Source organism: Acinetobacter wuhouensis, assembly GCF_001696605.3.
Taxonomy (GTDB): domain Bacteria; phylum Pseudomonadota; class Gammaproteobacteria; order Pseudomonadales; family Moraxellaceae; genus Acinetobacter; species Acinetobacter wuhouensis.
In genome coordinates, this window is sequence record NZ_CP031716.1 from 2190424 (window position 1) to 2305766 (window position 115343).

Consider the following 115343-nt stretch of genomic DNA (forward strand, 5'->3'; position numbering starts at 1 on the left):
TTAGTTAAAAGCTCAATAAACTCATTTCTAGCTACCGCAGCTTGTTTGACATCACGATTAATTTTGCGAAGATTGGCTTTGCGCACTTCCAAAAATGATGCCAGCGACCTTAAAGCAGGCTCATACCAAGATTGAGTCCATTGGATCTGTTTATGCTCTGGGGCTTTTTGGAAGTGTAGGTTTGTAGTCATGAAACCTCCGCTAATGCTTGTTCAGCTTCGGTTAATCGACGTTTCGCATCTAATTCAGCAACAGTCGCAGATCGAATCCATGACTCATGGACAATTTGACCGCCTTCAAGCCAGTAGTGGTCGTTCGGCTGATATGCCTCAACCACTTCTAAATCATCAAATTCGATGTGGTTCATGTATGCGACCACATCACCTTTGATATATTTTTGATTCAAAGTCGTAGTCACGGCGCATTGCGCACTTTCAGGCACTAAACACGTTTTACACTGCTCTTCTTTAAAATCAATGCACTTGTTAGCGCAAGGATGTTTTGGTATATTTGATTTCATATTCATTTCTACCTCGTTTTGAATATAGGAAGCCTGATTTCGCCCATCAGGCTTTTTCTTTTTGATTTACTGAAATATATTTTTCAGCCTGTTTTTGCAAAGCCTTGTCTGCTGCTGTAGCACACTCAATAATTCGTTGAAAAATAATGTGTGCTTCTTCGTATTCTTGAGGTGTAACAATGTTGTCCTCTAGAACCTCATACACTTTTTGATTTGCTTTTCCGCTTGCGACATTCGTGAGCATCATCGCTTCAAGAACATTCATTTCTCGATGGCGTTCCCCATCTGCACCTACTGGTACTAAAACAAAACCCAACTTGTGAGCCCATACTTTTAGAACCGCTGGGTTTTGAGTAAACATCAGCATTGCTTCAAATTTTTTTAAACTCGGCATGTGGTCTGGCATATTCATATTTGCGTAGTTGCAAATCGTGTTATGCGAGTCGCCAGTCAGATCAGCAATTTCCTTTGGCGTTATACCTGTTGAGTGTCTGATCATTTGATGAAGAGCTGTTTTTGTCTCTTTACAGATTTCCATATGTGAATCCTTGTTTTTATTCACGTTTATTTTTTACGAACAAAGGTTAATACTTTGCTTATGGTAGTTCCTAAGCAGTTAATGTGTTTGATTTTGAACTATTTGAAGCAAGGAAAATCTCTGGAAATTTAAGCTTCTCTTTTGATGGAATGCCTCGTACCTTCCAGTTTTGAACTCGCTGTACGCTGTAGCCAATTTTTTCAGCAACAACCGTAGAACCACCTAGTTCCTCAATTTTTTCTTTATCGGACATAACTTTTATCTCAAACATGGTGTTTCAAACATCATAAACATTTTGTTTATAGTAGTCAAACATTGTGTTTAACACATTTTGTTTATTTTTGGGATAATTGTTTTATATTTTAGAAGTGATAATCGTATGCATGAGTCAATGGTAAGAGTTTTTCAGTTAGCGGAAGGCATGTCTCCTACTCAGCTTGCATTAGCTATAAATGAGCTTCCTCAAACCATTACTAACTGGTCTAAGCGTGGAATATCAAAGGGTGGTGCAATAAAAGTCGCTACTTTATTTAATGCTGATCCAAATTGGATTATTAATGGCGAAGAACAGAAAAAATTCAAAACTCTAAGCTTTGATGAAATTAAAAAGAAATTTGGTGAACCTAAGGCTGTAGTTGAAAATATTGAAAATGACAATGGAATTAGATTTTACAACTATGGTGATCCAGTACCTGAGGGATACACAGCAATTGACTACTTCCCTGAAGTTAAGGCTAGTGCTGGAAATGGATATATAAACCTTGAAGAAAGTAGTCCATACAAGCTATTTATTGGTGATCCTGAAATCTCAAATTCGGGGGCTAATGCTTCTCAATGCAAAATTATCAATGTGGATGGCGAAAGCATGATGCCCGATCTCTATCCAGATCAGAAGATTTCAATTGATATGTCTGCTACAAAAATTTATGACGGTGAAATTTACGCTTTTACCAAAGGAAGCGAGCTAAAAATCAAAATTCTTTTCAACTGGGGTGAGGAAGGTCAAGGGGGTTTTAGGGCTGTTTCTCGAAATTTTGATAAGGTTCGTTTCCCTGATGAATATTACTCTCCTGCTCAAATTGAGTCGGATAATATTCGCATTGTTGGGCAATTATGGTGGAAGCAAGAAGTACGTAAAGTAAGGCGTTAGATCACTAATTATTATCGCAAAATGTAGTTAAAGCATCAAAATTATCTAGATAGGGGTTAAAGATGGAAGATTTCATATTAAGACTTAAAAATCACATAGATCATGTTAAAAAAGTAGGGGAACACTGCTCTACCGAGGAAACAACAAAGCAGGCATTAATTTTACCTTTATTGGATATTTTAGGTTTTAACCCCTATGATCCAACTAAAGTTCTTGCTGAGTTTGCAGCTGATTTTCCTGGAGTTAAAGCAACCGAGCGTGTTGATTATGCTTTATATTGCAATGGTCAACCAGTCATGTTTATAGAGGCAAAATCATACTCTTCAAACCTAACAAACCACGCACCACAATTATCTAGATATTTTAACAGTAGCTTAGGTGTCACGATTGGGGCTATAACTAATGGTCGAGAATGGCGATTTTTTACAGATCTCATAAACCCAAATGTTATGGATGAAAAACCTTTTTTGATAGTTGATTTTACTAAGGCTAATCCCGAGGACCTAACTCAATTAGCTGAGTTCAAACATGATAATTTTCACGCAGAAAAATTAAGATTCTTCGCAGAAGAGAATCAGTACATCCAGCAATTTAAAACCGTGATTAGAAAAAGCATAAATGATGTAGATATTGACTTTGTTCGCTATGTTGCTCAACAAGCAAATATTCAACGTCAATTGAATGCAAAATTTCTGGAGTCTATTCAACCATTCGTTCAGCAAGCAGTTCAGCAAGCAATTAGTGATACTGTTGTTAAAGGTTTATCATCGCCAACAATAATTACTGCACAACCAGTAGAACACAAGCCTACTGAAGTACAACCTCAAGAAGTGACAGAAACTCCTGAGCCTGATTTTATCGTCAACCCTGACAATGAAAAAATTATCACAACCAAAGATGAGCAGGATCTACTTAAAATTGTCACTGAATTACTCCCTGAAATAGAAATCGAGGGTCGTGACACTGAAAGCTACTATTCTGTGTTATATCAAAATAAAACAAACAGATGGTTGCTTAGATACGATGTAAATCGCAAGCGCCCGACAATTTTCTTTATTGTCCCTATGGATGATTCCAGAAAGTCTGAATTAGAGCGAGCTGGATTAGAAGTTCAAAATAATGGCGCAATATTTATTGAGAAGCCTGAACATATTTACAGAATGGTTGGCATCTTGAGAGATAGTCTTGAGTACTGTATGAGTGATGACAACTTTAAGCGCGCTTCTAGCCAGTAGGTTTTAGAATAATCAATCTGATGATTCTTTTGAGCCATCCGATTGATTTTCACAAGTAACAATTAGCTAATCATAGCTAAAAATAAAAACCTCAAAGAGGAAAACCTAATGATAGCAACTCTAAACAAATCCAAAACCGCACTTACAATCAATCGCCAAGAATTCAAATTAGCTTTAGAGAAAATCGGCGCAGGAATTGATAAGCAAATAGCCTCACTAAAAAAAGCCAAGCAGAGCTATGATGTTGCTGAAATAGCACGCGAGGTCATTACAGAAGCAAATATTTTTGAAGCCATTATTGAGGGGTTTAATGAAGCTGAAGAAACCAGTTTAAAGCTGGCTGATATAACAAACCTTGAAGCAGCTCAAGAATGGATAGATGAGTTTTTAGAGAGATATTCGGATATTTAAATGAGAATTCAAAGTCTACTAATTTATATTTTGATAATTACACAACAGGTAAATGCAGAACCTTGGAAAGATATTTCTACTGAAGAAAATCGAGCTGCTGGCTCTGTTGTTAGGATTGATGAAAATATTGAAAAACAGCCTGATGGAACGCTACTTGTAAAATATGAAACGGGAGGCAATAGATTGAGCTTAAAAATACCCCATAAGATAAAAGTTAACTGCTCAAAGAAATCTATTGTATATCAAGGTAGTTTTGACTTACGTAATTCTTCAGAGGCTGTAAAAATAAACATACATAGAGACATTAGTACTGTATATAAAGAAGTTTGTCTTAAATAAAAAACTATTCACCCAACACAACCCTAAGATCGTGTTGGGTGAATGAATTTTAGAGAAGAATGCAAAAATGAATAAGTTTGACTACATTAAACTGGGGTTACTATTTATTGCTGTTGCTTTTTGTTGGGTATCAATGGTTTTTTAAACTGCGAACCCGAAGCATTTGATCGGGTGGAGAATGTAATGCAAAGAACTAGGGTTTCCTCAAGTAATATCCATTCGATTGGATATGATTCATCAATTTCAAGATTGGAAGTAGAATTCCTAAACGGAAGTATTTATCAATACTTCAATGTACCAGAACGCCTATATATACAATTGATGAATGCAAGCTCTCACGGTGAATACTTGGATGCATATATTAAAAAAGGTGGATATAGCTACATTAAAGTTCGTTAAGCACATCATCTATTAATTTCAATGTGCTACTAACATCTGTAACCCATGTTACTCCTGATTCAATGTTATCTGTAACTGTTAAATTATGAAGTGTTGTAAGTTCATGCCGTGCATCTTCTAATGCTTTTTTAATTGCTTCATTACTCATGGAAAACTCCATTCAACCCACCCCGCGTGGGTTTTCTTTTATCTATTAAAACACATTAAACAAAATATTTACACAAATCGTTTAAACAATACTTGCGCACTATAAACATTTTGTTTATATTTATCTCACAGACAACAAAAAAGCCCCTGACCTCTGACCGACGGGACTTTTACTCAAAGAGTGAGATAAGTATGAACATAAAACCTCAATCCATCAACCCTGCTGTTACACATCGTGTACAGCAAGTAGGCTTTATCAAAGTCGCAGCACTTGCGGGCTTAATCACCACAGGTGTTATTGCATTTGCATATAACCCTGATTCAACTGAATACAAACCACCGGTAGCAATCCCTGTAATCACTCCATCTACCTATGAAGTTCAAACGCTTAAATTAGATTCAGATCACTCAGGTACAGCTGTAGTGAAACTTGATGATTACATCTTAAAAGTTGGTTTTGATTTCGATAAGTACCCTGCCGACTATGGCGTGCACGGTTCTGAATACACAGAAGTCGAGGTTTATAACCTTGCAGTTGATAATGTTAAGTCTATCTACGGCGCTGAATTTAACGACTTCACTGTTGATGCTGACCATCGTGCAATCAATTCGCTTATCGCTGGCTACATCATGCGTAATCGTTTAGTGGAGGCGATCTAATGAATCTACTTACTAAACCTACTTTCTTCTGCCAATTCGACAGCGAAACATCACAAGGTGCTCGTTACCGTGTGGGCACTGAAAAACCTACTTTTTATATCTTGAAGTTGAAAGAAAAAAAGGATTTTGCGCTTAAAGGCTTTCAGCAAAAGTACGATTTGTATCGTGAATATCCGAATACTTTGTTCAAGATCCAAGATAACAAAGTATCAGAAAAGCTGAACGATTTGCTTAGTAAAGCAGTTACAGTCAAATCAAATTCAGATTACTACGACCGTTTAAATGACGCTGGCCATTTTGCTTCTTCTGATTATAAGAAGTGGAAACGTGCTAGTCGTGGCTTAATGTAGGAGATAGATCATGACTGTATTCTTTAAAAAAGCACAGCGTAAAAATGCAAAACTCCGTTTGGCAATTGCAGGTCCTACAGGCGCTGGTAAAACGTTTGGTGCACTAATTCTTGCTAAAGGGATTGGTGGTCGTATTGCAGTGGTTGACACTGAAAATAGTAGTGCTGAATTGTACGATGACATCGTTGATTTTGAACATGCCAACCTACAACCACCTTACTCCCCTGAAAAATTTATTGAAGCTATTAAGGCAGCTGAAAATGCAGGCTTTGATACATTAATTATCGATAGCATCACACATGAATGGTCTGGTGTTGGTGGTTGTCTCGAAATCGTAGATAAATTAGCTTCTACAACATTTAAAGGAAATAGCTGGGGTGCATGGAGTCAAGTTACTCCGCGTCATCGTAAATTTATCGATGCAATTCTTCAGTCAAGTATCAACATCATTGTGACATTGCGCTCAAAAATGGAAACAGTGCAAACCAATGATAATGGCAAAAAGAAAGTTGAAAAAATTGGCATGAAAGCCGAACAGCGAGATGGTATTGAGTATGAATTTACCACTGTACTAGATCTCACTCATGACAAAATCGCAATTGCGACAAAAGACCGTACACGCCTGTTTCTTGAATCAAGAATGCTGAGTGAAAATGATGGTGCAGCCTTGAAGCAATGGCTTGTTTCAGGTTCGGCGGATGCCTGTATTACTGGAAATCAATATTTTGAGTTGGAAGCACTCATGCTTCAAGCTGGTATTAATATTGAAAATTTCTGCGCTAAACGTGGGCTTAATAGTCTTCATGATGTTCAACAGCAAAAGTTTGATGAAACATGTAATGGTATTCAAACAATCATTCAGCGTAATAAACAAGCCCATCAAGACAATGAGCAACAACTTCAAGCTGAAAATGATGCACGCCTTGATAGCGATTACCAATTAGCACTCAAAGACATTAAGAATGCTTCGAATGCTAATGTTTTGAATCGTCCAGCAGATTATTTCCGTGGTACCAAATACGAACAACAAATTCTTAATGCATGCCAAGCAAAGTCAGACATGGAGGGGTGGTCAGCATGAATATATTAAATGGTAATGAAGCATTCGCAGCCTTAATGTCTGGTAAAAATATTATGTGCCGCGCTGCAGGTGAATTGATGGACTTCACTGATTTAGATCAATTCCCTGCTACGATTTTTGCTTTATCTGGTTATGAGTTTTGCATCAAACGCGAAACTTTAACTTTGGCTGAAATCCAATTCACTAAGCCAGCTGAACCGCATGATTTAGAAAATGGCCAAGAAATTTATATTGTGATGCCTACGTGTATATTGCGCACTCAGTATGACAATGAGCACGGCGATATTTGTTTAAGTGTTGCAAATGGCTTTGCTCAACTTGATGAAGAAAATGCAAAGCTACAACTGCAAGCTTTTGGTAAAACATTCGGCAATATGATTACCGATATTGAAGTTAAAGATGGTTTTAATGATAAGCCTAAAAAACGCACTTCACGTAGTAAGAAAGTTGAACCCGAGGTTACTCAAGTTGAGTCTGTAAAACCTACAGGTGAAGAAAGCACAGATCTTCCGTGGGAAACCAATGCACCAAAAGTTGTTGAAACACATAAACCCAATAGTCGCCCTGCTGATGATATTAAAGGTTCTGTCTGTAATTTAAATGATGCACCTCCTAAGGAGGAAGTCAAACAACCTGAGATTACTGAGGGTGATTATAGTAATGAAGCATTTATCCAAAAAGCCAATGAAAACCAGTATCAAAAATTACTTGCTGAATTGATTGAGTGCGCTCAAAAGGCTGGATCACCGAAAGAAGCGAATGCTCTTTATAAATACACAGTTGAGTGGACTGAAGAACAGCGCAAACCTCTAATGTCTGCTATCACCAAACGTTTGAATGAATTAAATACTGATGCCCCACAAGTATCAGAGCCACCTTCATTAATGGTCCTAATTCAAACTGCTCCCGATCTTACAGCCTTAGATGCGTTGGAAATTGATGTTTCAAGCCGTCATCCTGATATTCAACCGAAGTTAATGGGTTACGTAAAAGCCCGTCGTTTTGAACTTGAAAACGGTGCAACTCAATGAAGACCGTAGTCAAAAGAAAGAACCTAGATGCTTTTCGCATCTGGTTCACCAAACTTGGGTATCAAGTTTCAAATTTAAAAGAAAAGGGTTTCACGGCGCGTACAAGCGACCGTGGAATCAAAAAGAAACATCACTATGTTTTAGTCACTGACACTTTAAATGGTAATCCTGCTGCATTTGAGCTTGGTAAAGAGTTTGAAGATCATCTGACTTCACCAGACTTTCTAGAAGTCAAAGGAGATAAAAATGGAGTTTTGTCTTTTGTTGTTTGAAATTTTATTGATTGTAAACGGAACGATAGTAATTAATTTTGAAGTATGGAGCTGGTGATATGGATTCTGCTAAAGATTTTCAAAAAGAAGTGGCAAAAAAGAACTTTGAAAACGCAAAAAATAAAGTAATCAAAGTTTTGGAAAATGAGCCATTCGGCTTGTCTGTGAGTCAATTAATGACTGCTTCTAGACTCAGTGTAAAAACAGTAAAGGCAATTCTTCAGTGTGCTGAGTTTAAAACCGAAAATGAAGTTTATTTTTTAAAAGTTCAGCGGGTGGCGTAATGGATATTCAAAAAGAAGAATTTATTAAACGATTTAAAAGCACTTTTGTATATGACTTGCTATCACAAACACTTACTGATGAACAATTGTTTGAGCACGTTAATGATACTAATGGTGACATTATTTGGTTTAAAGATCAGACGCGCCAAATGTGGTTTATGTGGCAAGCAGCCCAACAAATGGCTGTGCCTGAAAGTAGAACTGATTTTGAGATAATAGATCAAACATTAAAACTAGTTGATCTACTGGCATCATCTATGAATGTTTATCAGCGTGATCCTAATAGCAAAGTCTACCCTTTTGAGTCTAAAAATCCACGTATAAATGAATGGTGGTGTACAGCTTGTAAAATACAAGATTTACTTACACAAACTGATCCTGAAAATTGTGATTTTGAAGAATACAAAGCCATGATCGAAGCACAGGAGCGGAGTCATGAGTGAACTTACTGCAAAAGCTGCTGATGAGATTATTAAAATTTGTGGTGAAGTTTTATCCGATAATCTCGATGGTGAAATAGCGGTGCCAGAATGGCGTTACCAAAAAATTGAAAAACTTGAAGCTTGGGCTAAGGCTATTCGTGATGCAAATAGAAAGGAGGAAGGTTGATGACTTGTTTAGTAAAAGTTTCAAAATTTCTTGAGTTGGTGTATGGAGATGATGAAAATGCAACCCCACCTTCTCCACAAACAATTACACGAGCTTGTCGCAAAGGTGAATTACCAGCTAAACAAAAAGGCAAACTCTGGTATATCGACTGGGATCTTTATCAAAAGCAAACTGGTGATGATCTTGTTGATAAAGTTTTGAGAGGTTGACATGGGACGTCCAAGAAAAAAAGGGAATCTTGATGTGCCAACAAACCTTTATCGCGGTGATGGGAAATCGTGGCGATATCGCCACCCCATCACAGGTAAATTTCATTCAATGGGTATTGATAGACAAAAGGCTTTTCAAGCAGCTCGTAAACTTAATGATTTATTGATACCTGAGGTGGATTAGAGATGGATCCGTAAATTTGAACAACTCCTATAAGTGATATTCTGCTCCTCAAATGATGTTATAAACATCAATATATGGAGTATTTTATGGCACGTAGACCAAGAAGAAATCATTCAAATGATTTTAAAGCTAAGGTAGCACTTGCTGCGATTAAAGCAGAAAAAACACTTGCTGAATTGAGTGCTGAGTTTGATGTTCATCAAAACCAAATTATTGACTGGAAAAATCAATTGATCTCAGCTTCCTCGCAAGCTTTCGATCAATCAAAAGCTCCAACAGAACCACCCATCGATCTAAAAAAACTACATGCAAAAATCGGTGAGCAGGCATTAGAAATTGATTTTTTAGAAGGTGTGTTGAAGAAACTGGGCCGCTTCAACCACAAAAGTTAATCGACGACTCACTTCAGATTTCAGTATCTAAGCAAGCTAAGCTGCTGAAAGTCTCCCGTGGTTGTTATTACTATCGCCCAAAACCTGTGAGTGCATCAGATCTGAAGCTGATGCGATGTATTGATGAATTACATATGCAATATCCTTTTGCAGGCAGTCGTATGATGCGTGATTTGTTGAATCGTCAAGGACATCATATAGGACGACGTCATACACGTACTTTAATGAAGAAAATGGGTATTCAGGCGTTATATTGCAAACCAAATTTAAGCCAGGCTAATCAAGCTCACCGTAAATATCCATATCTGCTCAAAGGGTTGGCTATTCAGCGCAGTAATCAAGTGTGGTCTACGGATATAACGTATATCCCTATGGCAAAAGGCTTTGTTTATTTATGTGCTGTGATTGATTGGCATAGCCGCAAGGTACTTGCGCATAGGGTATCGATTAGTATGGAGGTGGATTTTTGTATTTCGGCTTTAAATGAAGCGATTGAAAAATATGGTCGACCTGAAATATTTAATACAGACCAAGGCAGCCAGTTTACCAGTGATGCATTTATTGATGTATTGAAATCAAATGGCATTCAAATCAGTATGGATGGTAAAGGTCGATGGGTAGATAATGTGATGGTTGAACGATTATGGCGGAGCGTTAAATATGAAGAGGTGTATCTCAAAGCTTATAGCAGTGTCACAGATGCGAAAAAGCAATTAAGTGCATATTTTGAGTTTTATAATTTGAAACGACCTCATTCGAGTCTAGACAAAATGACACCAAATGAGTTTTACTATGATCAGCTACCCCAACAAAACAAGGTGGCTTAACTAGAGCGGAATATCACTTATAAATACGCTTTTAGTTGTTCAAACAAGTGGGACCACCTCTGATTTGGTTGCAAAAGTTTCAGGTAGTGTGGCATTTGGTGAGTTTTCTGAAAATTGGTTTTTACACAAGCGCAGAAAAGATGGAAAGCCATTATCTAAAAGCACAAAGCAAACCTATCGTATTTATCTAACGTTCTGTCAAAACAAATGGCGTGACTTAAGTATGGATAGCATTACATTGCTGATGATCAATGCTCACTTGGATTCTTTAACAACCGTACCAAGTAATCAAACAAGATCTATCTTAATGGAAATATTTGATCTTGCTGTGAGTAAAGGCTTATGTCCTGATAACCCAGCACAGCTAACTTTACGAAAATTTCCGCATAAAGAACGAAAAAGACATACCGTTGAAGGACTAGCGATAATTCGTGATGCAGCCGAACCATGGATGAAGAATGCCATTGATCTAGCGATGCTAACGACACAAAGACGCATCGATATTATCAATATGAAATGGGAACATATAGTTGATGGGTATTTACACGTTGCACAAGAGAAAACAACGGACGATCCTGAAGATGAATTCGAAGTTTCCGAAGGTGCTGGTTACGTGCGGATTAAAATTGATGAGGAACTACAAAAGGTTTTAAATCAATGTAACGATGGGATTGATAGCCCTTTTATTATTCATAGAGTACCGAACCGTAAAGGACGTCCTAATATCGATGTTGTGAAAGAACATTTCACTCAATTAGACAAACAATATATCACTAAAAATTTTGCAAAGTTAGCGACATCAACCAATGCATATCCAAACTATACATCTAAACAGCGCCCAAGTTTTCATGAAATTCGAGCATTAGCTATTTTCTTACATAAAAAAGCTGGTCGTAGTGCTCAGGCATTAGCAGGACATGCAACACCGAAGATGACAGAACATTACGAGTCGGGACATGAAATCATCTGGAATGATGTTGATATTGGAATTAAACTACCATTTGCCGATTTGACAGAAAAATAGCCTGCAAAACTATAGCTTAAGTATTTGTTTTCTATAAGTTCCAAAAGTGCTATTTGCCCTATTAAAAATAAGACAAATAGCATAATAAATAATTAAAAATCAATTATTTACAACAAGTTAAATACTTAACATACTATTTACAGTTTCACTGACATTTTTTGATTTAACTTGTGCTTTTAAACTTTCCAATGCTGCTTTTACTTCACCACGTTGTGGTTCAGCCAAAGTGTACCAACGCGTCAACACTTGTAATAAACGTGAACCAACAATTGGATTCTTTTCATCTAAGTATTTTGCCAAATCTACAAAATGCTGAACACCAAAACTCCAAGTATTCACAGGATTGGCATTTAAGCCACCGCTCACCGCACGAATACGGTTTGGTACACCCAAATCATAATCTGCATGTGAAGTTAAATATTGAATCGTTTCAGCAGTTGCTTTAGGATGTGCAGCTTGGATCATAAACCATTGATCTAAAGATAATGCTTCATCTTTAAAATGATTATAAAAATCTTGTAATACATCTTTGGTCTGTGGTGCATCATTCCAAACAAGGACTTTAATTGCACCTAAACGTTCAGACATATTTTCAGCATTTTTATACTGGGTATTTGCCAAATTAAAAGCCTCTTCATCCCCTTGACGGGCAATGAAACTCAACATGATATTTCTAAGCGCACGAACCCCCATTGCTTGGGAAAACTCATTTTGTGAATCTGGATCAAGTGATAGATATGTTTCCTTAGCAAAACCGCCCAATACTTTCGCCAATTGATTCAATAAAGCTTCACGTGCTTCATTAATCACAGCTGGATTGTAATCTTGGTCGATACGGCTACCTAAATAACCTTCAGTAGGCACATCAAATAAGCGCGAAGCCAATAGCGGATCTTTCGCAATCACAAACGGAAGCGTTTGCTGAATTGCATTGAGATAAACTTGCGCATCATGACCATTCAACAAAATACGTTCAAGCAATGTTTGCGTTGCTTGCCATTGATTAAAACCATTGGTTTCGTATTGTAATAAGAATGCAAGTTCTTCATCTGAATAGTTAAATTCAAGATTTACAGGTGCTGAGAAATTACGCAACAATGATGCAACTGGTTTTTCAGTAATACCTGTAAATTCAATCGTTGCTTCATTTTGATCAAATAAATAAACACCATCCTTTACACCATTTTCAAACAATGCATCAGAATGAAGTGCATACTGCTCACCTGTTTTTGCATTAAATAAAGCCAATGCAACTGGGATCGGTACAGCTTTTAAGTTTGGATATTTAGCATGTGCTTTCAAACTTTGCTTAAAGCTCAAACGATATGTCTGGTTTGCTGCATCGTATTCACCTTTTGCCTCAAGTTTTGGCGTACCAGGTTGGTTGTACCAAATTAAGAAAGCTGATAAATCCACACCTGAGCCCGCTGTTAAAGCAGCAACCCAATCTTCAACCGTCACCGCTTGACCATCATGACGTTTGAAATATTCATCTGTACCTTTACGGAATTTTTCTTTACCCAATAAAGTTGCCATCATGCGGTTAATTTCTGCACCTTTTTCATACACTGTCGCTGTGTAGAAATTATTAATTTCGACAAAATGATCTGGGCGTGGAGGATGTGACAATGGGCCTGCATCTTCTGGGAATTGATGTGCTTTTAACACTGCAACATCATCAATACGTTGTACCGCAGCGGATTGCAAATCTTCCGAGAATGACTGATCACGGAAAACGGTTAAGCCCTCTTTGAGACACAATTGGAACCAATCACGGCAAGTAATACGGTTACCTGTCCAGTTATGGAAGTACTCATGGGCAATGACAGATTGCACACGCATGATTGCAGCATCAGTCGTATATTCTTCATCTGCAAGTACACATGAAGTATTGAAAATATTTAAGCCTTTATTTTCCATTGCGCCCATGTTGAATGCGCTAGTTGCCACGATCATATAATTATCAAGATCATAAGGGCGACCATAATGTTCTTCATCCCAACGCATTGAGTGCTTTAAAGCTTCCATGGCAATGTGACATTTTGGAATATCTTTTTCTTCAGCATAGATTTCTAAAGCAACATCACGACCCTCAGAGGTTGTGTAGCGATCTTTTAAAACTGCCAAATCACCAATCACACAAGCAAATAAATAACTTGGTTTTTTGGTTGGATCTTGCCAAATTGTATAATGACGGCTTTCACCTGCTTCACCCGCTTCGATCAAATTACCATTTGCCAATAAAACAGGATATTTTTTATCTGCTTCAACACGCGTCGTGAAAACCGAAAGCACATCTGGGCGATCTGGATAAAAAGTAATTTTACGGAAACCTTCAGGCTCATTTTGCGTTACAAATAAATTACCCGCAGCTTGATACAAGCCCTCAAGTTGAGTATTTGATTCAGGATGGATAAGCACTGAAATTTCGACAATTGCAGCATCTGGTGTATTTGAAATAACCAGTTGCTCAGTATCCAGCTGATACTCACTTTCTGTAAGTTGCTTTCCATTAATCGAAATGGATTTTAATTCAAGATCACGACCAAGTAATACTAAATCGCCAGCCGCTTGTCGTTGCATGACTAATTTAGAATCGACTTGAGTATGGTCATCATACACTTGGATATTGAGATCAATGGAATCTACAACATAGGAAGGTTTTTGATAATCTTTTAAATAAACAGTTTGTTGTGCTTCAACTATAGGGTTTGCCGCAATATTCATATGATGTCCTGATCCTATTGTTTGCTTAGACTTGTCTTGTAATGTGATATGCATTGATCATAGGTCAATTTTCACAACTTGTCTGTGCGATTACTTAACTTTTATATGGGACTAGATCAGTTTGATTTCAATTGTTTCAATACAAAAAACTTAAGGGTTGTGCTTTATTTATACAAAAATCATTAGGGTATTTAAAAGTATATCTCACACCGTCTATTACAAAAAAGACCGCTTTTTTAAAGCGGTCTTATACAGTGAACTTATTAGTTGTATTAGTAGTTTATACAAGTATAACTTTTATCACCCATCATAATTGCGCCTGTTTTATAAGTCGTCCCACTTTGATTGTTATATGTCATTTGCCATATATTGTGATTTGAATCAAGCATACTCAATATACTTACGCCATTAATTGGTGCTGTATCACCGTGTTGTTCATTTGCAGTTAAACTTATAGACACATTTTTACTTGGCATTTTTATAGTTAAGGTATTTCCTGAACGCGTTACGCTACATGCTCCATTTACCATATTTGTATTTGAAACATTTTGAGTTACAAGATCTAAGACTTGACCAAAATTACCTGTGAAACTGGTAAAGCCTGCCGTACTTCCTGTTCCTGTTCCTGTTCCTGTTCCTGTTCCTGTTCCTGTTCCTGTTCCTGTTCCTGTTCCTGTTCCTGTTCCTGTTCCTGTTCCTGTTCCTGTTCCTGTTCCTGTTCCTGTTCCTGTTCCTGTTCCTGTTCCTGTTCCTGTTCCTGTTCCTGTTCCTGTTCCTGTTCCTGTTCCTGTTCCTGTAGAAGTATGACTATATTGTCCAATAATGTTAATTATTTCAAAATCATCTGCATCATAAACATCATTTGAAGCTACTTTTAACTCGATTTGCTCATCAGCTTGGAAATTTTGCAATGAAAGACAATATTGTGCGTTTGCATATTCGCCAGTTGTTGGACTATCCACAAGGCTTTTTACAACCTTTTGACCAGACTTAGAACTTAATTCAATTGTGTCGCTACTTGTAGACGATTGCACACCTTTTGCCGACATCGAAATACAGATTTGATTGTATTTTGACTTTTTATCAGCAGAATAAATAAAACTATCTTTCCAAGTTACCCCTGAAGATTTGACTTGAAATTTTGAATTAACACTACCACCAAAAGAGTCATTGCCTAAATGGATAACCGTTAGACCATTAAAGAAGATGACATCATTTTCCTGTAATACTGAAAGTTTTGGGTTGTTGCTATTGTCATTAGTCAATAACAATTTATTTTTATAATTCAGTATTAAAGCCGCAGGTTTATACCCTTCCGCAGTAATAACACCTGAAACATATTCTGGATAAACGTATTCTTGTGGCGTTTTTAAAGTGTATTGACCAGATTGGTTAGAACGCGTTGAATATTCAATATTATCTAAAGTAATAGCAATTTTTGCATTCTTAATTGGTTGATTATTCTGATCTAAAATAATCCCTTTAGTATCATAACTATTGGTAATATCTTGATTAGTTCCTGGTTCAATTTTCGTTGTATCAGAAGAACCTTTTGAACCTGAATTACTGTCTTCAGATTCACCGCCTCCACATGCAACTAAACTGATCATAGAGGTAAATAATAGCGTCTTAATGAATGTATTTTTCATTTTCTAATCCCCTTTAAAATTATTTTTAAATGTTATGAGTTTTCAAAATTGAAACATATTCCCCAAATGAGGGGGTCGCAAAGATTATGGATAAATGGATTTACCACAATGCTGATCAAAATTTTAAGTATTGTTTGATTTTTAGATAACATAAATTTTATCTGCTAGGCGTTTTATCACTACGCTTCATCAGTTAACAAAGAAAAACCGAGAATAATCCCCGCTATATCTAAAATTATGGATAATAAGAGTAAATTCAGTAAAGAAATGGAATTATGTCGTTTAAAAAATTGATCAGTATAGGGTGTTTTACACTACTGGGGCTTAGTTCAATCAGTCATGCCAATTCTGATTTTTTACCACCTGATCAAGCTTTCCAGTTGTCGGTTGAGTCTATTTCAAATCAAAAAGCGCAATTGAAATGGACAATCGCACCGCATTACTACTTATATCACGATCAATTTAAAGTCAATTTAGAGCATAAATCGGTTCCTTTACATTTACCCAAAGGTCAAATCAAAGATGACCCTACTTTTGGTAAAACAGAAGTTCATTACGAACAGGTCAGCACCCAAATCAATGTAAAACCAAATGCGGATTATCAAGTGCTCTATCAGGGCTGTTCTGCGGATGGCTTATGTTATCCATTACAACGTAAAACGATTTCAACTGATGCAAATGGCTTATTTCCTCAAAATAGTTCATCAGCAAATCGTCTTTTAAATCGACAGTCCAATGATAATAATTCACTTGAGCAATCTTCATCGAATAAAGTGAAGGTGCAGGATGCAAAGCAAGATCCAATCAAAAATGATTCCATTCTTGCTCCAGTTGAGGATAAAAAGCTCCCAGATGCACCTGTAAAATTGGATAGTATCAATTCACCTGCATCGTCAGAAGCAACAGATCAAAACCCAACTTCAAATGTGATAGCAACCAATAGCAATGAATCTGCGAATGTTGCTCAATCAATTGAGAAAAACAGCAATATTGACAACACAACGTCATTACAATGGAATGATGATCAATCATTTTTTAAACTTTTATCAAAAGATTCTTTATTTTTAAACCTTTTAGTATTCTTTGGATTGGGTATATTACTGGCATTTTTACCTTGCTCATTGCCGCTTATTCCGATTCTTTCAGGAATTATTATTAAAAATGCCAAAGGCTACAAAGCTGTTGCCATTGCACTCAGTTTTGTTATTAGCATGGCAGTGATCTACGCCATCATGGGTATTGTGGTCGCTGAAATTGGTTATAGCTTCCAACGCTGGTTTCAAAGCCCTTGGATTGTTTCATTATTTGCAGTTTTATTTGTGGTCTTAGCATTGAATTTATTTGGTTTATATCAACTCAATTTGCCACAATTTATCACCAACAAACTGAGCAATTTACAGAATAATCAAAAAGCAGGCACGATTTTAGGTGCGGTCGTTATGGGCGCACTTTCGGCTTTAATCGTTGGACCATGTATGAGTGCGCCTTTGGCAGGTGCGTTGTTATTTGTCTCGCAATCTCAAAGTGCTGTTTTAGGCGGATTATATTTATTTATTTTAGGTCTTGGGATTGGACTGCCCTTATTCATTGCCAGCGTTTTCGGCTCTCGCTTATTGCCAAAACCAGGTAAATGGATGGATCGCATTAAAGTCAGCTTTGGCTTTATTATGCTCATGGTTGCATTGTATTTCATCCGTCCAATGCTATCGACCACAATCTATAGCGCTTTATTTGCGTTACTGTGTTTAGTTCTTGCGATTTACTTATTTAATGCCCTGCGTGACAGTGAGAAAGTACTCAATAAAGTCATTCTGGCATTGATTGCAGTTGTGAGTCTTGTTGCTTCATTTTGGAATATCCAACAAAGCTATGCAGCCTATCAGACCCAATATAGTCAAACAGCACATTTAACATGGAATAAAGTTTCTACAGCGGAACAACTCAATACTGCTTTAAATGATGCAAAATTAATAGGTAAACCGATCATTATCGACGTCTATGCAGATTGGTGCGTTGCATGCCAACCGATTGAAAAAGAAGTTTTTCCACAAGTCGAAGTACAAACCGCATTAAAAGATTTCACCCTGATTCAACTCGATTTGACTAAATATAATGAATCTCAAGATCTAATTTTGAAGCAACATGAAATTTTAGGTCCACCAACGATGTTATTTTTAAATGCCAATGCGCAAGAAATTCGTGGTTTACGTTTTACTGGGACATTTAATGCAAAACAGCTCATTCAGCAAACTGCTAAAATAAAAACTCAGTTGAATCATTCGCCATGATCACGACCCAAGCGATTCACCTCGGACCGATCATGTTGCCTTGGAGCATCATGATTCTGGTGCTTGCGATTTTAATCAGTATTTTAGTCTGCAAGTTTTCACATTCTTATTTCAAAGTGTCTGCAGCACAATGGACTGTGTTCAATGATTCGATTTGGACTGCAATTTTGATCGGTTTGATTGCAGGTCGAATCGGCTTTGTTGCATTGAATTTTAGTATTTATTTAGAACATCCCTTAGATATTATTAAAATTCAGGATAAAGGCTTTCAAATTTATGGCGCACTCTTTGCAGCTTTGGCATGGATTTATTGGAAAAATCGAGCATTAACTAAGAAGTTTTTAATCCTCGCCATGACTATTTTTCTTGTGGTTTTTGTTGCTGGACGTTTTATCCATCAGCAGATTCAAATGCAATATCAACAATTTCCTGAAGCGCATTTACTTAATCTTGAACAAAATCAAGTTGAGTTAACCCAATTCCTAGGCAAACCAGTCGTCATCAATCTGTGGGCGAGTTGGTGTCCGCCATGTCGTCGCGAAATGCCTATTTTAAGTGAGGCACAGAAAAAGTATCCAAATGTGCAATTCATTTTCATCAATCAAAATGAAGATGCGAAAACTGTGCAAACTTATCTGCTCACTCATCAAGTCGATTTACACAATGTATTGCTTGATGCTAACGGCACAGTTGCTCAAAAAACTGGAATGTATGGTTTACCAAGCACCCTATTTTTCGATGCTCAGGGTCAATTGGTAGATTCGCATATGGGCGAAATCAGCCATGCGATGTTACAGCAACAAATTCAAAAATTAACTTCAAAATAAGCAAGTTTAATTCTTATCTTTTGGTTTAAATATGGAGCTATATTCACGATGAACCTAAAAAAATTGAGTCTATATTCACTCACATCTTCACTCATGTTATTGATGAGTAGTTCTGTTTTTTCTGCCAATACAGATGTAATTAAAAACAAACTTGAGAAAGAGGGTTATCGCTTTGTTCAACAAATTGATGCCCCTGAGGGTCTTGAGGGTTGGACAGGTTATCGTGATGAATACCCTTCAACTGTCTTTATTTCTAAAGATCGAAAGCATTATATCGTTGGAGATTTATATGATGCTTCAGGAAAAAATCTTTCAGAAGAAGCGATTAACACTCATGTTAAAGGTGCTGTCTTAGATGAAATTTGGAAAAGCCTAGAAAAATCAGCGTGGATTCAAGATGGTGACAGCAATGCTAAGAAAATCATTTATGTGTTTAATGATCCAAATTGTCCGTATTGCCACACCTTTTGGAAGCAAGCACGTCCATTTGTAGAGTCGGGCAAAGTCCAATTACGTCATATCTTGGTTGGTGTCATTCGTCCAAGCAGCAAAGGACAAGCTGCAACTATTTTAAATAGTGCAAATCCCGCTGAAGTGTTTAAGCAACACAATTTAAGCAATGGCAAAAATAAATTGGTTGAATTGAAAAATATGCCTAAAGATCTGTCTGAAAAAATAGATAATAATAACAAACTGATGGATAAATACGGTTTTTATGCAACACCAGCCATGATTTGGAAAGATGCCAAAGGTGAAATTCAAAGCCAACAAGGTGCGCCTAAAGACATCAACAAACTTTTAAATGACTAAATTTGAAGTAGATGAGTTTCAAACAACTGACTCCTAAGCGATTCATTTAAATGATTGATCTGAATGGAAGATCAATTACAGTATATCTTCCATTCATTCCACACTATAAAACGGCGATGACTTAAACCATTCATGCGCATTCATAGTGATGATTTATTTAAAACTCAATACTGTAATAGATCAGCGTACATTCTTTTCGTTTTAAATATAAAAACTGAATTTCTCCATGAAATATTTCGATTAAGTCGCACATTCAGCTAAAATAAAGCAACTGTAACGATTTTTGGGAATGTAGATTCACATGCCTCGCTTAATTAAATCGAAAACTTTTAAATTCAGCGCACATTCCTCTACTTTGCGCATTTTTACACTTGCTACACTGTTCAGTAGCTTATCCGCTTGCCAAGTAGTTCAACTTCGTGTCAATCAACTGAGTACTTCACTTTCCAATAAAACGGATAACTATCTCACCCACCATCGTCTCAGTGAGGCAACACTCAGCTCTTTATACATCGTTGGGCAAAATTCAGACCGTTGCCTAAGCCAAGCTGATGAATGTATTTCCAATATTCAGGAAAATAGAACTTTAGAAAATGAGGATCTCTATGCCACAGCAAGTGAAATTTATTTAGCCAAAGCCTTACAAATTCAAGATCAACATTTATCAGCGCTTAAACCACAACAAAATTTAGATAAAAATACGCAAGATTTTTTAAAACAAGAACTTTACTTACTCGATAAAAGCTTACGTTATAGCTATGCTTATTTATTTAAATTACCGCAAAAAGCTGAAACACGACTATTTGACCAACGGCAATCTCAAGTTCGTACATTTTATAATTATGCATTATCACGATTGATCATCAGCCAATATTTACTCCATCCATCACCAACCTTTCCTGAGCAATTTAATATTGGAAATTCACAATATTCGCTCAATTTTGACCAATATCCACAACTCAAAAATATGCCTATTGAGAGTTTAAAGTCGAGTTATAATCTTAATTTTTCAGGTTTTTATGCGATTAATAGACAGGAAGGTCTAGGTTCAGAATTTGTTGTAGTAAAAGCAGAAACTAAACAAAATAAGAAAAATGAATTTATATTAAATCCTGAACAATACTACGCACATCAACCCAATCCTAATATTCAACGTGCCAAATATTTACCTGTCAGCACTGTTGCTCAACCGCTTGATTTCAAACTTACAGGTACACAAATCATCAATGGCGCACCTTTTAAAATTCAAATCCTCAACCCTTACCAATACCATACAACTGAAGTCAATTTAAAGCCTTATACATTTACCGCCAATTATTCCGTGCCTTTTGGTTTATGGCTTTCTGAAAATAATCTAGGTTCTGCGGGCTATAAAACCCTATTGAATCGTGAACAAAACCTGATCATGCCACATTTATTCATGCTTGAACCCTATCAGCCGAATAAAAAAATTATTGTCATGATTCATGGTCTTGCAAGCAGTCCAGAAGCATGGATTGCTCTGACCAATAACATCATGGGCGATAAGGTTTTACGTGATAATTATCAAGTTTGGCAGGTATTCTACTCAACCAATATGCCTATTTTTGAAAGTCGTTTTCAAATCCATGCCCTACTCAAACAAGCTTTTGCGACTACAGAACCAAATTCTGAATCAAGTAAAAATGCTGTGTTGATTGGACATAGTATGGGAGGCATTATTAATCGTTTATTGGTCAGTGATCAAGATATTTCAACGCAAGCTATTCCACTGATGAGTGCTGCACAAAAGCATAAACTCGACCAAGAGCCAATCATCAAAGAACGATTTATTTTCCGTTCTTTACCTCAGTTTAGCCGTGCGATTTTTATTGCCAGCCCACACCATGGAACGCCTTATGCAGATCGTTGGTTTACCAACTTTGCCAAAAAAATTATTGTTCTTCCTCAGAATTTTTTCAATGCGATTGAATTTAATCAATCCACAACAGGAAATAAACATAATTTAAATCAAGGCTTAGCTTTTAATGGTGCAAGTAATCTGAGCCCAAATTCATCTTTTATGAAGCTGACTTCAGATATTTTGCCAAATCAAAAATTTATCTATCATTCGATTATGGGAAATCAAGTTAAAAGCCATGACCCTCAAAAAATGAATGATGGCTTTGTTCCCTATCTCAGCTCACACTTAACAGGTCAATCTTCGGTAAAAGTCATTCAAGGTGGTCACTCTATCCAAGAAACACCTGAAGCTGTTTTAGAATTACGTCGCATTTTACGTGATAATCTAAATGATTATAAAAACTATTTAGAATTAAATAAATAATTCAAACCCAATAGTGATTATAAATCAACCATATTTATAATCACCATATTATTTGATTAATATATTTTAAAATAAAAACTGAGAATTAAAAAAGGTTGACTATTCAATAATAGTCAACCTTTCTATTTATACCTCTCAGTATAAGAGTTTTTTCATTTAAAATTCAAAAATATAGCTAAAAAATTATTTTATATATTTTCAAAAATAGATACTAAAATACAATAATAAATAATAGTCTCAAAAATTAATAATTTACAATCATCTCTTTATATTTAATTTAACACTTTCAACTTACACAAATCTTTAAGTAACACTAACAATTGTTGCATTTTTTCTTCGCCATATTGTTGTTGAATGTGTTGATATGATTCATTCATCTTAACAACTTGAGTTTCATAACACTTCTTACCTTCATTTGTAAGTTTAATTAAATATATTCGCTGATCACGATGATCCTTTCTTTTCTCTGTTAGCTTTTGATCACACATGCGATTAATTATTCCAGTTAAACTTGGTTTTAAAATACATGCTAAATCTGCAAGCTGATTACTTTCTAATTCATTATATTGATATAAAATACTAATAATACGCCATTGTTGTTCCGTTAAACCAATTTCATTTAAAATGGTTCTAAAATATGACATCGTCGCTTCTCTAGCCTGTAATAATGCTAATGTTAAAGTTGGTTCAAAAGATTTCATCCATCGCCCTATTTTAATAAATACTTAAGCTTTTATTTAATTAAACCATTTTATTATTTCCCAAACAATTATTGTGTTAATTAATACCAAAGACTAAATTTAAAAATAATGTGACAAATTTCACACAATTGATTAAAATATGATAATTAAAACACATATTTATCAACAAATATTTTGTATTAAAAATAATCAACACTATATGAATAAAAATATATGAAAATAAAATTATATAAATCAAAGAATTCTTTTCACCAATCCTCCAATTTATTAACCATTCATTATAATTATTATTTTTACAAAATTTCTAATATTTTATTTTTAAAAATTAAATTACATCTTAATTAATATGATTATGAGGACTCATTTTCATATTATTCATTGACAAGGTTAAATATTAACTTTTTTTATTCATTAATTTCAAAATTCCTATCCATTAATCCATTTTTAAAGTCTCTTATTTTTTAGCCAAAACAATTAAAAATTTTATTTTCAAAATTGAGCACTACAATTAAAAAACCCGCAATTAAGCGGGTTTAGGACGTCATCAATCAAGAAATTGATGATTAAAACAAACACAACTAAGACCAGGGAAAATCTAACAATGTATTGTTTTAATGGGCTTATTATTTCTTATTTCGCTCAATTTACCTTATCATTTTCTGCCAAAAACATGTCATTAACAGACAAAAATGCACTTTAAGTCACTTTGCAGCCTGATTTGCACAAAATACATCCACCGTCATACCTGACTGCTCCATACTTTGCTTTTGGCGATCTAAAAAATTATTGGCAATAATTAACATCATATTCGCTGTATCCAAACCAATATTTTGCTGAGCAAGTTCTGCAATTGCCTGATAAGCCTCTAAACGTGAGCAAAATGCTCTGCGTTGTTCGGTAGCGTCTACCGTTACATTTTCTTCATCTAAAATATGTTTGGTTGCATTGACCTGATCCGTATACATCTGAATACGTTGATCAAATTGTGCTTGGCTTAATGTCTTTGAATGACTTTCTGCAACACATTGCACACTTAAAACAGCGCCACATAACCCTAAAACAATGCTACGTCGCATAAGATTCAACCTTACTGCAATAGACTGAACATTATATTGCATCTGCCTTCCAAACATCTTCGTATTCATCAGCATCGATCATAAAGCGGAAACCTTCTTCTAATGAAAGATAAGGAATTGCATCTGGGAAAATGTCTTCAAGTTCTTTCACAGTAACAATATCAAAGAAATCCTCGCCCTCTTCCAGCTCACCACCATAAATAAACCACGCTACATTGTCAGCATCAGGTTTCTTACGCAAACCTACAATCGGTTCTTTGTTCAGTGATTGTTTAGCAATGGCAACTAAATCCGTTTCATTGACTTTGATATAGCGTGAGTCAAATTCTTCACATACTAATTTCTGCTCTTCAACAAAATCTTGCAACATTTGCATTCTCAATCATTTGGATTTTGGATAATTGTATGCGGAGCTTTTGACAATCACAATAAATCCGACCAAAGAATCTTGCATGAATGGCTTATTTTGTTAAACTTGATTGTGTTACTTTTTCAAGATTATTGATCATGGATAAAATTTCAGACAATTCCTCTCAGTTGGTTGAGATCAAAACATGGTTGAAATCAAACAAAATAACACCGTCAATTCAGTCAAAATATGCCATTGATGATTGTATTTCTGGGTATGATCTACGTCTTATTCAGGCACACAGTAAAATCGAAATTCCCTATCCACTTGAATCTGTTGCAGCAGGTTTTCCCTCTCCTGCACAAGACTATATGGAAAAGCGCATTGATTTAAATGATCATTTGATTCATAACCCTGTGACGACATTCATATTAAAGGTCAATTCTTTATCTATGAAAAATGCAGGCATTGAGGTCGGTGATGAAATTTTAATTGATCGTAGTTTAGAAGCAGAACATGGTGATATTGTTTTGGCACTGATCAATAATGAATTTACCGTAAAGCGTTTTATGCAGACTAAATCTGCGCAAGGTGTGATCGATATTTGGTTAAAAGCTGAGAATCCTGATTTTCCAGACATTCACCCACATAGCGAAGAACAGATTATCATTTGGGGGGTCATTACCTGTATTTTAAAGAAATTAAAATGATCAAAATAGATTGGTATAGAAAATAACTCAGTGTGTTTTCAAGAAAGTACACTTTGTACTTATTCAGGATTAAATAAATGAATGATTTGCTTCGACAATTGGCAATATCTCAACAGGGTTTAACTACACATGCGAAATTCAGTCACGGTTTAGAGGGAACTCGCCAAGCGATTGAACATCTTGGTTATGTACAAATCGATACCATTTCAGTAATTGAGCGTGCGCATCATCATGTGCTGTGGAATCGAGTGCCAGACTATCAAGCAAATACGCAAAGCAATCATTTAAACCAATTGGTTCAACAACAGCATATTTTTGAACATTGGTTTCATGCAGCTTCATACTTGCCGATGCGAGATTATCGTTATGTATTGCCCTACATGCAATCCATTCGCAATGGCCAACATCGTTATTTTGGTCACGGTGATAGACATTTAATGAAAGAAATACTGACGCGTACCAGAGCTGAAGGCAGTATTCGACTGCGCCATATAGATTCAAAAAATAAGCAAAGTTCGGGTGCTTGGTGGAATACCAGTCTGGCACGGCGTTCAATTGATCAGCTTTTCATGCAAGGCGATTTGATGATCTCTGAACGTCATGGCATGGAAAAGGTCTATAAACTGACTGAACATTGCCTACCGAACAATCTTGATTTAACGATACCAACACTTGAAGAATATGCGCGCTATCTGTTTGATACAACAATGAGAGCACATGGCATATTTACATGGAAGCAACTCATCCACTTGAAAACAGGCAAAGACATCCGTGAAGCGATGCGTAAAATTGTCAATGAACAACTTGATGCAAGAATCATCACCACTTTAGATCAATTGGGTTATGTGAATAAAGACAGCCAAAACATATTTATTCAAATGGATGCGTTAGAGCATCTCAAACCAATTGAATTAAAAGTGAAAATTCTTTCACCTTTTGACAATTTGGTGATTCATCGTAAACGATTAAATGCCCTATTTAAATTTGACTATCGCTTAGAATGCTATGTTCCTCCAGCTAAACGAGTCTATGGTTATTTCAGCCTACCTATTTTATATGGTGATCATATTGTTGGTCGTATTGATTGCAAAGCACATCGGACACAGCAGCGTTTTGAAGTAATCAGCCTGCATTTAGAACAAAATTATTTTAAAGACCATACACTCGATCAAGCGCATTTTATTGACACGTTAAATATGGAAATCCAAAACTTTGCTGAATTTAATCAATGTCCTGACGTAGATTTCAATCTCAGTAAAGTATTTAAATAATTTACACTGGATTGATAGGAATCAGGTGTCCATTTTTCCCTAATTTTGCTACCATCTGCACTGCTTAATTCCAGTGTTTTTCTGACTTCTATGACTTCATCTTATCAACAACAGCTTGATGCCAAAATTGAACGAATCCAAACTCAATTTGCAGAATTTAATCCACCATCATTAGAAGTCTTTGCTTCACCAGAGCAAAACTTCCGTATGCGTGCAGAATTCCGTATTTGGCACACTGAAGATGATATGTTCTATGCCATGTTTGAACGTGATGAAAATCAACAAAAAAGCATCGTCCGCATTGATGAATTTCCGATTGCAGACAAAAGTATCAATACTTTAATGCCGATTTTATTGGATGAAATCAAAGCCAATCCGATTCTGTCTAAAAAACTTTTTGAAATTCATTTTCTCGCAACGCTGAAAGGCGAAATGTTAGTTTCATTGGTATATCGTGCACCGCTCAATGAAGAATGGGAAGCCCTTGCTAAACAGCTTGCAGAAAAACTGAATGTTAAAATTATTGGACGTAGCCGTGGGGTTAAATTGGTACTGTCTGATGAATTTGTGGTGGAAGAACTGCAAGTATTTGAGCGTAAATTTCAATATAAACAAATTGAAAGCAGTTTTACTCAACCGAACGCTCAAGTCTGCCAAAAGATGTTGGAATGGGCATGTCAATCAGCTGAAGGCTCAAATAAAGACTTACTCGAACTTTACTGCGGGAATGGAAACTTCACCCTACCACTTTCGCTTAAATTCAATCGTGTACTGGCAACTGAATTGGCTAAATCATCAGTCTATGCAGCACAATGGAATATTGAACAAAATAACATTGAAAATATTCAAGTTGCACGTTTATCTGCTGAAGAATTTACCCAAGCTTATAATGGTGAACGTGAATTCCGTCGCTTAGAAGAAGCAAAAATTGATATTCAAAGTTATGACTTCGATACTGTTTTTGTTGATCCACCACGTGCTGGTATTGATGATGACACTTTAAAGCTTCTACAAGGTTTTGATCGTATTCTTTATATTTCATGTAATCCTGATACTTTACATGGCAATTTAAAAACCTTATTACAAACTCATAAAATCACAAAATTTGCCATGTTTGACCAATTTCCGTATACACACCATGTTGAATCAGGTGTGTTGTTGGAAAAAATTTAAACAATTTATTTCCGATTATTTCAGAGTCATCATACTGTCTAAAATGTGCAGTATGATGATAAAGAAATTATCTATCGATATATCATTAAGTTATAAAGTATTAAAAACTTAATATTCTGCCAAACCGTTCAAAAGTTTTTTTGTAATCGAAAAATTCAGCGTAAAATCCGACTACATGAAAATCCCCTATCTTGTATTTATATTTAAAACAGTTATATTCCGTCTTATGTTAGGTTATATGTGAAAGGCTCTATGAGTTTTTGGCAAAAGCTGTTTGTGGCAGATCAACAGCAAAACGAGCATAAAAATCAAATTGCTTGTATTGAAAATGATTGCTCTTGTAAATCCGATGATCAACTTCTCGCAGCACTGTTGAAAGCAACAGATGAGGATGTGATTAAAGGGATTAAAAAGGTACTGGTATCACGAGGTTTCAGTAAAAAAGAGTTAACCCAATTGCAGCATCCACCGATTCAATAGGATGGATGACCACTAAAAAAGCATTCAGTTTACTGGATGCTTTTTTTATTACCATGTTATGATCTGATCAACCCATAATTAATCATAAGAAGTTATTCGTTTTATAAACACTATGAAAAAAACAAAGACTCTCCTTTTGTTTATGGCAATACTCCTCATCAATGGCTGTAGCAATAACCAAGATCATGTAGATATTCAATTAGATCTGTATTCATCTTATGGAACGATGACCCAACAAAAGAAAAATGCAATTTTGAGTGAAACTCAAATCGCACAAGCAAATTATAAATCTACAGTTGTTATTCCTGGAATTACAGGCTCACTTGAACGATGTGGTTTTTTACGACTACCTTGTCTAACGAATGATGTTATTACCCAAGAAATCAAGGGATCTGTTAACCCTCAAACACATTCTATTTCTTTTAAAATTCCAGAGCATATCAAATGGCTATACAAGTTAGAATCTATCGCTTATTCATTACCCAATCTTGATCAGAAATCTTCTAATTCCTTCCTTGGTCATCAATTAGAGATTCGTCGCACGGATGCTTTAGATATTTATATTAGGAAACAACAAGCTGTTTCAGTAGGTACAGCATACGAAGGCTTACAAGGCACACTTACAATAAGCTCAAAGGATTTTGCTGAATTTCAATATGTTCCAGATGTCATTGCTTCAGATAATCAAAAACCACCCTATCATTTTGCACGTCATCACCGCTATGCTGGTTATATGGATAATGCAAACATTCGGACTATTCCAAATGCACAAACTTTTGATTACACAGAAAAAATTGTAAAAAGTATTCCAAATATTGAAACTGTTTACGAAGCAAAGAAATACACGGCTGAATTAGATCATCAATTTTTTGAAAATTATGTGATCCGTGCAAAACTTAAAGAAAATGAAACTTGTAAGGCATATGGTGACTTTGAAAATAACCTGTTTTATATCAATCAAAAATTAGTCAACTTAAAAACAGTAATAACAGATATGCAAGATTGTAAAACACATTACCGCAGTTTCAGTCGATTTGAAAACGATCAAATTGAACATTCCGGTCATGATATTAATGACAATAAGACCAATCAGTTTAGTTATGCAGAATGGAATTACCTATGCCCAAAAAAGATAGAGTCACGCTTAGGTAATTGTGAATTAAAAAAACCAAGTACAAAAGATATTGATGATCTAGAAAAAAATGCACATCAAGTTAAACAATGGTTTAGTACATAAAGTAAGATTTATCGAACCAAACCATTCGGCTGCAATATAATCAATAAAGCACCAATCAATACGACACCACCACCGAATAAGTCCCATCGCGTCAAACTGACTTGGTCAACAAATCTTAGCCACATCAAGGCAGTGAAAATATAAATTCCGCCATACGCTGCGTAAATTCGCCCTGAAGCTGCGGGATGTAGCGTCAATAGCCAAACAAATACAGCTAAACTCAATACTGTTGGAATCCACAACCAGTGGCTCTTGTTCTGATTGAGAATCAGGTATGGAAAATAACAACCTAAAATTTCAGCAATAGCTGTCGCTAGAAATAATAAGATCGTTGTGACGATTTTAGTAAATTGAAGTTCCATAACCATCCATAAAACATTGATTCAACAAACTTGGGAGCAAGTTGATGAATAATACACTGATAAAATAAATAACCCGTGATTTACACGGGTTATTTTATACAACTCAATTTCAAAGAAACTTAAGCGGGTTCAGCCGTTTGATCTTCAAAAACTTCCAAAGACAGACCTACAGCTTTGCCATCTTCTTTCTTCACAGTCACAGCAACATTTCCACCATGATCAGCAAGTTCACCAAATAGGATCATCTCAGCAAGTGGTTTCTTCAAGTGTTCTTGAATCAAACGTTGCATCGGACGAGCACCCATCAAACGATCATAGCCATTTTCAGCCATCCAATCACGTGCCGCTTGATCAACTTCAAGTACCACTTTCTTCTCGTCTAACTGTGCTTGTAGCTCAGTTAAGAACTTATCAATCACAGATTCAATCACAGAAGTTGGAAGCGCTTTAAATTGAATCACACCATCTAAACGGTTACGGAATTCTGGTGAGAATGCACGTTTCATTGCTTCTTGGTTGTCGTTACTATTATCTTGTTCAGTGAAGCCGATACTTGTACGAGAAATACTTTCTGCACCAATATTGGTCGTCAATACAATGATCACATTACGGAAATCAGACTTACGCCCATTATTATCGGTCAATGCACCATGATCCATCACTTGGAGTAACAAGTTGAACACATCTGGATGCGCTTTTTCGATCTCATCAAGCAATAATACACAATGCGGATTTTTATGAATCGCATCAGTGAGTAGACCACCTTGATCATAACCGACATAGCCTGGAGGCGCACCGATCAAACGAGAAACCGCATGACGTTCCATATACTCAGACATATCAAAGCGGACAAACTCTACACCTAACAATTTTGCCAATTGCTTAGTGACTTCTGTTTTACCTACACCAGTTGGACCGGCAAATACAAAACTACCGACTGGTTTATCAGGTGCTTTCAAGCCTGCACGAGATAGTTTAATTGCTGATGATAATGCAGTAATCGCCTCATCTTGACCAAACACCACACGTTTAAGATCACGCTCAAGATGTTCAAGTACAGACTTATCATCTTTAGACACGGTTTTAGGCGGAATACGTGCAATCTTAGACACGATGTCTTCAATATTTTCAACCGTAATTACGGTATCGTCTTGTTCAGCTTTTAAACGACGTTGCGCGCCTGCCTCATCAATTACATCAATCGCTTTGTCTGGTAAGAAACGATCGTTAATAAATTTAGCAGAAAGCTCAACTGCCGATACTAAAGCGGCATCATCATATTTCACATGATGGAAATCTTCGAACTTAGTTTTCAATCCACGGAGAATATCAATTGTTTCATTAATTGATGGTTCATTCACATCAATCTTTTGGAAACGGCGAGATAAAGCATGATCTTTTTCAAACACTTGACGATATTCTTGGAAAGTCGTTGAACCGATGCAACGTAAAGTCCCGTTCGCCAATGCTGGTTTGATCAAATTCGATGCATCCATGGTACTGCCCATACTTGAGCCAGCACCAATGATCATGTGAATTTCATCAATAAATAGAATCGCTTCGGGTTTCTTTTTCATCGCATTTAAAAGTTGTTTTAAACGCTTTTCAAAGTCACCACGGTATTTTGTACCTGCAACCAATGCACCAATGTCTAAGCTATAAACTTCAGCATTCGCAAGTGGTTTCGGTGCTTTACCATTGACAATTAACCATGCTAAACCTTCGGCAATCGAGGTTTTACCAACACCTGGATCACCTACAAGCAATGGGTTATTCTTACGACGGCGGCAAAGGATTTGCGCAGTACGCTCAATTTCTTTTTCACGTCCAATCAAAGGATCAGTTTTACCTTTTTGCGCTTCAATGTTGAGATTAAGCGTATAAAGTTCGAGTGGTCCTGCATTTGCAGAAGCGCTCGCTTCACCTTCTAAATCTTCAGATTCTTCTTCAACATGAATTTCTTCTTTACGCGCACCATGCGATAGATATTGAGTCAAAGTCAGACGATTGATTTGATGACGTTTCAATAAGTAAACCGCAAAAGAATCACGTTCAGAATACATTGCAACAAGTACATCTGCACCTTCAACTGTGCGATCACCACCGCTCGATTGAACATGGAAAATTGCACGTTGCAAAATACGATCAAAACTTTCAGTTGGATGAGGAGCTTGGTCGCTGTTCTCACCTAATTTAGGGGTATGTTGCTCTACATATTCTTCTAATTCTTTACGCAAACTGATAATTTCAGCACCACATGCTTTAAGCGCATTTACTGCCGAATCGTTATCTAGTAAAGCTAGTAATAAATGTTCAACCGTGAGGAACTCATGTCTCTTTTGACGAGCCATGCTAACAGCCAAACGGAGCGAAACTTCTAATTGACGACTGAGCATGAAACCCCCTTATTCTTTTGGCTCAATCTGACAAAGTAATGGATGACCTTGAGATCGAGCGTAGTTATTTACTTGGTTGGCTTTTGTTTCCGCAATGTCTCTTGGATAAACGCCAGCTTCACCTTTTCCTTCATAATGTACTGTTAACATTACTTGAGTGGCTTGGTCAAGATTCAAAGCAAAGTATTGTTGTAAAATTTCAATAACAAAGTCCATTGGTGTGTAATCATCGTTCAATAAAAGAACAGAATACATCGGTGGACGTTTTATTTCGGGTGGTGCTGTCTGTATTGCAACATCACCTTGATCATGGTCTGAATCTTCTGAATTGTTCACACGAGTACTCAAATGCCAATCTACATAACCTGAATCATTAAACGATGATTTCACTTCATTTAAACTCATTTGACGCTTCTTAGTTCGCATATTTTTCAAAGTACTTATGATTTATTGAGAATTGGCTTCAGCTTGTGGTACTTCAGCTGCAAATGCTGCTGAACTATCGACAGGCTTACCGCGTGACCAACTGAAACGTTTAATGACTGGTGTCGCACCATTTAAACGTACTTCAATGAATTGAGGGTTAAAGCCCTTCGGCATTGTCCAACGTCCTGTTAGGCGCTCATAATCGCTGAAATTATAATTCGCATCTTCCAAAGGAACTGTTAACACTTCTGTTCCACTAATTAAGCGAATTTCAACCGAACCTGTTGCACGTTTTGGGCTGACTTGGATTAAATCTAATTGATATTCATAGGCATTTTCAGGCAAAGGTTTTACTGCGATGTTTTGAATCATTAGACTCAAACCACCACGTTGTTTTAACACTTCACGATAAATCGCACTCATAACATCACCTTGCGCTTTTGCCGCATCGGATTTATTCAGTGCTTCAGTCAAATCATTCGAGTTTGATACAGCGACATCACGCTCTTGCACAGTTGCATTTAAACTTTTATTTAAATTTGCCAACGTGGCTTTTTGTTGTTTTACCACTTCTACCAATTGCTCTGCGTCTGCATCAAAACCAACAGCTGTCAAACCTTGGCGATGCCCAACTGTATAACCTAAAAGTGTACTTCCCGCGCATAAAATGACTCCACCGATGATCAGTGGCATATTACCTTGCATAAAAGATTTCTTCGGCGTTTGAGTTGGTTCTGACGCGGTGTTTGTTTCTGTGTTCTGCATCGTCATCTCTAAGTAATGATAGAATCAAAACACACATTTAACCGCAAAGTTAAATGTGTGTGAAGTTATAAAGCGTTTTTTATGGTAATAATCCGATGCCTTGTAAGCCAGCATCTTCAGCAAAACCAAACATTAAATTCATATTTTGTACAGCTTGTCCTGCTGCACCTTTGACTAAATTATCTTGAACGGACAATACAATCAACTTTTTCGGTTGCGGTTTGTACAGTGCGATACGCAACTGATTTGCACCACGCACAGAGCGAGTTTCTGGTGAACTTCCTGCTGGCATCACATCGACAAAGGTTTCATTGGCATAGAATTGTTCATAAAGGCTTTGTAAATCTGCTGCATCACCTTCATCTGTCAAGTCGATATAAATCGAACTCAACATACCACGAATCATAGGCACTAAATGCGGAACAAAAAGAATGTGGTCAAACACACCTTTTTGACCTGAAATATTTTCAAGTGCTTCAACAATCTCAGGATGATGACGATGTCCTGCAACGCTATAAGCTTTGAAATTATCAGCATTTTCAGAGTAAATCATGCCTAAACTTGCTTTACGCCCTGCACCTGAAACACCTGATTTTGCATCAATAATAATACTTTCAGGTTTAACCAATGTTGCAGCTTGTTTAAATAATGGTGCTAAACCTAATTGCACTGTGGTTGGATAGCAACCTGGGTTACCAATCACTTTAGCATTTTTAATTTTGTCACGATTCAGTTCAGACAAACCATAAGCTGAATCTTTTAAAATCTCTGGGCAAGCGTGTTGCATGCCATACCATTTTTCAAACTGTTCTAAATCTTGCAAACGAAAATCAGCAGCTAAGTCGATGACTTTGGTATTGGCAGCCAATAATTCTTCGGTATGTTTCATTGCCACACCATGCGGTGTTGCAAAGAAAACCACGTCGCATTTTTTGAGTTCATCGATATTTAAATCTGAATATTTAAGGTCTGTATGTCCACGTAAGCTTGGGAACATATCATCTACACGGCGACCATCTTCAGTACGTGATGTCAGTACATTCACTTGTGCATTTGGATGTCGTAGTAAAAGACGCAACAATTCTACGCCTGTATAACCCGTTCCGCCGACAATGCCTACTGAAATCACGTGCTTTACCTCAATTCAAAAGTATCCATTTTGTAGCCCCATAGTATGACAGGAAGTTTTGGTTTTCTAAACTGTTTTACTTAGGTTTGAGTGTATTTCATGATAATTTTAAATACAGATACTCTAAATTTGTAGGATGCAATTATAATTTTATAAATTCTTAAATAAAAACATCCAAACTTTGATGAATTGATAACCGATCAAAATAAGCGTCACATATTTTATTGTATTTTTTAGGTATATCAATAAATTACCATCCTTTCTTATACTTTTTGCAAACTGTGTTGAATAAAATACATAAAAGAATAATATCAAGGCAAAAGAACTACCAATGATACTCATGACGAATTTAAATTTTGCATTATTTAAATGTGACTGAGATTCATAGGGCAAAACAGACACTTCAATTTTTATTTTTTCATGTCTCGAATTTTCGTACTCTAAACCTTTTATTTCATAAACAATTTTGTACCCATCCTTTGGGTGTCTTTCATAAAGTTCTATATGAGTAACGCGCTTATTTTTATCTAAAAAAGCATCACACACTTGCACATTTTTTCTTTCAACGACTATACCAGCGCAATCAAACCTTGAGAAAACCTGAAAGTCCTTCATCAAAGACAGATTAGTGATATTTTTAGCTTCAATTCGATCAATTTCATAACTCACATCCTGCGGAACACGATATGTTTTCAGCTCATAATATCCATCCTTAATCAATACATATTTTTCTTGAGTTGGAAAAATAAATATTGTCCAGAAAACAACCCATTGAACAATCAACAACCTTATAACTAAAGTGCATAGTTCCTTTAATTCCTCATCAAACTTAAACAAAAAACTCTCTTAATATTTATTATCATTAACAATATTTTAGCCTAAATTCTCTTTACGAAAAATGCTTTTCTTTTATCACATTCCGCTATGACCTTGTATTGTCAAAATTTCCATGCATAATAAATTAGAGTAATTACTCTAATTCTAAAAATAGGAATAATTCAACATGATTGGATCACGTGAATGGATGACTTTAAGCAATGGTAAACTCAGCTTTAAAGAAAAAGTACAATTGATCAAACAAGTACTTATTCCTGCAACATTAAGCTATAGCAAAACATTTTCAAAACAGCCTGAAAATACACAACAATTTGAACTCAAAAATATTCATATTCCAGATACAGCAATTATCAAAGAAGCGATTACTGAACTCAATAATACAAAGCATCAAGCCATTATCAATCATTCATGGCGCAGTTATATTTGGGGTGTAGCAATTGCACAAAGCAAAGATTGGCAATTTGATGAAGAAAGTTTACTGATCGCCAGTCTGATGCATGATGTCGGTCTAGCAGATCATCAAGCACAATATTCCTGTCAATGCTTTACTTTGGAAAGTGCCTTACGATCTGAAAGCTTATGTGCTAAACATGATTTTCCACAGGATCAAACTGACAATATTTCTGATGCAATCTGTTTACATATGAATGGCTATTTATTTGAAAATAATCAACATTTATCCAAAGAGGTGTTATTGCTACAAAAAGCCACTTCATGCGATGTGATTGGCACTGATTTAGCTTTATTTTCAACACCATTTAAAGATGAGGTTTTAGCTCAATATCCACGTCATCATTTCAATACTCAATTCAAACGGCTATTAAAAGCAGAAGTAAAAAGAAATCCTCAATCTCGCACGGCATTGATGAGCAAACTAGGGCTTCCAATGATGATTCAAATGAATATTTTTAAAGAATAAGGATCAGCTCATGTCACATTCTACCTTAACGCAAAAAACGATTCATTTTGGACAATATTCAATTATTGTTGATGTTCTTTCACATCCTGAAAATCAACACACTTTGATCATCATTCCCGCACTTGGCGTTTCGATCAATAAATACTAAAAGTTGACTGCATTATTAACCGAAAATGGCTTCAATGTGGTGATTGCAGATTATCCTCATTGTGGACGTAACCAACCGCTTGTTTCTAAAGATATTGACTATGGTTACGCAGACTTACTCAGTGATTTTATCCCGCAACTTGAACAAATTTCTTTAGAAACCTGTCATCAAAAACCGATTCTATTCGGACATAGTTTAGGTGGTCATTTGGCAACGCTGTATGCACAACACCATGATAATAAAGTCATTGGTATTGCGACTGGAAATATTGGTTTGAAAAAGCTGGGATGTGAAAGGCAAATTCAATATTTTAAAAGCTACGGCAGTGATCAATGCGATGATTTTAAAAGATGGCTTTTTTGCAGGTTATAAAATTGCGTTTGGAAATCGTGAATCGAAGACACTGATGCGAGATTGGTCGAAAGTCGTGTTTAGTGGCAATTATAAACATGTCATCAATTCTGAAAAGATCGTTGAAAATGATGCCCTATTTATCTATTTACAAAGTGATGATTTTGCCCCAATGAATTCTATGCTCGGTTTAAGTGGTTATTTTAAATATCCTCAAATTAAAACTTTAGATTTAACTCAGCAGCTTAAAGGCAATCAACATAGTGCTTGGTTGAAACAACCAGAGAAAATCGTTGAATTGATCAAAACATGGTTAAATGAATAGGATAGATTGAATGTCTTTATTTTTCTTTTGACATCAAATAATAGTCACCGTCCTCACAATGACCTGTATCAATAATTTTCCAACGATGCTTTTGATAAAAGTTCAAAGCCTGATAATTTTCAGTTAAACATTTGAGATAACCTGTACCTGAAAATAACTGTTCAGCTGAACCTAATAATTCTGCACCTACACCATGATTTTGAGCATTTGGCGCGACAAAAAGATGATGTAAAAAGTTATCTTGCAGATAAATAGAGGCAAATCCTAGATATTGTTGATCTTGTTCTGCAACAAAGATAACTTCATCTTGGGTGAGTTTTTCAAAATCTTCTAAACGCCATTTTGACGAATCCAACCAATGCCAACTGTGCACTCGACTTTCCAAGAATAATTCAGCCAAAGCTGTTTTATCATGTTTTTTGAATTGCCTTATCTTCAAATAGTTGTTCCTTATTTGATTTACTCACTCTAAAGTTGAGTCTAACTATTTCAATTAATCTCACCACCACCACGGCATCACACCACTTTTTAAAATTTTACGATGGTTTTTATAATTTGCATCATGCTTTTCAACCTCGCCCCAAAACGCAGGACTATGATCAAAATACCGTGTATGCGCTAACTCATGTGCACAGACATAACGTGCAATCGCATGATCACAAAGCACCAAAGCACTATTCAACATAATATCATGTCGTGCAGTGCAACTACCCCAACGGGTTTTCGGTTGACGAATACTACATTCCCCAAACTTTAAACCAGTTTCAACACTGACGTGTTGCAAATAGATCGGTAAATAATGCTTTGCATAAGCGATCACAAAAGCTTTTAAATAACTTTCAGGCTGACGATCACTGATCAATAATTGATGATTTTTCTCATCGAAAATATAAGAGTTTTTCTGCGTTTGATAAATAATCTGTAAAGGCTGTTCTAAATTAAACAATTTTAATTCTGTTGGTAAGGTTCGATCTAATTGCCCTGATTTTTCTTGCTGTTCTTGCCAAGTCTCAATCATCCATTGTTCAGACTCTACTAAAAAATCTTGAATCTGACGCTTAGTGCAAAATTTTGGAACAGTTAATTTAATCTGTGTCGGTTCTACACGTAAACGTAAACGTGTTGCACGTGCATGATGAGTGATTTGAATTTCGGGGAGGTTTGGGGTCATTTATTCTAAAAATTTATAATCAGATTTGGAGTTCCCTCTCCTTTCAGGAGAGGGTTAGGGAGAGGTTTTCTTTGCCCTCATCCTAGCCTTCTCCCAAAGGGAGAAGGAACTTTCAACATATTAAACCGCAGTGCGTTCTTCAATACCATTGTCAGTCGCAACAACAGCAATATCCGCTTTATTAATCGCGAAAATACCGTTACATACCACACCAGGAATATCATTCAAGGTCTTTTCTAACTCTAATGCATTCAAAATATTTAAATTGAATACATCCAAGATTACGTTGCCGTTATCCGTTACCACACCTTCACGGTAAACAGGATCACCTCCAAGTGATACGATTTTACGCGCTACAGCAGAACGTGCCATTGGAATCACTTCGACAGGAAGTGGAAATTCACGACCAAGTTGCTCAACCCATTTAGAGTCATCCACGATACAAACGAATTTTTTCGCAATTGAAGCGACAATCTTTTCACGGGTTAATGCTGCACCACCGCCTTTGATCATGTGCATGTGACGATCAATTTCATCTGCACCATCCACATAAGCATCTAAACCGCTTACATGGTTCATATCAACCACTTCAATGCCCAATTTTTTCAAACGTTGTGCAGTTGCTTCAGAACTTGCTACCGCAGCTTCAAGTTGCAGCTCAGGTAAAAGCTCGATGAGGAAATTCACAGTACTGCCTGTACCTACCCCCAAAATGCCCCCTTTTGGTAAGTGTTTTAAAGCAGCTTTGGCTGCTGCTTGTTTTTTCTCATCTTGGGTAGCATAAAGGCTCATGACATCTCTCAATAAATTTTCAAATTTCTGCACATTTCGCATAATTTTAAATCGCAAATGCGCAGGGGTTTGTTACAATCAATGCTCATTTTAAACTGTTATATGGAAAATTAACATGCTGTCTCGTTTGGTTCGACAAATATTACAGGCAACGGTCTATGACGTTGCGATCGAAACCCCACTCGAAGCAGCGCCACGAATTAGTGAAAAACTAAACAACAACATTCGCTTCAAACGCGAAGACTTGCAACCTGTCTTTTCCTTCAAACTGCGCGGTGCCTATAACCGCATCAGTCAATTACCGAAATCTCAGTTGGAACGTGGCGTTATTACTGCTTCTGCGGGTAACCATGCACAAGGCGTGGCACTATCTGGTCAAAAGTTGGGTATTACCGCCATTATTGTGATGCCAAAGACGACACCAGATATTAAAGTCCAAGCCGTAAAACGTTTAGGTGGTCAAGTGGTTCTACACGGCGATTCTTTTGATGTTGCCAATAAATATGCGATTCAACGTGCTGCTGACGAAGGTATGACTTTCATTCCACCCTATGACGATGAATTGGTCATGGCAGGTCAAGGGACGATTGCCAATGAAATTTTACGTCAATGGCGTGATGTCGATTATGTATTCGTTGCTGTTGGTGGTGGTGGTTTAATCGCAGGTGTCGCTGCTTATTTGGGTGATGTTGCACCGCATGTCAAAGTCATTCCTGTGGAATATGATGAATCAGCGTGTTTAAAAGCCGCTTTTGAGAAAAATGAACGTGTGATTTTACCTACCGTTGGTTTATTTGCAGATGGTACAGCTGTTGCACAAATTGGTGAAAAACCATTTGAAGTGATTCAATTACAAAAATCAGATAACTCAGGTCCAATCGTTGAACGTGATGTTGTACTTGTGAATACCGATGAAATCTGCGCTGCGATCAAAGATACTTATGACGAATGTCGTAGCATCGTTGAACCATCGGGTGCAATGGCTTTGGCAGGGATTAAAAAATACGTTGCTGAACATGGTTTAGAAAATAAAAACATGGTGTCGATAGTTTGTGGTGCAAACATGAACTTTGACCGTTTACGTTATATCGCAGAACGTACTGAACTCGGTGAACGTAAAGAAGCGATTTTTGCCGTGACCATTCCAGAAGAAAAAGGTTCATTCCTCAACTTCTGTCGTGCCTTACAAGGTCGTAACATCACTGAATTTAACTACCGTGCGAGCAGTTCTTCTGCGGCACAAGTTTTTGTGGGTATTAGCTTAAAATCGGGTGACAAAGAACGTCATGACATTTATGAAGCGCTAAAAATGCATTATGACGTTGATGATTTATCTGATGATGAAGTGGCTAAACTACATATTCGTTATTTGATTGGTGGTCATGCAGACATTGAAAATGAACGTCTATTCCGTGTCGAATTCCCTGAGCGTCCAGGTGCATTGCTCACATTCTTAGAGCGCTTAGGTCCAACACATAACATTACCCTATTCCATTACCGTAACCACGGTGCAGCAGAAGGACGTGTTTTGGTGGGCTTGGATGCAGAAGATGCTCAACAAAACCCAGATGGTTTAATTGAAACATTAGAAACGATCACTTATCCATATCAGGAAATTACCAATAACTTAGGTTATCAGCGTTTCTTAAAATAAATTTGTCTTTCAATGTATCTCAGGCTCTTGTCAAATAGAGCTTGAGATAACTAAGTATTTTTAACTTGAACTATCAATCATCATCTGACAAAAAACTACTCAAATTGAATGGTTTAAATCGTTCGTAATATTCGATAGATGGACGCGATCCAATAAATTGCTTACGAAATAACTTTATAAATTGTGCTATTCTTTTCGGTTGATCTGGTACAGCCATCCAAATCTGTTCAGATGCGTAAATCAACAACATTCGATAGCCGTGCTTTCTCACCTCGTTGTAAATTTCTTCCAAAACAATATCGTAAACATGGCTTCGTAAAGCATAAAAATTACCAATTAAATCTTTATATTTTTCATAATGTTCGAATAATGGTGCTGTCCTCAACTCGATCCTATTTTGTATTGCTTCAACATCTACATTTAAATCCTGAAATAAAGCACAAACCTCAATACCATTATCAAAATGCTGATCACGGTCAATACTTAAGAAATACCCACGATATTTATATTCTTGAAGATCATCCTCAGTCGTAGGCTCAGTAATATCTTGAGGGGACAACCAATAATAAAAAGTTTCAAAATCCCTTCTCATTTTTTTCTTTGGAATTTTCAGAGACTCCAACTCAGGAAACCACGCTTGTAAGAGTTGATATATCTTTTTATCATCCATTGTTTGTTCAATTTAAAAAAGAAAACAAAACTATACTTTAAAAAACCTCAAAGAATCAAATATTAAGTCGATCTTGAGCAATCGAATAAGGCATAGTGTTCAATACTCACGTCTTGATCATGAAATTGTCTATTGAAATGTTTACAGAATTTTTCAATCTTATGGTCTTGGTTGGGTACAAGCAACCAATGATAGTCTTCAGCATAGATCAGTAACAACTCATAATCATGTTGCCTTGCAACTTTTAATATTTCTTCAAAAACAATGTCATAAACTTGATCTTGTACATTGTAATAGCGCCCTATTACTTCTTTATGTTGTTCATAATGCTCAAATAAAGGTTTTGCACGCTCACGTATTTGAGTCTGAAGATTCGAGCTATCAACTGCATATTCATGAAAAATCGCACTTCTCTCAATTTCATTTTCCTGAAATTTCATTCGATCTATTTTCATTAAATAGGCACGAAAACGACCACCAAACTTTTCAGCCTCAAGCCAATCTAGAAAAACGTCAAAACTTTTACGATTTTTCTTTTTGGGAATATCTCTTTGCTGCAACTCAGGGAACCAATGTTGCAGGATTTTGAAAATTTTTTTATCGTCCATTTTTTCTACTTACATTCCGCCATGACTTGGCATAGATCTATTTTTGCTTTGATTTGTATATTACGGGGCAAATTTTAAGTTTTTATGACGTCTGCTTGAGTTTTTTTACATTATCCAACTTTATTCTTCGTTTTCAGATTGGCGACGCAATCGTTTAAATATAAAATATATAAAAATTGAATATGATAATGTCACACAAATCTTGTGCATTGATAAGGATTTAAAATGGCACTGTTTGCTGTCATCGGTTTAGGTAGTTTTGGCGAAGCGGTTGCATTAGAGCTTACTAACTTAAATCACGATGTGATTGGTATAGATACACTGAAAAAAAATGTAGAAAATATTGCAGATCAAATTAGTCATGCGGTAATAGCAGATGCAACAGATGAACATGTCCTAGAAGAACTGAATGTCAAAAACTGTGATGCTGTTGTTGTTGCAATTGGTGATGACATTGAAGCCAGTATTTTATGTGTACTTCATCTAAAAAACTTAGGCATTGATAAAATATTTGTGAAAGCAAAATCTAAGTCACATCATATGATTTTGTCACATCTAGGGATTACTAAAATCATTCACCCTGAAGAAGACATGGGCATTCGCATCGCGCAGAATCTGAGTTATCCGATGGTTCGACGTTATATGGCGCTGAATAATGATCGCTATATTGTCAAAATTGAAATTGCGGCAAATCTGCAAGGTGCTCAGTTCCAAACGGTGATGGAAAATACACCTGAAATCAAAACACTATTACTACAGCGTGGCTCTCATGTACTTTATGAGATTGCACCTGGAACCATTTTACAAGAAAAAGATATTTTGATTTTGGAAGGCCCTGTAGAAATGTTAAGACAATTTTCAATTCGTTTCTTATAGTTGTTACTATGCGTCTATCTAGAAAAGAACTGATCAATAAAAATCATAATCGCATTAATCTCAGCCCACCGAGTTTACTTGCCTTAGGTTTTTTAAGCTTCATCGTCATTGGGACATTGTTGCTCAAACTCCCTTTTTCCCATAAAGGTGATTTGTCATGGCTTGATGCCTTATTTACCGCAACTTCTGCTGTGACAATTACAGGCTTATCTGTGGTCAATATTGGCGACTCACTGACGACATTTGGACAAGTGGTGGTCATGCTCCTCATCCAATGTGGTGGTTTGGGTTTCATGACCTTTGCGATCTTGGCTGCACTAAGTCTTTCATCCAAAGTTGGACTTAAACAGCAAATTATGGCGCAAGAAACCATCGGGCAAACCAGTTTAGCCAGAGCAACATTTACCGTAAAAGGAGTTTTCCTCTACTCACTGTTCTTTGAAGCAATAGGTACAGGGATCTTAACCATGGCATGGTCAAACTATTATGACCTTGATCGTGCTTTCTTTTATGCCTTGTTTTATAGTATTTCAGCGTTTAATAACGGTGGATTCTCTTTATTTCCCAATAGCTTAATGAGCTTCTCTGACCAATACATGGTCACATTGACGATTAGTTTGCTGTATATCATCGGTGGTATTGGTTTTGTCGTACTAATGGATATTAAACGTGCCAAACGTTGGAAAAAACTTTCAACAAATAGCAAGTTAATCCTCTCAACCATTGCAGGTTTAAACCTATTTGCATTCATTGTAATTTGGTCAATAGAAGCATCGAACCCTTTAACACTCGCACCAATGTCCGTGGGTGATCAGGCTTTAAATGCATGGTTCCATGCCACAGTACCACGTTCATCAGGCTTTAACAGCTTAGAAGTCAGTAGCATGACCAATGCCTCAACGCTTATCACGATGGTGTTGATGTTTATCGGTGGTGGATCGCTCAGTACCGCAGGTGGGATTAAAGTTGGTACATTTATCATCATGATTTTAAGTGTGCGCTCTTTCCTAAAACGCTCATCTGAAATTACAGTATTCGGTCACTCTGTCTCACACCAAGCTACTTTTAAAGCTCTGGCGGTCATTTCTATCACGTCATTACTCATTCTCATTGGTTTCTTTACCCTGTTGGTTTTAGAGCCGAATAAGAAATTTTTAGACTTATTATTTGAAGCCGTTTCCGCTGCTTGTACTGTTGGTTTATCACGAGGCATCACTGAAGATTTGCATGCAGGAAGTCAAATTGCGTTGATATGCTTAATGTTTGCAGGTCGTTTGGGGCCTTTAACGCTTGCATATTTGATTGCGACACCAAATAAAAGTCGTGTTAGTCATCCCAATACTGAAATTCAAGTGGGTTAATCTAAATCATTTATACATAAAAAAAGCGACCTGATTAGGTCGCTTTTTAAATCAATTACTTAGCAATCCACAATGCTTAAGTGTTTATTCTACTGCCAACTCACTATCACCTTTGATCAAGCGATGTTCAGACTGTAAATACTCATCTGACTGCATTTCAAGTAAGCGCGAACGAGTACGCTCAATTTCAAAGGCAAGTTTTTCACCGTCGTAGATCTCAATAATTGAATCTTCCGAAGTCAATAGTAACTTCACGCCACGATCATAAAACTCATCGACCAAATAAATAAAACGACGTGTTCCCTCAGAAAGTAAATCTGTTAAATGCGGTACATTACTCACTAAAACTGTATTATAAATATTAGCAATTTCAATAAAATCAGATGGGCTACGTGGTTTTAAGCACAATTCACGATAGTCACACCACAACACATCTTCAGTATGCCCGAGTGTTTCAACAACACGATTATTAATATTAATCGGTTCTTCAGAGACCACTTGAGAAGTGGTTAAAGCGGTAAAACGTTTTGCCATCCACACTTTATTGTCATCACTTAATGGCGATTTAAATAACTGTGCTTGCTTCAAAACACGTAAACGGTAGTCCACACCTGCATCAACATTCAAAATCGCGCAATGGGTTTTCACCATTTCAATGGTTGGAAGAAAACGGTCACGATGGATGCCATTTTTATACAAACCATCTGGTGCAATATTTGATGTCGCCACCAATGTAATGCCACGGTTGAATAACTTTTGGAATAAATCGCTGAGAATCATTGCGTCTGTCACATTCGACACAAAAAACTCATCGAAACAGATCACCACAGCATCTTTATAAATTTGGTCTGCCACAATATCCAACGGATTACGCTGACCTGATAATTTATTCAACTCTTTGTGAACAAACTGCATAAAGTGATGGAAATGCATACGGGTTTTACGACGAAATGGTATCGAATCAAAGAATTGATCCATTAACCATGTTTTACCACGCCCTACACCACCCCACATGTACACGCCTTTTGGTGCTGTTTGACGACGGAAACGACGAAATGCCTTTTTCGATGCTTTATAACGATTAATCAACTCTTGCCAGACACGCTCTAACTCATGCACAGCTTCAGCTTGCGCATCATCTGGTAAAAACTGCCCAGAGGATAAAGTTTTGGCATAACGCTCAGCAGGTGATACAGGAGTAAACGAGGTAGGATTTGAATTGTGATCAGACATATGGTTTTGTTACTTTTAAAGGCTAATGGAAGTATAGCGAATATTCATTTTCGATAAATAAAACTTTGGCATTATTATGTACATAAATTACATATCATCACCAATTATTTACCATATTGACGTGGGCTTTGCCCAAACCAACGTTTAAATGCATGATTAAATGCTGCTGGTTCAGAATAACCCAACAATTCAGCAATCACCTCAATTGAATATTCTTTATATTCAATTAAACGGAGTGCCTTGTTCATAATGAGTTGTTCGCGAATCTGTTTATAACTGGTGTTTAACTGTTGTAACTGATGACGTAAAGTTCGCTCAGGAATACTCAATGCCTGAGACACTTCTGCCATCGAAGGGATAATGCCCTGTTGTAATTCTAAATAATCATTTACACGTTGAATCAAAGGCGCAATCTTTTGTTCTTCTGCATTTAAACGCTCAATTTCAGCAATACACTTAGCTTCATAAACACGATGCGTAATCAGATCCGCAGATGGAATCGGCAGTTGCACTACATCTTCATTCATCCAAAAAGCTGCTTTACTGCAACCAAAATGTAGATCTGCACCATAATAGTCATGGAATTGCTTTAAGGTTTGAGGATCTTGTGGTTGCTGAAAAGGCAATTCAATCCGAATACTTGGAACTGTTAATCCCATCATTCTATAAATATCATCTAAGAACTTATAAGTCCCTGAAATTTCACATTGCGCTCGCAACAACCCCATTTCAGTGTCGAGATCAACAGGTGCATAAGTCAATGCAACTTGATGGTTCCCCTGTTCTAAACCCAATACACCATATAAATAGGTCAAGCCTTGATATTGAATACCATTTTTAATTGCATCATTCACAGTACGACTAGTGACCAACAGCATAAGCAAAGGACCATAACCTGCCAAAGAATAATGCTGCCCAATGAACAAACCTTTTTCAGGCGCAACATCAACACCAACAACTTTAAGAATATCCCATTCTAAACTTGGATGAATAATTGAGCTTGGATCAAGTGCATCAGCTTTAATTCCAATACTGGCAAGCCGTGAATCCACATCGATTCCTGCATTACGCATACCATGAATTAAATACATTAAACCGAGGATTGATCGCTTCATTTTTTCAACATTTCATTTTTACACAGATGTTTTACTACAAAGACCAAATATTGAAAATTGCCGAATATATCAATTTTTCTGTCAGAGCTATCATATTCCAAATCAATAAAAGTCGATATTCTAGGCAAAATGAAAAATTAGAGTAAATAAAAAATGGACGATATCTCGACGAATGTTGTGAAAACACAAACCACTCAAGTCGCAATCATTGGTTCTGGTTTTGGTGGTTTAGCTATGGCTATTCGACTCTTACAGGCGAATATTCACGATTTTATTATCCTCGAAAAAGCCGATGCGGTTGGTGGCACTTGGCGTGAAAATCAATATCCTGGTGCTGCCTGTGATGTGCAATCACACATGTACTCTCTATCTTTTGCACCTAAAACCGATTGGTCTAAGCGTTATGCGGAAGCACCTGAAATTTATGATTATATTCAAGATTTAATCCATGACTATGATTTAAAAAAATATATTCAGTTCAATCAAGAAGTCGTTTCAACCCAATATGACGAAGATCATTTCAATTGGCATTTAACTTTAAAAAATGGACAAAAAGTTGATGCTCAATTTGTTGTATTCGCCTCAGGGCCTTTACATGTGCCACAAATTCCAAACATCAAAGGCATAGAAAAATTCAAAGGTGAGGTATTTCATTCATCACATTGGAACCATGATTATAATTTGAACCAAAAGAATGTAGCATCAATTGGTACAGGCGGCAGTGCGATTCAATATATTCCTGAAATTGCACCGAAAGTCGAAAATCTATATGTATTTCAACGTACACCGGCATGGGTAATTCCACGTGACGAACGTGCCTATAATGCCCTAGATAAAAAATTATTTAATCGTTTTGAATGGTTTAGAAAACTACACCGTGCTCGTTTATATTGGTCAAATGAATCGAGAGTTGTTCCAATTGTCAAACCTGCCGCCATGAAATATATGCAAAAAGCAGGTGAACTCTTTATCCGCTATCAAGTCAAAGACAAAGCTTTGGGCAAAAAACTCACCCCAAATTATGTGATGGGTTGTAAACGTATTCTAGTATCAAATAAATATTTCCCAACTTTTAATCGTAAAAATGTCGAGTTAGTGACTGATGCAATCCAAGAGCTGACCGAGAATGGTATCATCACCAAAGATGGTAAAGAGCGTAAAATTGATTGCTTAATTTATGGTACAGGCTTCATTACAGACCCTCGCATCTATTTAAAATCATTTGAATGCTATGGTGAAAACGGGCTTGAACTGAAAGATGCGTGGAAAGATGGAGCTGAAAGCTTCTATGGCGTATGTACCAAAGGTTTCCCTAATTTATTTCAACTATTAGGGCCAAATACTGTTTTGGGACACAACTCAGTTATTTTCATGATCGAATCACAGGTCAATTACATTTTACAATTGATGCAAATGGTAGGAAAAACCAAGACCCAAGCCATCGCAGTCAAAGCGAATGTTCAAGACCAGTTTAATGAAGATGTACAAAAAAAGCTTGAAGGCACAGTTTGGCAATCTGGTTGTGTCAGTTGGTATCAACAAGATGGAGGAAAAAACTTCTCACTTTGGCCAACGTATACTTGGAAATTTTGGCTACAAACCCGTAAAGCCAATCCTGCTGATTATCGCCTACTAGGTACAATGTCACAAAACAAGAAAAAATCAAAAGCTGCTTAGGCTACACTTTTAATTCAGCTATAATAGATAGGTATTCATTGCCTATCTATTTTTCATGCAATCTCTTTGGCTTATATTCCAACTTTTATTCTGCCTTTTTTTAGGTTTTATCCTCGCTCGCCGTATTCCGCAGAGTGTTGAAAAAATTGCTTTTAAAATATTACCTTATTTTACTTATGTGCTACTTATTGCAATTGCGATTGAGTTTTCTCAAACTATTCATAATATTGCCAGCCCTGCGCAAATTTTAACAAGTTCAATCACGATTGCCCTAACAACGTCCATAGGCGCTTTTTTGTGCTGTTATTTGCTATTTAAAGCGATTGGTTACCAACCCTCTCAGGGAAAAGTGTCTGCTGAATTATTAATCGGCTCCTTACTGAATATCAGCTATGCATTTATTGCTCTTGCCGCTGGCTATGGCGTGGCTGAACTTGCACACTCTTTCCAATTCCCATTACATGTCAGCACATGGCATTTATTATTGGTATATATGCTACTGATCGGGTTAGATTTAGCCTATTCACCTTTAGACAAGTCTTGGCTCAACTGGAAAATCATGCTTGTTCCTTTAGCATGTATCATCGGGTCTTTACTGGGTGCGGTTGCAGCATTTTTTATGTTAAAAAATATCAGCATGCAAGACCTTGTTATGCTTTCACAAGGTTATGGATTTTACTCAATGACAGGTATTGTGGTCACAGAGTTAAAAAATTCTCACTTGGGGAGTATCGCTTTGATGAATGATTTATTCAGAGAAATCTTTGCGATTTTATTTATGTATATTATCGGTTGGCGCTATCCACGCTCTGCAATTTCTTCTGCAGGAGCAACAGCCATGGACGTTACACTCCCTATGGTTAAACAAGCCTGTGGTAATGATTTTATTCCACACGCAATGGTCAGTGGCTTCGTGCTTTCAGTTCTTGCACCGATTGTCGTCAGTGTCTTGGCTGCCTTATAAATGCTGAAATAATAGAATGGAAAGGAATTATCAAAACTTGATCATTCCTTTTTTTATTCAAAATTTAGTGATTCAGAAGTTCTATAATCTCGTAAATATGACTGTACTAAAAATCTATATCAAGACCACTCAGAAAATCCCCAACGGCATCTAAAACAGTTGAACCCAATTCAACAACATCAATTCCAGAAGTCCAATCACTTTGCTGATTTTGTTGCTCTTCCTGTTCCTGCTCTAAATTTTCTAATGGCACAACATGATCAACTTGATTAAGATCACTTTGTACTGGTATATTTTTTTCAGAATCAGTAGACATTATTCACCCAAGATTAGCTTATTATTAAAAAGTTATTCTGATCAGCACAATATAAAAAAGCTCTCCAATTGTCTACTCAATTGAAAAGCTTTTTAAGCAACCCGATACATCAACTTTAACGATGCATTTGAATTTTGAATGTCAAATAACAAGCAGACTAAATTACAAAGTCGCTAAAATATCTTTCAAAGTCTGACTTGGATTTGCTGATTGTGTAATCGGGCGACCAATCACCAAATGCGTAGAACCGTCTCGCATCGCTTGGTTTGGTGTCACAATACGCTTTTGATCATCTGCATTTGAACCTGCTGGACGAATGCCTGGCGTTACTAAAGCAAAGTCTTGACCCAAATCTTGACGTAACATTTTCGCTTCTTGTGCGGAACATACAACACCATCCAAGCCACTTTCTTGAGTCAATTTAGCCAAGCGCTTAACTTGCTCAAAAGGTTCAATATCTAAACCAATATCGCGTAAATCTTCACGCCCCATAGACGTTAACACAGTTACAGCGATCAGTTGAGTCTTGTAATTTCCCGCTTTTAAACGTTCAACACAAGTTTCCATCATCTTACGACCACCTGATGCATGTACATTCACCATCCATACACCCATATCCCCAGCAGCGCATACAGCTTGAGCCGTCGTATTTGGAATATCGTGGAATTTAAGATCTAGGAAAACTTCAAAGTTACGATCATGTAATGCTTTAACAATAGAAGAACCTTCATGAGTAAATAATTCTTTACCCACTTTTAAACGACAAAGTGATGGATCAAGTTGATCAGCAATTGTTAGGGCGTCATATTGGCTTTTTGCATCTAAGGCAACAATAATACTCACAGATCTCAGTTCCATCACATAAAATTGGGCACATTATAAAGCGATTAACTTAAGCATAAAACCAACTTTGTCAAAAAACACAGGATTAACTCTACAAATTGTATTAGCGTTGCTCAGAAATCAAAATTGCACGCGTATCAGGTTCTAAAGCTTCAAATATATGTGCTTGATCTGCAGGATAGGACATATAATCCCCCGCTTTTAAAGTTTCATAACTATTCGTTAAACCTACTTTGGCTGACCCTTGCATAATAATAATATGTTCTACACTACCCGTAGGATGTGGTTGACTACAGCGCGGTTCACCTGGCTGAGTCGTTAAAATGTAAATATCGCGTCTCGCATTGGGCGGGCAAGTCGCTAACAAAACAGCTTGATAATGTGCGACCTCAGAAGTAACCGAAGCTCCTTCTCCATAACGAATGACTTGTGCAGACTGAGTTTGTGTTTCTACTAATTTCGCAAAAGGAATATTTAAGGCTACGCATAATGCCCATAAGGTTTCTAAACTTGGATTACCTTGTCCAGACTCAAGCTGTGAAAGCGTAGATTTGGCAACTCCTGCACGCCTAGCAACTTCTCCTAAAGATAATCCAGCATTTTTCCTTTCTCTCTGCAAATTTAATGCAATGGTTTCTATCGGTATCGACATTATTCTTCCAAAAAATACAATCGTTCGATTTGACGAACAAAAACAAACACTCTAATATAAAAAACACTTGTTTGATATAACGAACAATTCAACAAATAACTAGGTTGTGCCAGATGAAGTATAAAGAATTTATTAAATTACCCAAGCCCCTGATTAAATCAATTGCAATCATTTGTTTTGCAACTGCACTCATCGGTATGTCACTCGGTTCACTTGCTGTAACGTACCATTTACCTATTTGGATACCACTACTACTTTCGAGTTTAGTTTTAGCTGGCGCTGCTGAATTTACCTTTATTGGCATGATTGCTTCTGGCAGTAGTCCTATTACGGCTGCCATAGCAGGTCTATTCATTAACTTACGTCATCTACCTTTTGGTTTAGCCATCCAGCATTTTATTGAAGATAATAAGTTCAAGTACTTAGCAACACATATCATGAATGATGAAAGTGTATTATTCGGTTTAACGCAACCCACTGATGAGCTTAAACGGTGTGCTTATTGGTTATGTGGCATTGGAATTTTATTCGCTTGGCCAATTGGTGTTTTAGCTGGCTACTTTGCTGGAAGTCATTTTGCTTATACAAAAATATTGGGAATAGACACCATTTTTCCAGTTGTATTGTTTGCTCTAACCTTTAAGTCGCTAAAGCAAAAAGAGACTCGTCAATCAGCAATGCTTGGTGCTGTGATCAGCGTGGGTACAGTCCCATTTTTGCCTACAGGTATTCCAATCTTAATGTCTCTTTTTGCTCTATTGGCAAGGAGAAAATAATATGAATCAACACTTCATCATTTTTATTGGCATCATGATACTTGCTTTAGGCACTTATTTAATTCGATATTCTGGACTTGCCTTTCACCAATATTTCTCAATCAGTAAGCGACAAGAGCAGTTATTTAACGATGCAGCAACTACTTTACTTTTTTCTATTGCAGTATTAAGTACTTTTTTTGAAGGTCGCGTATTTACAGACTTTGCTAAAATTGCAGGTGTATTGGTTGCATTGTATTTGATCTGGAAGAACTATTCACTGATTAGTATTATTCTGATCGCAACATTGGTCACGACAATGTGTAGATTTATACAATTAAACTATAGCTATTAAATTACAGCTTCTAAATTATGGCTTTTAAAAATGCAAAAAGCGCTTAACGATTACAGTTAAACGCTTTTTTAGCATACAGATTAAAGAGGATTAGAATTCTTACTTTCAGGTTGAATATCTAACACCGTCTTTTCATGACGTGCATTTGCAGCGGCTTCAGCGGCAGCCAACTGTGCAGTCTGAATTTGTTCTTTACGGAGATGATCAATATCTTTTCGTAAACGTTTAATTTCCCATGCATTTTGAAAAACACGGAAAATTTGTACACCTAACAATAATCCCAAAACAATTCCTAGGACTAAAGTTAATAAAAGCAATAATCCCAAACGCATTGCTGGTACTTGAGTAAACAATAGATCTACTGGCAGTTCAGCTGGATTTTGTAGGACTAATGCTAAAGCATAGCCAAAGATTACTAAAAGTAATGCAACTAAGAAATAGCGCATAATCACCCCATTCGAATTTTACTTATTGTGCAGATTCGTTTACTGCATCACGTAGTGCTTTACCTGGTTTAAAGTGAGGTACAGCCTTTGCTGCAACTTCAACTGATTTACCAGTTTTAGGGTTACGACCTACACGTGGTTCACGGTGGTGTAATGCAAAGCTACCAAATCCACGGATTTCAATACGATCATCAGCAGATAATGATGCAATCATTTGATCGATCATTATTTTAACAGCTTCTTCGACTAAAGGCTCTGCTAAATGCGGGTTTTTTAGAGCAATTCTTTCTATTAAGTCAGACTTATTAAGTGCTTCAGTTGTCATTTAAGACCTCATTAATTTTAATGCTATTTGACATACACTAGATAATATCCTTTTTAAATACAAAAAGGTAGCGCAGTCATCATATACTACGCTACCTTTTACAGTATTTGAATAAAAAATATTAATTAATTACATTAAATAATACTTCTTAACAATAACTTAGTGGTTCATTTGAGCTTTAATCAAATCACCAATAGTCTTAGGACCATTGTCTTGACCGTTTGTAGCAACTTTAAGGTTAGCTACAGCTTCTTTCTCTTCAGCTTCGTCTTTCGCTTTGATCGACAAGTTGATAGAGCGTGATTTACGATCTACGTTGATGATTTTCGCTTCAACTTCTTGACCAACTTCTAAGAATTTAGTTGCATCTTCAACGCGGTCGCGGTTGATTTCAGACGCTTTCAAAGAAGCTTCAACTTCGTCAGCTAACTTAATCGTTGCGCCTTTAGCGTCAACTGCAGTTACTGTACCTTTAACCAACGCACCGCGTTCGTTAGCAGCTAAGAAGTCATTGAACGGATCGCTGTTCATTTGTTTGATACCAAGGCTGATACGGTTGCCTTCAGCGTCAACAGACAAGATAACCGCTTCAACAGTGTCACCTTTCTTGTAACGACGAATTGCTTCTTCGCCTTGTTCGTTCCAAGAAATATCAGACAAGTGAACTAGACCATCGATACCACCTGGTAAACCGATGAAGATACCAAAGTCAGTGATTGACTTGATCGTACCAGAAACTTTTTCACCTTTGTCGTGAGCTTTAGAGAACTCTTCCCATGGGTTAGCACGAGTTTGCTTAATACCAAGAGAAATACGACGACGTTCTTCATCAACTTCAAGAACCATAACATCAACTTCGTCACCGATCTGAACAACTTTAGATGGGTGGATGTTTTTGTTAGTGTGATCCATTTCAGAAACGTGTACTAAACCTTCAACGCCTTCAGCGATTTCAGCGAAACAACCGTAGTCAGTTAAGTTCGTTACACGCGCTTTAACGATAGAACCTTTAGGGTAACGGTTCATGATCGCTAACCATGGATCTTCGCCAAGTTGTTTAAGACCTAGTGAAACACGGTTACGTTCTTTGTCAAATTTAAGTACTTTAACAGTAACTTCTTGACCCACTTCAACAACTTCTGAAGGGTGTTTGATGCGTTTCCAAGCCATATCTGTGATATGTAGAAGACCATCAATACCGCCAAGGTCAACGAATGCACCGTAATCAGTAAGATTTTTGATAGTACCAGTAACTGTTTGACCTTCTTCCAATTGAGAAAGAAGCGCTTCACGGTCAGCTGAAGATTCAGCTTCCATAACAGCACGACGAGATACAACAACGTTGTTACGTTTAGCATCAAGTTTGATTACTTTGAATTCTAACTCTTTACCTTCAAGGTGAGTTGTATCACGGATAGGACGAGTGTCTACCAATGAACCCGGTAAGAATGCACGAACTGGACCGATGTCAACAGTGAAACCGCCTTTAACCTTACCAGAGATAACACCAGTAACGATTTCGCCGTCTTCAAAGATTTTTTCAAGTTTAGTCCAAGTTTCAGCACGTTTTGCTTTTTCACGTGATAAAACTGTTTGACCCATACCGTTGTCAAGCGCTTCAACAACAACATCAACTTCGTCACCAACGTTTACTTCAAGTTCACGTTGTTCGTTTAGGAATTCTGAGCGTGCAACAACACCTTCAGATTTAAGGCCAGTGTCAACAGTAACCCAGTCAGAGTCGATGCTAACAACGATACCTTTAATAACGGCACCTTTGTCGATATTGAGAGTTGATTCGCTTTCTTCAAAGAGGGCTGCAAAAGATTCGGTCATGATATACCTAGTAAAGTCAGCGGTCTTGGATCAGACAAGGCCGGTTTAGTTAAGCATCTACATAGTCCATATAAAACTGATCAAGCTATGCTTTTGCTGATTTTAAATAAAATTTAAAACAAAAATAGTTATTTAGCTAAGTGTGCATCGACATAATCAGTCATCAGTTTAAACACTTCATCAATGTTCAATTCAGAACTATCAATGATATAAGCATCTGCTGCTGGCTTGAGTGGCGCGACTGTGCGCTCCATATCTCGCTTATCTCGAGCTTGTATATTCGCTAAAATGTCGCCTATTTTAACATCCAGCCCCATCCCCTGCAACTGTTTTACACGGCGTTCGGCACGTGACTCTGCTGAAGCTGTCAGATAAATTTTAGCTTGTGCTTGAGGAAAAATAGAAGTTGCCATATCACGACCATCTGCAACCAAGCCAGGCGCTTGTGCAAATGCATGCTGACGATCAACCAAAGCTGCTCTAAGTGCAGGGATTGCAGCGACTTTTGAAGCAAACTCACCCACTCTTTCGGTACGAATCGTTTGCGTCACATCTTCACCATCGAGCAAAATTGTAGTTCCGCTTTCGGTGCTTTTAAATACGATGTCTAAATTTGTTGCAATTGTAACGCCTTGTTGAAGCACAGACTCATCGTCTAATGTATCCAATAAGCCTTTTTGATGTAATGACAACCCAAGCAAGCGATACAAAGCGCCTGAATCTAAAAGATGAAATTGATAATGGCTTGCAAGTTTCGCTGCAAGTGTACCCTTACCTGAACCACTTGGCCCATCAATTGTGATAATTTGAATTGTCATTGAATTTCCAATTAAACCGTCTTAGCAAGTTTCTTAAAGCCAAGTGTAATCGCTAGTTTAAGCTGTGCAAGTATTAATTTGCTTACAAATAGTGCGCGTGCTTGTAATTCGATCGTATAATCGACACGTGTTTTGTTCGGTGCAAGCTCAGTAAATTCAATAATACCAATATGATGCTTAATCAATGGGTTCTTAATGAGCTTATATTCAATGCGCTTATTTACATCTAAAAGTGTGATTTCTTCTTGAAGTGGCTTAATCGGCCCCAAGCCCATACGACGCACTGAGCCCAAACCATCCGGACGTTCTGGATCAGCCGAATCTTTAACACGTACCACTTGAATTGGCGCAAAAGCAACATTATAAGTTGCATGTTTAGATAACAAATCAAAGACTTGATCAATTGGTGCATTAAACTCTTGTTTTACTTGAATCGAATTCATTTTTTAATACCCTTAATTTTTAAGCTTTAAAATTACAAATCATAAAAGCATTCTTGTGAAACATTTTTGACAATACATATTGTCAATAAAATCATCTGTATTCTAGTTCATTTTTGAATCAGATTAAATTGCATTTGTTGCTTCTTCATCTGTTTTTTTTGTTCACGACGCATTTTAAAAAAATCTGAAAGTTGGCTTGAACATTGTTCATTTAAACATCCACCTTCAAATTGAAAAATATGATTGTAATAACCTGTATCCAATAATTGACGACTACTGACCAATGAACCCGCCTTGGGTTCAAGTGCACCAAAAACCACACGTTTGATACGCGCATGAATCAAAGCACCAACACACATCGTGCACGGTTCTAAAGTCACATATAAGGTTGCATCATCAGGCAAACGATAATTTTCAATATTTTGGCATGTATTGCGGATTGCTTGAATCTCAGCATGTGCTGTTGGATCATGCTGACAAATCGGTTGATTAAAGCCCTGTCCGATCACTTTATTTTGACTGACTATGATTGCACCTACAGGAATCTCCCCCATAGAAGCAGCAAATGCAGCTTGCTCGAAAGCTAGCTGCATCCATTGTTCATCAATTTGCTTTTGTTGATCTTGCGAATCAAACTCTTGTTCAGACATATCGCCTAGATAACACCGTATTGACGAAGTAATTCATTCCAACTTTCAATCGTTGTTACAGGAGGATTTTTCGCAAGAATACCTGCTAAAGTGAGTGTTTCAACTTTATCCCATTCAGGAGATAGATCTTTATCAACCAAACGTGCACGAACACCCTCAACAAAATCAGGATGACGAATTTTCCAATCAGAAATTTGACGTTCTAATTCAAACACTTCAGCCCATGAGTGTACTTGACGCCCCCATTGCCATAACAACCAAGTGATTGCCGCAGTACTCGGTGAACCTTTTTGTAAATTTTCACTTGCTTGACGTAACCAGTCACTACGCGCATCACTTAAACCAATAATGGCTTCATAATCGTGTTCAAAATTAACACCACGACAAACACTGTGAATCACATCCAAAGAGTTTTGTAATGGTCCCGGCGATACTGGTCGGTGCATACCATTCAAAGTATCATCCAAAGCACGGAAGTCTCCAGCTGGATAATGCCCCCAATCAATATCTAACAACTTTTGTAAAACAGTATCACGCTGTGCATCACAAATATGCGTCGCCCAACCAATTCCATAACCGCCTGCAGCAGTCATGATTGAACCCGTTAATCCGGTAAATAAGCCAATCGGACCACGATCTGCTAAGAAGCGTGTTGCACCAACATCTGGATAAAGACCAATATTCACTTCGGGCATAGCCAAACGAGAATAAGGTGTAACTAAACGGAACGGTGCAGCCATGAATAGCCCTAATCCACCGCCCATCACATAACCTTCACCCCATACGACGATTGGTTTTGCATAATTATGCAATAACAGATCTAAATCATATTCTGTAGTAAAGAACTTATTGGCTGTTTCAACTTCATTATTGATCACCAATTGGCGAAGCTTACGTACATCCCCGCCTGCACAAAATGCTTTTGGTGTGGTTGAATCTAACCAAATTGCTTTGACCGTATCATCATGATGAAAATCCTCAAACAGTTTCAGCAACGCTGCAACAATAGATTCATCAAGTGCATGAAGCGACTTAGGACGATTTAAGCGAATGATTCGCCATCCATTGTTCGCTTCTTCAATAATCAGATCTGGGTGATAGTCATTTGTATCGGGAGAATTTGTCATGCGTCCAGCTGCCAGTCAATCGGCTCAATGCCATTTTGTTTAAGGTAATTATTCGTTTTCGAAAAAACTTTACAACCAAAGAAACCACCACGGTTTGCTGCTAAAGGAGATGGGTGTGCAGCTTTTAAAACCAGATGTTTAGTTTGATCAATGCGTTGTCCCTTTTTCTGAGCATAAGCACCCCAAAGTATAAATACAATATGCTCTTTACGCTCATTCAACACATCAATCACATAGTCAGTAAAATCTTCCCAACCACGTTTTTGATGTGAAGTCGGTTGCCCTGCCTCAACAGTTAAAACACTATTCAGCAAAAGCACGCCTTGTTGTGCCCACTTGGTCAAATCACCATGACGAGACACAGGAACACCTAGATCAGTGTTCAATTCATGAAAGATATTACGCAATGATGGAGGTAATGCAAGCCCTCTTTGCACAGAAAAACTCAAACCATGCGCTTGATCAGGTCCATGATAAGGGTCTTGACCCAAAATCACGACTTTCACATGGTTTAGTGGCGTGGTATCTAATGCATTAAAAATAAGTGAACTCGGTGGATAGATCGTCTTATTTGCATTTTTTTCTTCAAGCAAAAAAGATCGCAAAGCATCCATCTTTTGACCCAGTAAAAACTCAGCCAATTCATTTTTCCAACTTTGATCTAACCGAACTTGATTTAATTTTGTTTGTTCAGGTTCAGACAACTGCATTAACTTTCATCCTAAATTTCTACATCCAATAAAACATATACAATATTTGTGAATTTACGCAGAATTCACAAATTAAATTTTAACTTGCAAATCCACTTCAGGGTTTTGAAATTGAATACCTTGTTTCAATTTTTCATACATCTCTGAATCAGACCATTCTGCTTGAACTTGTTCAGAGAAAATAATTTGATCTAAGCTCAACAACCCCATTTGCTCATTTTCAATATCTTCAATAAAGCTTTGCGCATAACCTGTATCCGTTTCATGCACAATTACAGAATAGACTTCAACATCGCCTTCACCATTTTGGGTAATGGTTGATTTGAGGACTTGTTGCGCTAAATAGAAGAAAACACGCGAAAATTGTTCTGCCGATGGTGAAACAGGTAAAGCCACCCAACGCGCACTAAACGTTTTACACGCTTGAATATATTCAGGGTTATCATCTTGCCAAAAGCAAATTGCATGATCAAAACTGTCAAAAATTTCTTTAATCACACCTTTCAACAGACCAAAGTCATACACCATTTGACCATGATCAAGTTTTGAAGCTTTGAGCAATAATTCAACTTTATAGCTATGCCCGTGGATAGATCGTTTGCAACGATCTGACGTGCAATTCCGCACGATATGTGCATTTTCAAACTTAAATAACTTACGAATTAACATGAGCCAAATTTTATAAACAAATCGGTAATTAATTTCGATTATAAAGCAAAACTCAATTCCTGAGCATTAAATTTAGCGTTCAATGCAATAGGCAAAAAGGATAATTCGATTTTCAGTTTAATTTGAGTCTATTTAATGCTAAAAGTAAAATAAACCTACCTTTCTACAACCCTGCATTAATAAATATATTCTATATAAATTCAAATATTTACATGGATTTTATTTAAAATGGCGCAAGACTCCGTGCATAGATATAGACTTGTCCTTGATCATTGCGCACTAAATGACTGGTGAATTGACGCTTGCGTTCACTTAACATGACTTCAATTTTGGCTTGAAAATAATTTGTTTTCACATCAAATAAAGCATCTTTACTTTTCACTGCGAAAGATTCAGCGACCAATGTATCAAACGGTGACATTTTCATCAGATCATTTACATTTGCAAAGTATTCCATTTTTTCTTGTCTGGCATTTAATGCTGTTTGTATTGTATTGACATCCAACTTTTCATCAATCGCAGCCAAAACCATGGCTGGTGCAGTATTGATATTAATTTTAGCCGCAATATCAGGTAAGGCTGAGATATAGGGTGCAATTAAATCAAACTTTTCATTTTCAAAACCACGAACCAACTTTAACTCATCCACACTCATAAACTTACGATTTGCTACCAAATAAGGATTTGGTAAACCTTGATAGTAACTATCCTCAGCACCCATTGCACCTAGCGTGTCTTTATCTGGATCTTCCCAGTCAATCACCGCTTCAACAATCTCTGCGGGCAATCCAACTCTGACCAACAGTTTTGAGAAATACGCCTGAGCTTGTGGATTTGGTTTTCCTTCTTTATCTACCAAACTATTTAAATTGAATTTTCCTGATTCATCTTCAAGTGTGCCAGAAACATAACCATCTTCCACAGGAAATGCAGGCATTGGTTTTGCCCACGTTTCTTGCAAATAATCTGCTTCTTTACTGGTTTCTGTATCTTGCGCTAATAATTCTGAATAAAATGCCTCTGCACTTTTCGCATAAAACAGTGCTTGGCTCTGACGTTTTAAAAATGCTGTATTTTCATTGGTTAAATTTTGACGTTTTGCAATAGTTGCAGCAATAATGGTCGCCAGTGCGACCATCACCAAAATCGTAATGAGTGCGATACCTTTTTGCTGCTTAAACTGCATAAATATTTGACCTCAACAATCATCACCATCACATCAGTATGGAAAATAATTAATTATCCTTTTTATCCTGCAAATAATCTGTATTGAGCAAACTCAATACCCACTCATATTCAACATCCCGAATTGTGACTTTCATCAAAATCCCGCGTGGCAGTTGTCTCTCGTCTTTTATATCCGCATCAGGCCAGCGATCAGTCTCATTGGGATTTAAAATTTGAATTTGATATTGATCCACATCGGAAAGTAAAACACTCGACAAAGGCTGATCTGAACGGATTCGATTTAAATTTGAATATTTTAAGCGATATATTTTTTTATCCTGTCCATTATAGACATATTCCACACGCTCATAAGGCGATAAACCTTGCTTCAATGGATCTGAAACACCTGATTTACTAAAAGCTAACTTTTGGTTATCTAAACGCAATGCAGGTTCAATTTCATCACCATTTCGTGCAGAAACAGGCACAATTTGCAATGTATCACGTTGTATTTGTTGATATGCGCCCTGTAGTTGCCCAAGATTTTCTTCATGCATTGCATTACGATCTTTGACTTTAATCAGATAATCAAACACTTTCCAACCGAGTGCAGAAAGTACAGCGAAAATAGCGATCGCAACCAATAGTTCAACCAGTGTAAAACCTGATTTTTTTTGCATCTTCATCATAGATGTCTTGGACGTCGACTGAGTTTTATTGATCATTATTATTCTTTAATCACATAATTAAAAAACACCATATTGGTAATTCCCGCTTCGACTTTGCCTGCATCAGCATCGAACAAACTGACTTGTACATCTATTTTCTGCACCAAAGGGCTAATCGTCGCTTCTGCTTTTTTATCAATCTGCCACGTCTCGCCTTGTGCCGTAATTTGTTTTGATGCTGTCCCAGTTAACCTTTCACGGTTAATAATCATTCGAGAAATTTCATTCTGCGCAACAAATTGTGCTTTGGTTCTTAAAATCGAATTGGCGGTCGATTGGGTATATTGCATCGCCACTTTGGTTAATGCCATCGCCGCCACAGCAAAGATCGCCAAAGCGACCACAACTTCAATTAAGGTAAAGGCTTTATTTTTCTTCATCGACTTTACCCAAATAATCAACACGTATCACATCACCGACTGGCTTCTGCTGATAGTACATTTGAATCGTGGCTGGCTTCGCTTCACCATTTCCAAACCAAATCAACTTCGGTGCATTATTTCCCAACAATTCAGCATTATTGGCATTTTTAAATTGATGGTCTTCTGTTTGTACTGATACAGACACTTGATCAGGCAATGTCCGTTTTTGAAATTCTGGTACAGCTTTCCACGGCGTATTATCAATCACACGTACGGGTTGTTGCGTATTTTGTTTTATCGGAATGTATTCAACAATACCATACTGCGCCTGTACAACATCAGTCGCATTTTGAAAGTCTAAAGCATAGATCCGTGATTGATCATTGGCCTCACGATTGATTTGTTTTAAATCCAATAATAACATTTCACGAGCTTGCATGGCTTTACGCTGATCTAAGCCATCTACATTCAAAACAATCAGTGAAGCAACGATGCTAATAATCACGATAACAACCATCACCTCAATCAAGGTAAAACCTTTTATATGATGAGGAAATGGCATGCGTTTCATCAGGCTTAAGCAACCTGCTCTGCGGCTTGTTGATGTTTTGGCATTGCCAAAGCTTGATCAATCAAAGCAACTCGGAGAGTATCTCGACACCCTAAATAACGCTGATAAAAACTAGAATTGAGAATCGCTGCGCCACCATGGGTAATCGACCAAATCGAAGCTAAATAATCTCGAACCGACATCGCACTCTGAAGTGATTCTAAATAGCTTTCCGTCATGCGAATAATCAAACGTAGACGCTGTTTTCGTACTTGATATAGTTCATTAAATAAGAGATGAATGCCTACACCTGTGGTCGATAAACGCTCTTCAATCTGGTGAAATAACACAGCACGTTCAGGATGGTGTAAATGATGCAACATGAAAAATGCCAAATGCTCTGGAAAGGCTTTTTCTGAGTCGCGTACCATTTCCAATAACATACGCTCATTGCGAATGATCAATAAAATATAGAGTTCATCTTTGCTTTGAAAATGCTTATACAATGTTCCTTTTGCGAGATCTAACTCCGCAGCTAGTGCATCCAAAGTCATTCCCGCTTCACCATTTTCCAGAAGCAACTGCTCTGCGACTTGAAAAATTAAAGCTTCTCTTGCTCTAAATTGAGCCTGTCGATCCATCTTCACCAGTTAAACTCACTTATTTTATCCGTTAACGCGATGTGTCTATATTCAAATACTGACTGGTCTTAATTACTGTTGCTTAAGTAGATTTTCAAAATTTTGCGTGGTAATGAAAGCGATCTCCTCAAGCGTTTTATCATATACATCACTTAAGGCTTTGGCTACATAGGGAACGTATTTTGGTTCATTAGACTTTCCTCTATAGGGCATCGGCGCCAAATAAGGACTGTCTGTTTCAATCAATAGTCGATCAAGCGGCACTTGCTTTGCCACATCACGTAAATCTTGCGCATTTTTAAAAGAAACAATTCCTGAAAAGGAAATGTAATATCCACAATCTAAAACGGCTTTTGCCGTTTCCCAATCTTCGGTAAAGCAATGCAGAATCCCATGTGTAGATTTTTCAGCGCGGATAATATCCACTGTATCATTCTTCGCTGAACGGGTATGAACAACAACAGGTTTTTTAACAATTTGAGATGCGTAAATATGACGCGCAAAACATTGTTTCTGTTCTGGAATAAAATCAGTGCTATGAAAATAATCTAGTCCTGTTTCACCCAAAGCCCATGCCTTTTCAGCTTGAGCAAGTTCTACTAACTTCTCAACGCTTGCACGTCGCATCACCGCAGGATCTTCACACGGATGCACGCCCACGCTATAACCTACATCTGCATGACGCGAAGCAATTTCAGAAAGTGCGATATGATCATCCAAATCTACAGAAATACCCATAAACTTAGATACACCACCTTCCCTCGCTTGTTGCAATGCAGCATCTAAATCACCTGCATAAGGTTCAAGGTTTAACATGGTCAAATGGCAATGTGTATCTACAAACACGGTATTTCCTACTATTAAAAATTTAAATCACAACTTACATGGTAAAGCTAGGTCGATCCAAAGACATACTACCTGCAAGCAATCTTTCTGCTTCGATCTTGTAAGCAATGCCTTTTTCACCAGACAATTGAATCGCAAAACCTTGTGGTTTCATCCCATTTTGCTTTGGAGAAATCCAAATCACTTTACCCGTCAATGGAATTTTTTGCGATTGATCAGGCAACCCCGCCAATATAAAAATTTCTTCACCCATTTTCACAGGGTTTTTAGAGGGTACAAACAAGCCACCGCCCGTAATATATGGCATATAACTGGCTTGTAATGTTGCACGATCTGCAATATTGACTTGAATCAAACCGCCCATACGTGGTTGCATAATCATCTTCCCCTTAATTCATTTTAATACGTCGTTTTTATGTCACATTCATTAATTGAATCGACAATTGATCAATAATTAGATTTGTTTGTACATTTTGATCAACTTTTAACTTGGCTTGTTGTAAATCAGCATAGATTGAAAATAATTTCTCTAAATTATATTGATCTACAATTCCACTAAAATCTAAATCTAGATTTTTTACAGCTTGATTCAGCTTGACACAAATTATATCTGACAACAAGTATTCAAACATCTGGATGAAATCAGAAAAATTGAGTTCTTTATTCCATTTCGTTGCAAACTGCAAAGGCATACTTTTTTGATGGACTAGCTTTTGCCAATCTTGCAAAAATACTGCACGACGATTAATCCAATCCAAAGCCGCCAATTCAATCGCTTGCAATGGCATCTGATTGGATAAATTCATCAGTAAATTAATTTTGGCATGTTGTTCAACAGGTAAATGCTGTTGCAAATACCCTAAAGATTGCTCAGGTAAAATACGATCCATCGCAAAATGCTGTAAACGACTGCGAATCGTTGCTGGAAGCTTTAAATAATGATCCGCAAGAAGAATGATTAAGACCCGCTCACCTGGCTCTTCTAATGTTTTCAGCAACGCATTTGCCGAAGCAATATTTAAAGCTTCGGCAGGCTCAATCACAATCACGCGCCAACCATCTACCGTTTGTTGCACAAATGGTAATAAATCACGGATCTTCTCGATCTTAATTTTCGCGTTTTGCTTCTTATTCTCTTCATCGGTGGTGATATTGACATAGTTAGGATGGGTATCCGATTTAAGCCACTGACAACTACTGCACTCACCACAAGCACCTTGTGGTTGCTTATTTAAACATAAAACCCATGACAAAAAGTGCTGTGCAAATGCATGTTTTCCACAACCTTTTTTACCATAAAATAATAAGCCATGTCCAAGTTGCGGGAAGCGACCAGTTAAAGTCTCCCACGTCTGTTGTTGCCAAGGATAAACTTGAGAATTTTGAGCATCCATCAACTGATTATCCCTACACCAAATTTAAAACCAAATACCAAAGTCAAAAAACACTCTATCAATGCACAACAATCTATCATTCAAATACAGAAACATCTAAAGCATTTAAACGATCTAAATCCGCTTGCGTATCTACCCCTGGCGGTAAATTTACTTGTGCAATATCAATCGCAATACGATGACCATTTTCCAAAACACGTAATTGCTCAAGACTTTCTAGGCTTTCTAAAGTACCCATATCCCAAGTCACATATTCTTGTAGAAGTTGCACACGATAAGCATATAAGCCTAAATGACGATATGCATTTGAATGCAATTGAGGTTCAGCGAGTTTTGCACCCTCACGATCATAAGGAATCGGTGAGCGACTGAAATACAATGCCTCATTGAATTTAGACATTACTACTTTGACAATGCTGTCACGTTGAAATTCGTCGATTTGATGAATAGATTCACATAAAGTCGACATTGAACAATTCGGCTTTTGCTCTAACAATTCAGCGACTTGTATCACCAACTGTGCAGGCAATAACGGTTCATCGCCTTGTACATTGACAATAATATCTTGTGCATCCCAACCTTTGATTCGAGCAACTTCACTCAAACGGTCTGTGCCCGACGGGTGATTCGGATCAGTAATTACAACATCCACACCTTCTGCACGACACACCTCTGCAATACGCAGATCGTCGGTTGCCACACAGAGATCATCAAAACCTTGTACTTTACGGGCTTGATCAACCACACGTAAAATCATTTCACGACCATGAATTTTTAGTAGTGGTTTTGCAGGAAGACGTGAGCTTGCATAACGCGCTGGAATTACAATATGTTTCATTTAATAACCTTGTATTAAATCAATACCAAGTTGGGTTAACTGTTGATTGAGTACTTGATAACACTCATCTGACAAAACTGCTTCGACTGGAACAACCCAGATTTCACGATTGAATTCAGGGTGCTTTTTCAATAAAGGTAACAGTTTAACTGCATCCTTTTCTGTCGTGATAATCGGATTGGTATCCTCAAACTGTAAATCATCAATTTCATAATCATAATGATCTGGAAATTCATGACATTGAAACTGATCGACACCCATTGATTCTAGTGTCGTATAAAAACGCTTCGGAAAACCAATCCCCACCACAGCATAATAATCTTGTTGAGGGTCAAAGGTTTCAGACTGATCAAAAAAAGGATTCAGCAAGTATGGCTCAGCCACTTCTAAGTGCATATTGAGCGCTGATTTTGGAGCGTGCGCATGCTCAATCACTGTACCCTGCGCTAAACGGCTTACAGGTTCACGCAAATAGCCTTCTGGCAATAGTTTTTGATTACCTAAACCACGATTATTATCAAGAACAATCCATTCGATTTGACGATCCAAAGCCCAATGTTGTAAGCCATCATCACTGATGATCAAATCCAATTCATGTTGTTTTAATAATAACTCTATACTTTCTTGACGATTTGAACCCACTACCATAGGAACATCCGTCGATTGCACAATCAAACATGGCTCATCCCCAACGGTATCTGGTACAGAATCTAAAGTAACGAAAGCAGGAAAAGGACCATTTCCGCCATAACCACGGCTGATTACACCAACACGTACTTGATTGGCTTGTAGATATTTGACCAACTGAATTAACAATGGTGTCTTACCACTGCCACCCACAGTAATATTCCCAATGATCATGACGGGTATTGGTGCTGTGTAAACGTTCTTAAAGCCTTTTTTAAAAAGTAGCTTGTTTACACTAAAACCGAATTGATATAACCATGACAATGGGCGCAAGACAATCAACCACTTGGATTGTTTATTCCAAGCATCTTGAATGGTTTGCGCAATAGACATATCAGATTATTCCTCAAAATTGCGTTCATGCAATTGATAATATGCTCCATGCTGTGCCAAAAGTTCAGCATGTGTACCTTGCTCTATGATACGCCCTTTATCCATAACCACAATCTTATCTGCATTTTCAATGGTCGAAAGACGGTGTGCAATCACAATCGTGGTTCTATTTTGATCTTGCATCGCTTCATCAAAGGCTTTTTGAATAAAGTGTTCAGATTCATTATCTAAAGCACTGGTTGCTTCATCTAGAATGAGAATCGGTGCATTTTTCAAAATTGCACGTGCAATCGCAATACGTTGACGCTGACCACCTGAAATACTCTGACCTTGAGCACCAAGTGGCGTATCATAGCCTTGCGGTAAAGCCATAATAAAATCATGTGCATAAGCCGCTTTAGCTGCTGCGATAATTGCTTCATCGCTTGCACCTTCGGATTGCCCATAGGCAATATTCTCACGTACAGTACGATCAAACAGTACCACTTGCTGATTGACCATTGCAATTTGTTTACGCAAGCAACTCAATTCAATATCATGTATCGGATGATCGTCCAAATAAATTTGCCCTGCGCTAAACTCTTGGAAACGCACCAACATATTGACCAATGAAGACTTACCTGCGCCTGATCTACCCACTAAGGCAATGGTCTGACCCGCTTGAATATTTAAGGTAAAATCATCAATCGCTTTCACTTGATTTTTATAAATCAAATCAACATGATCAAATTTAATATCACCTTTTAATTTCGGGGTCAAAGTGCCTGTATTGGATTCTTGAGGAAGATCCAATAATTCAAATACCGAATGCGCTGCCGCCATACCGCGTTGAAGCTTTTCATTGATATCTGTTAAGTTCTTAATCGGCTTCGCAAGCAAACCCGCTGCGGTAATATAAGCAACAAACTCACCCGCAGTCGTATTACCTAGAATCTGTGGACGCAAAGCCAACCAAATAATAATACTTAACGCTACAGCCATGACCAATTGAACCAGTGGGCTATTGAGGTTTTGCACCACCACCATTTTTAGGCCACGTTTTAAATTCTCTTGCGAAGAGTCATAAAAACGCTTTTGCTCGCTCTCTTCACCTGCAAAGCTTTTAACCACAGCTTGACCATTCACGGTCTCTTGAACAATGTGGTTGACATCACCCATCGTGTTTTGCACTTGGATGGATAATTTACGCATGCGTTTAGAAGCTTTACGCACCAATAAACCAATGATCGGTAAAAAGATAAAAATACATAGGGTTAAACGCCAGTTGGTATAAAGCAAGAAGCCCAATAAACCAATTGTGATCGCACCATCACGGATCAATGTCTTTAAGGATTCAGATGAAGCTGCTGTTAACTGCTCCACGTTATACATGATTTTGGCTGTGATATGACCAGATGAATTATCTAAATAATACTGTGATGGCAATCGAATGAGCTTAGCGAAAACTTCTTGGCGAATACTAAAAATCAGATTTCGTGAAATAACTGCTGTATAATATCCTCCCATGAATAAACCTAAGCCACGGAAGAAAATCAACAAGACAATTAAAACAGGAAACCAATCAAGATCTGCACGACTACCTTTTTGAATTGCATCAATAATAAACTGCAATAACTTTGCCACGGACATTTCTGTCACAGCATTGATACCAAATCCAATAACAACGAGTAACGCAATTCCCCAATACGGTTTAAGGTAGGATAAAAGGCGTAGGTAGACCTTAAAGTCTTGATTCACTGATTAATAACCTCGAGATGGAACTTTAGTACTGATATTGATATTCACAAAACCAAGCTGCCCAGCCACATCCATGACACGAATAACATCTTGATGGGTTGCTTTCGCATCAGCAGCAATCACAAACATGAGATCCCGCTTATCATTAGATGCTTGCTTAATCGCAGTACTTAAATCGACAGTTTCTTTGCTTGAAAGCGCCTGTCCGTTTACAGCATAGTGACCCGTTGAGTCTACCATGACTTCGATTTTATTTTTATATTCTTTTGGTGGTACACCTTGTGCATCGGGTAAAGATAGATTAATACGACTTTGCTGATTAAACGTCGTCGTTAATAATAAAATCACCAAGATAAACAATAAACAATCAATCAGAGGTGTGAGATTGATATGAATATCTTCTACCGTTTTTCGTTTAAATTTCATGTGACACCCCGAGTGCTTAACCCACTTTCTTCTTATTTTGATCTAGGTGCTTTTGAAAAAATAATGCTGCATGAAACAAGGTTGATTGTTGTTCCAACTCAGCCACATACTCTTGTACCAAACGCTGAAAATAACGATAAGCAAATAACGCAGGAATCGCAATCAGCATCCCCGCTGCTGTAGTAATTAACGCTTTAGAAATCCCTGGAATCATCATGGTTGGGTTACTCGCAGAACCCAAGTCAATCATTAAAAATGACTCAATAATCCCGATCACCGTTCCTAACAAGCCCAATAAAGGCGCAACCGCACTTAATGTCCCTAAAAAGTTGATATTTTTTTCTAAATAACCAATCTCACGAGAAGCTGTTGCTTCCATCTGCGCACGTGCATATTCTTCACCTTGTGAGTAGCTATCAATACCATCCTTGAAGATATAGCCTAATGATGATGAACGAGCAGATGAATTACGCTCTAGCTCATCTAAGACATCATCAACACTGCGCCCTTTTTCTAACATTAGTGATTTAGGAAGAACTAAGGATCGTTTTAACCGTATAAATCGTTCAATAGAAATCGCAACGGTAAAAATTGAACATAAAACCAATGGCAGCATCAACCAACCGCCAGCTTTGACAAGTTCCCACATCCCTAGTTCCCCCAAAAAAAATATTTATTAAAAATTATTGTTCTGCTAAACAGATATTTAAGATTCCATCCAACTCATCCAATGAGTTATAACTAATCACAAGTTTTCCTTTTCCTTGCTTATTATAATCCAACTTTACACTTGCACTAAAACGCTCAGACAGTTTTTGCGTCAATTGCTGTACATCGGGTGCTTGCGGATCTTTGGCCTTTTCTTGCTTAGGTGTATTCCAATCGCGCACCAATTGTTCGGTTTGACGAACTGATAAACTTTTTTCAATCACGATTTTTGCAATTTGCAATTGATCTTTGGCTTTCAAAGTCAAAATTGCACGTGCATGCCCCATGTCCAACTGACCTTGTTGCATCAAATCTTTAATTTCATCTTCAAGACTGAGTAAACGCAATAAGTTACTCACCGTGGTACGGGCTTTACCAACAGTATCCGCTATTTCCTGATGACTTAAACCAAACTCTTCATGAAAACGTTGTAAAGCCAAAGCTTGATCAACTGGGTTTAAATCTTGACGTTGAATATTTTCAATCAATGCCAAAGCAATCGCAACTTGGTCGGTCAAATCACGCACAATTGCAGGAACTTCCGTCAAGCCGGCTAACTGTGCAGCACGCCAACGTCGCTCACCCGCAATAATTTCATACGGTGTTTCATCATTCTCGATTGGACGAATCACAATCGGCTGCATCACACCATGCTTTTTAATCGACGCTGCGAGTTCTTGTAAATCTTGCTCATTGATAAAACGGCGCGGTTGATATGTACCACGTTTTAATTGATTGACATCAATTTGTTTGAGCTGACCATGATCTAGCGCCTGAACTTCAAGCTGTAATTTTTCTTTTTGGATTGACCCTAATAACGCATCTAAGCCACGACCTTTAGCCAAGCCTCTTTTTTTTACGGTCATGCTTTATTTCCTTTTTTCACTTTACTCTTTTTCAACATTTCAGCCGCTAAATTTAAATATGCAATTGCACCTTTAGAGCTTTTCTCAAAATAAATAATCGGTAAACCATGTGCAGGCGCTTCAGCCAAACGCACATTACGCGGAATCACTGTATCATAAAGCTTCTTGCCAAAATACTGCTCTAACTCTTCAGAAACATCACGTGTCAAAGCGTTTCGAGCATCGTACATGGTACGAAGCACACCAATAATTTCAAGTTCAGGATTTAAAGCTTGCTGAATTTTATCAATGGTTTGAGTTAAATCTGCCAAACCTTCCAAAGCATAATATTCACACTGCATCGGAATCATCACGCCATCTACAGCAGCCAAAGCATTAACAGTAATTAAGCTTAAACTTGGTGCACAATCGACGATTATATAATCAAAATCTTTTTCAACTTCACGCAAAGCTTTACGCAAAATGAATTCACGCCCTTCTTGCTCAGCGATTGCCAATTCAACACCCGCCAAATCACGGTTTGAACCTAAAACTTTATAACCAACTTCAGCTTTGGTGATTGCTGTTTCAATCGGCACTTCACCCAATAACACATCTGTTACAGAATAAAGCAAATCATTCTTTTGAATGCCTGACCCCATCGTGGCGTTACCCTGGGAGTCCATATCAACCAATAAAACACGCTTTTTTAATACGGCTAGAGAGGCAGCCAAATTTACTGCTGTCGTGGTTTTACCTACGCCACCTTTTTGGTTCGCGATTGCTATAATTTGAGCCATGGTAACCCCAACCTTCTGGTTTTTAAATCTGTTTTAATAAAAGTAAATGACGTTGTTCGTCTAATCTTGGCACATGCAATTCAACGATGTCACAGCTGAACTTGGCTTTCAATTCAGCAATTTCATCAGAAGGAACTAAACCTTTCATTGACGCAATAATACTTTTTTCATGCATATAGGGTTGTGACGCTGCAACAAAATCTGTGAGTGAGGCAAATGCACGACTGGTAATGACATCGAATTGCCCGAGTTCATTGATGCTATCTTCATTTTCTACACGCGTCTGAACTGCGACGACATTTTTTAGTTTTAAATCTGCAATAAATTGTTTAAGAAAACGAATTTTCTTACCATTTGAGTCTAATAATACACATTGGCGCTCAGGTTGACACAATGCAATGATCATCCCTGGCATACCACCACCAGTACCAATATCGAGCAAACGACCTTGTGGTAAATCATTTAAAATACTTAAGCTATCCAATAAATGCTTGACTAACATTTCTTTCGGGTCACGAATGGCTGTTAAGTTATAGGCTTTGTTCCACAGCACGAGCGCATCTTGATACTTCAACAGTAAACCAAGTGCTTCATCACTCAAATTTAAGCCAAGCTTTATACTACCTTGCTTTAACTCTTGAAAAAATGGATGCATGATCAATAACATCTCAAAAAAATTTGTATGAAGTATACCGATTTCTAGCGCGTGGAACAGTAGTTAATGATGAGTTAATATGCACTTAAGCATGCAGATTCATACTTAAATGCACAGTTTCATACATCAATTGGCATAAACACCCTGTCTAATTTGCAAATCTAAAGCGGTTAGACGCTCAGGTGTGCCGACATCAACCCATGCAGCCTGCATTTTTTCGGCTGAAATTTTTCCATCCAACATGCCTTGTTTAAACAAAGGCAACATTGGACGTTTACCACCTTCTAAACCTTTAAACATTTTTGGAGAATAAACCGCAACACCACTATAGGTCAGGTTTTCACCCTCAACGTTTTGATCAAAGGTATAGGCACGACCATTGGCAAGTGTGAAATCACCATTCGGATGCTGTTCAGGATTTTGCACAAAAACCAAGTGGGCTAAATCATCACCTAATTTCACATCAAGTAATGTTGCAAAATCAAAGGTTGTCCACACATCACCATTGATCAGAATAAACGGTTCATCACCTAATAATGGCAATGCATTGATGATACCGCCCGCAGTTTCTAAGCCTTCTTCTTCACGTGTCCAGCGAATGTCGACCCCGAATTGTGAACCATCACCCAAAGTGCCAATCAGAATATCTGCCAACCATGCAGAGTTGATGACAATCTCAGTCACACCAATATCTTTTAATTTTTCAATGTGCCACACGATCAGGGCTTTACCACCCACTTCTAATAAAGGCTTTGGCTTGTATAAAGTGAGTGGACGCATGCGATTGCCCAAACCTGCTGCCAATATCATTGCTTTCATTAAGCTACAACCTCATATTTACCATATTTTTGCTCAAATTTCGGCAAGACTCTAGCATGAATAAATTGCATGAATGGTTGTAGTTCTGCATACGGTTTTGATTCTTCAAGCAAATACCACATCACTCGTGGTAAGTCTTTGAGATAACCTGATTTTCCATCACGTTCAAACAAACGCACGAAGATACCGAGAATCTTGATATGACGTTGAATTGCCATGAAGTCAGCATCACGTTTAAATTGTTCAAAATCACGACCATCTTTAGCAGAAGCAGGCAATAAGTCATAGAACACTTTAAACCATGAATAAACACGTTCAGGATTCCATTGCACATACGCATCACGCGTAATCGAGATCAAATCATAGGTATCTGCACCAATCACTGCATCTTGAAAATCAATTACACCTTGATCCGTTTCACCATTGAGAATCATCAAATTACGGCTATGAAAATCACGATGTACGATCACTTGTGGTTGTGCCAAAGCAGCATTAGCAAGAATTGCAAAGCTACGCTTGATTAATGCTGACTCTTCATCTGTGGTTTGAATGTTTAAAGATGGTAATAACCAGTCTGTGAGTAACTCCATTTCTGAAATTAGCTTTTCATAAGCATAGGCTGGTAAATGCGATTCCCCTGCAATGCTTTGAAGTTGCACTAACTGTTTAAAACTTTGTGCATAATGTGTATCTACTGTTTCATCAGTCAATTTGGTAGACAATAAAACATCGCCAAAATCTTCCAACAATAGGAAGCCTTGATCTAAGTCTTTTGCGATAATGTGCGGTACACGTACACCATTTACATCAAAGAATTCATCAATAGCAACAAAAGGACGACAATCTTCCTTCTCAGGAGGTGCATCCATCAGCATAAATGTTTTATTATTCAAGATAATTCGTGCATAACGACGGAAACTCGCATCGCCTGCTAAAAAATTGATTTCAAATTGATCTGAACTGAGTACAGATGTTAACCATGTTTGTATCAATTGTTCACGTTGTGTATTCATTTGCAATTTAATCTAATTCAGGCTGAATTTTTGAAGTGCTAAGTGTAGCTACTTATCAACTTTTTCTCTATGATGCGACAATAATTAATTGCGATTAGCAGATTTGGTTAGTGATACAAATGAAGCATCAGTTTAAATTTAATCCTTTGGCTACCGCTGTTTTGACTCTACTTTGTGGAAGCTCAATATCAAGCTATGCTGAAACAGCAAACAATGTTTCAGATGTTGCGACATCCAAAGTAAATAATACGCAACTTAATGCTGCAATTAAGGAAAGTTTTGCGGGACAAAACTTTTTTGAACAATATTATGTCGATAAAAATTCTGCTGAAGCGCAAGTCCGTGATTCAAAGAATCCAAGCAATCGTTATTGTGAAGGTGTCTGGGTTACGCCGTTTAGCACTCAATCTACATCTGTAAAACCCGAAGAAGCATCCTCCATCATTACAGCGGATAATGGCTACTACAACCCGAATGGGGACTCAATCCTTTCTGGTGATGTGGTCATCGACCAATCTGGTCGTATGATCCGTGCTGATGAAGTGACCATTGATCAAACTCAAACCTTTGCCAAAGCCAAAGGTAATGTGCAAATGGCGCAAGGTGGGATCATTGCACAAAGTGATCAAATTGATTACAACTTGAAAGATGAAACTGGGCAACTCAATAATAGTTTTTATATTGCCGAACTCACACATGCACATGGTCATGCTCAACGTATTGAACGTCCATCACAAAATAAAATCATTTTAGAAGATGCAAGCTATACCACTTGCCCACCTGATGAAAAACCGACGTGGAACATCAAAGCGGATCAAATCACCCTTGACCAAGAAACAGGTCGTGGTGTTACACGTGGCACAAAACTGTATGTCAAAGATGTTCCTGTACTCGCAGTTCCCTATTTCAACTTTCCGATAGATGATCGTCGTACTACGGGTATTCTGAATCCAAATTTCGGCTTTACCAATGACGGTGGTTTTGAACTTTCAGTTCCTGTCTATTTAAATCTTGCACCAAATTATGATGCAACGATTACACCAAGAATGATTACGGATCGCGGTTTAGTCGCACAAGGAGAGTTTCGTTATTTAACAGAGAATTTCGGTCAAGGCAGTATTTGGGGAACCTATTTACCGAATGATCGTGAATATAATGATGAAGATCGTAAAGACCTACACTTCCTGCATAACTGGAATATTAATCCGCAATGGTCGACGAATTTAGAATACAACTATGTATCTGATAAAGATTTTTTCTCTGATCTAGACAATAATCCAAGTACACGAACTGAATTAAACCAACGTCGTGCATGGGAACTTAACTATGCCCACGGCATTCCTGGTCTAAAAGCACAATTAAAAGTTGAAGACTTCCAAACACTCGACGAAACCATACCCGATGTTGATAAGCCATACGCACGTCTGCCACAATTTTTACTTAATTATGTCGGTGGCAACCCACAAGGTTGGGAATACGAGTTTAATAACGATACCGCTTACTTTAAAAAAGACATCAATGATGCAGGCTTAGCACTCAGCCAACCAAGCGGTACTCGTTTATATAATCAATTTGCAACGCGTTATAATTTTAGAAACCCGTGGTCATTTGTGATTCCTGAAGTTTCTGTTCGTAGTCTGAACGTTTACTACGACCAGGACACACAAAATAATGGTTCTGATTCCAGAACAAAATCAGTAATCGTGCCACAATTTACATTGGATACAGGGTTAACCTTTGAGAAAGATGGCAAATATCTCCAAACAATAACACCTCGTGCTTTCTACGCATACGCACCTTATGAGAATCAAAATCTAAACCCGAATTTTGACTCAACAACGGCATCGATCAGCTATGACCAGTTATTTAGTCCGTATCGTTTCTATGGGCATGACCGCCTAGAAGACAATAATTTCATGTCTTTAGGTGTGAGTTACAGTTTGTTTGATACAGTTGGCTTAGAGCGCTTAAGAGCAAGTGTTGGGCAAAGCTATTACTTCTCTGATCGTAAAGTGGGACTACGTAGTGGTCTAGATGAAATCGATCGTGAAAAGCATACCGGCCCTGTTTTAAGCTTATCCAGTCAACTTTCACAAAACTTTACCATCAGCACCAACTCCGCATGGATGTCGAATGGAGATAGTGCTCAACAAGACTTGCAACTGTACTACACAGGTGCAAAAGGTAATTTATATAATGTAGGTTACTTCTACAGAAAAGACTTGCCAGATCGTCAAGATAAATATGATCAAGCAGTTGCATCATTTATACAACCTGTAAAAGACAACTGGCGTATCATGGGTCATGCACAATATGACCTTGATAATCGTGTTGCTCGTGAATATTTACTCGGTGTAAATTATGAATCTTGTTGTTGGGGGATTTCTGTCTATGGTCGTTCTTACTACAACGATCTAGATGATGTTTCTTCTCCAGATACCAAACGTAAAAATGCGGTAATGGCTGAAATCACATTAAAAGGACTTGGTGGTTTAAACAACAAGTTAAGTTCATTACTTGAAAATCGTATTTTAGGTTTTGATAAAGCTAATCAATCTTGGACACATTAATGAAGACGCAAAATTTTAAAAATTTATTTAAAGCAACAACTTTAGCTTTACTCATTGCTACATCCATATCTACAAATGCGAATATCCCTAAAGATCAAATTATTGCAGTCGTAGGTTCTACTGCAATTTTAAAAAGTGATTTAGATCAAAGTATTGCTGAAGCAACACATAAGCTACAAGCACAAAAAAAACCAATTCCACCACAAAATATTTTAGAACAGCAAGTACTCAGCCAACTCATCACACGTGATACACAACTTGAACAAGTTAAAAAATATGGTCTAAAGGCTGATGAGAAAAGCTTAAATGATGCTGTATTAAAAGTCGCACAACAATCAGGCTCGAGTTCGCTCGAAGCTTTTCAACAAAAATTAGATGCAGTCGCACCAGGAACTTATGAATTGCTTCGTGGTCGTGTGTCTGAAGATCTACTGATTCAAAGACTCAGCCAACAGCAAGTAATGTCTAGAATTAAAATTACAGATCTAGATGTAGACAATTTCCTTAAATCCCCAGAAGGTCAAGCAGCTGTAGGCAGTCAAGCTCGAGTATTGCACATGCGTATTGCTGGAAATGCACCAGTAGCCGAAATTGAAAATATTGCTAAATCAGTGCGTGCGGATTTAAAAAATAGTAATGATGTAAAAGCAATTGAAAAAAAATATAGTACTGCTCAAATCAAAGTTGATGGTGCAGATATGGGTTTCCGTCCTCTTTCTGACATCCCTGCTGAACTCGCGGCACGTGTTAGCTCCATCGAAATAGGTCAAACAACAGACTTGATTACTGCAAAAGACGGTATACATGTTTTAAAATTATTAGAAAAAAAATCGAATGATCAAAAAGCACTTGTACCACAATTTGAAACTCGTCATATTTTGATCAAAACATCAGAAGTTGTGAGTGCTGAAAATGCCAAACAAACCATTAACAGTATTTATAATCGTTTAAAAGCAGGTGATGATTTTTCTACACTTGCAGCAACATATTCAAGTGATCCAGGCTCCGCACGTGACGGCGGTAGCTTAGGTTGGGTAAGTCCAGGCATGATGGTGCCTGAGTTTGACAAAGTAATGCAAAACGCAACTGTCAATGACATCAGTCAACCATTTGAAACTCAGTTTGGTTGGCACATTCTCCAGGTCACTGGCAAGCGCCAACAAGATATGACTTCAGAATACCAAAAACGTATGGCTCGTCAAATCCTTGGGGAACGCCAATTCGAATCTGAATATGATAGCTGGATCAGAGAATTGCGCGCCAACACATATATTGAAATCAAAGATCCAAATCTAGACCCGAAACAAGGCAAAAGTTAAGTTTTAGAGTTGATAAAAACCAGTGCAAGATCACTGGTTTTTTATGCGTGAAAACTAAATAACGTCAGTTCGATAAGTTATTTTAATAATTTCAGTAGGGTAAGGTTTTTGTAAGGTTTATTGTGACGGAGTCTAATCGGTTTTGTTCATATATTAGGATTAGCCTTCGGCTCGAGGCACTCTTACGAAACGATGTTTGTCATTCGGCAAAATGAGCAGTTAAACTGCGCAAGAAAACCATCTTGCGGACTCAAAGTATATTTTGAGGATCCTCATCGCAGTACTCGTCAGCTACCGAAATATATCAAAATTATCGCAAAAACATTAACTTATAAATCTTGCGCCATGACTGACTCATGCCTCAAACAATTGCGAAGGACGTTTCCGCGTATCAATTTTTTGGAAGAAATCAACTTCGAACTCAGGTTAAATAGATCATTATTTTCAAATTCCAGCAAAAAAATTAAAATCACAATAATTAACACCTCACTTATAAACACTGGCTAAACTTTAGCCATAAAAAAAGACGCCCTAGAGCGTCTTTTAAGAATCTATTTAATTCATAGATCATCAAAGATGAATTTATCTACAAATTAACGATTGTTTTCATCTTCAGATGAGTCCTCAAATTTAGTTTCACCACCGAAATCACTTTGACCACCGAAGCCACCTTGACCACCGAAGCCACCTTGACCACCGAAGCCACCTTGACCACCGAAGCCACCTTGACCACCGAAGCCACCTTGACCACCGAAGCCGCCTTGACCACCGAAGCCACCTTGTTGACCGCCGAAGCCGCCTTGTTGACCGCCGAAGCCACCAGCTTGACCACCAAAGCCACCAGCTTGACCACCGAAGCCACCAGCAGCGCCTTGAGCACCAGCAGGAGCACCAGCAGGACGTGGATTACGTGCAGGTACAACTGTAGAAATCGCATGTTTGTAAACCATTTGGCTTACTGTATTTTTCAAAAGAACTACATATTGGTCAAAAGATTCAATATGACCTTGTAATTTGATACCGTTTACAAGAAAGATAGAAACTGGAATGCGTTCTTTACGGAGAGAATTTAAGAACGGATCTTGTAAAGTTTGACCTTTAGACATTTTATACTCCAAAAAAAAATTAAAATCAGCGCAAAAACTATCTTTATTTTTCAATTAAAATTTATAAAAAAGATAGTTGTTAAATTTTGCTTTATCCGTGTAAGTTTCGCAAGTCTTCTTGAGCCTGCTTTATCGTTAAAAAAGTGTTGAATTGGTGTAATTCTTGCAAAGAACGTAACCAAGTGTATTGACGTTTAGCCAATTGTCGTGTCGCGAACAAAGATTTATCCTTCATTTGCCGCTCACTTTCATGACTAAAATCACAATTTTTCAAAAATTCAATTGCTTGTCGGTAACCCACCGAGCGGAATGCTGGCAAATTTTCATTGAGATCGTATTTTTCAATCAGGTATTTTACCTCATTTAAAAAACCAATATCCCACATTTTTTCTAAACGCAATTCAATACGTTTATGTAATTCTAACCGATCTGGTACCAATGCATAATTATGAAAATTGTAACGATATGGTTGCTTTTTGGGTTGTTCCGCCTGTAGTTGTGTAATTGGGCGACCTGTAATTTTATAAACCTCCAATGCACGGATGATTCGCTGTTTATCAGTCACTTTAAATTTCTCACCAGCTAAAGCGTCAACTGATTTCAGCTCATCATAAACGGCTTGCCACCCTTCTTGTTCACCTTTGTGCTCGATTTCCGCTCGAATATTGTAATCAGCACTCGGTAAATTTGAAGAAAGCCCCTCTAATAGCGCTTTGAAATATAGCATCGTTCCACCAACCAGAATCGGTGTTTTACCACGTGCATGTATATCGTCGATCAATCCACATGCATCTTCAACAAATTCAGCCGCAGAATACACGTCAAGTGGCGTAATAATGTCGATTAAATGGTGCGGATAGCGCGCCTGTTCCTCTTTGGTCGGTTTTGCTGTACCAATGTCCATTTCTTTATAAACCAGCGCAGAATCGACGGAAATCAGCTCATAGCCACCGCGTTCATATAGTTCACATGCCAAAGCGGTTTTCCCACTCGCAGTCGGTCCCATTAAATTGATGACAGGCTTTTGATTTGACATGTACAACTACTCTCCTCGAGCAAATAATTTATCTAATTGATTAAGTGGAAATGCACGCCATGTTGGACGACCATGATTACATTGACTGGCGAATTCAGTCTGTTCCATTTGGCGCAATAAAGCATTCATTTCAGACAAACTGAGCATCCGATGTGCACGCACTGCACCATGGCATGCCATACCTGCAAGAATTTGATCACGTTTCTGTTGTAAAGCCTGTGCCTCATCATTCGGATCTAAATCGTTCAGAAGCTCAGGGACAAGTGATTCAAAATCTGCTTTATGCAAAATCGCAGGCACGCCACGTACAATCACTTGATCATCGCCATATTGGTCGATGTCTAAGCCCAAACGTTCTAATTGCGGTTTTAATTCATCAATCCGAGTCGCTTGCATACGGGTAATAGAAATCACTTTAGGAATCAATAATTGCTGTGATGTCCAAAATTCAGGTTTATCCCAAGCTGACTTCATTTGTTGCAACAAAATACGTTCATGTGCCGCATGCATATCAACAATAATCAAGCCTTCGGTATTTTGAGCAAGAATATAAATACCGTGCAATTGTGCAATCGCAATACCTAATGGATGCTCATCAACATAATTACTCTGCTTATGTTCAAGATTTTGCACCGAGCGTTCATAAGAAGCCTGATCGGATAGATTTTGTGAATCAGCATGATTATTCAAATCTGAATCGTCTTGCTCACGTAAAGGTGCTAAATAACTTTTCAATGCATTATTGAGCTGTTGCGTTCCACGATATTGTTGTGATGATTGTGAATAATTGATGGTTTGCCCTTGTGGCTGACTAAAGTCAGTTAAACCATCATTCAACATCTGAGAATCAGCATTGCTTAGGCTATTTTGATCATTCGAAATATGCTGATGATCATGAGAATCTTGTATTGCATTTCGATGTAACTGAAATTGCTCTTGATAACGAGGTTGAGCCTGTTGCCATTGCTGATTGGTGTCATTTTGATCTTGCTTCATTGCAGAAGACAATTCAGCACTTGCTGTTTGAAATTGCGATAAAGTTTCTTTGGCATAATGACGTACAAATTCATGCACTTCACGCTGATTTAAAAAACGAATTTCATGCTTAGTCGGATGCACATTGACATCAATATTTTCAGGATCGACTTCTAAAAATAGTAAATAAGCTGAATATTGATGCCCATGTAAAATACCATCGTATGCCATGCGCAACGCATGAGAAATGGTTTTATCTTTGACAATACGACCATTCACATAAACGTATTGCAAATCTGCCTGCGCGCGTGCATCTGAGGGATGACCTAACCAACCCGATAATCGCATACTGATACTGTCCGCATCAATCCAATAAGCATTTTCAGTAAATTGACGACCCAATAATTGTTGCACTCGCTGATAACGCAATTCACCACTATCTGCAATCGGTAAATTCAGGCGAATATTATCATTATGTTCTAAGACAAAACGAATATCGAAATGCGTCAGTGCCATACGGCGCACAATTTCTTCAATATGTCCAAATTCTGTGGTTGGTTTTTTCAGAAATTTACGACGTGCAGGCACATTAAAGAATAAATCTTGAATGCGAATATGTGTGCCTTGCTGTGCAGCTACTGCTTGAATATCCTGATGATCAAAAGCCGTGCCATTCACTTCCAACTGATAACCCACGCCTGAATCATCTTGACTACTGGTCAATGTCAAACGTGATACAGCAGCAATCGAAGCCAAAGCCTCACCACGGAAACCTAAACTGACAATGGCTTGCAATTCTTCAGCATTTTGAATTTTACTGGTGGCGTGGCGCGTCACTGATAAGGCTAAATCTTCTGGATGAATCCCGCGACCATTGTCGATGATCTCAATCAAAGTACTCCCACCATTTGCCACACGAATAATCAGTTCAGTCGCCCCCGCATCAATCGAGTTTTCTAGTAGCTCTTTGACCACAGACGATGGGCGTTCAATCACTTCACCTGCCGCGATTTGGTTGGCAAGAGCAGGATTTAAAGTTTGGATACGTCTTAAACTGATGTCTTCACGTTGCATTCAATTAACCTAAAATTAAAATGAATAGAATGTTGATTGGGCACGATTCTCAATACTCATTTCGCATGATTGAAATGATAATGAATAAAATAAAAATTAACTCAGCGCCTGAATAAGTGTTTCCGAAACACTTTCAATGATCACTTCACGCACGCTTTCATCTTCTGCTTTGAGAATTGTAATGACATGATCTGCTTGAGGAATTTCATCACCACCTTTCGATGGCCATTCAAATAAAAATAAAGCATTCGGTACATCTAAATAATCACGAATACCCATCAATTCAAGTTCATAAGGATCATTTAAACGATACAAATCAAAATGAAAGACTACTGTTCCATTGATGGTATAAGGCTCAACCAAGGTATAAGTTGGGCTTTTTACCGCACCTTGATGACCTAAATTTTGTAGCCAATATCGTGTTAATGTGGTTTTTCCTGCGCCTAAATCACCGATTAAATAAATCACGCCTTGGGCAATATGTTGCGCCAACTTTTGCGCTAACTTTTCGGTCTCTTGTTCATTGCTTAGACTTAATTTACATGAATATTGCATAGTGCTCACGACAGGATTCAAACAAGACGTTATGATAGCATTGCAAGCACATAAAACCTATGTTGCTTTGCCTAGAAATAGCGCTTTGATCCGCTCAACTGTAACACATTTATTTTAATTCACTGTTCTTATGAAAAATACCTCACCCATTTTAGACTATGTTCCCCCAATGCGAGATGGCGTGACCGCTTCAAAGGTTTTTTTACAAAAATCAGAACAAACCTTCAAAACTGTATTGGAATATTTAACAGTGCAATTTGCGCATATTTCAGAAACTGAGTGGCGACAGCGTTTTGATGATCATTTGATTATTGATATGACTGGGCAATGCTTAAATATCAATAGTCCATTCCAAGCCAATACGCATATTTATTATTATCGCTTTCTCGCTCATGAAACCCATGTACCATTTCAAGAAGAGATTTTATTTGAAAATGACGACTTATTGGTGGTGGATAAACCGCATTTTTTAACCATCAGCCCAACTGGACAATATGTTCAAGAAACCCTTTTGGTCAGGCTTAAAAAAGCCACTGGCAATCCAGATTTAACTCCGATTCATCGCTTAGATCGTGAAACTGCTGGCATTGTATTGTTTTCAAAGCGACCTGAAACACGTAGTCTGTATCAGCAAATGTTTGCAGAGCGTAAAGTGGATAAAACTTATCACGCGATTGCACCTTATCAAGCTGACTTGAAATTTCCATATTCTTTAAGTTTGAGAATGGATAAGGGGGAACCCTTTTACACCATGCGAGTGATTGAAGGTGAAAGTAATTCACATACAGATATTGAAGTTCTTGAATGTAACGGGCAATGGGCAAAATACTTACTCAAGCCCTCTACAGGTAAGCAACATCAATTACGTGTGCATTTAAATTGGCTCAACATTCCAATCAAAAATGATCCATTCTATCCAGTAGTTCAGCATAAAAACGATGCAGACTTCACCCAGCCTTTACAACTTTTAGCCAAAGAAATTCATTTCAAAGATCCGATAATAGGGGAGAATTTGCATTTCTGTTCTGAATTTGAACTCACACTGTAATTTTGACGTAATGACAATATACGACTTTTTGATGATTAGACATTGAAATTACTTAAGCTTTGATTAAAATAGGCACTCAAACTCAAATATTGTTTGGTTTTATTCATGAGAAAAACTGAAGTCTATCAAGTACGCCTTGATTCACAAGAAAAAAAATTAGCTTTTGCTGTTTTTAAGCAATTGGGAATTACCCCTGCTCAAGCAGTTCGTCTATTTTTTAAACAAGTCGTGATCACCAAATCGATCCCCTTCGCGATTGAAAATCAAAATATCAATATGGATCAATTGTTAAAATTAAGAAAATTGAAACAAGAACAACAAAATGGGCAAGCCAATCCTACTGTTGAATTGAGTGATGACGATGAAGATTTATTTGCAGAGTTGAATGCGATCTTGGGTGAAAGTGACAAAACTTAACAGTGTCGCATTTTTAAACAATTCTTTGAGTTCACTTTTCACTTTTTTGGTTATGCTCTATTGCAAGGATAATAATTTACTTTGCAAGGAGTGATAAATGATCGTTCGTCGTGCGACCAAAGAAGATTTAAACCAACTTGCTATTTTATTTGATGAATACCGTCAATTTTACGGTGCATCCTCCAATATCAAACAATCTCTCAGCTTTCTTACTCAACGTTTTGAGAATAAAGAAAGTGTCATTTTTATTCACGTTAAAGATGATGTATTTACAGGCTTTGTATTGCTGTATTTAGGTTTTTCCTCTGTTGCCTGTTTAAAATATTATATTTTAGATGATGTCTATGTCACACCAAGCTATCGCAGGCAAGGTTCAGCCAAACAATTGATTGATACTGCAATACTTTTTGCACGTCATGAAAATGCGCAACGTATTAGTCTAGAAACTCAAAAAAGCAATTACCAATCCCATCAGCTTTATGAACAAATGGGCTTCGTTAAAGATAATGAGTTTCAAACTTTCCACTGCTTCTTAAAATAAAAGTATCTTTAAGCAGATAGATAAGGTCGATATTTTAAGTCTCAATGTATTTTTTAAACTTAAATTTGATCTGCAATCAGTTTTTTCGCAGCATTAGCCTGATTTTCAGTTAGATAAATCCATTCACCTTCAGCTAAATCAGTTAATTTTAATTGTCCAATTTGTGCACGATGTAAATTTTCCACTTTATTTCCAACTGCTGCAAGCATTCGTTTAACTTGATGATAAACACCTTGATGCACGGTCATTTGCAATTTAAATTCATCTAAACGGATAACATCTGTTGCCGAAAATATACCCTTTTCATTTCGTAATTCAACACCTTGCTCAAGTTGTTGAATCTGTTCGTCAGTCACTGGATCAGCAGTTTGCATCTGATAAACTTTAGGCACATGTTTTTTAGGATGTGTTAAAGCCTGTAAAAATTGTCCATCATCCGTGAGCAATAACAACCCTGTTGTATCTTGATCGAGTCGCCCTACACATTGCATGCCGCGATTCATCAATACATCATCAAATAAATCAAACACACTAAAGTGATGTGTCGCCTGATGTGAGCATTCGTAATTTACGGGTTTATTGAGTGCTATATACACTTTTTCACGATATTGAAAAGACTGACCATGCACGGAAAATTCTAAATCTTGCAGATTCAATTTAAACTTAGGCTCTGTAATAACTTCATTTTGGATAGCAACCGCCCCATTCTTAATGAGTTGTTGACAATGCTTACGTGAACCAAAGCCTTGTGATTGCAACATTTTTTCCAAAAACATAAAACAGAACCTAAATAAATTGACATGTATTTTAATGGATCTCGGCTTAAAAACCTAACTGATATTTAAAGCAATCCCCATGTCACATCAATATTCAATCAATCCTCAAGTAAGCTTAATAATGCAATGATTTAGAATATTCCAATGCTGCGCCCTATCCTTTCTATCTTTTCAGTATAATGTTCAGGTGTATTGAAATAAAAAATGTTGAATCAAAATGAGTCTTAGCAGTTTAGACCTAAACTTAATGGTGCTGATTGTATTACTTGCATGTGGCGTATTCAGTCATAACACAGCAGTGACTATAGCGGCAGCAGTATTGATCGTCTTTCGCATCACACCGCTGAGTGAGTTTTTCCCACTCTTACAACGTCATGGTTTAGAAGTCGGCATTATCATCCTCACCATTGGTGTACTTACACCCATTGCCAGCGGAAAAATTGCAGGTGAAGAGATTCTCAAATCATTTATGCACTGGAAATCACTTTGCGCTATTGCGATTGGCTTATTGGTAGCATGGTTAGGTGGACGTGGTGTGTCGCTCATGACCAATCAACCCAATGTTGTGGCTGGTTTACTCATTGGTACAGTCGCTGGTGTTGCTTTACTACGCGGTGTTCCTGTAGGTCCACTCATTGCAGCAGGAATTTTATCATTGCTGATCGGAAAGTCTTAGTTTGTAATAATGAGGCTTCTTATAAATGTCGAATAGAAAAACAGCCTGTTAGACTCATCATCTAAACAGGCTGATTTTATTTCAAATCAAGCCAATCATATTGTTAATTGGCTCAAACTTTTAAAATATTTTCTATTAGTTAAAAGTTTTGAAACGTGCAGCATCATCAATAAATGCTTTTTCACCAGCAGGCGCTTCGATAGAACCGAATACCAATTGTGCACGAAGTTTCCAATCCGCAGGTACGCCAAATACTTCAGCCACTTCTTCATCTACGATTGGATTATAGTGTTGTAATGATGCACCGATACCCGCTTCAGACAATGCTGTCCAAGTTGCAAATTGCGCAATTGCTGTAGAATGTTCAGCCCAAACTGGGAAGTTGTCTGCATAAAGCGCAAATTGTTCTTGTAAACCTTTGATCACGCTCATGTCTTCATAAAACAATACTGAACCCGCACCAGCGATAAAGCTGTTGATTTTACCTGCAGTGCCTTCGAAAGCTTCAACAGGAACAATTTTACGTAAAGTTTCTAGTACGATTGTCCAGAATTTAACGTGTGAATCACCAAATAAAATCACTGCACGTGAAGATTGTGAGTTAAACGCTGATGGACTTTGTTTCACAGCTTCTTTGATGATTTCTTCAATTTTCGCTTGATCTAGACTTACATCTTTACCAATTGCATAAATTGTACGACGTTGTTTGATTTGATTTAAAAATGACATATCTATATTCCTTCTGTGACCCTGTTGGCCGTTTTCTTTAACATGGTCTCAGTGTATTGCATATTCCGTTACTTCGTCAGGTTTATATCAATAACAAAGTGTTCCATATTTAGAACAATATAATAAATCAAATCTTTTCAAGGCTTTAAATTTAAAGCACTCACTATAAAAATTTAAAAAAATTACGCTTATGAAAGCACCCTGAATATAACCTCATCATTTAATTCATTTTTATTTACAGCAGTTTCAAGAATACTGCCAAAAACCAACTGTGCTTTGAGTTGCCATTGTTTCGGTAAATCCAGTAAATCTGTGGTTGCTTGATCTATAGATGGATTGAAATGATGAATCGAAGCACCTAGACCTGTACTCGCAATTGCAGTCCACACCGCATACTGTACCATTCCAGACGTTTGTTCAGACCACAATTGAAATTCTTCTGCTTGCAAAGGTTTACGCTTTTGTAGGCTTTGGATAATGTCTTGATCTTCAAAAAATAAAACTGTACCAAAAGCAGATGCACAACGATCAACTTTAACATCCATACTTTCCCAAATGGCTTCAGCCACGGCGTGATGTTGTACCTCTTTCACCATTTGCCAAAATTTATAATGAGAACCTTGCAACAGAATGACGATTCGAGCACTTTGCGAATTCAAAGCCGAAGGACAACAACGCGCAGCATCTTTAATCAATTGGGTAAGATATTCAGGGCTTAAACTCACACGATTACTGAGTTCATAATAACTTCTGCGTTTTTTCATATCTTCCAAAAAACTATAGGTATTTTCTTCTAATTCTTTCTTTTTAAAAATTAAATCTTTGGAAATTTCAGTGTTCAGTACTTGCCCTATTTTCGCTAAAAATGCCATAAATCCCCCAAAGATTAAACCAAATAAAAACCATAAATTTTATATGGGTATTCTAACCACTAAAGTTTTTTTATTCTCAGTGTGGTCAGGTTATTCTGCTGTTTTTTAAAACAATTAAACATTTCTCAGAATCCAAATGAATAAAAACTCCGCATAAGCGGAGTTCTTTTATTTAATATTGAATGATTAATAAATAATATGAATTATTTATCTGTCTCAAAAAGCGCTGCAACAAAGGATTTCGCAGAGAACGGACGTAGATCGTCAATCTTCTCCCCCACACCGATAAAACGAATTGGCACATGCGTACGACTGGCAATATTAAACAACACACCACCTTTTGCCGTACCATCCAATTTAGTAATGGTTAGACCTGTTAAACCAACAGCTTCATCGAACATTTCAACTTGGTTAATGGCATTTTGACCTGTACCCGCATCTACAACTAACATCACTTCATGTGGCGCAGTTGCATCAATTTTTTGCATTACACGCTTAACTTTGGTCAACTCAGTCATTAAGTTGCTTTTATTGTGCAAACGCCCTGCGGTATCGGCAATCAGTACATCTACACCTTTGGCACGCGCACTTTCAAAAGCATCAAAAATAACTGAAGCACTGTCTGCACCATGACCTTGAGCAACCACTTGAATATTGTTGCGTTCACCCCAGATTTGTAATTGCTCAGTAGCTGCTGCACGGAAAGTATCACCTGCCGCAAGCATGACTTTCTTGCCTTCACCTTGTAAACGTTTTGCCAATTTACCAATGGTCGTGGTTTTCCCAACACCATTGACACCAACAACAAGAATCACAAACGGATTTTTGTTCGGGTCAATATGTAAAGGTTTTACACGTGGCGCAAGTAAAGCAACCAATTCTTCTTGTAATGCCTTATACAGTGAATGTGAATAGATCAAATCACCACGCGCAGTACGTTCAGTTAAATTGGTAATAATGGTTTTCGTCGCTTCTACACCAATATCAGCAACCAAAAGTTGCTCTTCAACTTCTTCAAGTAACTCATCATCAATCTCTTTACCACCGATCAGGATATTCACCATCCCATCAGCAAGGTTTTTACGAGATTTAGTTAAACCTTCTTTCATACGACTGAAGAAGCCACCTTTGGCTTTTTCTTCAGTTTGGGTAGTTTCCTCTGAAAGACTTTCTTCAACTACTGTTTCAGTCTTAGGTGTTTCTACTTTTTCATTTTCAATAATAGGCACATTGACTGCGGGTAAACTCGGTAATGTGACATCATCATCACCAATATCCGCATCAATCAAGAATTTATTTTGCTGTTCCTGCATGCCGATTCCTTGAAAAGCATAGCGTTAAAAAAGAATGAGTTTAGCATATTTTAAGGCAATTTTTAGTGTTAAAGCAGTGATAAAACATCTCAACCAAAATGCAACATTCCTGCCTTGCTTTAAATCTTTAATTTTTTGAGAATAGTTATACGTTTAGAATAAATATTCAGGCAATTTGTGCGTATTTTAAAATCCAAATCTTTTAAAATTCTTGTCCGTTCCCGAACTCAATTATGGAGAATGCTAATTGCGCCTGTATGCTTTATTTCATTGAATTTTATACAAACATCACTTTATGCAGCGCCCGAAAGTCAACTTGCTCGCACTACCTTTGAAACCACACTAAAGAATGGGCTAAAAGTGATTATCCGTGAAGATCATCGTTCCCCCATTGTCATGACCCAAATTTGGTATGGTGTTGGCAGCAGTGATGAATCTGGCAATCTATTGGGTATTTCCCATGTACTTGAACATATGATGTTTAAGGGCACGCAGAAAGTTCCAGATGATGAATTTACGCGTCTTAGCCGAATCTATGGTGGACGAACCAATGCTGCAACATTTACCAACTACACCAATTATTATCAACTTTATCCAAAAAAATACTTCCCTCTCGCTTTAGAACTTGAAGCAGACCGAATGTCTAACTTGGTTTTAAAACAACAAGACTTTGATCCTGAAATTAAAGTAGTGATGGAAGAACGTCGCCAAAGAACCGATGACAATCCACGCAATCTTGCCTATGAACGTTTTAAATGGATTGCCTATCCAACCAGTCACTATCGTCAACCCGTGATTGGTTTTATGAAAAATTTACAAAATATTCGTTTAGAAGACCTCAAGCATTGGTATCAGACATGGTATACCCCCAATAATGCAACACTTGTGATCGTGGGTGATGTCAATGCTGAGCAGGCATTAAAACAAATCGAAAAGTATTTTGGTGGTATTGCTAAAAAGCAACTTCCGGATCGCAATGATGTTCTCGAATATGACCGCGTCGGTTATCGTCACATGCAAGTACATTTACCTGTACAAGTACCAAGCTTATTTATGGCGTGGAATGTACGTTCCATTGCCACGGCGAAAAACCCACAAGATGCCTATGCACTTACGATTATCCAATCCTTACTCGATGGTGGAATTTCAGCTCGTCTACAAGATCGCCTTGTCCGCGATAAGAAAACGCTGACCGCAATTAGTGTCAGTTATGACCCATATAATCGTGGTGACAGTATTTTCATGATCTCAGCTCTTCCGAGTGAAGGCGTTTCATTAGAAGATGCACAAAAAGCCATTGAAAAAGAAATGAGTTTATTTAAAACAGAATTGGTCAATCAAAACGAACTTGATCGAGTGAAGAATAATTTCGTTTCAAATTTGATCTATAGCCAAGATGATATTGCAGGGCAAGCCAATATGATTGGCAATTTAGAGGTCAATGGTTTGAGTTTTCGCTTGATTGATGAATTACCAAAGCATTATGACAAAGTTACCCCACAAGATTTACTCAGAATCGCCAATATTTATTTCGTCAAAGATAACTTAAGTAGTCTTTATCTCCTGCCTGAAAACACAAAAGAATAAATAAGGTGAATTATGCGTCTGTCTATATTTTCAAAAAAACATTTAAAAACATCGCTTTTACTTATTATCACACTCTCTACGGCTAGTTTAAATCATGCAGAGGTCGAATTCGATGATCGTGATACGGATGAAATGATAGATAATACTGTTTTAAAATCCTATTCCACATTACAAAGCCTGAAAAATTTAGAAAAAAAGCAAAACTATCAGACACCTTTTGTTCAAGATTTAGAGAATAATTTAAAAGTTCGCACACTCTTTGTTTCAGCACCAGATCTACCCATTGTCGATATTCAACTGACTTTTAATGCAGGATCTTCACAAGATGAAGCGATAGGTAAAGGCTTGTTTGGTATTTCAAATATGGCTGCAAGACTGATGACTGAAGGTACAGAGCAATATACAGCCAAACAAATTGCTTCGACCTTCGAGGGGTTAGGCGCACAATTTAGTGTCAATGCGTATCGTGATATGTTTACCGTACGCTTAAGAGTTTTGTCCGATCCAGACAAACTCAACCCTGCTGTAAATATGATGATGCACATTTTAAATCATGCACAATTCAATCCTTCGGGTTTAAATTTAGTCTTAAACAACACTAAGATTGGTCAAAAACAAGTCCAAGAAAACCCAAGCCGAATGATGAATATTCGCTTTTATCGCGCACTCTATGGACAACATCCTTATGCTGAACCCACGACAGGAACCAATGGTAGTTTAAAGAAGATAACCCCCGAATTACTCAGAACATTTCGTCAAAAGTTACTCGTCGCTCAGAATATGAATATCGCAATCACGGGAAATTTAAGCGCCAATGATGCAATGAAAATTTCGAATACAATCAGCCAAAATATCACCCAAGGTGAAGCCGTTGCGCCTCTACCAACACCTGAAGATCAACAAGATTTTAATATTCATTACATTCCTTTTAACTCAAGCCAAGCCCATGTCATGATGGGACACTTAGCCATTCAACGAAATGATCCTGATCGTGTTGCTTTAGAAGTTGCCAATCAAATCTTTGGTGGTAGCGGATTCAACTCGGTACTGATGAAAGAATTACGAGTCAAACGTGGCTATACTTACGGCGCATATAGTTCGTTGGTCAGTACGCTCTCACAAGGTTTTTTTAGTTTGAGTTATTCAACTGAAGAAAAACAGCTGATTGATAGTATCCAGGTTGCGCATCAAGCTTTGCGTGACTTTGTCAAAAAGCCAATTCAAAAAAAACAATTGGAAGAAACCAAAGAAGGACTTTTGCGATCATTTCCAATGACATTTAGTTCAAATGCCAATATCAATGCACAGATTGCAGCGATTGGATTTTATCAATTACCTGCAGATTACTTAAATCAATATCAAAAACAACTAAGTAGCATTACAGCCAAACAAGTCCAAACTGCCATCCAAAAACACTTACGTGCAGATCGTTTAACCCTTGTTGTTGTTGCGCCTACACTTGATCAAGTCGCTTTAAAAGAAATGCTAATCAATGATCTTGAAGTACCGAATCAGCTAGAAAACAAAGATTTAAACTTAAAACCTGACACTCAGACAATGCCAGATATTCCAGCCCTGATCATTAAAAAGACCATTAGACCTGCTTCGTGAATCGTGAATCGTGAATCGTGAATCGTGAATCGTGAATCGTGAATCGTGAATCGTGAATCGTGAATCGTGAATCGTGAATCGTGAATCGTGAAAGCTTATTTAGAATTAGCCACATCTACAGCAGGATATTGTTTAATACGTTGTTTTTCATAATAATAAGCGCGCAACAACCGAAAATACTCGGCAACCGAAATAAGCTCTTGTTGACTTAAATGTTTTGCGAGGACTTGCGTTTTCGGATAAGCCGCTTGATCAGAATATGCAAGGACATTTTTATACTGCGTCGGACTGATCGGACGCAAAAGCGCCAATGTTGCAAGTGTTATCATTCCAACAATCATACACGCCACAAAAAAATTCAAAAAACGCTCTAAAGGAAAAGAACGATACAACTTTTGAAAATAATCTTTGAATTTAAGCATGAACTACCTCGAATTGCAGATAGTCTATCATCCTAGAGATAAAAAAATAGCGCTTTATCCAGACTTTTAAATGCCTAAACCGTTTATTGATCATTTTAAATGTACAAACCCATCTTTCGATTTATTCCACCAACAAATAAAAATACACTTCAACAACAAGATCTAAAAAGAAAAACTCCCATCAGCAATTGATGAGAGTTTTTAGTAAATAAGCATGATACATAACACCGATAATTTGACCTTGACCACTGAACTTTTAAATCTCTAAGAAAATCAGTTTAAATTAACTTTTATAAAACTGCCCTTAGAAATGCAAAATATAAAATTCCAGCAATAATCACCAACGCGATCACCACTGCGAAGATACTCACACCACCTTCCGCATGTACAGGATGTAAGTCATCATCATCTGCAAGGCGTCGCAATTCGTTATCATAAACACGGTAAAAACCTTTTTTTTGCGTTGCGTCAAGATTTTTGGTATAATCGTAAACACGCTTACGTTGGGCTAAACAGTAATCACCAAGATGTATTTCTTGATGGTAAATTGCTTCGTCCAATTGTTTTCGATGATACTGAGCTAATTCAACAATCTGAGACTCAGCAGCGGGTACATCAAAAGTAAATCCATCTATTGTATTAGTCATTTTTACTCTCCCTTTGTCATAATTCTCATATTGATTTTAATAAATATTATTTCTGATTATTGTTTAATCATGTAATCTTATATTCGTTAAGCAATCCCAGTAGATTACTTGACAAGTGAAGCATTTTGTAATATTAGTTTAATAAAGTTAAGTTAGATTAGTTAAGTATAAGCTCCGTTGGGGAGCTGTAGTTTTAAAGATCATAATTACAATAAGGAGTTATATATGATTCATCAAATCTCTCAACAAGACCTAGAACATGTTTATGCAGACGCTGTAAATACGATTCAATGTGAAATGAACTTTGTAGAAGCTGTAAAGGCATTAGAAGACGCAGCAAAAGCAGGGCATGGTAAAGCAGCAACGTTCCTTGCAGAACTTTATTACCAAGGTTTCCGTGTAGAACGTGATTCGCTAAAAGCCCAATACTGGGAAAAGATGGCAACCATGCAAGCATAATAAAACGTCACCTCGGTGGCGTTTTTTAATGCCGCTTGTTTATTCTTTTATAGCGTAATACTCACAAAACGTTTCCCAAACAGACATTCTTATAACATTCTTTGCTAATTTTAATAATTGCTTACGATTCAGTATAAAGCGCCAACGGTTCTTAACGCTTTTTCAATTACAATAGAAATGTACTAAAAATGAATGCCCATTATGAAAAAGTATATTCATCTACAGCCGATTTCAAATGAGTTTTTTATCAAAATTTCTATTTTAAAATCACTGATGTATTGTGGTGTTCTTTGGGGACTTTACCATGAAGGTTGGGCAATGAAGTCTGGCTCAGATGAAGTATATTTCCCCTTTTGGCTGAATGCCGTTCAAGCACATCAGTATGCAAAGATTCACTGGCCCAACTATACACCACGAAAAATCACACCAAAGGATTTTAAAGATTCTCTACTCCCGACATTGACACGTTTAAATATTAAACCGGCTTTGTTTAACTCATCTTCTCGTAAATTTAAACTTTCAACTTTGCAAATGGATCATTTCTTTTTTGCAAATTCACCCCAATTTCAGGCGATTTAATTTTTATTTTCCATTGATTTAAGAAAGCTGTAAAAAACAAGCACTATAATTTGTGACTGTAAAGTATTTGCAAAGTTTTAAAATACAGTTAATTTAAAGGTGTGCAGTAGAGGCACACTCAATAAGGAAAATAATTATGACTACAGTAGCACAAGTAATCCAAGATAAAATTGGTCGTGAAGTTTATACGATTTCGCCGTCTGCCACGGTTTTAGAAGCAATTACGCTTATGGCAAATAAAGGTATTGGTGCAGTAGTCGTAACAGAAGACAGTAAGCTGGTCGGCATCCTTTCAGAACGTGACTATACCCGTAAAATTGCATTGATGCAGCGTACATCTGACCATACCACTGTCGCTGAGATTATGACATCTAAAGTTATTTCTGTGACGCCAAGCCATACTGTAGAACAATGTCTAGAATTAATGACTGACGGTCATCTACGTCACCTCCCTGTACTTGAAGAAGGTGTCTTGGTCGGCTTTGTTTCGATTGGTGACTTGGTCAAAGCCACAATGGAAGATCAGAAAAAACTGATTGATCAGTTACAGCAATATATTTCAGGTTAATTTTTTAAATTGATAGAACCCTCTTTTGAGGGTTTTATTTTGTGTTAATTTTTTAGTATGGTTAAATTTCCAAATAATATAAATAGTCGCCTGCTTTTAACGGATTATCCTCACCTGAAATAGGAATAAAACAATTACAATCTTTCATAAAAGAAAGCATATCTGGGCGTTCATTTTCTACAGTTATTATTTTTAGTTCAGGAGTGCTACCGATTCTCATTTCATTAAACTTACCATCATAATGAACATCAGATACAAATGCCCATAAAACTTGAGTATCGTGCGTATTTTTTAAGGTTAAATTATAATTATGTGTCAATATACCTATTTTCCAATCAGGTTGAAATGGTCGAGCATATAAACGATTTAATATATTTGGTTTTACAATAACGTGCATATTTATAATAATGTCAAGAATATTACCTGGTAAATAAGTTATCACACAAAAATCATCAAAACTCTTTTGTATCTCTGCTCGAACCATTCCTTTTTCATCAGTAAATTTTATTTTTTTTCGTATAGTTGGAGCTTTCAATTCACCACAATACATTCGATATGAATTGCCAATTAAGGAATCCGAAGAAATATCATTATGAAAAAAACGGTTCGTTGCCATTAATCCTAAACGACTAAGTGTTTTATTATTAACCAACCCACATGCGACTATATAATCATAGCTGTTTGCGATGTCTTTCAATTTTTTTACATAAGTCTTTACATCAATTGTTGAAATTAAATCATCTTCGTTATCAATCTTAGTTTCACTTTCGAAAAAAGGCTTTATTTTCACAATTTCTGCTTCAAATCCCCAAAGTTTCATACATTCTTGAATATATCTAAACTCTGCATTACTGTTTAAATCTTCCAAGTCATAATCAACACAAAGTAAAGCAAATTTTGTGGTTTTATATGCAGTAACGTGTGTAATTTCAGCCTGTTCAAGTAACATTTTCTTGGTTAGTGTTATTATAGTATCTTTGTTTAATATAATTTCTCTTTTTTTATAATCCGAACCAACTGAAATTAAACCTTTACCAATTTGTATTGGTTCCAGTCGTTCTCCTCCTTTCAGTGAAAAATCTCCTCGTACCCCCAACCATGCGGAATATTGTTCCGTTGGAATTACTGTATTTGCAATATTTCCAATTTTCATATAGCGTGAAATACTAGATGTATATTCTTTATTTAAAAACAGTCGAAATGGGTTTTCAGACCTCGACAAAGCACCATAAAAATTCACTATATCAATGCTTTTGATTTGTTCAGGAGTTGATACTTCATGTTGAATATTGAACATTTCTCCATCTATTGCGGATAATGCAATAGATGGGTAATCTGTATTGGCTTGAACATCTTCCGCCAATTTTCTGCCTAAACACTCTTCGATAGAAATCATTTCTGTAAAATTAGGGTTTGGCATTCTTTCATTAATTTTGGTTAATTGACGAAATATTTGATCTACAATTTTTTTGTTTTTTATATTCATATATAATGCTTCTTAAATTTCCAAATAATATAAATGATCACCTGCTTTTAAATCTCCATCAATCTTTTTGATTGGAATAAAGCAATTACAATTCCTGAAAAAAAATATATTATCGGGTCTTATATCATCCGTATCAAAAATAGTAATTTCTGCATTTTTTTTCATAGAAAACTTATCTGCATCTTGTGGTTCGAATTGCGTAACAAATGCCCATCTAATTGTATTTCGCTTCCCTTCTTTCCAATCAATATAATAGTCATGAGTCAAAACAGCCACTTTATAATCAGGAGAATGAAACTTCTGCTCTTTAAAACTTTTCAGCATGGGTTTAATCCACATAGTCATATTAATTATAATATCTTGCATACAACCTGGTAAATAACACACTACTGCACGATTTTCCAATCTAAAAACTCTGTTTCCTTTTACCATATTGTTTTCATAGTATTTTTTTTGAAAGTTAGATATAGGTTGCCGTAAATCTCCAAAATAAATATAAAACTTATTGTCATCAATATAATTATTTAAAATAGAATAAGTTTGTCTAAAACCTCTTTTTAAACCTAAATTTCTTGTACTATATGAATCAGATAACCCACATGCCACTACAAAATCATATTCTTCTGTAATTTTTGAAATTTCTTTTTTAAATTGTTCAAATTCATTGGCTATGCCAGCATCAACAGCTTCAACATTCATTCTATTTTCTTTGACTGGTTTAATTTTAATAGTGTCAAAAATATACCCCCAATCTGTTAAACAATCTTGGATATATTGAAATTCAAGATTTTTATTATAATATTCAATATCATAATCTGCATACAAAACTACGATTTTAATATCTTTATAAACCAGTATTTTATCTACCCCTGCCTGACTCATAAGTGCTTTTTTAACACTGTTAATAATTTCATTTTGTTTTAGCAGTAACTCACTTTCTTGATAATCTTCTCCTTTAAGGAACAGCCCCTGTCCCTTAGTAATTGGTACTAATTCATTATCTTCGCTACTTATGATTTGTTCACAATGCCATGGATGTGCGTGTGACCTAGAAATTACTGTGTTCGCAATAGCGCCTATTTGTATATATTTATCTATAAATGATTGGATTTTGATATTTTTATCTAAAGCATAAGGATTTTCACCTAATTCTAATTTATTAAAAAAATTCTGTTTATCATGTTTTTTGAATTGATCAATCGTAGTGATATCTTCATCTAAATTAAACATATAGCCTTCTATGGCAGAGAGCGCTACTTGTGGATAGCAACGAGACGCTAATACATCCTGTGCAAGCTTTCGACCAACACTATCACTTACTTTGACCAATTCTTTTTCAAATAATGAATAATCTTTTTCTACCACTCTTCTGAATTGATGATCCATTAATTGGTAAATCATTTCTAGTACGCTATTGGCTGCATATATGTTTTTAATATTCATGAAAGACCTTTTTTGAGTAATAGTATATTGTTAAAATTTCTTATAGTGTCCTTAAGTTCTTATTTAAGAATACTTTGTTCCAAAGCACTACAGATTTTACAAATTCAAACCGATTTACTATTAATATGCATAATACAAAGTTTTAATTTATGATTATTATATCAAACAATAAAAAACCTAGCCGTAGCTAGGTTTTATCAAATCAGATCGTTAGAAAATTAGTTCAAACCCAATTTTCCAGCAACATAATCTGCATCTTTATCGCCACGACCAGAAAGGTTCACAACAATCTTAGTGTCTTTAGACAGTTTCGGCGCTTCACGAATCGCCCATGCCACCGCATGTGAGCTTTCTAGTGCAGGCACAATACCTTCAACACGAGAAAGTGTCATAAATGCATCTAAACATTCTTGGTCTGTCGCTGTTGAATATTCCACACGACCTAAATCTTTCAAGAAGCTATGCTGAGGACCTACCCCCGGATAATCCAATCCAGATGCAATCGAATGCACAGGTAAAGGTTCGCCCTGCTCATCCTCAAGCACATAACACGCCATACCATGAATTTGGCTTGGTTTACCCAAAGTCAAAGTCGCAGAATGCATATCTGTATCTAAACCATGACCCGCAGGCTCTACACCCACCAACTTCACATCAGCATCATTTAAAAATGCTGTGAATGCACCGACAGCATTTGAACCACCACCAACACAGGCAACCACATAGTCTGGATGCGCACCAAAGCGATCTTGAGTTTGGACTTTAATTTCATTACCAATGATTGATTGGAAATCACGTACCATTTTCGGGAACGGATGTGGACCGACGACAGAACCAATCGCATAGATAAAGTTCTTCGGATCTTTTAAATATTCTTCAAATGCGCTATCTACAGCATCTTTTAATGTTGCAGTACCTTGAGTCACAGAAACCAGTTTTGCACCCAAAATCTTCATTTTCACAACATTTGGATGTTCTTTTTCAATATCCACTTGTCCCATATGAATTTCACATGGAATACCCACCAAAGCACATGCTGTCGCCAAAGCCACACCATGTTGACCCGCGCCAGTTTCTGCAATCACTTTGGTTTTATTCATATACTTGGCAAGTAATGCTTCACCTAAGCAGTGATTGATTTTGTGTGCGCCCGTGTGATTTAAATCTTCACGTTTCAGATAAATTTGCGCACCGCCCAATTGATCAGACAAACGCTTTGCATGGAACAAAGGACTTGGGCGTCCTACATAATGGGCAAATAAATCAGCGAGTTCATTTTGAAATTCTGGTGTTTTACGAATCGCTTCATAAGCCACATTAATTTCATCCATCGCTTCTTTTAGATGTGGAGGAATAAACTGACCGCCGTACTCACCAAAGAAACCGTCTTCATTGGGTAAAGCTATTCCGTTAATTTGATGTTCCATCATATTTCCATTTTTAAATTGGTTGCTGGATAGATCTTCAAGTATTCCAAATCAACGTGATAAATACTTGGTCATGTCTTCAATGCCTTTCAGTGTCATTGGAAACATGTGATCTTCGAAAATTTGTTTGATCGCAGCAACGGTTTGAGTGTAGTGCCAATAATTCTGTTCTTCAGGATTCAGCCAAGCCGTTTTTTCAAAATGATTGCGCAAACGACGTAGCCAAACTTCACCCGCTTCTTCATTATTATATTCCACTGAACCACCGACTGATCTTAGTTCATAAGGTGCCATACTGGCATCGCCCACGACAATTACACGATAGTCTTTACCATAGGTATTAAATAAATCCCAAGTATTCATACGGCTTGATGAGCGACGGAAATTGTCTTTCCACACATAGTCATATAAGCAGTTATGGAAATAGAAATATTCTAAAGTTTTAAATTCAGTTTTGGCTGCGCTGAATAATTTTTCACATTGGGCAATATGTGCATCCATCGAACCACCAATATCAAATAACATCAAAACTTTGATACGGTTACGACGCTCAGGCACCATTTGCACATCTAAGATGCCCTGCTTTGCTGTTTCATAAATGGTACTGTTAATGTCCAACTCTTCAGCAGCACCTTGACGGGCAAACTTACGCAAACGACGCAATGCCATTTGCATTTGTCGTGTACCTAAAATCTGTTCATCATCAAGATTTTGGTATTTACGTTGTTCCCAAACTTTGACTGCTGAATTTTTACGGCTTGGACCACCTATTCGAACACCTTCAGGATGATCACCAAATGCACCAAAAGGTGAAGTACCACCTGTACCAACCATGCGGTTGCCACCTTGATGTTTTTTATGCTGTTCACGTAGACGCTCTTCCAGCATTTTCATCAATTCTTCAAGCGAACCTGCTTTCATCAATTCAGCACGTTGCTCTGGTGTTAGATGCTTTTCTAATAATTCGAGATCAAACCAATCTTTCGGTAATTTTTGAACTTTATTGAGCAGATCATCAATATCAAAGGTATGAATACCTTCGAAATAATCTTTCATAGCACGATCAAATTTGTCAAAGAAGCGCTCATCTTTGACCATCACCGTTTTCACCAATTGATAGAAATCTTCTTGATCTGCAAACACCAAACCTTCACTGACAGCTCGGTTTAAGTCTATCAATTCTCGGGTCGAAACAGGGACACCATATTTTCTGAGGGTATAGAACAATCGCACAAACATATTGCGATCTCCCCATTAACGACGCGACATAAAGGCTAAGCGTTCAAGCAATTGAACATCTTGCTCATTTTTAATCAGTGCACCATACAATGGTGGAATGGCTTTAGATTTATCATGATTGCGCAATACATCTTCTGGCATATCATCTGCCATCAATAAGCTTAACCAATCAATCAATTCAGACGTAGATGGTAGTTTCTTTAAACCAGGCACTTGGCGTAACTTAAAGAACACTTGTAAAGCTTCAGAGACCAAAGTACCAGAAATACTTGGGAAATGCACTGCGATAATTTCACGCATCGTCGCTTCATCTGGAAATTCAATATAATGGAAGAAACAACGACGCAAGAATGCATCTGGTAATTCTTTCTCATTATTTGATGTAATGATCACGATTGGGCGTTGCGTCGCAGTAATCGTTTCACCTGTTTCATAAACATAAAACGACATTTTATCGAGTTCATGCAATAAATCATTTGGAAACTCAATATCTGCTTTATCAATCTCATCAATTAACAGTACACAGCGCTCTTCGCTGGTAAATGCTTCCCACAACTTACCTGGTTTGATGTAGTTTTTAATGTCATAAACACGATCATCACCTAACTGGCTGTCACGTAAACGAGAAACTGCATCGTATTCATACAAACCTTGCTGTGCTTTGGTTGTAGACTTAATATGCCAAGTAATCAGTTTTAAACCAAGGCTTTCAGCAACTTGCTCTGCAAGCAAAGTTTTACCTGTACCAGGCTCCCCTTTGACCAATAATGGCTTTTGCAATGCACGCGCTGCTTTTACAGCCAGTTTCAGACTATCCGTCGCGATATACTGTTCAGTACCTGTAAATTGTTGAGAATCAACAGACATAAATAACCTTTATTTTTTATTTAAAGTGGTGAAGTATTTTTTGCTACTGTGCTTTTTTGGGTAATTTTATTGGCTTTGTAATTTGACCAAAAGTAACCGATGACCAATCCAATCCCGATGACAAAACTGATCAAAGCAAGATTAGACCAAACCAATGGTGTGTCTTTAGTTAAAATACCAAATAACAATCCGAAAATTGCAGGCGCAATTTCAGAGTTAGGTCCTTCAGAAATTGTTGGGGTTGCAAGAACTGCAAATACAATAATCCATGTAATACCGCCAAGCAGTGCTGGTAGGCGTTTTGCAATACCGTACCAACACCATAAAATAATCAGTGTCCCAAGAATATAGACTGTAACTGCAATACTATCTTCTGGGATAGAATCAAATAAACCTAAAAAGTTTGCCCATATTCCTGATAACTGCTCAAGCACCACGTAGTCCCTCTGGTTCAACCGCATTCGGATTAATTAAACCTTCTGGCGGCATTTGAATAAAGAAGCCTTTTGTTTGTAACGAATCTATTACATGTGACACATTCACACGTGCCAATTTACGAGATTCAGATAACTCAAGATGCATCACATATGTCGCACGACCAAATGCAACACGTAGCGCGTCTGACAAAACCGCTAAAGGATCAGCATTTTCATCTTCATTTGGATGATCTGGACGAGCCACATAAAGATACATTTCGTCTTTTTTGCTCGATTTGTAAATATCACAATGCATTTTAAACAACAGCTTCAATAAAACTCATGTCACAGCATACATGAAAAAAACGACAGATACATTATCGAAAGTTTACGCAGCAGTCGTTATTTATCGTCATTTGTAAATCTTTGATCAGAAATAGATCACTTTATGTATCTAAAAGTTCGATGAATCAGTCATGCCATGAGCCACTTTTATTCAATCATTCACTTTCATCTGTTTTGATAAATATTGCTCATCTTCACGTAGTAAGCGAATTAATGGTTGCGTTAAAAGATCATAGCGCCAACCCAATAAATAGCCTGGCAAATCTTGCTCATCACCATGAAAGACCACATGCTGATACAAGGCATTCAACCATTTTTTACGCATCAATACTTCTTTCGGTACTTGTGCATCTTGTGATATTTGCGTAATTAAATGGTCTAATTCAGCCGTAATCCCTTGTGATGAATGCTTAATTGGACGTGCAATACGCAATGGCCACTCATCCATTTCAGGTAAAAACTTCAATAAATCCAAAATCGTCTTGCCATGCTCTCGCACCACATTTGGACGAATGCCTTTCACACTCGAAAGTTGAAACATATTCTTTGGATTGACTTCAACCAAATCAATCATTGTCGCACTTTTTAGAATAAAGCTACGTGGTTGATTGAGCGCTTTCACCATCTCTTCGCGCCATACACTCAATTGTTGCAATTGCATCAACTGTTTACGTGAATGTCGATAATTCCCAATATCACTATATAGCCTTTCTTTTGGTGTTTCAGACGCAATTTCAATAGTCAAATTTTGACAATCTTCAAGTACGTGTTGATATAAACTTTTTTGTTCTAATTCTACTTTCAACTTATCTGCTAGATTCATAATGTATAAAACATCATTAGCAGCATAATTCATTTGGTCAGATGTTAAAGGGCGCGCTAACCAATCTGAGCGTGTTTGATCTTTATCAATATCAATATCTAACACTAACTTTAACGCATTCTGATAACTGACTTGTAGACCATGACCAAGAAATGACAAAGCGACTTGGGTATCAAAAACATTGGAAAGATTTTTCTGGTCAGCATAATGAAAAATCAAATCAATATCTTCACCACAGGCGTGAAAGATATTTTGTTGCGCTTGGAATAACTGTGCCCAAAATTTATCTAAATTTAATGTTGTACCATCGAGTAAAAAAACCTGACCATTGACATTGATCTGAAAAACACCGAGCTTTGGCCAAAGTGTATCGACTTTTATAAATTCAGTGTCTAAGCCATAAATCGATGCTTGCTGCATTAAATGCAACACTTGATCAAGTTCAGCCTGTTGATTGATAAATTGAAACATGTCAGTTGAGTCAAATGTGATATTCGAAAGTGTCTTCGATTTTACCTGAATATATAATATATAAATATAATATTTTTAAACTATTTCCATATAAATACTTTATTTTACAGTAAATTTAAGAAATCAATTTAAATTTAAATATAGTTTTTACAACTTACTCAACACATTGTTTAGAATATATGATGAATAGATTTACAAATCATAGATGTAGCTGAGTTTACCTAAAAAAATAACGGATTAATGTAAATATATTTAAACAAAATAGGGTTTATTTCACTTCTATGCTTCTAATTTCAAAAATTAAAAACAAAAAGATCCATAAACCCTAAAGCTAAACTGTTTGAATGCAGTTTAAATCAATTTATTTAAATAAAATATTTACAACAGTAAATTACTTCATTTTCATACGATTATGTACAGCCTGACTCAGCGTATGGCTATCCACATATTCCAACTCACCACCTTGCGGCACACCTTGAGCAATACGCGTCATTTGTAATGATAGATGCTTCGTCGCCTCTACCAAATAATGCGCAGTCGCTTGCCCTTCTACTGTTGCATTGGTTGCAAGAATGACTTCTGTGACCTTTCCATCACTCAAGCGCTGAACCAAATAAGGGATACCGATTTCTTCAGGACCAATACCATCCAAGGGTGACAAATGCCCACCCAAAACATGATATTTCCCTTTAAAACTACCACTTTGTTCAATTGCCATAACATCAGCCGGCGACTCAACCACACAAAGCAACTGGTCATCACGCTCTGTAGAACAGCAAATATCACAGACTTCATTTTCAGTCAGTGAATGGCAAATACCGCATTCATGAATATAAGAAGTTGCTTCATTCAACGCATGCGCCAAACCAATCGCACCTTCTTTATTCTTCATGATTAAATGCAATGCCATACGTTGAGCCGATTTTGGCCCAACACTTGGCAATATTCGTAAGGCTTGTACGAGCTGATCGAAACGGTCGCTAAACACCTATACTTCCTTAGAATAAACCTGAAAGACCTGGTGGTAAGCCCATACCTGAATTTGCAGCCTTCATTTTTTCTTCTGAAATCGCTTCAGCTTGACGTGCAGCATCATTCATTGCTGCAGCGATCAAATCTTCGATCATATCCGCATCATCTTGCAAAAGTTCAGGATTGATTTCGATACGTTTAACCACGTTACGGCAAGTCATTGTTACTTTAACTAAACCGCCACCCGCTTCAGCATGAACTTCAGTTTGTGCAAGCTCTTCTTTGGCTTTTTGTACGTTTTTTTCCATGTCTTTTTGCATGCGTTGAGCTTGCTGCATGAGCATATTAATGTTCATAAATTACTCCGAACAAAAGTCCTTTGATTCAAATACTAACTCAATGGTTTAGATCAGACTCAATCCGATCTAAACCATTTTCTAAAATTAATTCGTCAATTCGTGCCTATCTTAAATTAAATCTAGGCCATGAGAAAGGTCACCAATAATATCATCGATGTTTTCCAAACCAACTGATACACGAATCAACCCTTCAACAATACCCGCTGCTTGTTTAGCTTCCGCTGACATACGACCATGTGAAGTTGTCGCTGGATGTGTAATTGTTGATTTAGCATCACCTAAGTTACTAGTAATTGAAAGGAAACGAGTATTATCAATGACGGTCCAAGCACCTTGACGTTCACCTTTTACAACAAATGATACAACACCACCAAAGCCTGATTGTTGCTTTTTAGCCAATTCATGACCTGGATGATGTGGCAAGCCAGCAAAATAAACTTTTTCAACTTTTTCATGTTGATCTAGCCATTCTGCTAATTTTTGTGCACTTTCACAATGCGCTTTCATGCGCAGATTGAGAGTTTCTAAACCTTTTAAGAAGATCCATGCATTAAATGGACTCATCGAATTACCTAAGGTACGAATTACCCCGTTAATTTCTTCTACAAGCTTGTCTTTACCAACAACTGCACCACCAAGCGCACGACCTTGACCATCAATATATTTTGTTGATGAATATACGATTAAGTCTGCACCAAACTTAATCGGCTGCTGCAGCACAGGCGTACAGAATGTGTTGTCTACAGCGAATAATGCATCGTTTTCATGGGCAATATCCGCAATTGCCTGCATATCACCCACTTGAGCCAATGGATTTGATGGCGTTTCAATAAACAATAAGCGTGTATTTGGACGAATCGCCTGTTTCCATCCTTCAAGATCATCTAAATCTACAAAAGTAACATCAACACCAAACTTAACGACATATTTTTCAAATAATGAAATGATTGAACCAAATACAGCACGTGAACAGATTACATGATCACCAGCTTTTAAATATGCCATACACACTGCATGCACAGCCGCCATACCTGAACTTGTTGCCACGGCACGTTCTGCGCCATCCATAATCGCCAAACGTTTTTCAAAAGTTTGAACTGTAGGATTGGTATAACGTGAATAGGTATTCCCTTGAATTTCACCAGAAAATTTAGCAGCAGCATCAGCAGCGCTTTCGCATACAAATGATGAGGTTAAATAGATCGGCTCACTATGCTCACCCTCAAAACCACGGGTATGCCCTGTACGAATGGCTAAAGTATCAAGTTGGTATTCAATGTCGTCGTGCTGGCTCATTTCAACTACTCAGTCCTAAAACTGCCTTTGTAAAATATTGCCAACATTTTGAGCGTCCAATGTATTTAAGGTCAAGGTAAAATGTAAAATTATCGCTTACACTTCGGACAAATCTGCTTAAAAATGAGACAAACATCGCTTATGGCAAGAGTATCGACAAAGTTTCAAGAACGAAAGGCTAAATTAAAAAATCTGTCTACGCGAATTTTTAATGGAAAGTCACTCGTCCTCTCACAAAGTACACCTTATGATGTGATTGCTGAACACGATCAAACCAAGGTGCGCTTCTACGCAGCCCCTGAAAAAAAATTTAAAGAACCACTCGTCTTTACTGCTCCCTTATCTATCAATATGGCGATTTATGACTTATATCCATATCGTTCATTGATTAAATATTATACCGAACAAGGTTTTGATGTTTATTTACTAGATTGGGGAAAACTAACTTTCCAAGATAGACACTTAAACTTCTTATATTTTATTGATGAATCAATGCCTTATTGTATTGAAAAAATTCGTGAACATTCTCAAAGTGAACAAATTTCATTACATGGTTGGAGTATGGCAGGCATTTTTGTATTGCTTTATACCGCGATGCAAACGCCGAATTATGTTAAAAATTTAATCGTTCTTGCAAGTCCAATTGACAGTTATGCCTCTGGTGGCATTGGTAAACTCTATAAAAGAATAAATAGTTTAATTATTAAAAATAAGAAAATTAAAGATACCCTATACAAAGGTGGTTTACCCAAAAAATTCATTCATTCACCAGGTCTTTTAAATGCTATTGGCTTTAAAATTTTAGACCCTAAAGGTTGGTATGAAGGTCATAAGCAGTTACTTCTTAATCTTGATGATAAAGAACTGTTACATGAGCATGCGACACTTGGCAATTTTTTAAATCATATGGTGGATTATCCAGGCGGTATTAATCAAGATATGTTGTTTAATGTCTGGCTACAAAATCCATTAAAAAATGGCTCAATCCAACTTAGTAGCAACATCATCGAGCTTAAAAATATCAATTGTTCACTCTTGGTCGGTGCTGGTAAAGGTGACCAAATGGTAACAGCAAATGCAGTTAAGCCTTTAAGCGAATTGACAAATAGTACTGATGTCACGTTTACTCTTATTCCTGGAGGACATTTAGGTTTGATGTCGAGTCAAAAAAGTGCCGATGAATTTTGGCCTAAAATGTCTGAATGGTTAGCACAACGATCAAGCAAAATTTAAAAGCAGGCTTAAGAGAGAATTATGAGTACAACAGTTGCATTTATTGGATTAGGCGCGATGGGTTACCGCATGGCAGCGCATCTACCTAAACATTTCGATACGGTTTATGTATGGAACCGTAATTTCGAAAAGGCCAAACAACATGCAACAGAGTATGCTACGACAGCTGTTGAAATATCCCAAGCCGTACAAGCCGACATCATTTTTTCATGCTTACCGACCAGCTTAGATGTTGAGAATTTAATTCAAGATTTAGAAATTAAATCAGGTGCTATTTGGGTGGATTGTACTAGTGGTGTGCCTGAGTCTGCGCGTAAACTTGCTTCAACACTTGCTCAAAATAATGTTCAATTTCTTGATGCACCTGTGAGTGGTCAAACCATTGGGGCAGAAAATGCCACATTGACCTTTATGGTTGGTGGTCAAAAAGAAGCCTATGAGCAAGCACTTCCTGCAATGCAAGCACTCGGTAAACTGATTAAACATGTCGGAGATTCAGGTGCTGGCTTTGCAGTTAAAGCTGTGAATAATATGATGATGGCAGTACATCTGTGTGCCGCTGCTGAAGGTTTTACCACTTTAAAAGCACATGGTGTTAACTTAAATGAAGCTTTAGATTGTATTAATGCTTCCAGTGGTAAAAGTGGTGTAACTGAATCTGTTTTACCTCAACGTGTTTTCAATCGAAGCTTTCCCCTCACCTTTGCACTCCCCTTACTTGCCAAAGATACTGGAATCGCTGTTGATTTAGTCCGTGAAGCCAAATTATCCACTCCAGTCATCAGTTTGACTCAAAATTTAATCAATGTTGCCAATAATCTTGCCGAACCGGATAGTGATTTTTCGAGCGCTGTAAAAATGTACGAATCATGGAGTAAAATTACATTAGATTAATTTTTCGCCATTGAATAATAATAGTTACACCCTATAATCTAATCAAGTGACACGTGAATATGTCAATTTGAGGTAATACAATGAATAAGTATGTTATCGCGGCATTATCCGCTTTATCTATTTTTGTGGGTACACAAGCATTTGCTGACAATGCTCAGGAATGTAAAAAATTACAGGATGACTCCAATGTCATTTATGCATCAAAAGGCTTCTGTTTTAAAGATCCTGAAGCAAAAGCTAAATATGGTAATGACAATTGTTATACAAGTAAGCCTAAATTTTCTGAAAAAGAGCAACAAAAACTTGACTCTATAAAGGAACGTCAGAAAGAATTGAATTGTAAATAACATTCGACAATTTAAGGAAATGAATATGGCTTACGATGATCAGAATATTTTTGCACGAATTTTACGGGGTGAACTTCCTGCAATAAAAGTATATGAAGATGATCAAGTCCTTGCTTTTATGGATATCATGCCACAAGCAGATGGGCATACATTGGTGATTCCGAAGACACCCGCTGTAACTTTACTCGATTTAGATCCAGAAGCAGTTGCCTATACCATTAAAATTGTACAAAAAATAGCGCAAGCGATTGAAACAGGATTAGGGGTAACAGGCATTGTTTTAATGCAACTTTCTGGTACTTCTGCTGGACAAACAGTTCCGCATGTTCATTTTCATCTGATTCCAAGTTCTGTTCATGAATTAGGAAAACATGCTATACAAATGGGTGATCAAGATAAAATTAAAGCTTTTGCTGAGAAAATTAAAGCTGCGCTCAACTAAAAAGTTAAATAATTAAATATCTTAAAAAAAGAGGCTCATCGAGTCTCTTTTTTATTTTTGAAAACATTCATATAAATTTCGTCATTAAACTGTCATTTATTCTTCACTTATATGTAACAAAGTTTGCAGATACTGCATGCAAGTTAGTAAGCAACTGAACGAAAGACTTACTAAATAAAAAAAGCAACAGCAAACCCTTGAACATGTTTTGGAGAAATCTCAATGAAAAAAGTGCTACTCGCTGCAGCAATCGCCACTCTTAGCTTAAGCGCAGCTCAAGCAGCGCCTACATTGTATGGTAAGCTCAACGTATCTTTAGATCAAATTGACAAAAATGGCTTTAAAGATGAAAGCGTTACAAAATTAAACTCTAACTCATCACGTATTGGTGTTAAAGGCGAAGAAAAATTAACTGATAAATTATCAGCTGTTTATTTAGCAGAATGGGCAATCTCTACTGATGGTTCTGGTTCAGATACTGACCTTAATGCGCGTAACCGTTTCCTAGGTGTAAAAGCTGATGGTGTTGGTACATTAAAATTTGGTAAGTATGACTCTTATTTAAAAACTGCTGCTGGAAGCAACCAAGATATTTTCAACGATCACACTGAACTAGATATGACAGCTATCTTAGCTGGTGAAGATCGTCTAAATAACGTAATCGGTTTTGAATCTGATAAAAAATTACTTGGCGGTTTAGCATTTAACATCATGTTCCAACAAGGTGAAGAATCTGAAACTGCAAATAGCGCTACTTTAGGTAATAAAGGTAGCCGTAATGGTTTTGGCGACGGAATTTCTGGTTCGATTACTTACGACAATAAAGATTATGGTATCGCTGCTGCTGTAGCTGCAAACCATTCAATTGCATCGAAATACAGTGCCTACAACCTTTCTGGTGTCTACACTGATGCAGTACGTGTAACGGGTTCTATCGACTTAAAAACTGCAGGTATTGATGGTTTAGTATTTGGTGCTTTATGGCAAACAGCTCAACCGACAGATGATACTGTTGCAACAAGCTCTGGTACTCCTGCTGTAGTAACATCTTATAAAGGTCTACAAGAAGATTCTTTTGGTGTAACTGCTGCATATGCGATCCCGTCTACACCAATCAAATTAAAAGCTGAATATATCTCAGCAACAACAGAATCAAATGGTCGTGATGATCGTCAACAAGATATCTACGGTATTGGTGCTGATTACAACATCAATAAACAAGCACGTGTTTACGGTGTTGTAGCTCAACAAAAACGTGATTGGTTAGTAAAAGATGATAAGAAAACTGTGATCGGTTTAGGTATGGAATATAATTTCTAATACTGAACAAATCACAGTTAATAAAACGGTAAGTCTAGGCTTACCGTTTTTTTATTTAAAATTAAGTAAAAAATGCAACGACTAAATAACTAACTTTGTCCGAAATCCACGTGAAGAATAATAAGACTGCGCTCCATTATGGTATGTAAATACCTCTCCATAACGATAATCACAAAAAATCGCACCTCCTAAACTCCTAATTGATTCAGGTGTTTGTACCCAGCTCGATGTTTTAAAATCAAAATGGAAAATAGATTGTAAATCGCGATATTCTTGCTCTGTTAGAAGTTGTGACCCAATTTGCTTTACACAAGAGATCACACTATTTTGGGGAACATGATCTTTTCGACTCTTTAACGCTTCATCATCATAACAAAAACTTCTGCGTGGCTTAGGGCTTTCAACACTACAATCATAGAATGTAATGACATTAGATTTTGAATCCATGACAACAACATCAGGTTCACCACCCGTTTGCTCCATTTGAAATAAAGCATTCAATTTTTCAGGGTTTAGTAGTAATTGCTCATAAACCGATGCCCATTCTAGAGTAGAGTGACGAAACATATTCGCCTCAAATCTCTTTTTTAGAAGCTCCAGAGTCTGATCTACCAATTCTTTATCCATAATTTAATTCCAAAATAATGAATAACCCAATTTCGGTATCCTTTTGAAAGACTACATTTAAAATAAGCCTACCATTTCTCAAATTGTAAATTATCAATATCCTCAATTTGAATCATGGCATCCAATTCGTGAACTATTTGTAATGCACCCATCATTGTTGTATTTTTTGTATACGAACCATCAAGTTCAAGTATAGGAATATCAACCAAGATAGAATAATCTTGATTAACCATAAACTGTATACACAAATCATTCTGATCAATAATTCCTAAAAAATTATCTTTAATTAACAAGATCTGTTTCATAAATTGAATTATTTCTTCTTTTGATGCAGTTACTTCATTATCAGCAAGAATTTCTTCACCTTCATAATCCGTAAAAAATATTGATATCGCATTTTTATCTTAATTTGATTTATAAAATATAATATGTCACTGATAATATTTACAGTACATAAATAATTTAAACAAAAAAACACCCCAATCTCTTTAAAGACTGGGGTGTTGAATTTAAAAGCTGGCGATGACTTACTCTCACATGGGTAACCCCACACTACCATCAGCGCTAAGAGGTTTCACTTCTGAGTTCGGGAAGGGATCAGGTGGTTCACTCTTGCTATTGTCGCCAGCAAACTGTTTATGATTAATCACTTGGTCTTATTTAACTGTATTTACAGTGTGTGCCTAGCTTTGGTCAAATGAGTTATTAACAGGATAATTTGAGTTGGTAATTGTATCTAGCTTTTGAACTAAATCAAGGTCAATCATTACTGATTGTTTGGTTTTGAATCGATTGATGCATACAACACAACTGTTTGGGTGTTGTATAGTCAAGCCTCACGAGCAATTAGTATTGGTCAGCTTCACATGTCACCATGCTTCCACATCCAACCTATCAACGTCGTAGTCTTCAACGGCTCTTTAGAGGACATAAAGTCCTAGGGAAATCTTATCTTGAGGTAGGCTTCCCGCTTAGATGCTTTCAGCGGTTATCCCTTCCGAACATAGCTACCCGGCGATGCGACTGGCGTCACAACCGGTACACCAGAGGTTCGTCCACTCTGGTCCTCTCGTACTAGGAGCAGATCCTCTCAAATTTCCAACGCCCACGGTAGATAGGGACCGAACTGTCTCACGACGTTCTAAACCCAGCTCGCGTACCTCTTTAAATGGCGAACAGCCATACCCTTGGGACCTGCTTCAGCCCCAGGATGAGATGAGCCGACATCGAGGTGCCAAACACCGCCGTCGATATGAACTCTTGGGCGGTATCAGCCTGTTATCCCCAGAGTACCTTTTATCCGTTGAGCGATGGCCCTTCCATACAGAACCACCGGATCACTAAGACCTACTTTCGTACCTGCTCGACTTGTGGGTCTCGCAGTTAAGCGCGCTTTTGCCTTTATACTCTACGCGTGATTTCCGACCACGCTGAGCGCACCTTCGTACTCCTCCGTTACTCTTTAGGAGGAGACCGCCCCAGTCAAACTACCCACCAGACATGGTCCTCGTCCCGGATAACGGGACAGAGTTAGAACCTCAATATTACCAGGGTGGTATTTCAAGGACGGCTCCATGGCAACTAGCGTCGCCACTTCAAAGCCTCCCACCTATCCTACACAAGTAAGATCAAAGTTCAATGTCAAGCTGCAGTAAAGGTTCACGGGGTCTTTCCGTCTAGCCGCGGGTACACCGCATCTTCACGGCGATTTCGATTTCACTGAGCCTCTGCTGGAGACAGCGCCCCCATCATTATGCCATTCGTGCAGGTCGGAACTTACCCGACAAGGAATTTCGCTACCTTAGGACCGTTATAGTTACGGCCGCCGTTTACTGGGGCTTCGATCAAGAGCTTCGCTTACGCTAACCCCATCAATTAACCTTCCAGCACCGGGCAGGCATCACACCCTATACGTCCACTTTCGTGTTTGCAGAGTGCTATGTTTTTAATAAACAGTTGCAGGGGCCTGGTTTCTGTGGCTGTCGTCAGCTCAGGAAGCAAGTTCCATCACCAACAACAGCGTACCTTCTCCCGAAGTTACGGTACCATTTTGCCTAGTTCCTTCAGCAGAGTTCTCTCAAGCGCTTTGGTCTACTCGACCTGACCACCTGTGTCGGTTTCGGGTACGATTCCTGTGTAACTGAAGCTTAGAGACTTTTCTTGGAAGTATGGTATCAGCCACTTCGCTAGTAAACTAGCTTGCTATCAGTTCTCAGCATAGAGCACCCCGGATTTGCCTAAGATGCATGCCTACTACCTTTCACCTGGACAACCAACGCCAGGCTGACTTAACCTTCTCCGTCCTCTCATCGCATTACACAGAAGTATTGGAATATTAACCAATTTCCCATCGACTACGCCTCTCGGCCTCGCCTTAGGGGTCGACTCACCCAGCCCCGATTAACGTTGGACTGGAACCCTTGGTCTTTCAGCGAACGGGTTTTTCACCCGTTTTGTCGTTACTCACGTCAGCATTCGCACTTCTGATACCTCCAGCATGCTTCTCAACACACCTTCATCGGCTTACAGAACGCTCCCCTACCACTTACACTTACGTGTAAATCCGCAGCTTCGGTACTATATTTTAGCCCCGTTACATCTTCCGCGCAGGCCGACTCGACTAGTGAGCTATTACGCTTTCTTTAAAGGGTGGCTGCTTCTAAGCCAACCTCCTAGCTGTCTATGCCTTCCCACATCGTTTCCCACTTAATATAGATTTTGGGACCTTAGCTGGCGGTCTGGATTGTTTTCCTCTTGACTACGGACGTTAGCACCCGCAGTCTGTCTCCCGGATAGTACTCATTGGTATTCGGAGTTTGCATCGGTTTGGTAAGTCGGGATGACCCCCTAGCCGAAACAGTGCTCTACCCCCAATGGTATTCGTCCGAGGCGCTACCTAAATAGCTTTCGGGGAGAACCAGCTATCACCGAGTTTGATTAGCCTTTCACCCCTATCCACAAGTCATCCCCTGGCTTTTCAACGACAGTGGGTTCGGTCCTCCAGTTAGTGTTACCCAACCTTCAACCTGCTCATGGATAGATCACCCGGTTTCGGGTCTATACCCAGCAACTATGCGCCCTATTAAGACTCGATTTCTCTACGGCTCCCCTATACGGTTAACCTTGCTACTGAATATAAGTCGCTGACCCATTATACAAAAGGTACGCAGTCACCGAACAAGTCGGCTCCCACTGCTTGTATGCATGCGGTTTCAGGATCTATTTCACTCCCCTCACAGGGGTTCTTTTCGCCTTTCCCTCACGGTACTGGTTCACTATCGGTCAGTCAGGAGTATTTAGCCTTGGAGGATGGTCCCCCCATATTCAGACAAGGTTTCACGTGCCTCGCCCTACTCGTCATCATTATATGTGCCCTTTCGTGTACGGGACTATCACCCTCTACGGTAGCACTTCCCAGAGCTTTCCGCTAAAACACATATAACTTAATGGGCTGATCCCCGTTCGCTCGCCGCTACTGAGGGAATCTCAATTGATTTCTTTTCCTAAGGGTACTGAGATGTTTCACTTCCCCTCGTTTGCCTCGTAACACTATGTATTCATGTTACGATACCTATCTTATGATAAGTGGGTTCCCCCATTCAGAAATCTCCGGATCACAGGATATTTGCCGCCTCCCCGAAGCTTATCGCAGGCTATTACGTCTTTCATCGCCTCTGACTGCCAAGGCATCCACCACATGCACTTAATTACTTGACTATACAACCCCAAACAGTCGCTTGTTCCTACAAGTAGAACAATCAACATTACAGTTTGAAGTACTGTGCACCTAAGCACCGTACAGCTTCAATCTAAATTCATATACCAAAACGCTTGATTCAGTTTAATCGCTAGTAACTCAATTTCTCTTAATCATTCAAACATGTCACTTGCGTGTCATATTCTTATGTTTAATTGAAATGAGTATGAACAATTTATTTCAACTCAAATATATTCTGTTAATGATTAACTACCATCTCGTCGATGCGTAGTAAACTGTGATAAATCACAGAAGTTAACAAGACGCGTATAATACGCCGACTTCTTATTAATTTCTATAATCTAGGACTTCGTTCGATTAAAGCCTGCGCAAAGCATAGCTTTTTGCTTAAATTTTAAGGAAAAGCGTTGCTTTTCTATTCTTAAAATTTGGTGGAGACTAGGAGAGTCGAACTCCTGACCTCCTGCGTGCAAAGCAGGCGCTCTACCAACTAAGCTAAGTCCCCAGCTTAAGACCAATATATCTAATTTTCTGTATTCTATATTTAAACTCTCATTCAAATATTTCGTTAGTCAGAATGGTGGGTCTGACAAGACTTGAACTTGTGACCCCACGCTTATCAAGCGTGTGCTCTAACCAACTGAGCTACAGACCCTCAGATACATCAATGAAGAACAACTTGTTGTGGATTCTTACCAATCGTCAATCTTTCGTTAAGGAGGTGATCCAGCCGCAGGTTCCCCTACGGCTACCTTGTTACGACTTCACCCCAGTCATCGGCCACACCGTGGTAAGCGTCCTCCTTACGGTTAGACTACCTACTTCTGGTGCAACAAACTCCCATGGTGTGACGGGCGGTGTGTACAAGGCCCGGGAACGTATTCACCGCGGCATTCTGATCCGCGATTACTAGCGATTCCGACTTCATGGAGTCGAGTTGCAGACTCCAATCCGGACTACGATCGGCTTTTTGAGATTAGCATCACATCGCTGTGTAGCAACCCTTTGTACCGACCATTGTAGCACGTGTGTAGCCCTGGTCGTAAGGGCCATGATGACTTGACGTCGTCCCCGCCTTCCTCCAGTTTGTCACTGGCAGTATCCTTAAAGTTCCCACCCGAAGTGCTGGCAAATAAGGAAAAGGGTTGCGCTCGTTGCGGGACTTAACCCAACATCTCACGACACGAGCTGACGACAGCC

Annotated in this window: 129 protein-coding genes, 2 tRNA genes and 3 rRNA genes (2 of these 134 only partly in view); 53 read left to right on the top strand and 81 right to left on the bottom strand. The window is 37.5% G+C overall.

Features of this window, described 5'->3' with window-relative positions:
- The 4 genes from BEN71_RS11180 to BEN71_RS11195 form a co-directional block, all read right to left on the bottom strand.
- Positions 1-191: the 5' portion of a hypothetical protein gene (locus tag BEN71_RS11180; protein WP_068974396.1), read on the bottom strand. It extends 118 nt beyond the left edge of the window; only the first 191 of its 309 coding nucleotides appear in the window; it begins with the start codon at positions 189-191; its stop codon lies off the left edge, out of view.
- Positions 188-526: a hypothetical protein gene (locus BEN71_RS11185; RefSeq protein ID WP_227542594.1), complete on the bottom strand. Its 339-nt coding sequence runs from the start codon at positions 524-526 to the stop codon at positions 188-190. The genes BEN71_RS11180 and BEN71_RS11185 overlap by 4 nt, the downstream gene beginning before the upstream one ends.
- 40 nt (positions 527-566) lie before the next feature.
- Entirely contained in the window at positions 567-1058 is a 492-nt protein-coding gene (locus BEN71_RS11190; RefSeq protein WP_068974397.1) for a phage regulatory CII family protein, read from the bottom strand.
- Between the two features lie 70 nt (positions 1059-1128).
- Positions 1129-1311 carry a helix-turn-helix domain-containing protein gene (locus BEN71_RS11195; protein WP_319922623.1) on the bottom strand — a complete coding sequence of 61 codons (183 nt, stop codon included), beginning with the start codon at positions 1309-1311 and terminating at the stop codon, positions 1129-1131.
- Positions 1312-1479: 168 nt separating this feature from the next.
- Here BEN71_RS11195 and BEN71_RS11200 point away from each other — a divergent pair, with 168 nt between their 5' ends.
- The 5 genes from BEN71_RS11200 (at position 1480) to BEN71_RS11220 (ending at position 4592) form a co-directional block, all read left to right on the top strand.
- Positions 1480-2208 (top strand): S24 family peptidase, encoded by a 729-nt coding sequence (locus BEN71_RS11200; RefSeq protein WP_152033040.1) that lies wholly within the window; start codon positions 1480-1482, stop codon positions 2206-2208.
- 62 nt (positions 2209-2270) lie between these two features.
- Positions 2271-3443 (top strand): type I restriction endonuclease, encoded by a 1173-nt coding sequence (locus BEN71_RS11205; protein WP_068974400.1) that lies wholly within the window; start codon positions 2271-2273, stop codon positions 3441-3443.
- A 108-nt stretch (positions 3444-3551) separates the two neighbouring features.
- The gene (locus tag BEN71_RS11210; RefSeq protein ID WP_068974401.1) at positions 3552-3854 is read left to right on the top strand and encodes a hypothetical protein; all 303 of its coding nucleotides are present in this window, start codon (positions 3552-3554) and stop codon (positions 3852-3854) included.
- Positions 3855-4193, top strand: coding sequence for a hypothetical protein (locus BEN71_RS11215; RefSeq protein ID WP_068974402.1), 339 nt, complete (start codon positions 3855-3857; stop codon positions 4191-4193). It begins immediately after the preceding gene.
- A gap of 183 nt (positions 4194-4376) precedes the next feature.
- Positions 4377-4592, top strand: coding sequence for a KTSC domain-containing protein (locus BEN71_RS11220; RefSeq protein WP_086322783.1), 216 nt, complete (start codon positions 4377-4379; stop codon positions 4590-4592).
- On the opposite strand, the gene BEN71_RS19140 is transcribed toward BEN71_RS11220, so the two are convergent.
- Entirely contained in the window at positions 4579-4740 is a 162-nt protein-coding gene (locus tag BEN71_RS19140; RefSeq protein WP_161553509.1) for a hypothetical protein, read from the bottom strand. The two genes, BEN71_RS11220 and BEN71_RS19140, sit on opposite strands and share 14 nt — an antisense overlap.
- Before the next feature lie 191 nt (positions 4741-4931).
- Here BEN71_RS19140 and BEN71_RS11225 point away from each other — a divergent pair, with 191 nt between their 5' ends.
- The 12 genes from BEN71_RS11225 to BEN71_RS11275 all read left to right on the top strand — a co-directional run bounded on the left by BEN71_RS11225 (position 4932) and on the right by BEN71_RS11275 (position 11662).
- Positions 4932-5399 (top strand): hypothetical protein, encoded by a 468-nt coding sequence (locus tag BEN71_RS11225; RefSeq protein WP_068974403.1) that lies wholly within the window; start codon positions 4932-4934, stop codon positions 5397-5399.
- Positions 5399-5749 (top strand): hypothetical protein, encoded by a 351-nt coding sequence (locus tag BEN71_RS11230; protein WP_068974404.1) that lies wholly within the window; start codon positions 5399-5401, stop codon positions 5747-5749. Before BEN71_RS11225 ends, BEN71_RS11230 begins: the two co-directional genes overlap by 1 nt.
- Before the next feature lie 10 nt (positions 5750-5759).
- A complete protein-coding gene (locus BEN71_RS11235; RefSeq protein WP_068974405.1) occupies positions 5760-6830 on the top strand; it encodes an ATP-binding protein in 1071 nt (356 codons plus the stop codon).
- On the top strand, positions 6827-7861 hold the full coding sequence (locus BEN71_RS11240) for a hypothetical protein (protein WP_068974406.1): 1035 nt from the start codon (positions 6827-6829) through the stop codon (positions 7859-7861). Before BEN71_RS11235 ends, BEN71_RS11240 begins: the two co-directional genes overlap by 4 nt.
- The gene (locus BEN71_RS11245; protein ID WP_068974407.1) at positions 7858-8133 is read left to right on the top strand and encodes a hypothetical protein; all 276 of its coding nucleotides are present in this window, start codon (positions 7858-7860) and stop codon (positions 8131-8133) included. Before BEN71_RS11240 ends, BEN71_RS11245 begins: the two co-directional genes overlap by 4 nt.
- A gap of 59 nt (positions 8134-8192) precedes the next feature.
- Entirely contained in the window at positions 8193-8417 is a 225-nt protein-coding gene (locus BEN71_RS11250) for a hypothetical protein (RefSeq protein WP_068974408.1), read from the top strand.
- Positions 8417-8860 carry a hypothetical protein gene (locus tag BEN71_RS11255; protein ID WP_068974409.1) on the top strand — a complete coding sequence of 148 codons (444 nt, stop codon included), beginning with the start codon at positions 8417-8419 and terminating at the stop codon, positions 8858-8860. Before BEN71_RS11250 ends, BEN71_RS11255 begins: the two co-directional genes overlap by 1 nt.
- Complete coding sequence (locus BEN71_RS19220; RefSeq protein WP_167443676.1) at positions 8853-9026, top strand: hypothetical protein; 174 nt, start codon at positions 8853-8855, stop codon at positions 9024-9026. The genes BEN71_RS11255 and BEN71_RS19220 overlap by 8 nt, the downstream gene beginning before the upstream one ends.
- Complete coding sequence (locus BEN71_RS11260) at positions 9026-9235, top strand: MerR family transcriptional regulator (RefSeq protein ID WP_068974410.1); 210 nt, start codon at positions 9026-9028, stop codon at positions 9233-9235. Before BEN71_RS19220 ends, BEN71_RS11260 begins: the two co-directional genes overlap by 1 nt.
- A gap of 1 nt (position 9236) precedes the next feature.
- Positions 9237-9419: a phage integrase Arm DNA-binding domain-containing protein gene (locus BEN71_RS11265; RefSeq protein ID WP_068974411.1), complete on the top strand. Its 183-nt coding sequence runs from the start codon at positions 9237-9239 to the stop codon at positions 9417-9419.
- Positions 9420-9505: 86 nt separating this feature from the next.
- Positions 9506-10638 (top strand): IS3-like element ISAba14 family transposase gene (locus BEN71_RS11270; protein WP_223155595.1). Its coding sequence is split into 2 segments (ribosomal slippage): positions 9506-9758 and positions 9758-10638, totalling 1134 coding nucleotides; the frame shifts between segments, so codons are not numbered across the junction.
- 64 nt (positions 10639-10702) lie between these two features.
- The gene (locus BEN71_RS11275; protein WP_193924987.1) at positions 10703-11662 is read left to right on the top strand and encodes a tyrosine-type recombinase/integrase; all 960 of its coding nucleotides are present in this window, start codon (positions 10703-10705) and stop codon (positions 11660-11662) included.
- A gap of 117 nt (positions 11663-11779) precedes the next feature.
- On the opposite strand, the gene pepN is transcribed toward BEN71_RS11275, so the two are convergent.
- The gene (gene pepN / locus BEN71_RS11280; protein WP_068973143.1) at positions 11780-14389 is read right to left on the bottom strand and encodes an aminopeptidase N; all 2610 of its coding nucleotides are present in this window, start codon (positions 14387-14389) and stop codon (positions 11780-11782) included.
- 272 nt (positions 14390-14661) lie between these two features.
- A complete protein-coding gene (locus BEN71_RS19225; RefSeq protein ID WP_167443677.1) occupies positions 14662-16038 on the bottom strand; it encodes a peptidase associated/transthyretin-like domain-containing protein in 1377 nt (458 codons plus the stop codon).
- 275 nt (positions 16039-16313) lie between these two features.
- Here BEN71_RS19225 and dsbD point away from each other — a divergent pair, with 275 nt between their 5' ends.
- The 4 genes from dsbD (at position 16314) to BEN71_RS11305 (ending at position 22268) form a co-directional block, all read left to right on the top strand.
- The gene (gene dsbD, locus BEN71_RS11290; RefSeq protein WP_086322745.1) at positions 16314-18326 is read left to right on the top strand and encodes a protein-disulfide reductase DsbD; all 2013 of its coding nucleotides are present in this window, start codon (positions 16314-16316) and stop codon (positions 18324-18326) included.
- The gene (locus tag BEN71_RS11295) at positions 18323-19153 is read left to right on the top strand and encodes a TlpA disulfide reductase family protein (RefSeq protein ID WP_068973145.1); all 831 of its coding nucleotides are present in this window, start codon (positions 18323-18325) and stop codon (positions 19151-19153) included. Before dsbD ends, BEN71_RS11295 begins: the two co-directional genes overlap by 4 nt.
- Positions 19154-19201: 48 nt before the next feature.
- Complete coding sequence (dsbG, locus tag BEN71_RS11300) at positions 19202-19963, top strand: thiol:disulfide interchange protein DsbG (RefSeq protein WP_068973146.1); 762 nt, start codon at positions 19202-19204, stop codon at positions 19961-19963.
- 301 nt (positions 19964-20264) lie between these two features.
- The gene (locus BEN71_RS11305; RefSeq protein WP_116704567.1) at positions 20265-22268 is read left to right on the top strand and encodes an esterase/lipase family protein; all 2004 of its coding nucleotides are present in this window, start codon (positions 20265-20267) and stop codon (positions 22266-22268) included.
- Positions 22269-22540: 272 nt separating this feature from the next.
- Here the strand turns inward: BEN71_RS11305 and hpaR are convergent, their stop codons facing one another.
- The 3 genes from hpaR to BEN71_RS11320 all read right to left on the bottom strand — a co-directional run bounded on the left by hpaR (position 22541) and on the right by BEN71_RS11320 (position 24415).
- The gene (gene hpaR / locus BEN71_RS11310) at positions 22541-22969 is read right to left on the bottom strand and encodes a homoprotocatechuate degradation operon regulator HpaR (protein ID WP_068973147.1); all 429 of its coding nucleotides are present in this window, start codon (positions 22967-22969) and stop codon (positions 22541-22543) included.
- A gap of 701 nt (positions 22970-23670) precedes the next feature.
- On the bottom strand, positions 23671-24045 hold the full coding sequence (locus tag BEN71_RS11315) for a hypothetical protein (RefSeq protein ID WP_068973245.1): 375 nt from the start codon (positions 24043-24045) through the stop codon (positions 23671-23673).
- Between the two features lie 31 nt (positions 24046-24076).
- On the bottom strand, positions 24077-24415 hold the full coding sequence (locus BEN71_RS11320) for an immunity protein Imm33 domain-containing protein (RefSeq protein ID WP_068973148.1): 339 nt from the start codon (positions 24413-24415) through the stop codon (positions 24077-24079).
- A gap of 137 nt (positions 24416-24552) precedes the next feature.
- Between BEN71_RS11320 and BEN71_RS11325 the strand changes: the two genes are divergently transcribed.
- The 5 genes from BEN71_RS11325 to BEN71_RS11345 all read left to right on the top strand — a co-directional run bounded on the left by BEN71_RS11325 (position 24553) and on the right by BEN71_RS11345 (position 29265).
- Entirely contained in the window at positions 24553-25104 is a 552-nt protein-coding gene (locus BEN71_RS11325; RefSeq protein ID WP_068973246.1) for a LexA family protein, read from the top strand.
- A gap of 77 nt (positions 25105-25181) precedes the next feature.
- On the top strand, positions 25182-26375 hold the full coding sequence (locus BEN71_RS11330) for a winged helix-turn-helix domain-containing protein (protein ID WP_068973149.1): 1194 nt from the start codon (positions 25182-25184) through the stop codon (positions 26373-26375).
- 90 nt (positions 26376-26465) lie between these two features.
- A complete protein-coding gene (gene trmA / locus BEN71_RS11335; protein ID WP_068973150.1) occupies positions 26466-27548 on the top strand; it encodes a tRNA (uridine(54)-C5)-methyltransferase TrmA in 1083 nt (360 codons plus the stop codon).
- A gap of 252 nt (positions 27549-27800) precedes the next feature.
- Positions 27801-28028, top strand: a complete 228-nt coding sequence (locus BEN71_RS11340) for a hypothetical protein (protein WP_068973151.1) — start codon at positions 27801-27803, stop codon at positions 28026-28028.
- A gap of 226 nt (positions 28029-28254) precedes the next feature.
- Complete coding sequence (locus tag BEN71_RS11345; RefSeq protein WP_152033041.1) at positions 28255-29265, top strand: hypothetical protein; 1011 nt, start codon at positions 28255-28257, stop codon at positions 29263-29265.
- 8 nt (positions 29266-29273) lie between these two features.
- On the opposite strand, the gene BEN71_RS11350 is transcribed toward BEN71_RS11345, so the two are convergent.
- The 6 genes from BEN71_RS11350 to BEN71_RS11375 form a co-directional block, all read right to left on the bottom strand.
- Positions 29274-29627 carry a YnfA family protein gene (locus tag BEN71_RS11350; protein WP_068973153.1) on the bottom strand — a complete coding sequence of 118 codons (354 nt, stop codon included), beginning with the start codon at positions 29625-29627 and terminating at the stop codon, positions 29274-29276.
- Between the two features lie 119 nt (positions 29628-29746).
- Positions 29747-32023, bottom strand: a complete 2277-nt coding sequence (gene clpA / locus BEN71_RS11355; protein WP_068973154.1) for an ATP-dependent Clp protease ATP-binding subunit ClpA — start codon at positions 32021-32023, stop codon at positions 29747-29749.
- 9 nt (positions 32024-32032) lie between these two features.
- A complete protein-coding gene (gene clpS / locus BEN71_RS11360; RefSeq protein WP_068973155.1) occupies positions 32033-32449 on the bottom strand; it encodes an ATP-dependent Clp protease adapter ClpS in 417 nt (138 codons plus the stop codon).
- Positions 32450-32470: 21 nt separating this feature from the next.
- Positions 32471-33214: a hypothetical protein gene (locus tag BEN71_RS11365; protein ID WP_068973156.1), complete on the bottom strand. Its 744-nt coding sequence runs from the start codon at positions 33212-33214 to the stop codon at positions 32471-32473.
- A 79-nt stretch (positions 33215-33293) separates the two neighbouring features.
- A complete protein-coding gene (gene argC / locus BEN71_RS11370; RefSeq protein WP_068973157.1) occupies positions 33294-34343 on the bottom strand; it encodes an N-acetyl-gamma-glutamyl-phosphate reductase in 1050 nt (349 codons plus the stop codon).
- Between the two features lie 150 nt (positions 34344-34493).
- Positions 34494-35180, bottom strand: coding sequence for a hypothetical protein (locus tag BEN71_RS11375; protein WP_068973158.1), 687 nt, complete (start codon positions 35178-35180; stop codon positions 34494-34496).
- A gap of 166 nt (positions 35181-35346) precedes the next feature.
- On the opposite strand from BEN71_RS11375, the gene BEN71_RS11380 reads away from it, so the two are divergent.
- From BEN71_RS11380 to BEN71_RS19375, 4 genes are read left to right on the top strand one after another with little or no spacing between them, the layout of a single operon-like run.
- The gene (locus BEN71_RS11380; RefSeq protein ID WP_068973159.1) at positions 35347-36099 is read left to right on the top strand and encodes an HD domain-containing protein; all 753 of its coding nucleotides are present in this window, start codon (positions 35347-35349) and stop codon (positions 36097-36099) included.
- 10 nt (positions 36100-36109) lie between these two features.
- Positions 36110-36247, top strand: a complete 138-nt coding sequence (locus BEN71_RS19365; RefSeq protein ID WP_227542595.1) for a hypothetical protein — start codon at positions 36110-36112, stop codon at positions 36245-36247.
- A 3-nt stretch (positions 36248-36250) separates the two neighbouring features.
- A complete protein-coding gene (locus BEN71_RS19370; protein WP_227542596.1) occupies positions 36251-36619 on the top strand; it encodes an alpha/beta hydrolase in 369 nt (122 codons plus the stop codon).
- Positions 36537-36923 (top strand): hypothetical protein, encoded by a 387-nt coding sequence (locus BEN71_RS19375; RefSeq protein ID WP_227542597.1) that lies wholly within the window; start codon positions 36537-36539, stop codon positions 36921-36923. Before BEN71_RS19370 ends, BEN71_RS19375 begins: the two co-directional genes overlap by 83 nt.
- 16 nt (positions 36924-36939) lie before the next feature.
- On the opposite strand, the gene BEN71_RS11390 is transcribed toward BEN71_RS19375, so the two are convergent.
- The 3 genes from BEN71_RS11390 to rpiA form a co-directional block, all read right to left on the bottom strand.
- Positions 36940-37362 carry a GNAT family N-acetyltransferase gene (locus tag BEN71_RS11390; protein ID WP_068973160.1) on the bottom strand — a complete coding sequence of 141 codons (423 nt, stop codon included), beginning with the start codon at positions 37360-37362 and terminating at the stop codon, positions 36940-36942.
- A 60-nt stretch (positions 37363-37422) separates the two neighbouring features.
- Positions 37423-38094 carry a YgjP family zinc-dependent metalloprotease gene (locus tag BEN71_RS11395; RefSeq protein WP_068973161.1) on the bottom strand — a complete coding sequence of 224 codons (672 nt, stop codon included), beginning with the start codon at positions 38092-38094 and terminating at the stop codon, positions 37423-37425.
- 120 nt (positions 38095-38214) lie between these two features.
- Positions 38215-38886: a ribose-5-phosphate isomerase RpiA gene (gene rpiA, locus BEN71_RS11400; RefSeq protein WP_068973162.1), complete on the bottom strand. Its 672-nt coding sequence runs from the start codon at positions 38884-38886 to the stop codon at positions 38215-38217.
- 115 nt (positions 38887-39001) lie between these two features.
- Between rpiA and ilvA the strand changes: the two genes are divergently transcribed.
- Entirely contained in the window at positions 39002-40540 is a 1539-nt protein-coding gene (gene ilvA, locus BEN71_RS11405) for a threonine ammonia-lyase, biosynthetic (RefSeq protein WP_068973163.1), read from the top strand.
- Between the two features lie 73 nt (positions 40541-40613).
- Here ilvA and BEN71_RS11410 read toward each other — a convergent pair whose 3' ends face one another.
- Together BEN71_RS11410 and BEN71_RS11415 are read right to left on the bottom strand one after the other, a co-directional pair.
- A complete protein-coding gene (locus BEN71_RS11410) occupies positions 40614-41210 on the bottom strand; it encodes a hypothetical protein (RefSeq protein WP_068973164.1) in 597 nt (198 codons plus the stop codon).
- A gap of 62 nt (positions 41211-41272) precedes the next feature.
- On the bottom strand, positions 41273-41818 hold the full coding sequence (locus BEN71_RS11415) for a hypothetical protein (RefSeq protein WP_068973165.1): 546 nt from the start codon (positions 41816-41818) through the stop codon (positions 41273-41275).
- 225 nt (positions 41819-42043) lie between these two features.
- Between BEN71_RS11415 and BEN71_RS11420 the strand changes: the two genes are divergently transcribed.
- Together BEN71_RS11420 and BEN71_RS11425 are read left to right on the top strand one after the other, a co-directional pair.
- Positions 42044-42694, top strand: coding sequence for a potassium channel family protein (locus BEN71_RS11420; RefSeq protein WP_068973166.1), 651 nt, complete (start codon positions 42044-42046; stop codon positions 42692-42694).
- Between the two features lie 8 nt (positions 42695-42702).
- Positions 42703-44055, top strand: a complete 1353-nt coding sequence (locus BEN71_RS11425) for a TrkH family potassium uptake protein (RefSeq protein WP_068973167.1) — start codon at positions 42703-42705, stop codon at positions 44053-44055.
- 84 nt (positions 44056-44139) lie between these two features.
- Here the strand turns inward: BEN71_RS11425 and zapE are convergent, their stop codons facing one another.
- Together zapE and BEN71_RS11435 are read right to left on the bottom strand one after the other, a co-directional pair.
- Positions 44140-45288, bottom strand: coding sequence for a cell division protein ZapE (zapE, locus tag BEN71_RS11430; RefSeq protein WP_068973168.1), 1149 nt, complete (start codon positions 45286-45288; stop codon positions 44140-44142).
- Positions 45289-45392: 104 nt separating this feature from the next.
- Entirely contained in the window at positions 45393-46403 is a 1011-nt protein-coding gene (locus tag BEN71_RS11435; protein ID WP_068973169.1) for an AraC family transcriptional regulator, read from the bottom strand.
- A 153-nt stretch (positions 46404-46556) separates the two neighbouring features.
- On the opposite strand from BEN71_RS11435, the gene BEN71_RS11440 reads away from it, so the two are divergent.
- Both BEN71_RS11440 and BEN71_RS11445 read left to right on the top strand, forming a co-directional pair.
- Positions 46557-48080, top strand: coding sequence for a flavin-containing monooxygenase (locus tag BEN71_RS11440; protein ID WP_068973170.1), 1524 nt, complete (start codon positions 46557-46559; stop codon positions 48078-48080).
- 55 nt (positions 48081-48135) lie between these two features.
- Positions 48136-49044, top strand: a complete 909-nt coding sequence (locus tag BEN71_RS11445) for a lysine exporter LysO family protein (protein ID WP_068973171.1) — start codon at positions 48136-48138, stop codon at positions 49042-49044.
- A gap of 106 nt (positions 49045-49150) precedes the next feature.
- Here BEN71_RS11445 and BEN71_RS11450 read toward each other — a convergent pair whose 3' ends face one another.
- From BEN71_RS11450 to BEN71_RS11460, 3 genes are all read right to left on the bottom strand, one after another.
- Entirely contained in the window at positions 49151-49360 is a 210-nt protein-coding gene (locus BEN71_RS11450) for a hypothetical protein (RefSeq protein WP_068973172.1), read from the bottom strand.
- Positions 49361-49522: 162 nt separating this feature from the next.
- The gene (gene pyrF / locus BEN71_RS11455) at positions 49523-50218 is read right to left on the bottom strand and encodes an orotidine-5'-phosphate decarboxylase (RefSeq protein WP_171404996.1); all 696 of its coding nucleotides are present in this window, start codon (positions 50216-50218) and stop codon (positions 49523-49525) included.
- Between the two features lie 88 nt (positions 50219-50306).
- A complete protein-coding gene (locus tag BEN71_RS11460; RefSeq protein ID WP_068973174.1) occupies positions 50307-50855 on the bottom strand; it encodes a helix-turn-helix domain-containing protein in 549 nt (182 codons plus the stop codon).
- Positions 50856-50968: 113 nt separating this feature from the next.
- Here BEN71_RS11460 and BEN71_RS11465 point away from each other — a divergent pair, with 113 nt between their 5' ends.
- Both BEN71_RS11465 and BEN71_RS11470 read left to right on the top strand, forming a co-directional pair.
- Positions 50969-51631, top strand: coding sequence for an AzlC family ABC transporter permease (locus BEN71_RS11465; RefSeq protein WP_068973175.1), 663 nt, complete (start codon positions 50969-50971; stop codon positions 51629-51631).
- Position 51632: 1 nt separating this feature from the next.
- Positions 51633-51965, top strand: a complete 333-nt coding sequence (locus BEN71_RS11470) for an AzlD domain-containing protein (protein ID WP_068973176.1) — start codon at positions 51633-51635, stop codon at positions 51963-51965.
- 80 nt (positions 51966-52045) lie between these two features.
- Here BEN71_RS11470 and BEN71_RS11475 read toward each other — a convergent pair whose 3' ends face one another.
- The 27 genes from BEN71_RS11475 to BEN71_RS11605 form a co-directional block, all read right to left on the bottom strand.
- A complete protein-coding gene (locus BEN71_RS11475; RefSeq protein ID WP_068973177.1) occupies positions 52046-52411 on the bottom strand; it encodes a lipopolysaccharide assembly protein LapA domain-containing protein in 366 nt (121 codons plus the stop codon).
- 22 nt (positions 52412-52433) lie between these two features.
- Positions 52434-52736: an integration host factor subunit beta gene (locus BEN71_RS11480; protein ID WP_068973178.1), complete on the bottom strand. Its 303-nt coding sequence runs from the start codon at positions 52734-52736 to the stop codon at positions 52434-52436.
- 159 nt (positions 52737-52895) lie between these two features.
- Positions 52896-54572 carry a 30S ribosomal protein S1 gene (rpsA, locus tag BEN71_RS11485; RefSeq protein WP_068973179.1) on the bottom strand — a complete coding sequence of 559 codons (1677 nt, stop codon included), beginning with the start codon at positions 54570-54572 and terminating at the stop codon, positions 52896-52898.
- 128 nt (positions 54573-54700) lie between these two features.
- On the bottom strand, positions 54701-55390 hold the full coding sequence (gene cmk / locus BEN71_RS11490) for a (d)CMP kinase (RefSeq protein WP_068973180.1): 690 nt from the start codon (positions 55388-55390) through the stop codon (positions 54701-54703).
- Positions 55391-55401: 11 nt separating this feature from the next.
- Positions 55402-55833, bottom strand: a complete 432-nt coding sequence (locus BEN71_RS11495; RefSeq protein WP_068973181.1) for an SRPBCC family protein — start codon at positions 55831-55833, stop codon at positions 55402-55404.
- Between the two features lie 107 nt (positions 55834-55940).
- A complete protein-coding gene (gene tadA / locus BEN71_RS11500) occupies positions 55941-56483 on the bottom strand; it encodes a tRNA adenosine(34) deaminase TadA (protein WP_068973182.1) in 543 nt (180 codons plus the stop codon).
- 5 nt (positions 56484-56488) lie between these two features.
- Positions 56489-57610 (bottom strand): enoyl-CoA hydratase/isomerase family protein, encoded by a 1122-nt coding sequence (locus BEN71_RS11505; RefSeq protein ID WP_068973183.1) that lies wholly within the window; start codon positions 57608-57610, stop codon positions 56489-56491.
- Positions 57607-58320, bottom strand: a complete 714-nt coding sequence (ung, locus tag BEN71_RS11510) for a uracil-DNA glycosylase (protein WP_068973184.1) — start codon at positions 58318-58320, stop codon at positions 57607-57609. The genes BEN71_RS11505 and ung overlap by 4 nt, the downstream gene beginning before the upstream one ends.
- A gap of 72 nt (positions 58321-58392) precedes the next feature.
- Positions 58393-58989, bottom strand: coding sequence for a 6-pyruvoyl trahydropterin synthase family protein (locus BEN71_RS11515; protein ID WP_068973185.1), 597 nt, complete (start codon positions 58987-58989; stop codon positions 58393-58395).
- A gap of 223 nt (positions 58990-59212) precedes the next feature.
- Positions 59213-60175 carry a type II secretion system minor pseudopilin GspK gene (gene gspK, locus BEN71_RS11520; RefSeq protein ID WP_068973186.1) on the bottom strand — a complete coding sequence of 321 codons (963 nt, stop codon included), beginning with the start codon at positions 60173-60175 and terminating at the stop codon, positions 59213-59215.
- Between the two features lie 49 nt (positions 60176-60224).
- Positions 60225-60836, bottom strand: coding sequence for a type II secretion system minor pseudopilin GspJ (gene gspJ, locus BEN71_RS11525; protein WP_068973187.1), 612 nt, complete (start codon positions 60834-60836; stop codon positions 60225-60227).
- Positions 60837-60883: 47 nt separating this feature from the next.
- Positions 60884-61264, bottom strand: a complete 381-nt coding sequence (gene gspI / locus BEN71_RS11530) for a type II secretion system minor pseudopilin GspI (RefSeq protein ID WP_068973188.1) — start codon at positions 61262-61264, stop codon at positions 60884-60886.
- Positions 61251-61817, bottom strand: coding sequence for a prepilin-type N-terminal cleavage/methylation domain-containing protein (locus BEN71_RS11535; RefSeq protein ID WP_068973189.1), 567 nt, complete (start codon positions 61815-61817; stop codon positions 61251-61253). Before BEN71_RS11535 ends, gspI begins: the two co-directional genes overlap by 14 nt.
- Before the next feature lie 5 nt (positions 61818-61822).
- The gene (locus BEN71_RS11540) at positions 61823-62437 is read right to left on the bottom strand and encodes a TetR/AcrR family transcriptional regulator (RefSeq protein ID WP_068973190.1); all 615 of its coding nucleotides are present in this window, start codon (positions 62435-62437) and stop codon (positions 61823-61825) included.
- A gap of 72 nt (positions 62438-62509) precedes the next feature.
- Positions 62510-63283, bottom strand: a complete 774-nt coding sequence (locus BEN71_RS11545) for a TatD family hydrolase (RefSeq protein WP_068973191.1) — start codon at positions 63281-63283, stop codon at positions 62510-62512.
- Between the two features lie 34 nt (positions 63284-63317).
- Positions 63318-63659 carry a PilZ domain-containing protein gene (locus BEN71_RS11550; RefSeq protein ID WP_068973192.1) on the bottom strand — a complete coding sequence of 114 codons (342 nt, stop codon included), beginning with the start codon at positions 63657-63659 and terminating at the stop codon, positions 63318-63320.
- Between the two features lie 37 nt (positions 63660-63696).
- Complete coding sequence (locus BEN71_RS11555; RefSeq protein ID WP_068973193.1) at positions 63697-64677, bottom strand: DNA polymerase III subunit delta'; 981 nt, start codon at positions 64675-64677, stop codon at positions 63697-63699.
- A gap of 76 nt (positions 64678-64753) precedes the next feature.
- Positions 64754-65515 (bottom strand): 3-deoxy-manno-octulosonate cytidylyltransferase, encoded by a 762-nt coding sequence (gene kdsB, locus BEN71_RS11560; RefSeq protein WP_068973194.1) that lies wholly within the window; start codon positions 65513-65515, stop codon positions 64754-64756.
- Positions 65516-66535 (bottom strand): tetraacyldisaccharide 4'-kinase, encoded by a 1020-nt coding sequence (gene lpxK, locus BEN71_RS11565; RefSeq protein WP_068973195.1) that lies wholly within the window; start codon positions 66533-66535, stop codon positions 65516-65518.
- 6 nt (positions 66536-66541) lie between these two features.
- The gene (gene msbA / locus BEN71_RS11570) at positions 66542-68272 is read right to left on the bottom strand and encodes a lipid A export permease/ATP-binding protein MsbA (RefSeq protein ID WP_068973196.1); all 1731 of its coding nucleotides are present in this window, start codon (positions 68270-68272) and stop codon (positions 66542-66544) included.
- Positions 68273-68275: 3 nt separating this feature from the next.
- A complete protein-coding gene (locus BEN71_RS11575) occupies positions 68276-68698 on the bottom strand; it encodes an ExbD/TolR family protein (RefSeq protein WP_068973197.1) in 423 nt (140 codons plus the stop codon).
- A 16-nt stretch (positions 68699-68714) separates the two neighbouring features.
- Positions 68715-69347: a MotA/TolQ/ExbB proton channel family protein gene (locus tag BEN71_RS11580; RefSeq protein WP_068973198.1), complete on the bottom strand. Its 633-nt coding sequence runs from the start codon at positions 69345-69347 to the stop codon at positions 68715-68717.
- 34 nt (positions 69348-69381) lie between these two features.
- Positions 69382-70272: a ParB/RepB/Spo0J family partition protein gene (locus tag BEN71_RS11585; RefSeq protein WP_068973199.1), complete on the bottom strand. Its 891-nt coding sequence runs from the start codon at positions 70270-70272 to the stop codon at positions 69382-69384.
- Positions 70269-71051 (bottom strand): ParA family protein, encoded by a 783-nt coding sequence (locus BEN71_RS11590; RefSeq protein WP_068973200.1) that lies wholly within the window; start codon positions 71049-71051, stop codon positions 70269-70271. Before BEN71_RS11590 ends, BEN71_RS11585 begins: the two co-directional genes overlap by 4 nt.
- Positions 71052-71073: 22 nt before the next feature.
- A complete protein-coding gene (rsmG, locus tag BEN71_RS11595) occupies positions 71074-71706 on the bottom strand; it encodes a 16S rRNA (guanine(527)-N(7))-methyltransferase RsmG (protein ID WP_068973247.1) in 633 nt (210 codons plus the stop codon).
- 126 nt (positions 71707-71832) lie between these two features.
- Complete coding sequence (gene murU / locus BEN71_RS11600) at positions 71833-72525, bottom strand: N-acetylmuramate alpha-1-phosphate uridylyltransferase MurU (protein WP_068973201.1); 693 nt, start codon at positions 72523-72525, stop codon at positions 71833-71835.
- Positions 72525-73538, bottom strand: coding sequence for an aminoglycoside phosphotransferase family protein (locus tag BEN71_RS11605; protein WP_068973202.1), 1014 nt, complete (start codon positions 73536-73538; stop codon positions 72525-72527). The genes murU and BEN71_RS11605 overlap by 1 nt, the downstream gene beginning before the upstream one ends.
- 119 nt (positions 73539-73657) lie before the next feature.
- Between BEN71_RS11605 and BEN71_RS11610 the strand changes: the two genes are divergently transcribed.
- Positions 73658-76108 (top strand): LPS-assembly protein LptD, encoded by a 2451-nt coding sequence (locus BEN71_RS11610; RefSeq protein WP_068973203.1) that lies wholly within the window; start codon positions 73658-73660, stop codon positions 76106-76108.
- Positions 76108-77427, top strand: coding sequence for a peptidylprolyl isomerase (locus BEN71_RS11615; protein WP_068973204.1), 1320 nt, complete (start codon positions 76108-76110; stop codon positions 77425-77427). Before BEN71_RS11610 ends, BEN71_RS11615 begins: the two co-directional genes overlap by 1 nt.
- 593 nt (positions 77428-78020) lie before the next feature.
- On the opposite strand, the gene hfq is transcribed toward BEN71_RS11615, so the two are convergent.
- The 4 genes from hfq to tsaE form a co-directional block, all read right to left on the bottom strand.
- The gene (hfq, locus tag BEN71_RS11620; protein WP_117276785.1) at positions 78021-78533 is read right to left on the bottom strand and encodes an RNA chaperone Hfq; all 513 of its coding nucleotides are present in this window, start codon (positions 78531-78533) and stop codon (positions 78021-78023) included.
- A 91-nt stretch (positions 78534-78624) separates the two neighbouring features.
- A complete protein-coding gene (miaA, locus tag BEN71_RS11625) occupies positions 78625-79569 on the bottom strand; it encodes a tRNA (adenosine(37)-N6)-dimethylallyltransferase MiaA (RefSeq protein ID WP_068973206.1) in 945 nt (314 codons plus the stop codon).
- A gap of 6 nt (positions 79570-79575) precedes the next feature.
- Positions 79576-81618, bottom strand: coding sequence for a DNA mismatch repair endonuclease MutL (gene mutL, locus BEN71_RS11630; RefSeq protein ID WP_068973207.1), 2043 nt, complete (start codon positions 81616-81618; stop codon positions 79576-79578).
- A 96-nt stretch (positions 81619-81714) separates the two neighbouring features.
- Complete coding sequence (gene tsaE / locus BEN71_RS11635; protein WP_068973208.1) at positions 81715-82173, bottom strand: tRNA (adenosine(37)-N6)-threonylcarbamoyltransferase complex ATPase subunit type 1 TsaE; 459 nt, start codon at positions 82171-82173, stop codon at positions 81715-81717.
- Between the two features lie 130 nt (positions 82174-82303).
- On the opposite strand from tsaE, the gene BEN71_RS11640 reads away from it, so the two are divergent.
- The 3 genes from BEN71_RS11640 (at position 82304) to BEN71_RS11650 (ending at position 84179) form a co-directional block, all read left to right on the top strand.
- Positions 82304-83221: an RluA family pseudouridine synthase gene (locus BEN71_RS11640; RefSeq protein WP_068973209.1), complete on the top strand. Its 918-nt coding sequence runs from the start codon at positions 82304-82306 to the stop codon at positions 83219-83221.
- Between the two features lie 105 nt (positions 83222-83326).
- Positions 83327-83638 carry a type II toxin-antitoxin system RelB/DinJ family antitoxin gene (locus BEN71_RS11645; RefSeq protein ID WP_068973210.1) on the top strand — a complete coding sequence of 104 codons (312 nt, stop codon included), beginning with the start codon at positions 83327-83329 and terminating at the stop codon, positions 83636-83638.
- Positions 83639-83735: 97 nt separating this feature from the next.
- Complete coding sequence (locus tag BEN71_RS11650; protein ID WP_068973211.1) at positions 83736-84179, top strand: GNAT family N-acetyltransferase; 444 nt, start codon at positions 83736-83738, stop codon at positions 84177-84179.
- A 59-nt stretch (positions 84180-84238) separates the two neighbouring features.
- On the opposite strand, the gene BEN71_RS11655 is transcribed toward BEN71_RS11650, so the two are convergent.
- Positions 84239-84955 (bottom strand): pseudouridine synthase, encoded by a 717-nt coding sequence (locus BEN71_RS11655; protein WP_068973212.1) that lies wholly within the window; start codon positions 84953-84955, stop codon positions 84239-84241.
- A gap of 217 nt (positions 84956-85172) precedes the next feature.
- On the opposite strand from BEN71_RS11655, the gene BEN71_RS11660 reads away from it, so the two are divergent.
- Positions 85173-85631: a DUF441 domain-containing protein gene (locus tag BEN71_RS11660; RefSeq protein WP_068973213.1), complete on the top strand. Its 459-nt coding sequence runs from the start codon at positions 85173-85175 to the stop codon at positions 85629-85631.
- Positions 85632-85766: 135 nt separating this feature from the next.
- Here BEN71_RS11660 and BEN71_RS11665 read toward each other — a convergent pair whose 3' ends face one another.
- From BEN71_RS11665 to ftsY, 3 genes are all read right to left on the bottom strand, one after another.
- On the bottom strand, positions 85767-86360 hold the full coding sequence (locus BEN71_RS11665; RefSeq protein WP_068973214.1) for a nitroreductase family protein: 594 nt from the start codon (positions 86358-86360) through the stop codon (positions 85767-85769).
- A 188-nt stretch (positions 86361-86548) separates the two neighbouring features.
- Entirely contained in the window at positions 86549-87232 is a 684-nt protein-coding gene (locus tag BEN71_RS11670) for a nitroreductase family protein (protein ID WP_068973215.1), read from the bottom strand.
- A 203-nt stretch (positions 87233-87435) separates the two neighbouring features.
- Positions 87436-88545 (bottom strand): signal recognition particle-docking protein FtsY, encoded by a 1110-nt coding sequence (gene ftsY / locus BEN71_RS11675; protein ID WP_068973216.1) that lies wholly within the window; start codon positions 88543-88545, stop codon positions 87436-87438.
- Positions 88546-88785: 240 nt separating this feature from the next.
- Here ftsY and BEN71_RS11680 point away from each other — a divergent pair, with 240 nt between their 5' ends.
- Together BEN71_RS11680 and BEN71_RS11685 are read left to right on the top strand one after the other, a co-directional pair.
- Positions 88786-90132: a M16 family metallopeptidase gene (locus BEN71_RS11680; RefSeq protein ID WP_068973217.1), complete on the top strand. Its 1347-nt coding sequence runs from the start codon at positions 88786-88788 to the stop codon at positions 90130-90132.
- Between the two features lie 12 nt (positions 90133-90144).
- Positions 90145-91743 carry a M16 family metallopeptidase gene (locus BEN71_RS11685; RefSeq protein WP_068973218.1) on the top strand — a complete coding sequence of 533 codons (1599 nt, stop codon included), beginning with the start codon at positions 90145-90147 and terminating at the stop codon, positions 91741-91743.
- Positions 91744-91838: 95 nt separating this feature from the next.
- Here BEN71_RS11685 and BEN71_RS11690 read toward each other — a convergent pair whose 3' ends face one another.
- On the bottom strand, positions 91839-92165 hold the full coding sequence (locus BEN71_RS11690) for a hypothetical protein (protein WP_068973219.1): 327 nt from the start codon (positions 92163-92165) through the stop codon (positions 91839-91841).
- A gap of 290 nt (positions 92166-92455) precedes the next feature.
- Positions 92456-92812: a hypothetical protein gene (locus tag BEN71_RS11695; protein WP_068973220.1), complete on the bottom strand. Its 357-nt coding sequence runs from the start codon at positions 92810-92812 to the stop codon at positions 92456-92458.
- Positions 92813-93037: 225 nt separating this feature from the next.
- On the opposite strand from BEN71_RS11695, the gene BEN71_RS11700 reads away from it, so the two are divergent.
- The 3 genes from BEN71_RS11700 (at position 93038) to BEN71_RS11710 (ending at position 94418) form a co-directional block, all read left to right on the top strand.
- A complete protein-coding gene (locus BEN71_RS11700; protein WP_068973221.1) occupies positions 93038-93271 on the top strand; it encodes a hypothetical protein in 234 nt (77 codons plus the stop codon).
- 201 nt (positions 93272-93472) lie between these two features.
- Complete coding sequence (locus BEN71_RS11705) at positions 93473-93850, top strand: DUF2750 domain-containing protein (RefSeq protein WP_068973222.1); 378 nt, start codon at positions 93473-93475, stop codon at positions 93848-93850.
- 136 nt (positions 93851-93986) lie between these two features.
- Positions 93987-94418, top strand: coding sequence for a CBS domain-containing protein (locus BEN71_RS11710; protein ID WP_068973223.1), 432 nt, complete (start codon positions 93987-93989; stop codon positions 94416-94418).
- A gap of 61 nt (positions 94419-94479) precedes the next feature.
- On the opposite strand, the gene BEN71_RS11715 is transcribed toward BEN71_RS11710, so the two are convergent.
- The 11 genes from BEN71_RS11715 to BEN71_RS11765 form a co-directional block, all read right to left on the bottom strand.
- Positions 94480-95904, bottom strand: coding sequence for a molybdopterin-binding domain-containing protein (locus BEN71_RS11715; protein WP_068973224.1), 1425 nt, complete (start codon positions 95902-95904; stop codon positions 94480-94482).
- A gap of 12 nt (positions 95905-95916) precedes the next feature.
- Entirely contained in the window at positions 95917-97347 is a 1431-nt protein-coding gene (locus BEN71_RS11720; RefSeq protein WP_068973225.1) for a molybdopterin-binding domain-containing protein, read from the bottom strand.
- 218 nt (positions 97348-97565) lie between these two features.
- A complete protein-coding gene (trpB, locus tag BEN71_RS11725) occupies positions 97566-98774 on the bottom strand; it encodes a tryptophan synthase subunit beta (protein ID WP_068973226.1) in 1209 nt (402 codons plus the stop codon).
- 51 nt (positions 98775-98825) lie between these two features.
- The gene (locus tag BEN71_RS11730) at positions 98826-100013 is read right to left on the bottom strand and encodes a vWA domain-containing protein (RefSeq protein WP_068973227.1); all 1188 of its coding nucleotides are present in this window, start codon (positions 100011-100013) and stop codon (positions 98826-98828) included.
- A 15-nt stretch (positions 100014-100028) separates the two neighbouring features.
- Entirely contained in the window at positions 100029-100880 is an 852-nt protein-coding gene (locus BEN71_RS11735) for an AAA family ATPase (protein WP_068973228.1), read from the bottom strand.
- 20 nt (positions 100881-100900) lie between these two features.
- Positions 100901-101314, bottom strand: coding sequence for a hypothetical protein (locus BEN71_RS11740; protein WP_068973229.1), 414 nt, complete (start codon positions 101312-101314; stop codon positions 100901-100903).
- On the bottom strand, positions 101307-101612 hold the full coding sequence (locus BEN71_RS11745; protein WP_068973230.1) for a YcgL domain-containing protein: 306 nt from the start codon (positions 101610-101612) through the stop codon (positions 101307-101309). Before BEN71_RS11745 ends, BEN71_RS11740 begins: the two co-directional genes overlap by 8 nt.
- A gap of 180 nt (positions 101613-101792) precedes the next feature.
- The gene (locus tag BEN71_RS11750) at positions 101793-102935 is read right to left on the bottom strand and encodes a ribonuclease D (RefSeq protein WP_068973231.1); all 1143 of its coding nucleotides are present in this window, start codon (positions 102933-102935) and stop codon (positions 101793-101795) included.
- A gap of 391 nt (positions 102936-103326) precedes the next feature.
- The gene (gene recR, locus BEN71_RS11755; RefSeq protein ID WP_068973232.1) at positions 103327-103923 is read right to left on the bottom strand and encodes a recombination mediator RecR; all 597 of its coding nucleotides are present in this window, start codon (positions 103921-103923) and stop codon (positions 103327-103329) included.
- A gap of 10 nt (positions 103924-103933) precedes the next feature.
- Positions 103934-104263 (bottom strand): YbaB/EbfC family nucleoid-associated protein, encoded by a 330-nt coding sequence (locus tag BEN71_RS11760; RefSeq protein ID WP_068973233.1) that lies wholly within the window; start codon positions 104261-104263, stop codon positions 103934-103936.
- A gap of 111 nt (positions 104264-104374) precedes the next feature.
- A complete protein-coding gene (locus BEN71_RS11765) occupies positions 104375-105562 on the bottom strand; it encodes an O-succinylhomoserine sulfhydrylase (RefSeq protein ID WP_068973234.1) in 1188 nt (395 codons plus the stop codon).
- A 141-nt stretch (positions 105563-105703) separates the two neighbouring features.
- Between BEN71_RS11765 and BEN71_RS11770 the strand changes: the two genes are divergently transcribed.
- From BEN71_RS11770 to BEN71_RS11790, 5 genes are all read left to right on the top strand, one after another.
- Positions 105704-106795: an alpha/beta fold hydrolase gene (locus BEN71_RS11770; RefSeq protein ID WP_068973235.1), complete on the top strand. Its 1092-nt coding sequence runs from the start codon at positions 105704-105706 to the stop codon at positions 106793-106795.
- Between the two features lie 21 nt (positions 106796-106816).
- Positions 106817-107689, top strand: coding sequence for an NAD(P)-dependent oxidoreductase (locus tag BEN71_RS11775; protein WP_068973236.1), 873 nt, complete (start codon positions 106817-106819; stop codon positions 107687-107689).
- A gap of 80 nt (positions 107690-107769) precedes the next feature.
- Positions 107770-108036, top strand: coding sequence for a YARHG domain-containing protein (locus BEN71_RS11780; protein ID WP_068973237.1), 267 nt, complete (start codon positions 107770-107772; stop codon positions 108034-108036).
- A 25-nt stretch (positions 108037-108061) separates the two neighbouring features.
- Complete coding sequence (locus BEN71_RS11785; protein WP_068973238.1) at positions 108062-108478, top strand: HIT family protein; 417 nt, start codon at positions 108062-108064, stop codon at positions 108476-108478.
- 222 nt (positions 108479-108700) lie between these two features.
- Positions 108701-109798, top strand: a complete 1098-nt coding sequence (locus BEN71_RS11790) for a porin (RefSeq protein WP_068973239.1) — start codon at positions 108701-108703, stop codon at positions 109796-109798.
- An 81-nt stretch (positions 109799-109879) separates the two neighbouring features.
- Here BEN71_RS11790 and BEN71_RS11795 read toward each other — a convergent pair whose 3' ends face one another.
- The 7 genes from BEN71_RS11795 to BEN71_RS11825 all read right to left on the bottom strand — a co-directional run.
- The gene (locus BEN71_RS11795; RefSeq protein ID WP_068973240.1) at positions 109880-110425 is read right to left on the bottom strand and encodes a DUF4256 domain-containing protein; all 546 of its coding nucleotides are present in this window, start codon (positions 110423-110425) and stop codon (positions 109880-109882) included.
- 68 nt (positions 110426-110493) lie between these two features.
- Complete coding sequence (locus tag BEN71_RS11800) at positions 110494-110718, bottom strand: hypothetical protein (RefSeq protein WP_161553510.1); 225 nt, start codon at positions 110716-110718, stop codon at positions 110494-110496.
- A gap of 221 nt (positions 110719-110939) precedes the next feature.
- Positions 110940-111054 (bottom strand): 5S ribosomal RNA (gene rrf, locus BEN71_RS11805).
- 196 nt (positions 111055-111250) lie between these two features.
- Positions 111251-114142 (bottom strand): 23S ribosomal RNA (locus BEN71_RS11810).
- A gap of 430 nt (positions 114143-114572) precedes the next feature.
- Positions 114573-114648: transfer RNA gene (locus tag BEN71_RS11815), tRNA-Ala, on the bottom strand.
- Positions 114649-114721: 73 nt separating this feature from the next.
- Positions 114722-114798 (bottom strand) — tRNA-Ile (locus BEN71_RS11820).
- Positions 114799-114857: 59 nt separating this feature from the next.
- Positions 114858-115343 (bottom strand): 16S ribosomal RNA (locus BEN71_RS11825) (it continues 1053 nt past the right edge of the window).
- Together the 16S, 23S and 5S rRNA genes with 2 tRNA genes alongside form the textbook arrangement of a ribosomal RNA operon.

Coding starts and splice junctions, on each gene's coding strand:
- BEN71_RS11185 (WP_227542594.1), bottom strand. CDS start 526: ATGAATATGAAATCAAATATACCAAAACATCCTTGCGCTAACAAGTGC.
- BEN71_RS11190 (WP_068974397.1), bottom strand. CDS start 1,058: ATGGAAATCTGTAAAGAGACAAAAACAGCTCTTCATCAAATGATCAGA.
- BEN71_RS11195 (WP_319922623.1), bottom strand. CDS start 1,311: ATGTCCGATAAAGAAAAAATTGAGGAACTAGGTGGTTCTACGGTTGTT.
- BEN71_RS11200 (WP_152033040.1), top strand. CDS start 1,480: ATGTCTCCTACTCAGCTTGCATTAGCTATAAATGAGCTTCCTCAAACC.
- BEN71_RS11205 (WP_068974400.1), top strand. CDS start 2,271: ATGGAAGATTTCATATTAAGACTTAAAAATCACATAGATCATGTTAAA.
- BEN71_RS11210 (WP_068974401.1), top strand. CDS start 3,552: ATGATAGCAACTCTAAACAAATCCAAAACCGCACTTACAATCAATCGC.
- BEN71_RS11215 (WP_068974402.1), top strand. CDS start 3,855: ATGAGAATTCAAAGTCTACTAATTTATATTTTGATAATTACACAACAG.
- BEN71_RS11220 (WP_086322783.1), top strand. CDS start 4,377: ATGCAAAGAACTAGGGTTTCCTCAAGTAATATCCATTCGATTGGATAT.
- BEN71_RS19140 (WP_161553509.1), bottom strand. CDS start 4,740: ATGAGTAATGAAGCAATTAAAAAAGCATTAGAAGATGCACGGCATGAA.
- BEN71_RS11225 (WP_068974403.1), top strand. CDS start 4,932: ATGAACATAAAACCTCAATCCATCAACCCTGCTGTTACACATCGTGTA.
- BEN71_RS11230 (WP_068974404.1), top strand. CDS start 5,399: ATGAATCTACTTACTAAACCTACTTTCTTCTGCCAATTCGACAGCGAA.
- BEN71_RS11235 (WP_068974405.1), top strand. CDS start 5,760: ATGACTGTATTCTTTAAAAAAGCACAGCGTAAAAATGCAAAACTCCGT.
- BEN71_RS11240 (WP_068974406.1), top strand. CDS start 6,827: ATGAATATATTAAATGGTAATGAAGCATTCGCAGCCTTAATGTCTGGT.
- BEN71_RS11245 (WP_068974407.1), top strand. CDS start 7,858: ATGAAGACCGTAGTCAAAAGAAAGAACCTAGATGCTTTTCGCATCTGG.
- BEN71_RS11250 (WP_068974408.1), top strand. CDS start 8,193: ATGGATTCTGCTAAAGATTTTCAAAAAGAAGTGGCAAAAAAGAACTTT.
- BEN71_RS11255 (WP_068974409.1), top strand. CDS start 8,417: ATGGATATTCAAAAAGAAGAATTTATTAAACGATTTAAAAGCACTTTT.
- BEN71_RS19220 (WP_167443676.1), top strand. CDS start 8,853: ATGAGTGAACTTACTGCAAAAGCTGCTGATGAGATTATTAAAATTTGT.
- BEN71_RS11260 (WP_068974410.1), top strand. CDS start 9,026: ATGACTTGTTTAGTAAAAGTTTCAAAATTTCTTGAGTTGGTGTATGGA.
- BEN71_RS11265 (WP_068974411.1), top strand. CDS start 9,237: ATGGGACGTCCAAGAAAAAAAGGGAATCTTGATGTGCCAACAAACCTT.
- pepN (WP_068973143.1), bottom strand. CDS start 14,389: ATGAATATTGCGGCAAACCCTATAGTTGAAGCACAACAAACTGTTTAT.
- BEN71_RS19225 (WP_167443677.1), bottom strand. CDS start 16,038: ATGAAAAATACATTCATTAAGACGCTATTATTTACCTCTATGATCAGT.
- dsbD (WP_086322745.1), top strand. CDS start 16,314: ATGTCGTTTAAAAAATTGATCAGTATAGGGTGTTTTACACTACTGGGG.
- BEN71_RS11295 (WP_068973145.1), top strand. CDS start 18,323: ATGATCACGACCCAAGCGATTCACCTCGGACCGATCATGTTGCCTTGG.
- dsbG (WP_068973146.1), top strand. CDS start 19,202: ATGAACCTAAAAAAATTGAGTCTATATTCACTCACATCTTCACTCATG.
- BEN71_RS11305 (WP_116704567.1), top strand. CDS start 20,265: ATGCCTCGCTTAATTAAATCGAAAACTTTTAAATTCAGCGCACATTCC.
- hpaR (WP_068973147.1), bottom strand. CDS start 22,969: ATGAAATCTTTTGAACCAACTTTAACATTAGCATTATTACAGGCTAGA.
- BEN71_RS11315 (WP_068973245.1), bottom strand. CDS start 24,045: ATGCGACGTAGCATTGTTTTAGGGTTATGTGGCGCTGTTTTAAGTGTG.
- BEN71_RS11320 (WP_068973148.1), bottom strand. CDS start 24,415: ATGTTGCAAGATTTTGTTGAAGAGCAGAAATTAGTATGTGAAGAATTT.
- BEN71_RS11325 (WP_068973246.1), top strand. CDS start 24,553: ATGGATAAAATTTCAGACAATTCCTCTCAGTTGGTTGAGATCAAAACA.
- BEN71_RS11330 (WP_068973149.1), top strand. CDS start 25,182: ATGAATGATTTGCTTCGACAATTGGCAATATCTCAACAGGGTTTAACT.
- trmA (WP_068973150.1), top strand. CDS start 26,466: ATGACTTCATCTTATCAACAACAGCTTGATGCCAAAATTGAACGAATC.
- BEN71_RS11340 (WP_068973151.1), top strand. CDS start 27,801: ATGAGTTTTTGGCAAAAGCTGTTTGTGGCAGATCAACAGCAAAACGAG.
- BEN71_RS11345 (WP_152033041.1), top strand. CDS start 28,255: ATGACCCAACAAAAGAAAAATGCAATTTTGAGTGAAACTCAAATCGCA.
- BEN71_RS11350 (WP_068973153.1), bottom strand. CDS start 29,627: ATGGAACTTCAATTTACTAAAATCGTCACAACGATCTTATTATTTCTA.
- clpA (WP_068973154.1), bottom strand. CDS start 32,023: ATGCTCAGTCGTCAATTAGAAGTTTCGCTCCGTTTGGCTGTTAGCATG.
- clpS (WP_068973155.1), bottom strand. CDS start 32,449: ATGCGAACTAAGAAGCGTCAAATGAGTTTAAATGAAGTGAAATCATCG.
- BEN71_RS11365 (WP_068973156.1), bottom strand. CDS start 33,214: ATGCAGAACACAGAAACAAACACCGCGTCAGAACCAACTCAAACGCCG.
- BEN71_RS11380 (WP_068973159.1), top strand. CDS start 35,347: ATGATTGGATCACGTGAATGGATGACTTTAAGCAATGGTAAACTCAGC.
- BEN71_RS19365 (WP_227542595.1), top strand. CDS start 36,110: ATGTCACATTCTACCTTAACGCAAAAAACGATTCATTTTGGACAATAT.
- BEN71_RS11395 (WP_068973161.1), bottom strand. CDS start 38,094: ATGACCCCAAACCTCCCCGAAATTCAAATCACTCATCATGCACGTGCA.
- rpiA (WP_068973162.1), bottom strand. CDS start 38,886: ATGAGCCTTTATGCTACCCAAGATGAGAAAAAACAAGCAGCAGCCAAA.
- ilvA (WP_068973163.1), top strand. CDS start 39,002: ATGCTGTCTCGTTTGGTTCGACAAATATTACAGGCAACGGTCTATGAC.
- BEN71_RS11410 (WP_068973164.1), bottom strand. CDS start 41,210: ATGGATGATAAAAAGATATATCAACTCTTACAAGCGTGGTTTCCTGAG.
- BEN71_RS11415 (WP_068973165.1), bottom strand. CDS start 41,818: ATGGACGATAAAAAAATTTTCAAAATCCTGCAACATTGGTTCCCTGAG.
- BEN71_RS11420 (WP_068973166.1), top strand. CDS start 42,044: ATGGCACTGTTTGCTGTCATCGGTTTAGGTAGTTTTGGCGAAGCGGTT.
- BEN71_RS11425 (WP_068973167.1), top strand. CDS start 42,703: ATGCGTCTATCTAGAAAAGAACTGATCAATAAAAATCATAATCGCATT.
- zapE (WP_068973168.1), bottom strand. CDS start 45,288: ATGTCTGATCACAATTCAAATCCTACCTCGTTTACTCCTGTATCACCT.
- BEN71_RS11435 (WP_068973169.1), bottom strand. CDS start 46,403: ATGAAGCGATCAATCCTCGGTTTAATGTATTTAATTCATGGTATGCGT.
- BEN71_RS11440 (WP_068973170.1), top strand. CDS start 46,557: ATGGACGATATCTCGACGAATGTTGTGAAAACACAAACCACTCAAGTC.
- BEN71_RS11445 (WP_068973171.1), top strand. CDS start 48,136: ATGCAATCTCTTTGGCTTATATTCCAACTTTTATTCTGCCTTTTTTTA.
- BEN71_RS11450 (WP_068973172.1), bottom strand. CDS start 49,360: ATGTCTACTGATTCTGAAAAAAATATACCAGTACAAAGTGATCTTAAT.
- pyrF (WP_171404996.1), bottom strand. CDS start 50,218: ATGGAACTGAGATCTGTGAGTATTATTGTTGCCTTAGATGCAAAAAGC.
- BEN71_RS11460 (WP_068973174.1), bottom strand. CDS start 50,855: ATGTCGATACCGATAGAAACCATTGCATTAAATTTGCAGAGAGAAAGG.
- BEN71_RS11465 (WP_068973175.1), top strand. CDS start 50,969: ATGAAGTATAAAGAATTTATTAAATTACCCAAGCCCCTGATTAAATCA.
- BEN71_RS11470 (WP_068973176.1), top strand. CDS start 51,633: ATGAATCAACACTTCATCATTTTTATTGGCATCATGATACTTGCTTTA.
- BEN71_RS11475 (WP_068973177.1), bottom strand. CDS start 52,411: ATGCGCTATTTCTTAGTTGCATTACTTTTAGTAATCTTTGGCTATGCT.
- BEN71_RS11480 (WP_068973178.1), bottom strand. CDS start 52,736: ATGACAACTGAAGCACTTAATAAGTCTGACTTAATAGAAAGAATTGCT.
- rpsA (WP_068973179.1), bottom strand. CDS start 54,572: ATGACCGAATCTTTTGCAGCCCTCTTTGAAGAAAGCGAATCAACTCTC.
- cmk (WP_068973180.1), bottom strand. CDS start 55,390: ATGACAATTCAAATTATCACAATTGATGGGCCAAGTGGTTCAGGTAAG.
- BEN71_RS11495 (WP_068973181.1), bottom strand. CDS start 55,833: ATGAATTCGATTCAAGTAAAACAAGAGTTTAATGCACCAATTGATCAA.
- tadA (WP_068973182.1), bottom strand. CDS start 56,483: ATGTCTGAACAAGAGTTTGATTCGCAAGATCAACAAAAGCAAATTGAT.
- BEN71_RS11505 (WP_068973183.1), bottom strand. CDS start 57,610: ATGACAAATTCTCCCGATACAAATGACTATCACCCAGATCTGATTATT.
- ung (WP_068973184.1), bottom strand. CDS start 58,320: ATGCAGTTGTCTGAACCTGAACAAACAAAATTAAATCAAGTTCGGTTA.
- BEN71_RS11515 (WP_068973185.1), bottom strand. CDS start 58,989: ATGTTAATTCGTAAGTTATTTAAGTTTGAAAATGCACATATCGTGCGG.
- gspK (WP_068973186.1), bottom strand. CDS start 60,175: ATGCAGTTTAAGCAGCAAAAAGGTATCGCACTCATTACGATTTTGGTG.
- gspJ (WP_068973187.1), bottom strand. CDS start 60,836: ATGCAAAAAAAATCAGGTTTTACACTGGTTGAACTATTGGTTGCGATC.
- gspI (WP_068973188.1), bottom strand. CDS start 61,264: ATGAAGAAAAATAAAGCCTTTACCTTAATTGAAGTTGTGGTCGCTTTG.
- BEN71_RS11535 (WP_068973189.1), bottom strand. CDS start 61,817: ATGAAACGCATGCCATTTCCTCATCATATAAAAGGTTTTACCTTGATT.
- BEN71_RS11540 (WP_068973190.1), bottom strand. CDS start 62,437: ATGGATCGACAGGCTCAATTTAGAGCAAGAGAAGCTTTAATTTTTCAA.
- BEN71_RS11550 (WP_068973192.1), bottom strand. CDS start 63,659: ATGCAACCACGTATGGGCGGTTTGATTCAAGTCAATATTGCAGATCGT.
- BEN71_RS11555 (WP_068973193.1), bottom strand. CDS start 64,677: ATGGATGCTCAAAATTCTCAAGTTTATCCTTGGCAACAACAGACGTGG.
- kdsB (WP_068973194.1), bottom strand. CDS start 65,515: ATGAAACATATTGTAATTCCAGCGCGTTATGCAAGCTCACGTCTTCCT.
- lpxK (WP_068973195.1), bottom strand. CDS start 66,535: ATGTCTATTGCGCAAACCATTCAAGATGCTTGGAATAAACAATCCAAG.
- BEN71_RS11575 (WP_068973197.1), bottom strand. CDS start 68,698: ATGAAATTTAAACGAAAAACGGTAGAAGATATTCATATCAATCTCACA.
- BEN71_RS11580 (WP_068973198.1), bottom strand. CDS start 69,347: ATGTGGGAACTTGTCAAAGCTGGCGGTTGGTTGATGCTGCCATTGGTT.
- BEN71_RS11585 (WP_068973199.1), bottom strand. CDS start 70,272: ATGACCGTAAAAAAAAGAGGCTTGGCTAAAGGTCGTGGCTTAGATGCG.
- BEN71_RS11590 (WP_068973200.1), bottom strand. CDS start 71,051: ATGGCTCAAATTATAGCAATCGCGAACCAAAAAGGTGGCGTAGGTAAA.
- rsmG (WP_068973247.1), bottom strand. CDS start 71,706: ATGCATCCATTTTTTCAAGAGTTAAAGCAAGGTAGTATAAAGCTTGGC.
- murU (WP_068973201.1), bottom strand. CDS start 72,525: ATGAAAGCAATGATATTGGCAGCAGGTTTGGGCAATCGCATGCGTCCA.
- BEN71_RS11605 (WP_068973202.1), bottom strand. CDS start 73,538: ATGAATACACAACGTGAACAATTGATACAAACATGGTTAACATCTGTA.
- BEN71_RS11610 (WP_068973203.1), top strand. CDS start 73,658: ATGAAGCATCAGTTTAAATTTAATCCTTTGGCTACCGCTGTTTTGACT.
- BEN71_RS11615 (WP_068973204.1), top strand. CDS start 76,108: ATGAAGACGCAAAATTTTAAAAATTTATTTAAAGCAACAACTTTAGCT.
- hfq (WP_117276785.1), bottom strand. CDS start 78,533: ATGTCTAAAGGTCAAACTTTACAAGATCCGTTCTTAAATTCTCTCCGT.
- miaA (WP_068973206.1), bottom strand. CDS start 79,569: ATGTCAAATCAAAAGCCTGTCATCAATTTAATGGGACCGACTGCGAGT.
- mutL (WP_068973207.1), bottom strand. CDS start 81,618: ATGCAACGTGAAGACATCAGTTTAAGACGTATCCAAACTTTAAATCCT.
- tsaE (WP_068973208.1), bottom strand. CDS start 82,173: ATGCAATATTCATGTAAATTAAGTCTAAGCAATGAACAAGAGACCGAA.
- BEN71_RS11640 (WP_068973209.1), top strand. CDS start 82,304: ATGAAAAATACCTCACCCATTTTAGACTATGTTCCCCCAATGCGAGAT.
- BEN71_RS11645 (WP_068973210.1), top strand. CDS start 83,327: ATGAGAAAAACTGAAGTCTATCAAGTACGCCTTGATTCACAAGAAAAA.
- BEN71_RS11650 (WP_068973211.1), top strand. CDS start 83,736: ATGATCGTTCGTCGTGCGACCAAAGAAGATTTAAACCAACTTGCTATT.
- BEN71_RS11655 (WP_068973212.1), bottom strand. CDS start 84,955: ATGTTTTTGGAAAAAATGTTGCAATCACAAGGCTTTGGTTCACGTAAG.
- BEN71_RS11660 (WP_068973213.1), top strand. CDS start 85,173: ATGAGTCTTAGCAGTTTAGACCTAAACTTAATGGTGCTGATTGTATTA.
- BEN71_RS11665 (WP_068973214.1), bottom strand. CDS start 86,360: ATGTCATTTTTAAATCAAATCAAACAACGTCGTACAATTTATGCAATT.
- BEN71_RS11670 (WP_068973215.1), bottom strand. CDS start 87,232: ATGGCATTTTTAGCGAAAATAGGGCAAGTACTGAACACTGAAATTTCC.
- ftsY (WP_068973216.1), bottom strand. CDS start 88,545: ATGCAGGAACAGCAAAATAAATTCTTGATTGATGCGGATATTGGTGAT.
- BEN71_RS11680 (WP_068973217.1), top strand. CDS start 88,786: ATGCTAATTGCGCCTGTATGCTTTATTTCATTGAATTTTATACAAACA.
- BEN71_RS11685 (WP_068973218.1), top strand. CDS start 90,145: ATGCGTCTGTCTATATTTTCAAAAAAACATTTAAAAACATCGCTTTTA.
- BEN71_RS11690 (WP_068973219.1), bottom strand. CDS start 92,165: ATGCTTAAATTCAAAGATTATTTTCAAAAGTTGTATCGTTCTTTTCCT.
- BEN71_RS11695 (WP_068973220.1), bottom strand. CDS start 92,812: ATGACTAATACAATAGATGGATTTACTTTTGATGTACCCGCTGCTGAG.
- BEN71_RS11700 (WP_068973221.1), top strand. CDS start 93,038: ATGATTCATCAAATCTCTCAACAAGACCTAGAACATGTTTATGCAGAC.
- BEN71_RS11705 (WP_068973222.1), top strand. CDS start 93,473: ATGAAAAAGTATATTCATCTACAGCCGATTTCAAATGAGTTTTTTATC.
- BEN71_RS11710 (WP_068973223.1), top strand. CDS start 93,987: ATGACTACAGTAGCACAAGTAATCCAAGATAAAATTGGTCGTGAAGTT.
- BEN71_RS11715 (WP_068973224.1), bottom strand. CDS start 95,904: ATGAATATAAAAAACAAAAAAATTGTAGATCAAATATTTCGTCAATTA.
- BEN71_RS11720 (WP_068973225.1), bottom strand. CDS start 97,347: ATGAATATTAAAAACATATATGCAGCCAATAGCGTACTAGAAATGATT.
- trpB (WP_068973226.1), bottom strand. CDS start 98,774: ATGGAACATCAAATTAACGGAATAGCTTTACCCAATGAAGACGGTTTC.
- BEN71_RS11730 (WP_068973227.1), bottom strand. CDS start 100,013: ATGTTTGTGCGATTGTTCTATACCCTCAGAAAATATGGTGTCCCTGTT.
- BEN71_RS11735 (WP_068973228.1), bottom strand. CDS start 100,880: ATGTCTGTTGATTCTCAACAATTTACAGGTACTGAACAGTATATCGCG.
- BEN71_RS11745 (WP_068973230.1), bottom strand. CDS start 101,612: ATGCATTGTGATATTTACAAATCGAGCAAAAAAGACGAAATGTATCTT.
- BEN71_RS11750 (WP_068973231.1), bottom strand. CDS start 102,935: ATGTTTCAATTTATCAATCAACAGGCTGAACTTGATCAAGTGTTGCAT.
- BEN71_RS11760 (WP_068973233.1), bottom strand. CDS start 104,263: ATGAACATTAATATGCTCATGCAGCAAGCTCAACGCATGCAAAAAGAC.
- BEN71_RS11765 (WP_068973234.1), bottom strand. CDS start 105,562: ATGAGCCAGCACGACGACATTGAATACCAACTTGATACTTTAGCCATT.
- BEN71_RS11770 (WP_068973235.1), top strand. CDS start 105,704: ATGGCAAGAGTATCGACAAAGTTTCAAGAACGAAAGGCTAAATTAAAA.
- BEN71_RS11775 (WP_068973236.1), top strand. CDS start 106,817: ATGAGTACAACAGTTGCATTTATTGGATTAGGCGCGATGGGTTACCGC.
- BEN71_RS11780 (WP_068973237.1), top strand. CDS start 107,770: ATGAATAAGTATGTTATCGCGGCATTATCCGCTTTATCTATTTTTGTG.
- BEN71_RS11785 (WP_068973238.1), top strand. CDS start 108,062: ATGGCTTACGATGATCAGAATATTTTTGCACGAATTTTACGGGGTGAA.
- BEN71_RS11790 (WP_068973239.1), top strand. CDS start 108,701: ATGAAAAAAGTGCTACTCGCTGCAGCAATCGCCACTCTTAGCTTAAGC.
- BEN71_RS11795 (WP_068973240.1), bottom strand. CDS start 110,425: ATGGATAAAGAATTGGTAGATCAGACTCTGGAGCTTCTAAAAAAGAGA.